This window comes from Colwellia marinimaniae (genome assembly GCF_002207865.1).
Classification (GTDB): domain Bacteria; phylum Pseudomonadota; class Gammaproteobacteria; order Enterobacterales; family Alteromonadaceae; genus Colwellia; species Colwellia marinimaniae.
The window spans coordinates 1-115343 of sequence record NZ_BDQM01000002.1 but is presented as its reverse complement, the minus strand read 5'-3'; the positions used below and the strand labels follow the sequence as shown (position 1 = coordinate 115343).

At 39.2% G+C, this 115343-nt stretch carries 91 protein-coding genes, 1 other RNA gene, 1 pseudogene and 2 riboswitches (1 of these 95 running past the window's edge); of the genes and pseudogenes, 45 read left to right on the top strand and 48 right to left on the bottom strand.

Translation table 11 applies throughout. From position 1 onward, the window contains the following. The 4 genes from MTCD1_RS02055 to MTCD1_RS23265 all read right to left on the bottom strand — a co-directional run. Window positions 1-966 carry the 5' end (the start) of a chemotaxis protein CheA gene (locus MTCD1_RS02055; protein WP_057180010.1) on the bottom strand. The gene continues 1254 nt to the left of window position 1, outside the view, so the window shows 966 of its 2220 coding nt (coding positions 1-966); its start codon is at window positions 964-966; its stop codon lies beyond the left edge, outside the window. After that, entirely contained in the window at window positions 966-1313 is a 348-nt protein-coding gene (locus MTCD1_RS02050; RefSeq protein WP_057180011.1) for an STAS domain-containing protein, read from the bottom strand. Before MTCD1_RS02050 ends, MTCD1_RS02055 begins: the two co-directional genes overlap by 1 nt. Window positions 1314-1385: 72 nt before the next feature. Further along, the gene (locus MTCD1_RS02045; RefSeq protein ID WP_057180012.1) at window positions 1386-1748 is read right to left on the bottom strand and encodes a response regulator; all 363 of its coding nucleotides are present in this window, start codon (window positions 1746-1748) and stop codon (window positions 1386-1388) included. A 43-nt stretch (window positions 1749-1791) separates the two neighbouring features. Next, a complete protein-coding gene (locus MTCD1_RS23265; protein ID WP_438819273.1) occupies window positions 1792-2487 on the bottom strand; it encodes a methyl-accepting chemotaxis protein in 696 nt (231 codons plus the stop codon). A gap of 865 nt (window positions 2488-3352) precedes the next feature. Between MTCD1_RS23265 and MTCD1_RS02035 the strand changes: the two genes are divergently transcribed. After that, window positions 3353-4717, top strand: coding sequence for a hypothetical protein (locus MTCD1_RS02035; RefSeq protein WP_057180014.1), 1365 nt, complete (start codon window positions 3353-3355; stop codon window positions 4715-4717). Between the two features lie 104 nt (window positions 4718-4821). On the opposite strand, the gene MTCD1_RS02030 is transcribed toward MTCD1_RS02035, so the two are convergent. The 6 genes from MTCD1_RS02030 to MTCD1_RS02005 all read right to left on the bottom strand — a co-directional run bounded on the left by MTCD1_RS02030 (window position 4822) and on the right by MTCD1_RS02005 (window position 12699). Further along, entirely contained in the window at window positions 4822-6696 is a 1875-nt protein-coding gene (locus MTCD1_RS02030) for a TonB-dependent receptor domain-containing protein (protein ID WP_057180015.1), read from the bottom strand. Window positions 6697-7149: 453 nt separating this feature from the next. Next, window positions 7150-8982 (bottom strand): TonB-dependent receptor domain-containing protein, encoded by a 1833-nt coding sequence (locus MTCD1_RS02025; protein ID WP_057180016.1) that lies wholly within the window; start codon window positions 8980-8982, stop codon window positions 7150-7152. Between the two features lie 36 nt (window positions 8983-9018). Continuing rightward, window positions 9019-9187: riboswitch (cobalamin riboswitch) on the bottom strand. A 17-nt stretch (window positions 9188-9204) separates the two neighbouring features. Continuing rightward, window positions 9205-10101, bottom strand: coding sequence for a cobalamin-binding protein (locus MTCD1_RS02020; protein ID WP_057180017.1), 897 nt, complete (start codon window positions 10099-10101; stop codon window positions 9205-9207). Window positions 10102-10215: 114 nt separating this feature from the next. Then, window positions 10216-10833: a cob(I)yrinic acid a,c-diamide adenosyltransferase gene (cobO, locus tag MTCD1_RS02015; protein ID WP_057180018.1), complete on the bottom strand. Its 618-nt coding sequence runs from the start codon at window positions 10831-10833 to the stop codon at window positions 10216-10218. Between the two features lie 56 nt (window positions 10834-10889). After that, entirely contained in the window at window positions 10890-11876 is a 987-nt protein-coding gene (locus MTCD1_RS02010; protein ID WP_057180019.1) for a FecCD family ABC transporter permease, read from the bottom strand. Further along, window positions 11869-12699 (bottom strand): ABC transporter ATP-binding protein, encoded by an 831-nt coding sequence (locus tag MTCD1_RS02005; protein ID WP_057180020.1) that lies wholly within the window; start codon window positions 12697-12699, stop codon window positions 11869-11871. The genes MTCD1_RS02010 and MTCD1_RS02005 overlap by 8 nt, the downstream gene beginning before the upstream one ends. Before the next feature lie 44 nt (window positions 12700-12743). Then, window positions 12744-12854: riboswitch (adenosylcobalamin-variant (AdoCbl-variant) riboswitch) on the bottom strand. Between the two features lie 307 nt (window positions 12855-13161). Between MTCD1_RS02005 and bfr (MTCD1_RS02000) the strand changes: the two genes are divergently transcribed. Both bfr (MTCD1_RS02000) and bfr (MTCD1_RS01995) read left to right on the top strand, forming a co-directional pair. Continuing rightward, a complete protein-coding gene (gene bfr, locus MTCD1_RS02000; RefSeq protein WP_057180021.1) occupies window positions 13162-13647 on the top strand; it encodes a bacterioferritin in 486 nt (161 codons plus the stop codon). A gap of 11 nt (window positions 13648-13658) precedes the next feature. Continuing rightward, window positions 13659-14126 (top strand): bacterioferritin, encoded by a 468-nt coding sequence (gene bfr, locus MTCD1_RS01995; RefSeq protein WP_057180022.1) that lies wholly within the window; start codon window positions 13659-13661, stop codon window positions 14124-14126. Between the two features lie 46 nt (window positions 14127-14172). Here the strand turns inward: bfr (MTCD1_RS01995) and MTCD1_RS01990 are convergent, their stop codons facing one another. Then, complete coding sequence (locus MTCD1_RS01990; protein ID WP_057180023.1) at window positions 14173-14367, bottom strand: (2Fe-2S)-binding protein; 195 nt, start codon at window positions 14365-14367, stop codon at window positions 14173-14175. Between the two features lie 212 nt (window positions 14368-14579). Beyond that, a complete protein-coding gene (locus MTCD1_RS01985) occupies window positions 14580-15806 on the bottom strand; it encodes a threonine/serine exporter family protein (protein WP_057180024.1) in 1227 nt (408 codons plus the stop codon). A gap of 88 nt (window positions 15807-15894) precedes the next feature. Between MTCD1_RS01985 and MTCD1_RS21135 the strand changes: the two genes are divergently transcribed. From MTCD1_RS21135 to MTCD1_RS01975, 3 genes are all read left to right on the top strand, one after another. Beyond that, window positions 15895-16068, top strand: a complete 174-nt coding sequence (locus tag MTCD1_RS21135) for a hypothetical protein (RefSeq protein ID WP_157447790.1) — start codon at window positions 15895-15897, stop codon at window positions 16066-16068. Window positions 16069-16153: 85 nt separating this feature from the next. Continuing rightward, window positions 16154-16924, top strand: a complete 771-nt coding sequence (locus tag MTCD1_RS01980; protein WP_057180025.1) for a class II aldolase/adducin family protein — start codon at window positions 16154-16156, stop codon at window positions 16922-16924. A gap of 423 nt (window positions 16925-17347) precedes the next feature. Continuing rightward, complete coding sequence (locus MTCD1_RS01975) at window positions 17348-18523, top strand: mandelate racemase/muconate lactonizing enzyme family protein (RefSeq protein WP_057180026.1); 1176 nt, start codon at window positions 17348-17350, stop codon at window positions 18521-18523. Window positions 18524-18619: 96 nt separating this feature from the next. On the opposite strand, the gene MTCD1_RS01970 is transcribed toward MTCD1_RS01975, so the two are convergent. Together MTCD1_RS01970 and MTCD1_RS01965 are read right to left on the bottom strand one after the other, a co-directional pair. Continuing rightward, window positions 18620-19585, bottom strand: a complete 966-nt coding sequence (locus MTCD1_RS01970) for an amidohydrolase family protein (RefSeq protein ID WP_057180027.1) — start codon at window positions 19583-19585, stop codon at window positions 18620-18622. A 46-nt stretch (window positions 19586-19631) separates the two neighbouring features. Beyond that, window positions 19632-20357, bottom strand: a complete 726-nt coding sequence (locus tag MTCD1_RS01965; RefSeq protein ID WP_057180028.1) for an SDR family NAD(P)-dependent oxidoreductase — start codon at window positions 20355-20357, stop codon at window positions 19632-19634. 138 nt (window positions 20358-20495) lie between these two features. On the opposite strand from MTCD1_RS01965, the gene MTCD1_RS01960 reads away from it, so the two are divergent. Continuing rightward, window positions 20496-20942, top strand: coding sequence for a DUF3010 family protein (locus MTCD1_RS01960; RefSeq protein WP_057180029.1), 447 nt, complete (start codon window positions 20496-20498; stop codon window positions 20940-20942). A 233-nt stretch (window positions 20943-21175) separates the two neighbouring features. Further along, window positions 21176-22972 (top strand): acyl-CoA dehydrogenase C-terminal domain-containing protein, encoded by a 1797-nt coding sequence (locus MTCD1_RS01955; RefSeq protein ID WP_057180030.1) that lies wholly within the window; start codon window positions 21176-21178, stop codon window positions 22970-22972. A 106-nt stretch (window positions 22973-23078) separates the two neighbouring features. Here the strand turns inward: MTCD1_RS01955 and MTCD1_RS01950 are convergent, their stop codons facing one another. Together MTCD1_RS01950 and rpsT are read right to left on the bottom strand one after the other, a co-directional pair. Then, window positions 23079-24803, bottom strand: coding sequence for a dipeptidyl-peptidase 3 family protein (locus MTCD1_RS01950; protein ID WP_057180031.1), 1725 nt, complete (start codon window positions 24801-24803; stop codon window positions 23079-23081). 251 nt (window positions 24804-25054) lie between these two features. Next, window positions 25055-25315 (bottom strand): 30S ribosomal protein S20, encoded by a 261-nt coding sequence (rpsT, locus tag MTCD1_RS01945; protein ID WP_057180032.1) that lies wholly within the window; start codon window positions 25313-25315, stop codon window positions 25055-25057. Between the two features lie 313 nt (window positions 25316-25628). On the opposite strand from rpsT, the gene murJ reads away from it, so the two are divergent. From murJ to fadD, 9 genes are all read left to right on the top strand, one after another. Next, on the top strand, window positions 25629-27230 hold the full coding sequence (gene murJ / locus MTCD1_RS01940) for a murein biosynthesis integral membrane protein MurJ (protein WP_057180033.1): 1602 nt from the start codon (window positions 25629-25631) through the stop codon (window positions 27228-27230). 144 nt (window positions 27231-27374) lie between these two features. Beyond that, window positions 27375-28295 (top strand): bifunctional riboflavin kinase/FAD synthetase, encoded by a 921-nt coding sequence (gene ribF, locus MTCD1_RS01935; RefSeq protein WP_057180034.1) that lies wholly within the window; start codon window positions 27375-27377, stop codon window positions 28293-28295. 123 nt (window positions 28296-28418) lie between these two features. Continuing rightward, window positions 28419-31268 (top strand): isoleucine--tRNA ligase, encoded by a 2850-nt coding sequence (gene ileS / locus MTCD1_RS01930; protein WP_057180035.1) that lies wholly within the window; start codon window positions 28419-28421, stop codon window positions 31266-31268. Window positions 31269-31396: 128 nt separating this feature from the next. Next, entirely contained in the window at window positions 31397-31912 is a 516-nt protein-coding gene (gene lspA / locus MTCD1_RS01925; protein WP_057180342.1) for a signal peptidase II, read from the top strand. Window position 31913: 1 nt separating this feature from the next. Then, entirely contained in the window at window positions 31914-32357 is a 444-nt protein-coding gene (fkpB, locus tag MTCD1_RS01920) for an FKBP-type peptidyl-prolyl cis-trans isomerase (protein WP_057180036.1), read from the top strand. Between the two features lie 255 nt (window positions 32358-32612). Beyond that, window positions 32613-33344, top strand: coding sequence for a tRNA (adenosine(37)-N6)-threonylcarbamoyltransferase complex dimerization subunit type 1 TsaB (gene tsaB / locus MTCD1_RS01915; protein WP_057180037.1), 732 nt, complete (start codon window positions 32613-32615; stop codon window positions 33342-33344). Between the two features lie 37 nt (window positions 33345-33381). Continuing rightward, complete coding sequence (locus MTCD1_RS01910) at window positions 33382-34062, top strand: M50 family metallopeptidase (RefSeq protein ID WP_057180038.1); 681 nt, start codon at window positions 33382-33384, stop codon at window positions 34060-34062. Window positions 34063-34080: 18 nt separating this feature from the next. Continuing rightward, window positions 34081-35019 carry an alpha/beta fold hydrolase gene (locus MTCD1_RS01905; protein ID WP_057180039.1) on the top strand — a complete coding sequence of 313 codons (939 nt, stop codon included), beginning with the start codon at window positions 34081-34083 and terminating at the stop codon, window positions 35017-35019. 118 nt (window positions 35020-35137) lie between these two features. After that, window positions 35138-36793, top strand: coding sequence for a long-chain-fatty-acid--CoA ligase FadD (gene fadD / locus MTCD1_RS01900; protein WP_057180040.1), 1656 nt, complete (start codon window positions 35138-35140; stop codon window positions 36791-36793). A 107-nt stretch (window positions 36794-36900) separates the two neighbouring features. On the opposite strand, the gene MTCD1_RS01895 is transcribed toward fadD, so the two are convergent. Continuing rightward, a complete protein-coding gene (locus MTCD1_RS01895; protein WP_057180041.1) occupies window positions 36901-37638 on the bottom strand; it encodes a YciK family oxidoreductase in 738 nt (245 codons plus the stop codon). 280 nt (window positions 37639-37918) lie between these two features. Here MTCD1_RS01895 and MTCD1_RS01890 point away from each other — a divergent pair, with 280 nt between their 5' ends. Together MTCD1_RS01890 and sohB are read left to right on the top strand one after the other, a co-directional pair. Beyond that, window positions 37919-40522, top strand: a complete 2604-nt coding sequence (locus MTCD1_RS01890; protein WP_057180042.1) for a VolA/Pla-1 family phospholipase — start codon at window positions 37919-37921, stop codon at window positions 40520-40522. Between the two features lie 170 nt (window positions 40523-40692). Further along, a complete protein-coding gene (gene sohB, locus MTCD1_RS01885) occupies window positions 40693-41751 on the top strand; it encodes a protease SohB (protein WP_082606435.1) in 1059 nt (352 codons plus the stop codon). A 207-nt stretch (window positions 41752-41958) separates the two neighbouring features. Here the strand turns inward: sohB and MTCD1_RS01880 are convergent, their stop codons facing one another. Next, entirely contained in the window at window positions 41959-43302 is a 1344-nt protein-coding gene (locus MTCD1_RS01880) for a dicarboxylate/amino acid:cation symporter (protein ID WP_057180044.1), read from the bottom strand. Window positions 43303-43567: 265 nt separating this feature from the next. Here MTCD1_RS01880 and MTCD1_RS01875 point away from each other — a divergent pair, with 265 nt between their 5' ends. Beyond that, complete coding sequence (locus MTCD1_RS01875; RefSeq protein ID WP_057180045.1) at window positions 43568-45904, top strand: Ig-like domain-containing protein; 2337 nt, start codon at window positions 43568-43570, stop codon at window positions 45902-45904. Between the two features lie 70 nt (window positions 45905-45974). Here MTCD1_RS01875 and MTCD1_RS01870 read toward each other — a convergent pair whose 3' ends face one another. Then, a complete protein-coding gene (locus MTCD1_RS01870; protein ID WP_057180046.1) occupies window positions 45975-47081 on the bottom strand; it encodes an arginase family protein in 1107 nt (368 codons plus the stop codon). A gap of 416 nt (window positions 47082-47497) precedes the next feature. Between MTCD1_RS01870 and topA the strand changes: the two genes are divergently transcribed. Then, window positions 47498-50215: a type I DNA topoisomerase gene (topA, locus tag MTCD1_RS01865; RefSeq protein WP_057180047.1), complete on the top strand. Its 2718-nt coding sequence runs from the start codon at window positions 47498-47500 to the stop codon at window positions 50213-50215. A gap of 83 nt (window positions 50216-50298) precedes the next feature. Here the strand turns inward: topA and MTCD1_RS01860 are convergent, their stop codons facing one another. Further along, the gene (locus tag MTCD1_RS01860; protein ID WP_057180048.1) at window positions 50299-50667 is read right to left on the bottom strand and encodes a ribosome recycling factor family protein; all 369 of its coding nucleotides are present in this window, start codon (window positions 50665-50667) and stop codon (window positions 50299-50301) included. Window positions 50668-50726: 59 nt separating this feature from the next. After that, on the bottom strand, window positions 50727-51497 hold the full coding sequence (locus MTCD1_RS01855) for a FeoB-associated Cys-rich membrane protein (protein ID WP_057180049.1): 771 nt from the start codon (window positions 51495-51497) through the stop codon (window positions 50727-50729). Window positions 51498-51777: 280 nt separating this feature from the next. On the opposite strand from MTCD1_RS01855, the gene cysB reads away from it, so the two are divergent. Continuing rightward, window positions 51778-52752, top strand: coding sequence for an HTH-type transcriptional regulator CysB (cysB, locus tag MTCD1_RS01850; protein WP_057180344.1), 975 nt, complete (start codon window positions 51778-51780; stop codon window positions 52750-52752). Window positions 52753-53621: 869 nt separating this feature from the next. Further along, a complete protein-coding gene (locus tag MTCD1_RS01845; RefSeq protein WP_057180050.1) occupies window positions 53622-54464 on the top strand; it encodes an HDOD domain-containing protein in 843 nt (280 codons plus the stop codon). Window positions 54465-54579: 115 nt separating this feature from the next. On the opposite strand, the gene rdgC is transcribed toward MTCD1_RS01845, so the two are convergent. Both rdgC and MTCD1_RS01835 read right to left on the bottom strand, forming a co-directional pair. Beyond that, the gene (rdgC, locus tag MTCD1_RS01840) at window positions 54580-55503 is read right to left on the bottom strand and encodes a recombination-associated protein RdgC (protein WP_057180051.1); all 924 of its coding nucleotides are present in this window, start codon (window positions 55501-55503) and stop codon (window positions 54580-54582) included. A 76-nt stretch (window positions 55504-55579) separates the two neighbouring features. Beyond that, on the bottom strand, window positions 55580-57319 hold the full coding sequence (locus MTCD1_RS01835; RefSeq protein ID WP_057180052.1) for a sensor histidine kinase: 1740 nt from the start codon (window positions 57317-57319) through the stop codon (window positions 55580-55582). A gap of 493 nt (window positions 57320-57812) precedes the next feature. Here MTCD1_RS01835 and MTCD1_RS01830 point away from each other — a divergent pair, with 493 nt between their 5' ends. The 11 genes from MTCD1_RS01830 (at window position 57813) to MTCD1_RS01780 (ending at window position 70454) form a co-directional block, all read left to right on the top strand. Next, window positions 57813-58760 carry a porin gene (locus MTCD1_RS01830; protein ID WP_057180053.1) on the top strand — a complete coding sequence of 316 codons (948 nt, stop codon included), beginning with the start codon at window positions 57813-57815 and terminating at the stop codon, window positions 58758-58760. A 231-nt stretch (window positions 58761-58991) separates the two neighbouring features. Then, the gene (gene phoB / locus MTCD1_RS01825; protein WP_057180054.1) at window positions 58992-59687 is read left to right on the top strand and encodes a phosphate regulon transcriptional regulator PhoB; all 696 of its coding nucleotides are present in this window, start codon (window positions 58992-58994) and stop codon (window positions 59685-59687) included. Window positions 59688-59730: 43 nt separating this feature from the next. Further along, entirely contained in the window at window positions 59731-61035 is a 1305-nt protein-coding gene (gene phoR / locus MTCD1_RS01820) for a phosphate regulon sensor histidine kinase PhoR (RefSeq protein WP_057180055.1), read from the top strand. A 128-nt stretch (window positions 61036-61163) separates the two neighbouring features. Next, window positions 61164-62126 (top strand): PstS family phosphate ABC transporter substrate-binding protein, encoded by a 963-nt coding sequence (locus tag MTCD1_RS01815; protein WP_057180056.1) that lies wholly within the window; start codon window positions 61164-61166, stop codon window positions 62124-62126. A gap of 196 nt (window positions 62127-62322) precedes the next feature. Then, window positions 62323-63252 (top strand): 4-hydroxy-3-methylbut-2-enyl diphosphate reductase, encoded by a 930-nt coding sequence (gene ispH / locus MTCD1_RS01810; protein ID WP_057180057.1) that lies wholly within the window; start codon window positions 62323-62325, stop codon window positions 63250-63252. A 520-nt stretch (window positions 63253-63772) separates the two neighbouring features. Next, window positions 63773-64354 (top strand): type IV pilus modification protein PilV, encoded by a 582-nt coding sequence (gene pilV / locus MTCD1_RS01805; protein WP_082606436.1) that lies wholly within the window; start codon window positions 63773-63775, stop codon window positions 64352-64354. 62 nt (window positions 64355-64416) lie between these two features. Further along, on the top strand, window positions 64417-65430 hold the full coding sequence (locus MTCD1_RS01800; protein WP_057180059.1) for a PilW family protein: 1014 nt from the start codon (window positions 64417-64419) through the stop codon (window positions 65428-65430). Continuing rightward, window positions 65430-65975: a pilus assembly PilX N-terminal domain-containing protein gene (locus MTCD1_RS01795; protein WP_057180060.1), complete on the top strand. Its 546-nt coding sequence runs from the start codon at window positions 65430-65432 to the stop codon at window positions 65973-65975. Before MTCD1_RS01800 ends, MTCD1_RS01795 begins: the two co-directional genes overlap by 1 nt. Before the next feature lie 36 nt (window positions 65976-66011). Then, window positions 66012-69677: a pilus assembly protein gene (locus tag MTCD1_RS01790; protein WP_159459891.1), complete on the top strand. Its 3666-nt coding sequence runs from the start codon at window positions 66012-66014 to the stop codon at window positions 69675-69677. Beyond that, window positions 69677-70102 (top strand): type IV pilin protein, encoded by a 426-nt coding sequence (locus tag MTCD1_RS01785; RefSeq protein WP_057180062.1) that lies wholly within the window; start codon window positions 69677-69679, stop codon window positions 70100-70102. Before MTCD1_RS01790 ends, MTCD1_RS01785 begins: the two co-directional genes overlap by 1 nt. Before the next feature lies 1 nt (window position 70103). Next, window positions 70104-70454: a TapY2 family type IVa secretion system protein gene (locus MTCD1_RS01780; protein ID WP_057180063.1), complete on the top strand. Its 351-nt coding sequence runs from the start codon at window positions 70104-70106 to the stop codon at window positions 70452-70454. Between the two features lie 232 nt (window positions 70455-70686). On the opposite strand, the gene MTCD1_RS01775 is transcribed toward MTCD1_RS01780, so the two are convergent. The 9 genes from MTCD1_RS01775 to MTCD1_RS01735 all read right to left on the bottom strand — a co-directional run bounded on the left by MTCD1_RS01775 (window position 70687) and on the right by MTCD1_RS01735 (window position 81399). Further along, the gene (locus MTCD1_RS01775; RefSeq protein ID WP_057180064.1) at window positions 70687-71292 is read right to left on the bottom strand and encodes a GspH/FimT family pseudopilin; all 606 of its coding nucleotides are present in this window, start codon (window positions 71290-71292) and stop codon (window positions 70687-70689) included. Between the two features lie 117 nt (window positions 71293-71409). Further along, window positions 71410-72585 (bottom strand): chorismate mutase, encoded by a 1176-nt coding sequence (locus tag MTCD1_RS01770; RefSeq protein WP_057180065.1) that lies wholly within the window; start codon window positions 72583-72585, stop codon window positions 71410-71412. A gap of 110 nt (window positions 72586-72695) precedes the next feature. Further along, window positions 72696-73082, bottom strand: coding sequence for an MAPEG family protein (locus MTCD1_RS01765; RefSeq protein ID WP_057180066.1), 387 nt, complete (start codon window positions 73080-73082; stop codon window positions 72696-72698). Window positions 73083-73144: 62 nt separating this feature from the next. Further along, entirely contained in the window at window positions 73145-75589 is a 2445-nt protein-coding gene (locus tag MTCD1_RS01760) for a penicillin acylase family protein (RefSeq protein ID WP_057180067.1), read from the bottom strand. Window positions 75590-75916: 327 nt separating this feature from the next. Next, window positions 75917-76357 (bottom strand): hypothetical protein, encoded by a 441-nt coding sequence (locus tag MTCD1_RS01755; RefSeq protein ID WP_057180068.1) that lies wholly within the window; start codon window positions 76355-76357, stop codon window positions 75917-75919. A gap of 467 nt (window positions 76358-76824) precedes the next feature. Next, a complete protein-coding gene (locus tag MTCD1_RS01750) occupies window positions 76825-78993 on the bottom strand; it encodes a malate synthase G (protein ID WP_057180069.1) in 2169 nt (722 codons plus the stop codon). Window positions 78994-79343: 350 nt separating this feature from the next. Continuing rightward, on the bottom strand, window positions 79344-80066 hold the full coding sequence (locus tag MTCD1_RS01745; RefSeq protein WP_057180070.1) for an LrgB family protein: 723 nt from the start codon (window positions 80064-80066) through the stop codon (window positions 79344-79346). Beyond that, the gene (locus MTCD1_RS01740) at window positions 80059-80445 is read right to left on the bottom strand and encodes a CidA/LrgA family protein (RefSeq protein ID WP_057180071.1); all 387 of its coding nucleotides are present in this window, start codon (window positions 80443-80445) and stop codon (window positions 80059-80061) included. Before MTCD1_RS01740 ends, MTCD1_RS01745 begins: the two co-directional genes overlap by 8 nt. A 6-nt stretch (window positions 80446-80451) precedes the next feature. Then, entirely contained in the window at window positions 80452-81399 is a 948-nt protein-coding gene (locus MTCD1_RS01735) for a LysR family transcriptional regulator (RefSeq protein WP_057180072.1), read from the bottom strand. 333 nt (window positions 81400-81732) lie between these two features. Between MTCD1_RS01735 and MTCD1_RS01730 the strand changes: the two genes are divergently transcribed. Further along, window positions 81733-83319, top strand: a complete 1587-nt coding sequence (locus MTCD1_RS01730) for an isocitrate lyase (protein WP_057180073.1) — start codon at window positions 81733-81735, stop codon at window positions 83317-83319. A 203-nt stretch (window positions 83320-83522) separates the two neighbouring features. Here the strand turns inward: MTCD1_RS01730 and MTCD1_RS01725 are convergent, their stop codons facing one another. The 3 genes from MTCD1_RS01725 to MTCD1_RS01715 all read right to left on the bottom strand — a co-directional run bounded on the left by MTCD1_RS01725 (window position 83523) and on the right by MTCD1_RS01715 (window position 87231). After that, window positions 83523-84329 carry a DUF481 domain-containing protein gene (locus MTCD1_RS01725; protein ID WP_057180074.1) on the bottom strand — a complete coding sequence of 269 codons (807 nt, stop codon included), beginning with the start codon at window positions 84327-84329 and terminating at the stop codon, window positions 83523-83525. An 836-nt stretch (window positions 84330-85165) separates the two neighbouring features. Further along, a complete protein-coding gene (lysA, locus tag MTCD1_RS01720) occupies window positions 85166-86428 on the bottom strand; it encodes a diaminopimelate decarboxylase (protein WP_057180075.1) in 1263 nt (420 codons plus the stop codon). Window positions 86429-86706: 278 nt separating this feature from the next. Continuing rightward, entirely contained in the window at window positions 86707-87231 is a 525-nt protein-coding gene (locus MTCD1_RS01715) for an NADPH-dependent FMN reductase (protein ID WP_057180076.1), read from the bottom strand. A gap of 179 nt (window positions 87232-87410) precedes the next feature. Between MTCD1_RS01715 and MTCD1_RS01710 the strand changes: the two genes are divergently transcribed. Then, entirely contained in the window at window positions 87411-88328 is a 918-nt protein-coding gene (locus tag MTCD1_RS01710; protein ID WP_057180077.1) for a LysR family transcriptional regulator, read from the top strand. A 26-nt stretch (window positions 88329-88354) separates the two neighbouring features. Here MTCD1_RS01710 and MTCD1_RS01705 read toward each other — a convergent pair whose 3' ends face one another. Further along, the gene (locus tag MTCD1_RS01705; RefSeq protein WP_057180078.1) at window positions 88355-89032 is read right to left on the bottom strand and encodes a DUF2982 domain-containing protein; all 678 of its coding nucleotides are present in this window, start codon (window positions 89030-89032) and stop codon (window positions 88355-88357) included. Between the two features lie 51 nt (window positions 89033-89083). Continuing rightward, window positions 89084-89521, bottom strand: coding sequence for a DUF4124 domain-containing protein (locus MTCD1_RS01700; protein WP_057180079.1), 438 nt, complete (start codon window positions 89519-89521; stop codon window positions 89084-89086). Window positions 89522-89667: 146 nt separating this feature from the next. Between MTCD1_RS01700 and MTCD1_RS01695 the strand changes: the two genes are divergently transcribed. Further along, on the top strand, window positions 89668-90561 hold the full coding sequence (locus tag MTCD1_RS01695) for a peptidoglycan DD-metalloendopeptidase family protein (protein ID WP_057180080.1): 894 nt from the start codon (window positions 89668-89670) through the stop codon (window positions 90559-90561). Between the two features lie 14 nt (window positions 90562-90575). On the opposite strand, the gene ruvX is transcribed toward MTCD1_RS01695, so the two are convergent. The 5 genes from ruvX to murI form a co-directional block, all read right to left on the bottom strand. Further along, entirely contained in the window at window positions 90576-91025 is a 450-nt protein-coding gene (gene ruvX / locus MTCD1_RS01690) for a Holliday junction resolvase RuvX (protein ID WP_057180081.1), read from the bottom strand. Between the two features lie 66 nt (window positions 91026-91091). Further along, on the bottom strand, window positions 91092-91712 hold the full coding sequence (locus MTCD1_RS01685; RefSeq protein WP_057180346.1) for a YqgE/AlgH family protein: 621 nt from the start codon (window positions 91710-91712) through the stop codon (window positions 91092-91094). 84 nt (window positions 91713-91796) lie between these two features. Then, the gene (gene gshB / locus MTCD1_RS01680) at window positions 91797-92771 is read right to left on the bottom strand and encodes a glutathione synthase (protein WP_057180082.1); all 975 of its coding nucleotides are present in this window, start codon (window positions 92769-92771) and stop codon (window positions 91797-91799) included. An 868-nt stretch (window positions 92772-93639) separates the two neighbouring features. Continuing rightward, a complete protein-coding gene (gene metK, locus MTCD1_RS01675) occupies window positions 93640-94827 on the bottom strand; it encodes a methionine adenosyltransferase (RefSeq protein WP_057180083.1) in 1188 nt (395 codons plus the stop codon). A 181-nt stretch (window positions 94828-95008) separates the two neighbouring features. Next, window positions 95009-95818, bottom strand: coding sequence for a glutamate racemase (murI, locus tag MTCD1_RS01670; RefSeq protein WP_231732970.1), 810 nt, complete (start codon window positions 95816-95818; stop codon window positions 95009-95011). A 243-nt stretch (window positions 95819-96061) separates the two neighbouring features. Between murI and MTCD1_RS01665 the strand changes: the two are divergent. After that, window positions 96062-96316: pseudogene (locus MTCD1_RS01665) on the top strand (MFS transporter); the annotation flags it as partial. A 112-nt stretch (window positions 96317-96428) separates the two neighbouring features. Here the strand turns inward: MTCD1_RS01665 and MTCD1_RS01660 are convergent. The 4 genes from MTCD1_RS01660 to MTCD1_RS01645 all read right to left on the bottom strand — a co-directional run bounded on the left by MTCD1_RS01660 (window position 96429) and on the right by MTCD1_RS01645 (window position 99920). Next, the gene (locus MTCD1_RS01660; protein ID WP_057180085.1) at window positions 96429-98024 is read right to left on the bottom strand and encodes a sensor domain-containing diguanylate cyclase; all 1596 of its coding nucleotides are present in this window, start codon (window positions 98022-98024) and stop codon (window positions 96429-96431) included. Between the two features lie 167 nt (window positions 98025-98191). Beyond that, window positions 98192-98563: a thiol-disulfide oxidoreductase DCC family protein gene (locus MTCD1_RS01655; protein ID WP_057180086.1), complete on the bottom strand. Its 372-nt coding sequence runs from the start codon at window positions 98561-98563 to the stop codon at window positions 98192-98194. A 696-nt stretch (window positions 98564-99259) separates the two neighbouring features. Continuing rightward, window positions 99260-99441: non-coding RNA, 6S RNA (ssrS, locus tag MTCD1_RS01650), on the bottom strand. A 170-nt stretch (window positions 99442-99611) separates the two neighbouring features. Next, window positions 99612-99920, bottom strand: coding sequence for a cell division protein ZapA (locus MTCD1_RS01645; protein ID WP_057180087.1), 309 nt, complete (start codon window positions 99918-99920; stop codon window positions 99612-99614). A 202-nt stretch (window positions 99921-100122) separates the two neighbouring features. Between MTCD1_RS01645 and MTCD1_RS01640 the strand changes: the two genes are divergently transcribed. The 7 genes from MTCD1_RS01640 to gcvP all read left to right on the top strand — a co-directional run bounded on the left by MTCD1_RS01640 (window position 100123) and on the right by gcvP (window position 110677). Continuing rightward, window positions 100123-100725, top strand: a complete 603-nt coding sequence (locus MTCD1_RS01640) for a UPF0149 family protein (RefSeq protein WP_057180088.1) — start codon at window positions 100123-100125, stop codon at window positions 100723-100725. 46 nt (window positions 100726-100771) lie between these two features. After that, window positions 100772-102130, top strand: a complete 1359-nt coding sequence (gene pepP, locus MTCD1_RS01635) for a Xaa-Pro aminopeptidase (protein WP_057180089.1) — start codon at window positions 100772-100774, stop codon at window positions 102128-102130. 257 nt (window positions 102131-102387) lie between these two features. Continuing rightward, the gene (gene ubiH, locus MTCD1_RS01630; RefSeq protein ID WP_057180090.1) at window positions 102388-103695 is read left to right on the top strand and encodes a 2-octaprenyl-6-methoxyphenyl hydroxylase; all 1308 of its coding nucleotides are present in this window, start codon (window positions 102388-102390) and stop codon (window positions 103693-103695) included. A gap of 275 nt (window positions 103696-103970) precedes the next feature. After that, the gene (locus tag MTCD1_RS01625) at window positions 103971-105266 is read left to right on the top strand and encodes a UbiH/UbiF/VisC/COQ6 family ubiquinone biosynthesis hydroxylase (protein WP_057180091.1); all 1296 of its coding nucleotides are present in this window, start codon (window positions 103971-103973) and stop codon (window positions 105264-105266) included. 276 nt (window positions 105267-105542) lie between these two features. Beyond that, complete coding sequence (gcvT, locus tag MTCD1_RS01620; RefSeq protein ID WP_057180092.1) at window positions 105543-106631, top strand: glycine cleavage system aminomethyltransferase GcvT; 1089 nt, start codon at window positions 105543-105545, stop codon at window positions 106629-106631. A 258-nt stretch (window positions 106632-106889) separates the two neighbouring features. Further along, window positions 106890-107279: a glycine cleavage system protein GcvH gene (gcvH, locus tag MTCD1_RS01615; RefSeq protein ID WP_057180093.1), complete on the top strand. Its 390-nt coding sequence runs from the start codon at window positions 106890-106892 to the stop codon at window positions 107277-107279. Window positions 107280-107782: 503 nt separating this feature from the next. Further along, the gene (gene gcvP, locus MTCD1_RS01610) at window positions 107783-110677 is read left to right on the top strand and encodes an aminomethyl-transferring glycine dehydrogenase (RefSeq protein WP_057180094.1); all 2895 of its coding nucleotides are present in this window, start codon (window positions 107783-107785) and stop codon (window positions 110675-110677) included. 243 nt (window positions 110678-110920) lie between these two features. Here the strand turns inward: gcvP and MTCD1_RS01605 are convergent, their stop codons facing one another. Beyond that, window positions 110921-112774 (bottom strand): UvrD-helicase domain-containing protein, encoded by a 1854-nt coding sequence (locus tag MTCD1_RS01605; RefSeq protein ID WP_057180095.1) that lies wholly within the window; start codon window positions 112772-112774, stop codon window positions 110921-110923. Then, entirely contained in the window at window positions 112767-114647 is a 1881-nt protein-coding gene (locus MTCD1_RS01600; protein ID WP_057180096.1) for an ATP-dependent nuclease, read from the bottom strand. Before MTCD1_RS01600 ends, MTCD1_RS01605 begins: the two co-directional genes overlap by 8 nt. Window positions 114648-115343: the final 696 nt, after the last annotated feature.

Here is a 115343-nt window from a genome sequence, read left to right as displayed (position 1 = left end):
ACTTACTGTTGATTCAGACGTTTTATCTTGTTCAACTGCTTGCCCGGCTAATTTATCCGTTGCTGCTTGTTTATCTGGGGTAGAATTTTTTTTATTTTGTGAAATTAATCCTTGTTCGAGCGCATCTCTAGTTAGTGAGCCGCAATTCACCAAGATATCTGCAAGCCTTTGGTTGTCCTCTGGCCGTTTATCAATTAGGGCAAGGTAGTCGTCAACCTTAGCGCTGGCAGATAAAATGGTGATGTCAGAGTCATCTTGGACAAACATAAAGGTGTTTTCTATTTCCTCTAAGCTAGCGTCAGACTGTAGCGCTATTTCATAAGCTAAATAGAGAGTTTCAGCATCAAAGTGGGCTGAATCAGGGAAGGCATCGATAATTGTTTCTATATGTTTAATTTTACCTAAGCTAGAGAGGAACTTGATAAAGGACAATGGGTCCATGCCATTTCTAAGGCAATCTGTTGATAGACGTAGGGAAATATGCCACAGCTTATTATTATCGCCCTCATCAGTGAGTTTATTATCATTTTGGCTTGCCGTTACTGTACTTGTTTTTGCTTGTGTTTGCTTACTGTCTGCACTTGCCCAAGGCGCTAATGCGGCAAGTAAATCACCGTCATTTTTTTGTAGTTCAGCTTGTCCATTAAATTCATCTAGTGTGACAGCAACTAAATTTTGCATATGATCGCGACATTTGAACATAACGTCGATTAAATTTTTTTCTATCTTAATTTCATTGTCTCTAGCACGATCAAGTACGTTTTCGACTACATGGGTAAAGCTAACAATGTGATCTAGGCCAAAAATACCAGCCGAGCCTTTGATCGTGTGTGCAGAACGAAAAATATCATTCAGCATGTCGTTATCGCATTCACCCTCATCCATTTTCAGCAGCACATTTTCCATTGACTCTAAATGTTCTTGCGCCTCGACATAGAAAGTTTGTAACACGTCATCTAGACTCATTACTCCTCCTCTGTTTTACTGGTAGTCATTACTTTAATGTCTTCAAAGTCAATAAAGTAGCGATTAAGCTGAAATAAATTACTATAATCGGTGAGCGCTTCACCTAAGCTAATTACTTGATAATGACAATTTTGTTCATTGACTATTTTCATTAGCATAATGAGTAATTGCACACCAGCGGTATCAATCTCGGTAATATTATCTAGTTTGAGTAGGGTGAGGCCCCTTACTTTTAGCTGTTTAAAGTGCTGCTGAAAGACTTCCATAGCACAATAAATTGTCAGCTCACCGCTAATGACAATTTCGGTACTGTCGTTGCTTGCTTGAGTTATTGTTATTTCAGCCATATTCTCTCAACCATTATCCTTTGCTTCTTGCGCCTTTTTACGGTTCAGCAGCCGTACACTTTAGCTAACCTCTTAAGTAAGCATAGTCACTGCTTGCAACATTTGTTCTGGTTTGAAGGGTTTTACCATCCAAGCCTTAGCACCTACAGCCTTACCTTGCTTTTTCATATCATCAGATGCTTCAGTGGTAAGCATAATGATGGGAGTAAACTTATAAGCGGGCATTTGCTTAATCGCTTTAACCATATCAATGCCGCCCATATTAGGCATGTTGACATCGGAGATGATTAAATGAATTTTTTTACCATCAAGTTTACTTAGACCGTCTTTGCCATCAACGGCTTCTAAAACTTCATAGCCCGCGCTTTTTAGCGTCATAGAGACTACTTGTCTGATACTGGCTGAATCATCAACTATTAAAATTGTTTTACTCATTACTCTGTTACCATTATTTAATTAAGCGCGACAGAATTTTCCTTTAAAAAAAGGTAATTTCATCATTTTTATTATCGGGTGATTTTTCACTGCCATCATGCAAGGCAACTTGCTCTAAGGTGGAATATGTCTGTTTAATATTATTAAGCCACTGATTTATATCTACCGGCTCTATAGGCAGCCCTTGGCTGAAATTGTATTGGCATTGTTGGTAGTTCGGGGCAAGTTTGTTCATATCATCAAAAACATGGCCAAGTATTTGGCTAACTCTATCTTGGAATTGCAGCGATACCAGTACATCATCTATCGCCAACTGCACCGTGGTATTTTCTTGTACTAGTTGGCTCGCATTGCGCATTATTTTCTCTCCAGCGACACTGTAATCTTTGATGACTTGTTTTATTGTTTCTTCAGCTGAGTTAATGATAAGGGCATCTTGTTCGGTAAATTCTTGGGTTTTAGTTAAGGTGTTTTGTAAGGTGGCATTAACTTGCTCAATGGTTTTGGTGATTCGGGCACCCGTTTCACCAGAGCGAGTTGATAAGGTTCTAACCTCATCGGCAACAACGGCAAAGCCTCGGCCAGCTTCACCTGCACGCGCTGCTTCAATGGCAGCATTAAGAGCGAGTAAGTTCGTCTGTGAAGCTATCCCCGCAACTTCATCACCCATACGGGAAAGCTCTTCTGCAATGGTGGATAAATTATTTATTTCATTTAAAATTTGATCACGGCCTACCATAGCGTCGTGTAAGGATTGAATGATGGTATTTAATGACTGTTCCGATTGACTAATAATATGGGTTAGACCACCTTCGCCACTCATATCGCCAGAAGTATCTTGTGATGTTTGAATGGCTTCGGCTAATTGGTCCTTAATGCGGGAAAAATTTGTTGCTAGTTGATTTATATTTTCATCGCCTTGGCCCCTGGCCAATGCTGTTTGTCCAGCCCATACTGCAATGATTTGATGTGCTAAATCTAAATATTGCTCTATATGAATCTTGTCTTGCTTGTTTGTTGACGATGCTTTTTCCGCCTGTAATAGCTTTTGTTGGTATGCAATAAATATTTTTTTTTGGAAAAAAAAACAAGCATAACCGGCAGAAATAACAACCATAGCAAGGATAATTGCTAATGTTATGCTTTGAGCACTATCAAGTAAGGCGAGTAATACGCAAATAGAGAGAATGAAAAAGCTAATATTTAGTTTTTTTTGCATATTAATAAGCATTACTGTTCCTATAGATGATGGCGTGTGATTTATCATATGTTCATAAAAACTTGACCTTAAACATAAAGCTAAAAAAGTTACGCTATAAATTAGCGTAGACAATGAAATTCAATAAAACAAGGCTTGCTAGTTATATGCTAAGTGATTGTCCAATCTAACAAATGTTATTGTATTTCTTTTGCTTTTACCGGTGTTTTCCTCGAGTAAGTCGTCATAACAAAAGTTAGCTAATTGCCGTTAAAACTGGGTATAATTATGTCAAAGTTGTTTTGTTGACCTCTAAATAGCAGCAAGGTTAGACTGCTTGAGCAATGACAGCTTTATCGTTAGATTTTTTATCCTTTACTTTGAAATATACCCTGAGGAATTCTTCTTGAATAAATACTTAATATCACCTTTATTATTAACCATTCTTCTTCAAGGTTGTGGTGGTAGTTCATCTAGTACTCCGCCTGAGCCGTCTGAGCCGCCTGAGCCGGTTGAATACAACTTCTCTTTAACCTCACAATTAAGCAATGATTGCGGCGTTAGTAGTGCTTTTATGGAAATTGAATTGTTACTGCAAGACGATACTTGGCAAACACTTAAAACCTATCAACCTGATGACAACGGTGTTATTAGCTTTATCACCCAAGATGAGTTTATTAACTACACCATAGTGGCTAAAAATCAGCAGGGCGATGAAGCCGAAGGTTTAAATGTTGTTAGCTTTTATCAAGCCAGTAGTGACACACCTAGCCATTACCAAGCGCAGTTTGATAGCTTAAGCTTAGTGGATAATGCTAGCAGTTGTGAGTGTGTTACAAAGGATCTAAATTTAGTTCACGCGCCATTGGCAATGGACAGAACGGTGACTAGCTCAGCAAATTTTGATAAGCCGAAGCCTATTGATGAGAGCAATACTTTATTCGAAGGCGTGCGAGTTTGCCGTATAATAGGTGGCAATTGGCCGTTACATTCATTTTCGGTAGAAGGTCTAGGTGGTAATCAAAAGCTTATTGCCGCGGGTAACTTTTTTGACCTTAATGCTGAAGATAATAGCGGTGGTGCTTGGTCATTATTTGCTACGCTTTCTGCAACTTCTTACCAGTTAACTCTACCGTATCAAGAGCTCACTAGTGTTCAGTTAATAAACGGTGAGAAGTACTTTGCCACGCAGGTAGCTGAAGGTGAGCAGAGCTTACTAATTTTTGATAATCACCTTCATACCTCTGAAAGTTATTATCAATCTCAAGCCAGTATGACCTGGGTGCCAAGTGGTTCTATTTTTGGTACTGCTGTCTCTAAGACTAAGCATCAAGTAATTTCAACCATTATTGAGGAGTCATTGAGCGTAATGGCAGGTGTGAATGAACCAGCCTTTAACGAACCTTACTTTGACGAAATTAAAGCCGATGGCAGCTACGACTATCGTGCTGTTGCCGCTTTTCCTATGGCAATTATTAACTTCGTATTTAGGACTACTGATCCTGAAACGGGTTTAGCAATGCCTGCTCAATGGACCTTTTATGGTCCTGAAGAAGGTACGTTAGCGATAAGTGCGCCTTTAACTGGCTATGAAGATATTATTGATATTAAAACTAGTAAAGAATCTCAAGATGTACAGTTAATTAACAGTAAAATAAGCAATACTTATTCGGATTATATTAAATATTATCAAGGTGATAGCTCTGCAGATTTGACTAATGATTTTGTTAAAGATATGACAGCAATAGAACTTGCTCTGAAATTTAATTAATGTAGTTTCAACAGAACAGTTTAATCAGCTTATTCTGAGTAATAAAAAAGCCTGCAATTGCAGGCTTTTTTGTGTGAAAAATATGACCAGCCTAACTAAGTACCTTAAAACTTATAATCTAAGCTAAAGCTGTAACCGCGCTCTGCACTAAGATATTCACTCACCGTTTGATAATTTTTATCGGTGAGGTTGGTTATTTTAGCCCATAAACTCATTTGACTATTGATACGGTAATTTACCCCTATATCCAATACCGTATATGCTTTAAGTTGGCTCTCTTGAATAGCTGAATTATCAAAACTACTACCTTGATAATTGACATCAAAAGTAAAACCTAACTGGCCGAGGGTGTAGATAAAGTTATAGTTAGCGGAAAAGTGTGGCCGTCTCGCTAGTTGCTTACCTGTGCTCTTATCTTCAGCATCAATATGGCTTAAGGTTAATCTGTTACTGGTATCAGCTATATCTGCAGTAATAGTTGCTTCTGCACCAAATATTTCCGCTTTAGCTATGTTTTCCGGTCGCCAAGGGCTATATGGCACAGAGCTATCAAGAGGTGCCCATTCAATTAAGTTATCGATAGTAGTTTGGTAGACTGATATTTCCGCAGAGAATAGTTCCGTTTGATAACGTGTTAAGAACTCTAAGCTATCAGATGTTTCCGAAGTTAAATCAGGGTTACCTTGCAGTGGATAATATAAATCATTTAAGCTCGGTGCTTTAAAAGCGGTACCATGACTTAATGAGAAAAGTAACTGGTCACTCACTTGGTAACCTACGGCTAATTGATAGCTAGTTTCACCATCAATATCAGCTATTTTATCGTAGCGTACCGAGGCTTCAAGTTTAAGTCGTTCAATGTTACGGGTAGTGCTAATAAAAAACGCCTTAGCATCACGTTCTGTTTTATCGTAAATGTTATTGCTATCAATACTTTCGTTATACCACTCATAGCCAGCAGTCAATTGTGACGCTTCAGCAAAGGGAAGTTGCGCTAAAGCACTTACTTGCTCTCGCGTTGTGGTGAATAAGCTGTTTGGATTAGGAAAACCATTTTGATTATTGTAATCACTGTAGTTATCTGCTGTGCTGTCTTGAGAAGTGCTTAAACCAAGCTGTAAATATACTTGCTCAAGTTGCAGGTGGTTTCTTAATGATAGATGGTAGTTTTTATAGCTGATTTCGTCACCAGTGTATTGGGTATTAGCATCAATTTCTGTAGTGCCTTGGGCGTACTGTGTGCTTATTTCAACGGTATATTGTTTGCTAAATTGGCTAGTACCAGAAAGACTTACTGATTGACGGTCATAACCATCATCATCATTTTTGTCAACAGCAGGTGGAATGCTGCCACTAGGAGCCGTAACATCAAATCCCTTGGATATTTCAGCGCTAGCGCTTAATGTGTAACTATGATCGTCATTACCAAAACCTAATGCGCCATAACCTTGGTATAAGCTATTACTAGCAACTTTGATACCCGCTTGGCCTTCACCGGCATTTAAACTTCGAGTGAAAATCTGGATAACACCACCAACGGCGTCAGTGCCCCACAAGGCAGACCTTGGCCCTCTAATTACTTCGACACGTTCGACTAGTTGCACTGGAATATCGGCGAGGTTTTTTATGCCAAGGCGAACACCATTGACTAAAACCAAAATGTGAGCTGAGTTGGTGCCACGAACAAAATCTGACGATGTTTGTGCAGTAGTACCTTGTGTGCTTATCGATATACCGGCAACGCGGTTTAGTAAGTCGCTGATAGATAACGGTTGAATTTTTTCTATTTCTTCACGGGTAAAAATGTCGACCGCGGCTAGGGTATCAAACTTATCTTGCATACTGCGATTGGCGGTAACGACAATGGTTTCATCGTTTTTAGTGGTTTTATTAAAAAATTGGCTACTTGTATGCCCAGCAAAAGAAAGTGATGAGTAAAGTAGACTGTGAATACTTAGTGCTATTAATGTTTTTTTCATTTTTCCTCAATTATTTACAGCTAATCATACCGCTAAAAAGGCGCAAAGCATTTTACTACAGAAATTGTTAAAGGTGAGCAAGGATTTGTGGTTTTTTCATAGCTACTTACTATAACAATGAAGCTTATTAGCAATCTCAGGCTTGTGTCCATTTGACGACAGAGGCAATGTTGTGGGTTTTCCTATGGCTAAGATTAATTTGATATTTATAGCCTTTAACTCATGAAATAAGTGATTACCAGTAAGTGGTTTTTTTGCTAGGAGGAAAAATACATGTTAGCTATTAGTATGCCAATAACGGGTTATAAATAGATTAACTTCTCCGCTCCTAAATTAAGTTAATACACATAAAAAAGGCCAGCAGCAAAAGCTTCTGGCCGTCTATTAAAAATCGTCAACATCTTTTAGGATGGGACACTCTAGCAAACTACCTGCTAGAGTTAGTCGCTACGATTATAAGTTGCTAAAGCTAATCTGCAAAAAGTACTCTGCTCCAGGGGTAACATAGCCCGGCACAGTTTCATAATCAGCATCAAAAATATTATTGGCTTTAAGTTGCAACTTCCAATCATCATTCAATTGATAATTAACACTCATATCAAGGGTGTTATACGCAGATAATGTGGCATTTGAGTAAGCGTCAAAGCGTGTTCCCTGATATTGATAAATGCCCGTTAGACTAACTTGTTCCCAGTCATATGTTGCGCCAATATTTGCTTTATGGCGAGCACGGCGACTTAGTTGTGTTCCTGTTGTTTTGTCTTCAGTATCGGTATAAGTATAATTGGCAGATAAGTTGAGGTTTTCTACCTGCTGAGATACATTGAATTCAACGCCTTTTATTTTAGCATCTGCAATATTATCAAATTGAGAAGTAACGTAATTGTAGTCTAATAAGTTGTCGAAACTTAAGTTGAAGTATGCTACTTCAGTTGTTACACCATAGACATCACCACGGAGTAAAAACTCCCAACTTTCTGATGTTTCTAGCTCAAGTTCAGCATTACCAGCGTAGCTATCATAAAGTTGATACAAGGTTGGTGCTTTAAAACCAGTACCGTAGTTAATGCTGGTGAAAAAAGAGTCATTAATGTTATAACCTAGGCTAACGTTATAGGTGGTTTTTGTACCGGTATCGTCTACGTCGTTATAACGTAATGAAAATTCGCTAATGAATGCATCTGCATTATATAAAGCACCAGCAAATACACTGCTGGTATTGCGTGATTCGCCATTAAAACCGTCATTAGAACCACTATACTCATCTTGATAAAACTGACCACCAAAGCTAAAGCTCAAGGCATCCGCTACGTTGTAAATACCGACATAATCTGCTTGATTTCGCGTTGTTTCATCAACTCCTGGGTAGTCACCAAAACGTATTTGTTCTTCTTGGTAGTGGGCTATATTAATATCGTGAGACCAAGAATCCTGCGTATAGTTTAAGTTAGTTGCTAACAAATATTTTTTGTACTCTTGGCTTGGGGCTGTTACTGTCCATTTAGAGTTACCATCATAATCATAATCACCTTCATCGTATCGACCAACCCAGCTTAAAGTTAATGCATCACTCAAAGGTTGTTGCCCCTTAATTGACAGATTAATTTTTTCATAGCCATCTTTATCATCATCAACAGCGAAGTCATTATTTGTTATATCGTAGCCATCACTTGTTTCTTTACTAATACTGAAGGTTGTTGCTCCTTCTCCATGGCTAATGCCAGCAGTTACGCCGGTAAAAATATAATTGTTTGAACCATATTCTACTGCTGCTTGATATTCACCACCGGTTAAATTACGGGTGAAAATCTGTATTACAGCGCCAATAGCATCTGAGCCATACATTGCTGCACGTGGACCTTTTAATATTTCAATACGTTCAATTTGGTATGTAGGTATATCATTAACCGATGCGCCACCTGAGCCAGTTACCGTATTAATACGTACCCCATCCACTAAGAATAAGGTATGACTTGAATTGGTACCACGAACAAAAATAGAAGTGAGTTGACTCGGACCACCATTAGAAGCAATATCAATACCAGCGGTGAGTTTTAATAGGTCAGCTATTGATTTTGGTTGAATACGGTCTATATCTATACGAGTAATGATAGATACCGTTGACATGATTTCATCGGTTGACTGCTTGTATGGGTTGCCGGTGATAAGTATAGTTTCATCGGCTTTGCTCGTTTTGTTAAAGTTTTCGATGTTACTTTGCTCAGCAAAAGAAAGTGATGAGTAAAGTAGGCTGCTAATACTTAGTGCTATTAATGTTTTTTTCATGTTGTCCTCAGTTATAAGCACCCACCGTGCTTACAATGATTAATTTAATTTTAGGCCGGTCTCCGGACTTGAGTTACACAAAAACTGTAACTTACACCGTTGCGGGGGCAGTATAGGGTTAACAAATTTCCCGTTTCACCTTCATTTTTAGTGATGATTGCTTACCAATTATCACTAAAACTATCGGGCACCTAAAATATTTATTATTGACTAGCGGATAGGCTAGTTATGCTTTTGTTGCAAAATCGTTCTTGTTTTATCGATTGCTGCACACAAATCTTTTAATGCCGTTAAGCTGCGTACTGTCATCCGATGCATAGCATCGGCGTCAGGTTGAATTATTTGCTTATTGGCTACTGCGGGTATCATTGGCCAATCTTGCCAATTAAAGCCCTCGCGCTCTTTTTGATTAACGGATAGTGGCTGAATAATGACTTGCACTGCCGCTGGTAGTACTTGCTCTATGCTAATTTGTGGGTATGGCGTGATCACCTGGGCAAAGGGGTTTTTGACTTTACAGATATTAAAAAATTGTTGTGGCCAACTGCCCTTGGCAACCGTTGTTAAGGGTCTTGACCAAAGCTCGTAAAAACCAGTGATTACTGTTTTATCTTGGTAAGCCATGGTTATCTTTGCTAACTCTAGCTCGAACTTTTTCGCTACTCTTTCACCTTGCGCGCTATGGCCGGTCAGCTTAGCAAAGTGGCGAACTTCTTTCGCTATATCTGAAAAAATCTGCGGGTGGGAGTAAATAACGTTAAAACCCAGTTGCTCTAATCGTGCTAAGTCATCACTCGGGTTGCCATTTTTCCAGGCGATAATTAAGTCAGGTTGCAACTCAATGACTCGCTCTAGTTGTAAACGGATATAATTACCTATGCGCGGTATTTTTTTCGCCTGCTCTGGGTAGTCAGCAAAGGCAGTGGTGCCAATAATTTGCTCACCGGCACCGATATCATAAAGCATCTCAACGATATGCGGGGAAAGGGCGATAATAGTTGGCTTGGCTTCTTTTTTAGATAATTCTTTATTAGTTTCTCTATTAAGCTCTTTATTGAGCTCGGCATACGCAGCATTGGCAATGAGCAATAAAGTAAGCAGCAGAACGGTTAGTTTCATGGTGTTTTTTCTGTTTGGTGATAAATTAAAGAGCTAGGGTATAAAGTGCTAGCTCTATTATTTGTAAAGGTAAGGTGCTTCTAAGGTAAAGTGGTTATATAGGTAAAGGGTGCTTTACCAGTCGATACCTTTTTGCGCTTTAATACCACTGTCAAAGGCATGTTTAATTGATTTTATTTCGCTAACTGTATCTGCCAGCTCTATGATGGCTCGATGACATGCACGACCAGTGATGATAACGTGCTGATGTTTAGGGCGATTGTTTAATGCGGTAATCACTTCATCTAAATCAATATATTTATATGATAACATGTAGGTCATCTCATCAAGTAAGACCAAATCAATATTGGTATCGCTGAGTAACTCTTTACACTTAAGCCAAACCTGCTGGGCTGCGGCGATGTCTTTTTCTTTGTCTTGCGTATTCCAGGTAAAGCCTGTGCCCATTACACTAAATTTTACCCCCGCATTTTCCAGCAGTTGTCGTTCACCACAAGCCCAGGTACCCTTAATAAATTGTGCCACTGCAGCATTAAGTCCATGACCGACGGCACGAGCGACAGTGCCAAAACCTGAGGTGCTTTTGCCTTTACCATTACCTGTTATTACAATGAGTATGCCGCGCTCCTCGGTGGCACTTTCAATGCGAGCATCAACTTTCTCTTTCATTTTTTGCATTCTTTGCTGGTGTTTATCAGTTATGTTGTGGTCAGTGGTTTTTTCATCAGTCATAGGGTTACCTCTGCTGTTCGTCTTTATTAAATATTAGTTTATTAACCGTTGATTTATTAATTTATCGCCCGAGAGCGGTACATGATAAATAAGAAAAATATACTACCTAGTGCCGAAGTGATAATGCCAATTGGGATCTCCGCATGAGGCAGTGATGAGCGAGCAATAACATCTACCCATATAAGAAATATAGCGCCAATTAACGCACTGCCAATAATTAGTTTTAGTGTTGTCACTCCGACTAGCTGTCTAACAATATGAGGTATCATCAAGCCAACAAAACCAATACCGCCACAATAGGCCACTATAGTTGCGGTTAGGGCCGCACAAATGCCTAACATAAGTAAACGTAACTTATCGACATCAACACCTAAGCTGGCAGCACTCTCATCACCTAATAACAGCGCATCTATTTGTCGGTGTAGTGCAAAGACGGTAATTATTGCGACAACAAGAACACTAGCAATGACGTAAAAGTTACTCATTTCAACCCGCGCTAAGCTACCCATAAGCCAGAAAATAACGCGGTTGGTGGCAAAAGGTTCGCCAAAATATAAAATAAATTGGGTGATCGATGCCAGCATAAATGAAACCGCAACACCAGCGAGCAATAATTGCTCCATGCGCTGCAGTACTTTAGCGATAAAGACTACAATAATGACGGCAAACAGTGCTCCTAGAAATGCCGCCAAAGGTAAGGCTATGGTGAGGTTATCGGCCAAGGTAATATTGGCGATGGTAGCGCCTAAGCCAGCGCCAGAAACAATACCAAAGAGATAAGGGTCAGCAAGTGGATTACGGGTGGTATTTTGTAAAATAGCACCAGCAATGGCTAAGCCCATGCCTGCCACCAAGGCGACTAACACCCTTGGAATGCGTACTTGCCAGATAATGACATTAACGATGGGGTTTTGGCAGCTACTCACTAAGCAGCTAATTAATTCTGCAGAGTCGATATCAGCAGGGCCAAAGGTAATAGCCGCCATCGCCGATAAAATAACTAAGGCTGACAATCCCCACAAAATAGTAGTAACTTTATTCATCAGGTGACTCCGGAAATTGACTGTTTTTTCCATGACTATCTGGTAAGTAGAAAGATACTTGGATGGCACCTGTCATTTCATCAATACTTTTCTGACAAGGTAAACCAAATACCTGGCTTAATTGCTTAGGCACCAATACTTCTTCGGGGCTGCCATCACAAATTAATTGGCCTTGATTTAATAATATTAATCGTTGGCAGTATAAACTGGCCAAATTAAGATCATGTACTGTCATGATAACGGTGATATTGAGTTTGTTGACTAGCTGCAATACCTGATGTTGGTAATACACATCTAAATGAGTGGTCGGCTCATCAAGGATCAAGATTTGACTGGCTTGCACTAGTGCCCGAGCAATTAATACTCTTTGTTGTTCGCCACCGGATAGTTGATTAAAGTTAGTATGTAGCGCTTGCTCTAAACCCACTTTTTTAAGCGCTAAATTTATTTGTGCTTTGTCGTGATCGCTGTCTAAGGAAAAAAGCGTTTTGTGCGGTAATAAGCCCATTTTCATCACATCTTGCACAGAAAGCGCAAAAATGCTGTCATTCTTTTGCATCACTAGGGCGAAGTGTTGGGCAATCTCTTTCGTACTATATCGAGTTATGGCACGGTTTTTTAATTGCACGCTACCGGTAACATTGGCGCTGGCGAGAATATTATTTTGATTTGTTATACAGCGTAATAGGCTAGTTTTACCCGCACCATTGGGGCCAATAATACCGATGACTTCACCTTTGCGGACAGTGAAGTTAATGTTGTGCAAGATGGCTTTATTTGGCACCTGCCAACTTAGCTGAGAGATATTAAGGAGTGTCGACATAGTGAAATTCGTGTTTTCCCGCACGGTGATAAGTGAGCATAGTTTTTTTGGTTAGCTATCTGACTTTGAGGCGATATTTATCGGAAAACTGAATATCACTTCATTTACAGTTGCGGGCACAGCGATGGATTTTCACCATCTTCATAACACAAAAATTCTTTAGGACGCGGATTCTAGCTTTATTTCATCTTATTAGCAAATTTTAGATGTTTAGACGGCTATTTGTTGTACTGATGGCGCCTCCTACTTGAGTCCCTGGGTGATTTTTAGGAAATGTTTAGCACATTGTAAGTCTGATAATTTAACTAAGAGCAATAATGCAAATGATAATAATTTTCACTTAAAAAATAAATACTTAGTAACCGATGTTTAGCGGATTAATTCGATAATTCTGCTACTTTCTACTAGGATTTAAGGCAACTGAAGCAAAGTGTTTTTTAACTTATTATGTCGAGGTGTCAGATGAAAGGTAATGCAAAAGTTATAGCGAGTCTAAATGGCTTGTTACACAATGAATTAGCAGCAATTGATCAGTATTTTACTCATTCACGTATGTATCAAGATTGGGGTTTAGATAAACTCTATGAACAATTAGATCATGAAATGCAAGAAGAGATCACCCATGCCGATGCGTTAATAAAGCGTATTTTATTTCTTGAAGGCACGCCTAATTTAAAAGACCGTCGAGATTTACTTATTGGTAATGATGTTCCTAGCATGCTTAAAAATGACTTAATTCTGGAGATGGAAGTGGTAGCGGCATTAAAAACGACTATTAGCTTATGTGAAAGTGAGGGGGATTTTCAAAGTCGAGAAATTTTAGAGAAACTGCTAGAAGATACCGAGGAAGATCATGTTTACTGGCTTGAGAAACAGCTTGGCCTTATCGACAAAATCGGCTTGCAAAATTATATTCAATCTCATATGGGTCAACATCTACCAGGGTAAGGGGAGTCATAATGAAAGGTAATAAACAAATTATTGCGCTATTAAATAGTGTTTTAGGTATTGAGTTAGTGGCAATTAATCAATATTTTTTACATGCCCGTATGTATAAAAATTGGGGATTGGACAAACTTAATAAAGCCGACTACAAGCTTTCTATTGAGAAAATGAAGCAAGCAGATGGCTTGATTGAACGGATATTATTTTTAGAAGGTTTACCCAATTTACAAGACTTGGGACGTATACAGATAGGTGAGCACGCGACAGAAATGTTACAAGCAAATATGGATTTAGAATATGTATCTCGTAAGGCTTTACAAAGCTTAATCGAAGAGAGTGAAAAGCTGCAAGATTATATCAGTAGAGATTTAGCGGAAGATTTACTGGAAAACGTAGAAGAGCAAATAGACTGGATTGAATCACAACAATATATTATTGACCATGCTGGTCTCGAAAATTACTTACAGTCTATGATGGCTTAGTCTTTGTTGTGAGTGCTAATCTAGTGATGAAACTAAAGCCGCTATTTTAAGCGACTTTGGGTTGTGCTTCAGCAATTTGTAATAGTCTTTTGTTCAATACCTGTTTAGTACATTGACAGCATTTCCCGCATTGCGAGCCGACATTGAGTTCATTAGTTAGCTGCTTCATCGTTTCTGCGCCATTATCTATTGCGGACTCTATTTGTGTGTCAGTGACCCCATGGCAAATACAAACGTACATACAGCTCTCTACTTGAAAAATAACTCGTAATTAATGTTGCATATAATAACCTTAATGATAATAATTATCAATAAGGTTGTTTTGTAGGTAAATTAATACGTTAGTCTATTTGTACAAAAAATATTGCAAATAATGGCTGGTTTTTTCGCCAAAAGGCGACTGACTATCGTCCACTTTGTTTGATTTAACAAAGTGAGTATTAATTTTATTGATTATAAAGTTTTACCGTGTGGTAATACCGCATTGGAGAAAATAATACCCGCAACGAGGGACATAAATATTAGAAATGTTTGTGAGCCTAAATCGGGTACATTGAGCATATTCTGCCCTGAAACCGCACTATTGAGGCCTATATATACTTTAGAGCCAGGGACTAGTACCACTAAACCGAGCAACCTGACAATGCTAGAAGGCAGGTTCATCACTCGTGAAAATAAGTTGCTATATAAGCCAAGGGCGAAAGCGCCAACAAAGGCCCCTAAGGCCACGCCTAAATAAGTACTTGCCCAGATGCTAACACCAAAGGCAATATAGCCAGCAATCATCCCCCAAGGGGCATCCTTTAATCTGACTTTAAATAACACCACTAAACTTGCTGATAAGGTTGTTACCGCTACCCATGAGGTCCACATTGGCATTGATTCGGGAGCAATAAACTCAGCGGTACCCCACATCAAGTTACCAAAGGCCATACCCAAGACGGCACCAAAATAAAGCTTAAATAACATCATGATACTATCCATGATACGCGCCGTACCTGACATTAAATGTCGAGCGGCAAGTTCAGACAAACCAACGGTTAGTGATAATCCGGGTATAAAAACTATGATGCTTGATAGAATGACCATGGGTATATTGATACTCGGGTCAAATATAGAGATGGCTGAGGCTAACAGTGATGCTGTTAGCGCCGCAATAGGCTCAAGTAATTCTGCCATACGGCGCGATTTTTCTGCCCACAGCACAAAAACAAAAATAACCCAGCCTAAGATAGCCGACCAGAATACATCGTGCCAACTGGTATGCATTAACATGGCAAAGGCGCCGCTTGAAGCGCCAAAAGCTAAAAAGGATAAAAAGGTGCCGTAAGGTGCGGGTTTATTTTTAACTTCGGCTAAACGGTCAATCGCTTCAGCTAAGGTGCGCTCACCATTGATTAATTCATCAACTAGTTCATCAATTCGCGCTAATGAGCCAAGATCTATATCTCCTGGGCTAACACGTACTAAATGATTATATTGCTGATCATCTTCATCATCGGATAAGATAAAGGTCAGCGACGTAGGCGTAATAATAAATGATGCGCGAATATCGAGAAATTTAGCAATAGATAAAAGGTTGTCTTCTAGGCGATAAGCGGTCGAGCCTAATTTATGTAAGGCTTTGCCTAATTTTATGATAAAACGACGTTTTTGGTAAAAATTATCGGTTTGCTGCATTGCGATATTTAATGGTAAGTGGCACTAAGTACTATGGTAATCGATTTTGCTAAAACAGGGTATAAAAAATTAACAAAAAGAGAGAAAAATGACATTAATAATTATTTTGGCTGGTGTCTTTTTATCGGTGTTTTTGATGGTTACTTTGGGTGAGAAATTTGGTAAGCCCATGACCGATGAACAGCAAGCTAAGTACAGTAAAATTATACCTATATTGGTATTTGTATTAATAATAGCGGCTATTATCAGAGCAATGCTTTAAACAGCCTTAAACGACTTTATTGCCGAATCATCATCAGGTAAAATCTAATCATAATGGTATTACCTATACATAGAGAGCTTTTGAAATGCAGCAACTGCCTAAACTAGATTTAAAAAACAAAGTATCAACACAAGAGTGGCAATTACGTGTCGATTTAGCGGCTTGTTATCGATTAGTACAAATGCATGGCTGGGATGATCTTATTCATACTCATATTTCGGCGCGTATTCCCGGTACCGAGCATATTTTGATTAATGCCTTTGGTTTGGCCTTTGAAGAAATTACCGCCTCAAATTTGGTGAAAATTGATATTGATGGCAATATTATTGATAAAGATTGTCCGTTTGAGATCAACCCAGCAGGCTTCACTATTCATAGTGCCGTCCATCAAGTGCGTCATGATGATATTTGTGCCCTGCATGTTCATACCAATGAAACGATTGCCGTCGCCAGTGTTAAAGAGGGCTTGTTACCCTTAAGCCAGTACTCTATGTTTGCTTTAGCCTCGATGAGTTATCATGATTATGAAGGGCTGGCGGTAAATGATGATGAAAAGCTAAGATTGCAAAATGATTTAGGTGATAAAAATTTCATGTTATTACGAAATCATGGTGCTTTAACTATGGGCAAGACCATAGGTGATGCTTTTATGCATATGTATGATTTAACCCGTGCCTGTCAGATACAGTTACAGGTAATGGCAACAGGTATGCCACCTATTTATGCGCCACAAAGTATTATTGATGGCATTAAAGCCCAAGCAAATATTGTTCATCATGGCGAAACTGGCGGTCAAAAAGCGTGGCCAGCCATGCTACGTCGAGTTTATCGTGCTGATCCAACTTTCGCAGAGTAGTGCTAATCTTTTTGCGGTATAACCCAATTTAGGCGTCAAGAGTACTTATACCAATCCACATAAGAAAGTGCTCACTTAGCGAGAGTTTAAAGACTAATAGGCAAGGCTTTGATTGTAGATAATGGTTATTCCCTTATCAAAATCAATAACGTAGTATATTAGTCTTTAAAACTCGCCCTTGGGAATGTATGGGACATCATGATAACTTTACAAAATGAGTTAAATATAGAACAACTATATATTTACTCATTTTGTTTGTTCTAATGTCGTCCATATCATTCTAAGTGGTCACTCCTTTATGCGGAATGGTATGGATGACATTCGTCAACGCCGTGCTCTTTCCTTTAACTTGAATTATACCGCTGCAAGATGAGCGACTACTATCCAATAATTGAATGAATAAAAAATAAAATCGAGAAACAAATGAAAATAACTCACGTTGAAGTTTTTGATATCCATTGCCCTAAGCGCATTGGCTGGAATCCTGTTTTTATCCGTATTCACACCGATGAAGGTATTAGCGGTGTTGGTGAGGCGGGTTTAGCTTATGACTGGGGTCATAGTGCTGCTGCTGCCATGATTAAGGAAATCAGTGAAGCGATACTGATAGGGTTTAATCCTTTTAATACTGAGCTTTTGTGGTCACGCATGTTACGCGAAAGTTTTTGGGGCTTAGGCGGCGGACCCGTTTTATATTCAGCGATGAGTGCTATTGATACCGCACTTTGGGATATTAAAGGTAAAGCGTTGGGCGTGCCGGTGTATCAATTACTCGGCGGTAAGGTCAATGATAAATTACGTACTTATGCCAGCCAACTTCAATTTGATTGGGATACTGAAATCAAGAAATTAATTGAGCCTGAGGAATATGCTGAGGCGGCGTTAAAAGCCGTGGCACAAGGTTATGACGCGGTTAAAGTTGACCCCATAGTATATAACGCTGATGGTACTTCTTCCTTTGACCGCACTAAACTATTTACTAAGCCGCAAATGCGTCTATTTGGTGATAGGTTGCGTGCTATTCGTGCTGCGGTTGGTGAAGATGTTGATATTATTTTTGAAGCTCACTCTCTGATGGGCGCGGCATCAGCGATTCAAATGGGTAGAATTGTCGAAGAAGTCGGCTGTATGATGTACGAAGAGCCCGTTAATTTTTTAAACCCGGCAGTGCATAAAAAAGTAGCCGATAACGTTAATGTCCCCATGGCTGGTGGAGAACGCTTGTATCATAGATGGGATGTAAGACCTTATTTTGAAGATCAAAGCATTGATGTTTTACAGCCAGATATTGGTTTGTGTGGTGGTTTTACCGAAACGAAAAAAGTCTGTGACTATGCCGAGGTTTACGATATACGCATTCAGGCACATGTATGTGGCGGTCCTGTTGCAACTGCAGCCTCATTGCACTTAGAAACCGCTATTCCAAACTTCTTGATTCATGAGCATCATACCTATGCGACTAAAGACTGGAATAGAGAGTTATGTTTACAAGACCCACAGCCCGTTGATGGTTTTTTCCAAGTGACGGAAGTTCCAGGTATTGGTATTGAGCTCAATGATGTCATTGTGAAAAGATCGCCAAACGTGACTATTAAGTAGGTAGTTAAGTCGGTAGTTAAGTCGGTAGTTAAATAGGCCATTCAATAGTTAGCTAAATAGCATTTTTAACTGTTTTTTCAGCTTATTAAGCGTTACTTACAATTGGTAAATCTTAAGCGCATTGTCATACAGCAATGCGTTTTTTTCTTTTTTACTACACTGTTTAATCAAGGTGGACTCGAGAATATCTCGCCAATAGTCTTGATAGCTCTTGTTACCGAGCTTCTTACCTACCTTATTAGCGAGTTTATTACCAAGTAAGCACAGTGGGAAATTACTGGCTAACATCACGCGTTCAATTGAAAACGCACCAATACAAAAGTTGCTAACCGCTGAAAACCAAGACATTTTATATTGTCGGTCGGTCATCTCCCAACCTGAGCACTTAATAAATACATTAGCGTATTTGGCTAGTGTAGTTATATGTTTTTGCCATAAGCGCCATGCATCACTATTGATCTCTGTTGGCGGGAAGCCGGCATGATTGATAATAAAGCTAAGCTGGCTATTATTGGCGATAGTTTGCCTTAATAGTGGCATGACATCTTTGGCACTTTCATCAGCCAATGATAATTGCAGCTCAAATACTAAGCCGGTTACTTCATTAAGGCGGGCAAAATTACGCTGAGTGTTGTGATTCGCTAAGGTACTATAAGCTTGCTCATCAAGAATATGGCGAACACCAATCATACTTGCGTGTTGCTGTAATTTGTCTAGTGTCTGGTTAAAGTCTAATGGTGTTGTTAATAGGTTGATGCTGGCAACTGTTCGACTCTTTTTACATGAGCCGCTTTCCATGGCTAAGTTATCAAGGTATTCAAGTTCACGCCAAGGTTTAGTATTGTCAAAGCCCGCTTCAATATGAACAAATCCCGCTAACTTTATTTTATCCTGGGTTAATGAACTGGTTAAATTATCAATAGCCAAGTCTTTAATAGTAAAATCGCGCTGCAGCAGAGACTTATCTGGCCAAAAGGGTGGGTTTTCACTGTTAAGCCAGTGATAGTCACCGAGTGAACGATTAAATAAATGTAGGTGTGGGTCAATGATATTAATAGTCATAGTGTTTAGCTTTGCAGGGTTTTAACTTTTTATATGCTAATAAAGGCTATTGTGCGGTATAGCCGCCATCAATCACTTGTAAACTGCCGGTGATAAATTTGGCCTTATCTGACGCTAAAAATAGTACCAATTCAGCAACTTCTTCTGGCTGCCCTAAGCGCTGTAGTGGTTGTAACTGTTCTTCTGCTCTATGCACAGCAGCTTTATCGGCACCTGATTTTTGACAATAGTTATCAATTGCTTGGTGATAAAGTGGTGTTTCAATAGTGCCAGGGCAAACGGCATTAGCACGAATGTTGAAGGCCGCATAATCAAGGGCAGTGGTTTTAGCGATAGAGGCTAGGGCACTTTTAGTTAAGTTGTAAGCAAACGAGTTATGCTTGGCAATTAGCGCCTGATCTGAAGCCATCAAGATGATGGCGCCATTTTTATTGGCTTTCATACTCGGTAAAACGGCTTTTATTGCCGCATAGGCACCCTTAACATTAATGCTAAAGACTTTATCTAAATCAGCTTCACTGGTGTTTTCTATATTGGCAGAAAAATGAATGCCCGCGTTAGATATCAAAACATTTATGGTGTTTTTCTCGGCAATATCATTAATTATTGCGGTTACTTGGGCTAAGTTGCTGACATCACATTGACGAAAATCACCGTGGGCAGAAGGGGATAAGTCTAAATTAAAAACTCGATAATCATTATCGACAAAGAGTTTTACCATACTTAAACCAATACCAGAGCTGCCACCGGTGATCACACACACTTTTTTCATTAAAGTTACTCAATTAATTCAATTATGATAAATGATACCTGTAAGCTTAGTTAACTTCCATTAAGTTCAGTGTCATTATGTTCAGTTCCATTTACTTTGCGTGTATAATATTGGCAATTCGTTTAATGAGGTTTTTCCATGAGAGCTTGTGGTGTAGAAATTAAAAGTAATGATGCAATTATTTGTATCATGTCAAAAGAAAATAACTTGTATGATATTCCTCATACGCGGGTACAAAAAATTAGCCTTGATAACGCGGGTGATGCCGAGCAAGTGAAAAAATTTCAATTTGCTTTCGCTAAGTTGATGGAAGATTACCAAGTCACTCATGTACAAATTAAAGGTCGCGCTTTAAAAGGTAAATTTTCTGGCGGGCCTATTGGCTTTAAGATTGAAGCGGCTATTCAATTAATTAGTGAATTAAACGTGGAAATTTTAGCGGGTAGCTTCATTAAAAAAGAATTGTCGAAAAGCCAAGTGAATATCGATTTTCGTGATACTGGCTTAAAGCAATATCAAGAACAAGCCTTTACCACTGTTTTTGCTTATTTTGAAGCTCAAAATTATAGCAAGAAAATGGATTAAAACTTTATCGTGTGGTGAGTTATAAATTTGTTTTTTTGTAAATATTTTTAAAGTAGTATTTTTAAAATTAAAATCAGATATGAAAAAAGCTTAGTGATTCACTTCACTAAGCTTTTTTTTTATTTATACTATTTAAAGTGTTCATAACATGATTTAATCAAACACCTGTTTTAAAATAAAAATTCAGACCTGTTTATTTTTATCAAACCCAAAAATAGCCATTGGAGAAAGTCATGCCAGAGTATAAAGCACCGATAAGAGACATTAAATTTGTTATGCAAGAGTTGCTTAATTGCGATAATCATTATCAAAAATTAGGTTATGAAGATGCTAGTTTAGATATGGTTGATGCCATTATTAGCGAAGCAGCAAAATTTGCTGAGCAAGTCGTCGCGCCTATAAATCAAATAGGTGATGAACAAGGCTGTACTTGGACCGATGGTGAGGTGACGACTCCTGATGGTTTTAAAGACGCTTATCAACAATATGTTGCCGGTGGTTGGCCAACATTAGCACAAAGTGTTGAATTTGGTGGACAAGGTTTACCCCATTCATTAAACACCGCCATCACGGAAATTTTCTCTAGCGCGAATCATAGTTTTGCCATGTACCCAGGTTTAAGTCATGGCGCATTAGCGACCATTGAAGCTCATGGTAGTGAACAGTTAAAAAATCAATTTATACCTAAATTAGTTGCAGGGTCTTGGACTGGGACAATGTGCTTAACTGAATCACATTGTGGAACTGATTTAGGCATGTTACGCACCAAAGCCGAGTTAAATGACGATGGTAGCTACTCTTTAACTGGCTCAAAAATATTTATTTCTGCCGGAGAACACGATCTATCTGACAATATTGTTCATATTGTTATTGCCAGGATCCCTGGCTCGCCAGCAGGTAGTAAAGGTATTTCGCTATTTATTGTGCCTAAGTTTAATGTTACAGACGATGGTGACATTAGCGAGCGTAATGCGGTTTCTTGTGGCTCTATTGAACACAAGATGGGTATTAACGCTAATGCAACTTGTGTGATTAACTTTGATGGCGCTAAAGGCTATTTAATTGGTGAAATAAATCGTGGCTTAAATTGCATGTTTACCTTTATGAATGTTGCCCGTTTAGGTGTGGCTACTGAAGGTGTCGCTGCTGCAGAGGCCTCATTTCAAGGCGCATTAGCTTATGCAAAAGATCGACTACAAATGCGCTCTTTATCAGGTGTGAAGAATCCTAATGGTCCAGCTGATGCCATCATAGTTCACCCCGATGTTCGTCGTATGTTATTAACACAGAAGTCTATTGCAGAAGGTGGACGAGCACTGATTGCCTATTTAGCGCAATTAGTAGATATCGGCCATGTAAGTACATGTGAAGAAGAAAAAGCAGCAGCAGAAACTAAACTCGCTTTATTAACACCTATTGCTAAAGCTTTCCTTACGGAACTAGGTTTAGAGTGTACCGGTCATGGTGTACAGGTTTTTGGTGGCCACGGCTTTATTAAAGAGTGGGGCATGGAGCAACTAATGCGTGATACTAAAATTAGTTGTTTATATGAAGGCACTACTGGTATTCAAGCATTGGATTTATTGGCTAGAAAAATATTAGGCTCTAAAGGAAAAATTCTCAAAGCTTTTGCCAGTGAAGTAACCACATTCTGTTTAGAGAATGCTGATGATGATGCCATGCAAGAGTTTATTCAACCCATTAAGAGCTTTGGTGGCGATTGGCAGAAAATGACCGAGAAAGTCGGTGCAAGAGCGATTAAAAATCCAGACGAAATTGGTGCTGCTTCTGTTGATTATTTGATGTATTCAGGCTATTTAACCCTGGCTTATTTCTGGGCTAAAATGGCAAAAGTTGCGCAAGATAAGCTAGCAGAGGGCTGTGAGGATGAAGCTTTTTATCAAGCAAAAATTAAAACAGCACGTTTTTATTTCCAACGTATATTGCCACGTGCCAAGGGCCATGCCGCTTGTGTTGAAAATGGTGCACAATCCATGATGGCATTGGATGCGGATGACTTCTCCTTTTAAGTCACCATATCGTTGCTAAATTAAGAAAAAAGGCGCTTATCGAATAACTTGATAAGCGCCTTTTATTATCTATCTATCTATTTCTTTGCTTATATTATTGAGTGCATTAAAGTCCTAATACTTGCTTACCTTGTTTGAAAACGATATCAACTGGGATATTAGCCGCTTCTAAACGCGCTAAATCAGCAGCAAGAATTTCGCCAATCACGCCGCTTTCTTTCACTAATTTAACAACACCTTGATAATCACCATCGCCTTGCAGTGTTAAAATTAGTTTAGATAAGGAGTCTATTGCTGCGGTCATCTTGTCAACATTAATGCTATATAATCCTTGCTCATTACGGCTAAAGGCACCATGTTCTTGGAAGTAATTAAAACGCACCATATTCGCTTTACCATGAGCTGAGCTGGCACCAAAACGAATTGAACGGAAAATTCCAGCCATAAAGGTGGTGTAGTAATCTTCTAAGCTACCTTCAGTGATGGCACCTTTTTCAAGCAACTGACGAATCATGTATAAACCAAGGATGTCGGCTTTACCTTCTTCTAATGCCGACGCATGCTCTTTGAGCGCTTGACGAACTGTCCCTTGACCATTAAGGGTGTTTTTAATGCCTAAGCCATGGGCAACTTCATGAAACATGGTATTGGCGAAAAAACCGGTAAAGGTGACGTTTTTACGCTGCTCGGGTACGATAAGCGTGTCAGCGATTGGTAACATGATGGCGTCAAATTTGGCGCGCATAGCATTTTTTAGCTGTAAACGTCTGGTGCCTTTTTTAAGTTGTACTTCTTCGTCATTTGGTAAGTTAATGGCGATAGTTTTGCTACCCGCATTAGCATGTCCAGCATAATAAATAACATCATAAGCATTTAAGTCGGCATCAGAGCCTGGTACTTCAGCTTTATACTTCTTTGGTACAGGTAAACCCTTTTGCAACTCAGGCAAATACTGTACGTATTTAGCCAGTTTCTCACTCCAGGCTAAATCTTTAATTAATACATATGACTCAAAAGCGGCGCGATAACCATAAAGTTGATCTTCATAGCTTTCAATGGGACCAATCACCACATCAATAGGGTTATTTTTCATATCCATCCAGGCGTAATCTGAGGCTTGATAGTCATCGGTACGTAATGCTTGTGCACGCATGGTGAGATAATTAGCAAACTCTTTATCATCGGCAAATTTTGAGGCTTCATCAAGAATTGCCGCTGCACGGTTCATTTTGTCATGGTAAATTTCAGAGTAAGCGACAGTCATTAGCTTACCGTCGTTATCACGACGAACCACAGAATAAAGGCCCTTTTTATCGCTAAAGTCACTCTGTTCAAATTCAGACTTAGTCATATCAGCAGGGTAAAATTCAGCGCCGTGTGCTTTTGTTACCGCTTGACTTAAAAATACTTTATCACCATCAAGACGATCCCAAGGACCGTAGTTTTGCTCAGCAAAGCGTCTTACTTTTTCATCGCTAATGCTAGCTAAGAAGCTTTCTTTATCTTGTGAATATGCTTGCTGCCAAAACAAGTCATCCATTATTTTAGAGGCGTCAATAAGTAAAGCTAACATATGTTTCTGGTTGGTCGATAAATGGCTTAAATCAGCCGTAAGGGTGACTTCTTTGTATATATTTAAACGGTTCTCAAAGCCAGTAAGCAGTTCTGGCTGATTTTCCGCCTTTAGCTGTACTTTCTTATGGCTTGACGCTGTTTGTTCAATGGCACTGTTGTTAGCGCTACTAGAGTCATCAGAATTGTTACATGCGGTTAATGTGGTGCTAGCAAGTAATACCACTGCGGCAATTTTTGTTAGTTTTAGTGCTTTCATAGCAGGTCTCTATAAATAAGTTGCCTAGAGACTAAAAAAAAATGCTGCTGAGTGCAATAGCAAGGAGGAATTTAATCGCTTAACGCTAACGGCCTTTTTGTAAACGTAAGTTAAAGAGAGCAAAAATTAAATCTTAAAAAGGGTAAGGCAAATTTTAGGCATAAAAAAACCGACCAAGGTCGGTTTTTTAATCATTCATCTAGATTAACTAGATGAAAGTAATTCATAAAACAATACAATTTAAGCAATAATTAAAGTGCTTTGATCTTTGCATTTAAACGGCTCTTACTACGAGCTGCTTTATTTTTATGAATAAGACCTTTACTTGCGTAACGATCTAAAATCGGTGTAACAGCAGCAAATTCTTTTGTTGCTACATCTTTGTCACCAGCTGCAATTGCTGCTAATACTTTTTTAACTAAAGTACGCATCATTGAGCGACGACTTGCATTATGTTGACGGCGCTTTTCAGATTGTCCTGCGCGCTTCTTAGCTTGCTTTGAGTTAGCCAAGGTGATCTCCTAAAAGATTGATTATAAGCTTAAATTTAAGGCGACGAAATATGCCTCTTTTTAAGTGGTTTGTCAAATGATTTAATTGTTTAATATCTATTTCAACGATAAAAAAGCAATTAAAAAGAATATGGTTGATGTTTACGACAAAAATCTTCGCCGATAGAACAAATCATGTTGTGAACAGCGGTAAGTATACATTGTTTAAATAGCTAAAATCATCACATAATACACATTATTTATTTTCGCTATATTTTCGCTTAAGTGTTGCGCGATTAAACAACCAAAATGACCTTGGTTGGGGGATGTTTTTTTGAGTAAAAAGTTAATTAAATCAGGGTTGATTGTTAGTGTTATGACCTTGATTTCTCGGGTGTTAGGTTTAATACGCGATGTAGTGATTGCCAATGTAATGGGAACGGGGGTGATGGCAGATGTATTTATATTTGCTAATAAAATCCCTAACTTTTTTAGACGACTCTTTGCTGAAGGGGCATTTTCCCAAGCATTTGTACCGGTATTAAGTGAATATCGAGTTAAAGATGAACAGCAGGCTGAGCAGCATGAAGGCAAAAATAATCATGAGCAAACGCGTTTATTAATAGCGCAGGTCTCCGGTACCTTAGGTGTCATTATCACCGGGGTAACCTTGTTTGGTATGTTAGCGTCACCCTTGTTTGTTATGCTGTTTGGTTTTGGTTGGTTTGTCGATTGGTTTAATGATGCACCCGGTGGAGAGCGGTATACTCTGGCAAGTAATCTACTGAGTATTACTTTTCCTTACTTATGGTTTATTAGTTTTGCCGCGCTTTCAGGTGCAGTGCTAAATACCATGGGCCGCTTTGCCGTTGCTGCTTTTACCCCTGTGCTGCTTAATGTCGCCATTATTAGCATGGCTATTTTTGGTGCACCCTATACCGAGACGCCTGCCCACGCATTAGCTTGGGGGGTGTTTTTAGGTGGTTTAATACAATTTCTTTTTCAGATTCCTTTTTTGTACAAAGCGGGCATGTTAGTAAAACCGAAGTGGGCTTGGCATAGTGAAGGTGTTAGAAAAATAAGAAAATTGATTATACCGGCATTATTTGGTGTTTCAGTGACACAAATCAACTTATTACTTGATACTTTAATTGCTAGTTTTTTAATCACAGGTTCAATCAGTTGGCTTTATTACGCCGATAGATTACTTGAATTTCCACTGGGCTTATTTGGCATCGGCATTGCCACTGTGGTATTGCCTAGCTTGGCCAAGCTGCATAGTAAAAATAACCCCGCTGAGTTTAGCGCTACTCTTGATTGGGGCATACGCGTTATTAGTCTATTTGGTTGGCCAGCACTTGCGGGGTTAATGGTGTTAGCACAACCCATTATTATGGTGCTATTTATGCGCGGCGAGTTTAGCCAAAATGATGTTATGCAAGTATCTATGGCTTTATTTGCTTATTTGACTGGTTTGCTAAGTTTTATGTTTATCAAAATACTCGCCCCAGGGTATTACGCACGCCAAGATACTAAAACACCGGTAAAAATTGGTATTAAAGCCATGGTTGCTAATATGATTTTTAACTTAATGTTGGCACCTTTTCTAGGTTATGTTGGCCTAGCGTTAGCCACGTCACTGTCAGCAACACTGAATGCTTGGCTGTTATATCGCGGTCTAAAAGCAGCGGGTGTCTATGAGCTATCAGCCAAAACTATGTTGTTTATTGGTAAATTAGTGCTGAGTGCCGGTGTTATGGCCTTGGTTGTTTATCAGTTATCCAGTGATTTTGATGTTTGGTTGCAGATGAGTTTTCTAGATAAAGTTAAACAGCTAAGTCTTTGTATTATATCAGGTGTTGCTAGTTATCTGCTGATGATTGTTTTATTAGGCATACGATTTAATGACTTTACGATAGATAAAGGCGAAAAATAAGCTAAATAAAGTGTTTGAGCTACTGATTATTAACGCGCGCTGGTATATAATTTTCCGATTTATTTTATGCGAATGTCAACATTGAGATTCGTCGATGGCTTATCTAAGTCATAAGCGTCACGGTAAAGGGCAACATAATAGCTAATGCAGTTAGTTCGCGGTATACATAATATTCGATTACAAGATCATGGTTGTGTATTAACTATTGGTAACTTTGATGGCGTACATTTAGGTCACCAACAAGTAATTACAGCCTTGGTCAGCAAAGCTAAAGCATTAAATTGTGTAGCGGCAGTATTGGTTTTTGAACCTCAGCCACAAGAGCTTTTCTCGCCAGAAACAGCCCCAGCTAGATTATGTCGTTTACGTGATAAATATAACTTGTTAGCGAAACTTGGTGTAGAACGGCTTATTTGTGTAAATTTTAATACTAAGTTTGCCAATCAAAGTGCCCAGCACTTTATAGAAAACTTACTGGTAAAAAAACTAGGCATAAAACACCTGATTGTCGGTGATGATTTTCATTTTGGTAAAAATCGTACCGGTAACTTTGCCATGTTATGCCAAGCGGGCAAAGAGTACGGTTTTAATGTTTCTGATACTACCAGCTATAAAATGGCAGATTGCCGCATAAGTTCAACGGCCATTCGCCAAGCATTGGAGCAAGATGACCTAGTGTCAGTTAAGCAGATGTTAGGTAGGGAATACTCGATAATTGGTCGAGTGTTCCATGGCGATAAACGCGGTCGAAAGTTAGGTTTTCCAACCGCCAATGTCTTGCTAAAAAGGCGAGTGTCGCCACTCAGTGGAGTTTTTGCCGTGCTGGTCAATACCAATAGCGGACAATTTAAAGGTGTTGCAAATATTGGTGCTCGGCCAACCATTAATGGCGTAAGGCAACAACTGGAAGTGCATATTTTTGACTTTGATGAAAACTTGTACGGACAATGCATTGAAGTAATCGTTAAGAAAAAACTGCGGCCGGTGATTAAGTTTGACAGCCTTGAGGCGTTAACCGCGCAAATCCATCAAGATAGTGAACAAGCAAAAAAAGTATTAGCTTAAGGTTTTTTTATGCTGGATTTGCAATAGTTAAAAATAATATATTCAATAAACAGTTATAAATTTGGTTGATATTTATAGCGTTTCGTTAAATTTATCAGCCAACATAAACGGATAATGATTTAAATGAGTGATTACAAACAGACCCTGAATTTGCCAGCCACTTCCTTCGCTATGAAAGGTAATATGGCTAACCGTGAACCTAATATGCTCAAAGAGTGGGCGGCTAAAGATCTTTATGGCAAGATCCGTTCAGCCAAAAAGGGTAAAAAGTCATTTATTTTGCATGATGGCCCTCCTTATGCCAATGGTAATATTCATTTAGGTCATGCCGTTAATAAAATTTTAAAAGATATTATTGTTAAATCAAAAACCTTATCCGATTTTAACGCTCCGTTTGTCCCTGGCTGGGATTGTCATGGTTTACCGATTGAGTTAATGGTTGAGAAAAAAATAGGCAAACCAGGCCATAAAGTTTCAGCGAGTGTTTTTCGTGAAAAATGTCGTGAGTATGCCGCTAAGCAAGTCGATGGTCAGCGTGAAGATTTCAAACGTTTAGGCATTTTTGCTGATTGGGATAATCCCTACTTAACCATGGATTTTGGCACTGAAGCGAATATTATTCGTTCGTTAGGTAAAATTGCTGAAAATGGTCACTTACATCAAGGTTTTAAACCTGTACATTGGTGTACTGATTGTGGTTCGTCTTTGGCTGAAGCTGAAGTGGAATATAAAGATAAACAATCACCCGCTATTGATGTCAAATTTGTAATTACTGATGAAACTGTTGCCGATAAATTTTCTCACCCAGAAGGTCATAAAGGCACGGGTGAAATTGGCATTGTTATTTGGACAACAACACCTTGGACACTTCCTGCTAACCGTGCGATATCCGTGAATCCTGAAGTAGAATATACCTTAGTGCAATGTGATGTTGAAGGTCAGCAGCAACGGTTAATTATTGCTTCAGATCTTGTTACCTCATGTATGGACCGCTTTGGTTTAGCTAAATATCATGCCTTAGGTTTCTGTAAAGGTCAGGATTTAGAATTAGTACAATGTCAGCATCCTTTTTATGATTTTACTGTGCCTATTATTTTAGGTGACCACGTTACCACTGATTCAGGTACCGGTTGTGTACATACAGCACCAGGTCATGGTGTCGACGATTTTGTTGTTGGCAAAAAATATGACTTGGAAATTGCTAACCCAGTGGGCGCTAACGGTGTATACCTTGAAGATACGCCATTACTTGCCGGTCAACATGTCTTTAAAGCCAACGCTAGTGTCATTGAGATATTAAAAGAAAATGGTGCTTTAGTGCATCATCACGCGATAGAACATTCTTATCCACATTGCTGGCGCCATAAAACGCCATTAATCTTCCGTGCTACGCCGCAGTGGTTTATCAGCATGGACAAAAAAGGTTTACGTCAAGATTCATTAAAGCAAATTCAAAAAACAAAGTGGATCCCTGACTGGGGTCAACGTCGTATTGAATCTATGGTTGAAGGTCGTCCAGATTGGTGTATATCACGTCAACGTACGTGGGGCGTGCCTATGGCATTATTTATTCATCAAGATACCGGTGCTTTGCATCCTCGCACCATAGAACTGATCGAAGAAGTTGCTCAACGCGTTGAGAAGTCAGGCATTCAAGCATGGTTCGATCTAGAGGCCAGCGAACTTATTGGTGATGATGCTAAAGAATACATTAAAGTGCCTGATACTTTGGATGTTTGGTTTGATTCAGGTACTACGCATGAATCTGTTATCAAGGCGCGTGAAGAATTTGACGGCATTGCTGATTTATATCTTGAAGGCTCTGATCAACATCGTGGTTGGTTTATGTCATCCATGATTTCATCGGTAGCGATGAATGGTACAGCGCCATATAAGCAAGTGCTAACTCACGGTTTTGTGGTTGACGCTAAAGGCCACAAAATGTCTAAGTCGTTAGGTAATGTTATTACGCCCTCAAGTATTACTAATAACTTAGGTGCTGATATTTTACGTCTTTGGACAGCATCAGTTAACTACACCCAAGAAATAACTGCGGGTGATGAAATATTTAAACGTCAAGCTGATGCTTATCGCCGTATACGTAATACCTCACGTTTCTTATTGTCTAACTTAAATGGTTTTGAGCCGGCGCAACACAGTGTTGCCTTTGATGACATGGTGGCTTTAGATCGCTGGGTTGTTGATAAAGCCTCACGTTTACAAGATGATATTATTAATGCCTATGATGACTATGAATTCCATGTAGTAGTACACAAGTTAATGAACTTCTGTACTAACGAGTTGGGTGGTTTCTACCTTGATATCATCAAAGACAGACAATATACCGCTAAAAGTGATGGTAAAGCACGTCGCTCTTGTCAAACGGCAATGTACTTAATTGCTGAAGCAATGACCGCATGGATGGCACCTATCTTGTCATTTACTGCACAAGAAATTTGGCAAGCGTTACCGTTACCAGCAAGCGGTGAGCGTGATGAGTTTGTCTTTACTGGCGTTTGGTTCGATGGCTTATCAACTATGTCTGAGAGCACTGACTCTGCCAATGAGCTAGATAATGAATTTTGGACCGAGTTACTTAGCGTACGCACAGAAGTAAACCGTGCCTTAGAGCAAGCAAGAAAAGACAAATCAGTAGGTAAAACATTAGAAGCGCAGGTGACATTATTTGCCACTGAAACGTTAGCCGCTAAGTTAGCTAAATTGGGTGATGAATTACGCTTTGTATTAATTGCTTCAAAAGCAACGATTGTAATAGTAACGCAAGCACCTGAAAATGCGCTAGAGACTGAAATGGAAGGTTTGTGGTTATCAGTAGCACCAGCAGACGGCACTAAATGTGAACGTTGTTGGCATGTCACTACCGATATTGGTGAAAGTGAAAAGCACCCGACAATATGTGGTCGTTGTATTACCAATATTGACGGTGCCGGTGAAACCAGGCAGTTTGCTTAATTGGCTCAACCGATTGCATTAAACTTAACTCACTAACATTAATGGGCTATTACCTCACCCTATTATTAGGAAAGGGTAATAGCCTATTTTATTAGGCTATACCCTTGTGCTATATGAGATTAACTCAATTGAAAAAACTATTTAATGACACCGGATTACGTTGGTTATGGCTAACCTTACTCTGTTTAATCATTGATCAAGTCAGCAAGTATTGGGTTGCCAGTACGTTTGACTATCGTGAAACCTTGTCGGTGTTACCCTTTTTTAACCTAACTTATGTCCATAATACCGGGGCGGCCTTTAGCTTTTTAGCAGACCAAGGTGGTTGGCAGCGTTGGTTTTTCACTGGCATTGCCGCTATTGCTAGTATTATCTTTCTCGTATGGATGGCAAAAACACCAAAACAACAACGTTTATTAAGTATTTCTTTTGCTTTAATTTTAAGTGGCGCAGTCGGGAATTTAATTGATAGAGTTTTATTTGGCTATGTAATCGACTTTCTCGATTTTCATTGGAGCGGCTACCACTTTGCCGCCTTTAATATTGCTGACTCTGCAATTTTTCTTGGTGCAGCATTAATGATTTTTGAATCCTTTACTAATAAAGAAGAACAAAAGAATAAAACAAATAAGATAGAGAGTTAAAATGACTGAAGCAACGCAATTAAAAATTAAAAATGACTCAAGTATTCTTGTTCATATTACCATGAAGTTGAGTGATGGCTCGGCAGCTGATAGTACCAAAGTCAATAATAAACCCGCTAAAATTATTATGGGAGATAACAGTATTTCACCGGCCTTTGAAGCTGAGCTTATTGGCATGTCAAAAGGTGATTCAAGAGAGTTTACTCTTGTCGCTAAAGACGCCTTTGGTGAGAGCAACCCGGATAATATCCATTATATGGATATAGATAAGTTTACTGTTGATGCACCAGCTAAAGTAGGTAATATTATTACTTTTTCTCAACCCGGTGGTGAGTTACCCGGCATGATTAAAGAAGTTAATGGCAACTCAGTGACTATTGATTTCAATCATCCGCTTGCGGGACAAACAGTGACGTTTGTTATTGATTTAGTCGAAATTCTTTAGAGTATCAATATTAATATGTCTATGTAGTTTACTCAGGAACTCTTTGTAAACGTCATCTTCGAAGTATCTGATCGGAACGTAGCATGGATGCTACTTATTAGACAATGCAGGACGCATATTGTCCTGTTCCATTGATCTTTATACACTGGATCCCCGATTAAAACACCACGGGGATGACGATCCTGAGCCAAGTGCATAGGCATGAAATTAATGTTCAACAGACCTTAATTTAAAGGTCATTAAAAGGTAAGTATTGTGAATTATTTGGCTCTCGATGCCTCAACGGAAGCATGCTCAGTAGCGTTGCAAGTAAACGGTAAAATATTTTCTCGCTTTGAACTTTGTCCACAGTCGCATAGTTTACATTTACTGCCGATGATAGATGCAGTGCTTAATGAGGCGAATATTAAACTTGCAGAGCTTGATGGTCTTATATTTGGTCAAGGGCCGGGTAGCTTTACTGGCGTTCGTATTGGTGTTGGTGTTGCTCAAGGCTTAGCATTTTCTGCCAATTTACCTGTGGTCGGCGTGTCTAGCTTACAAGCTATGGCACAACTGGCCTATATAAAACATGGCCATAAACAGGTCATTGCGGCAATAGATGCCCGTATGTCTGAAGTGTATAATGGTTATTATGTGCTTGATGAAGATAATATTATGCAAGCGCAGCAAGCTGAAGCGGTTACTCCGCCAGAGCAATTAGCCGAGCAACTGTCTGCTGTTGTCACTGCGCCTAAATATGCTGTCGGTACAGGTTGGGATGCGTACTCTGAAAAGCTAAGTGAAAAGTTAAGTGAAAAATCAGGAGAGCAGTTATTTAGCTTGAAGCTGAATGACGGTAGCCCGGATATATTATTCCCGAGTGCTGAAGCTATGTTGACAATAGGTAAAATAAAATTAGCACAAGGGCTAGGCGTGGCAGCAGAAGATGCTCAGCCAGTCTATGTTCGAGATACAGTTTCCTGGAAAAAACTTCCGGGTAAATAACGGTAGCAAACTATGACAGTAAATATGGCAGCAAAGTATGACTAGCACCCTGAAACATTCCTCAGCCAGTCTTTGGCAAAAATATCAGTTATATTTCCTCTTGGTGGCGGCCATTGTCATCAGACAGATCCCGCTTGTTTCTATCCCACTGAATTGGTTGGAAACATACTTTCATGAAATAAGTCATGGTATTGCTGCATTGCTTACCGGCGGTGAAATCATCAATATCCAACTGTATGCTACGGGCGCTGGTTTATGTACTACCCAAGGCGGCTTAAGCTTCTTTATTACTTTTTTTGGTTATGCAGGAGCAACATTTTGGGGCTGGCTATTATTCAAGCTGGCGAATAGCCATCAACGTACAGCACAGATTTTTTCTGGCGTGATGATTGTTTTACTACTCGCTTCAATCGTCTTGTGGGCAAGAGACTTGCTTACTATGATTATTATCGCAAGCTTAGCGGTAATGTTTGTACTAAGTATAAAAATGCGTCGCTTATACTATTTACAGTTATTGTTAAAATTCTTTGGCTTGAGTATTTTATTAAACAGCTTATTTAGCCCAACGTATTTATTTGATGGCCGTGACTTAGGTGATGGTGCTGCTCTAGCCTCAATGACTATGGTGCCTGAGCTGGTTTGGGTGTTGATCTGGTGCGTGTTAGCCATTGCGGCGCTGTATTCCTTAATTAAAAGCAATCAAAAGTCTTATGCTTAAATCAAGGGCCTAACCCTTATGGCAGATACAAATAACATTGCAGCGCTTAGCTTTGAGCTAGACAGTTTAACGCTAAGTGCAATCACTTGTGGTAATAAGAATCAGCAACCAGTGCTATGCTTACATGGATACTTGGATAATGCCGCCAGCTTTTTACCTTTAATGCAAGAAATAGTGCAGCAAAAAACGCAAAAAAGTGATTTGCTGTCTGATAAGTATGTCATTGCGTTAGACTGGCCTGGGCATGGTCATTCAGATCATCGCAGTGTTGGTGCCCATTACCATTTTTTTGATTATGTTAGTGATTTAGTGGCTTTGTTTGCCCTTAATAACTGGCCAGCAATTGATATTGTTGCTCACTCAATGGGCGCTATGGTTGCCAGTGCATTTGCCGCCGCTTTTCCTGAGAAGGTAAAGTCACTGACATTAATTGACTCGTTTGGTTTTATTTGTGCCCCGGCAGAGCAAACGACTAAGCAGTTAAGGCAAGGTATATTAAGTCGAGTAAAGTCAGTTAAGCCTACTCGAACGTTTAGTGAAGATATTGCGGTTAAAGCACGGTTGCATGTTTCTGACTTAAAAGTTGACCATGCTAAGTTAATTGTCCAAAGATCACTTATCGAAGTTAAAGATCAGTCAGGCAACATAAGTGCTGTTGGTGAGGCTAGTGTTTTATATCGTTGGCGATCTGACCCGCGCTTACGGACTGTTTCACTTTATCGACTAAGCCAAGAACAAGGGCAACAACTTTTTAGTGATATAAAATGCCCGCTACAATTAATTTACGGTGATAAAGGCATGGATATGGTGGCTACCGGACTGGCTCATTTTTCTTCCTGCGTTAGTCATTTAACCACTAATAAACTGACAGGTGGGCACCATGTACATATGGAACAAACGGAAGAACTAGTACATTTGCTCAGTAATTTTTTTAGTGAAATTCAAACAAGCGTTTAAATTTTACTGGCGTAATGATGAAAATTTTGATAAAACAGTGCTATTAAAATAAGAGTTACTGTAAAAAATATAATTATTAGAAAGATTAATGCCTAATTACCTATTGAGGAAAGCCATTGTGGAAAGAATTTGGTTAGAAAAAAGTTACCCAAGTGCAGTGCCATTCGACATAGATGCTGATAAGTATCCATCTATTGCCGCCATGTTTACTAAATACTCGATTAAATTTAGTGATAAAACGGCATTCATTAATATGGGCGCTTCAATCTCATATGGAGAGCTTTTAGAACAAGCAACGGCTTTTGCTGCTTATTTGCAACAAGATTTAGGTTTACAAAAAGGCGACAAATTCGCCATTATGGTCCCTAACTGCTTACAGTATCCCATCGCATTATTTGGTGCTTTGTTAGCGGGACTTACCGTTGTTAACGTAAATCCTTTGTATACTGCCCGAGAGCTTGAACATCAATTAAAAGATTCTGATACCAAAGCAATGTTAATCATAGAAAACTTTGCTAAAACACTTGAAAAAGTGATTGATAAGACCTCTGTGAAACATGTGATTATGACATCACTGGGTGATCGCTTGGGTTTAGTTAAAGGCACTGTGGTAAATTGTGTAATTAAGTACGTTAAAAAAATGGTACCCGCTTTTAACCTGCCAGATGCTGTGCGTTTTAATCGTGCCTTAGCACAAGGCATGAAGCTTGAATTGACACCGGTTGAGTTGTGCGGAGATGATCTTGCCTTCTTGCAATATACTGGTGGTACCACAGGATTATCTAAAGGCGCCATGTTAACGCACCGTAATATGGTGGCAAACTTACAACAAGCGAAAGCGGCTATTTGTCCATTACTCGAGGAAGGTAAAGAGTTAGTAGTAACCGCTTTACCGCTTTATCATATCTTTGCCTTAACGGCGAATTGTTTAACATTCTATACTATGGGTGGTACCAATTTATTGATTACCAACCCAAGAGATATGCCTAATTTTGTTAAAGAATTATCCAAGTACCCATTTACCGCCATTACCGGCGTTAACACGTTATTTAACGGTTTATTGAATACACCAGGCTTTAGTGAACTTGATTTTAGTACACTAAAAATGTCACTAGGCGGTGGTATGGCAGTACAACGACCTGTAGCTGAGCGTTGGCAGAAAATTACCGGTACCCGCTTATTAGAGGGCTATGGTCTAACTGAATGTGCACCTTTAGTGTGTATAAGTCCTTATAACCTTGCTGCGTATGATGGCAGTATAGGTCTGCCTGCACCGTCAACTGATGTTAAAATCATGCGCGAAGATGGTAGTGAAGCAGATATTGGCGAGTCAGGTGAAATGTGGGTTAAAGGCCCGCAAGTGATGCTGGGTTATTACAAATGCGAGGAAGCGACAGACGAAGTGTTAAAAGATGGCTGGTTTGCTACGGGTGATATTGCCTTGATGGATGATAAAGGTTTCTTTACTATAGTTGATCGTAAAAAAGACATGATTATCGTTTCTGGTTTTAATGTTTACCCCAATGAAATTGAAGAAGTACTGGCCATGCATGAGGGAGTACTAGAGTCTGCTGCCATCGGTGTTCCTCATGAAGTTTCAGGTGAAATTGTGAAAATATTTGTGGTAAGTAAGTCCGATGATTTAACGGAAGAAATACTTATTAAACATTGTCGTGAAAACCTCACCAACTATAAAGTGCCAAAATTGGTTGAGTTTCGTAAAGAATTACCAAAAACCAATGTGGGTAAAATTTTAAGAAGAGAGTTACGTTAATTTCTCAGTTTTTTAAATACAGTAAATAAAGTACTCATTAATAAAAAAGGCAAGCTCATCGAGCTTGCCTTTTTTATTGGTAAATTTTCTCAAGGTTTATCCAGTCCTTACTGGGCCTTTAAGGTTTGACCATTCACTTCAATGCTGTCGTTCGACATCAAATAAACATATAACGGCATAATATCTTCTGGGCTAGCAATTTCTGTTTTATCTTCAGCGGGAAATGCACAAGAGCGCATATTGGTATTGGTAGCGCCTGGGTTTATTGCGTTAGTACGCAAATTGCTGGTATCGTATTCATCAGCGATAACTTGCATCATGCCTTCAGTGGCAAATTTTGACATGCTGTATGCTCCCCAGTAGGCGCGACCTTGATTACCAACACCTGAAGAAGTGAAAACCAAAGAGGATTTTGGTGCTAATAATAATGTTGGTATTAATGCTTGGGCCAGCAGATATTGCGCGGTAACATTTACCTTCATCACATCGTTAAACACTTGCTCATGAATTTGAGTAAAGGGCGTAAGTTCACCTAAAATTGAGGCATTAAGTAATGCACCATCTAACTGACCAAATTGACTTACAATAGTTGAACACATATCAATATAGTTTTGCTTAGTGGCACCCTTTAAATCTAAAGGAATAATCGCAGGCTTAGCTAAGCCAAGGGCGACAATTTCATCATAAACAGCTTCAAGTTTACTAACCGTTTTACCCAGAAGAATTACTGTGGCACCAAGTTTGGCATAAGTTAATGCAGCAGTGCGGCCAATACCAGCACCAGCACCGGTAACTAGAATGGTTTTGTTGTTTAAACAAGCATCTTTTATTGAATAATTAAACATCTTAGATCTTTTCGCTGTGTGTGAGAAAAATACCTGTCTATTCTACTCGTTGACATTTTCATTGACGAGAAAAAAGTTTATTAACATGAAGAAACAACACAAAGTAAGACAAAATAATACAAAAAAGTAAAAAAATACTAGCACCTTGTGACATCTTGGGGTAACTTGAACTGGTCTAACTAGTTATTCAAACGTTAGTTTGAACTTTGGTTCAAAAGCTAAGATTTAAATAACTTTAACAACTATACATAATAAAAATTAAGGCATTGGGGAATTTAATATGAAAAAGCTAGCTCTCAGTCTTGCGATTATTAGCGCACTTGGTTTAAGTGCCTGTGATAGCGAAACTATCGAAGATGTACAAAAAGAAGTGGCCGATAATGGCTCAGCGGTTAAGTCTTTAGCTCGTATTGTTTTTGATCCCGGTGCCGATGAACCACGTTTATCGATTCCAAATGACTTACTATTTTCCGGTACTCAAGATGGCACACTAAACTTGCCTGATGAAAATTTAGTTGATGAAGACGGCAATAAGCTGCCTGTTGATTATTTCAATCCATCGGCAGCTATTGGTGCATTAGATGGTTGGTCAACAATAAACCCATTCACAATTGAAGTTGATTTCCCTGAGGGAAGAACATTAAATGCCGATAGTGTATTTAATCCAGCAGCTGTCCATATTTATGAAGTTATTATGGGTGGAGATACTAGTGACACCGAGTGTGCGGCTATGCCAAGAGGTCCTGCATGTAAATTCGTAGCCGAGTTAACCTTTGGCGTTGATTTTATTGCTAAAGCGTCAGGTAATGATATTGCCATTGTGCCATTAAAACCGTTTAAAGCGAAAACAGGTTATGTTATCGCGTTAACAGATGCTATTTTAGATAATGAAGGTACGGCGATTTTTGGCTCCAATACGTATGAAGCGGTAAAGCAAGACTTCATAGAAAATCCGTTAGCAACCGAGAGTCAGTTATTATTACAGGGCTTAACTAATAGCTACGAGAATGTCGCTGTTGAAGGTGGTCTTAGTAAAGATAATATTATTTACTCATTTTCTATGACGACCCAGTCAATTGATGATGTTGCACAAACAGTTAAATTATTAATGTTATCAGAAACGCCTGGTACCACTCCTATTTTATCTGCTATTACACCAACGGGTGCTAATGCCGCAATGCTTGCTGGCTTAGACCCAGATGATCTAGGTGCGGGTACGTTAGCAAGTTTTGCTGCTGTTTCTAAAAGTAGTTTATCAACTCCATATTACCTTGAAACACCGTATGCTGATGGTCAGGCAGGTAGCTGTGATTTATTAGCTGACGATATCACCAAAGGTTGCCCTGATTTATTTAGTCGCTGGCAAGCTATGGGTGATAGCCCGGTAACTGTTGGCGGTGCATTAACATCCGGCGTACTATCACAACAGTCTTTTGCTGAGCAAGCCATTGCTCAAGGTCAAGACCCAGCAGAGTTATTAGCTAATCCGGCTAAATTAGTAGGATTAACTTTTACCATTGATGTTCCTATTGACGATGAAGGTAATACTGTTGCAGTAGCAATAGATCAAACTCGTCACCTGACAAAATATAACCCGTTACCTCAGGTGAAATCATATAAAACCGGTGCTAGTGCCATCGATGTTATTATTACTACACCAGATGTTGTTCGTATCAATGAGATTGCGGCAATGAAAAAGGGCGCAGCGCTGACTGAAGCTGAAACCATGAAAATTCCAGCAGCTGGCTGGCCAGTGATGATTTATTCTCATGGTATTACCTCGTATAAAGAAACAGTCCTAGCTATTGCCGGCACCTTAGCAAGCCAAGGTATTGCCACAATTTCTATCGACCATCCATACCATGGCTCACGAGGTATCGATTTTAATGGTGATGTTGCAATGGGTGGTGCTTATGAAATTAGTGCTACACAATCGCTAAAAGGTAAGCATCCAGCTTATGCTAATGCCGATGTAACTAGCTATATGAATCTCAGTAGCTTGTTAACGGCAAGAGATAATATTCGTCAAAGTGAAGTGGATTTACTCGCGTTGCGCTTAAGCTTAAATAGTGTCGCATTAGCTGGTCAGCTTGATGCAACTAAGGTGAGTTTTTTAGGGCATTCTTTAGGTGGGTTCGCGGGTGTTACTTTTACAGCGTTAGCTAACTCAGGTATTATTGACCCTACTACAGGGGAGTTATCGGCAGTTAATCCGTATAAAATCAATAGTGCATCCTATGCATTCCCTGGTGGCGGTATCCCTGGTCTCTTACTAAATTCACCAGCATTTGGTCCTGTGGTGAAGGCTGGTTTAACATCAAGCCAAACATTTATTGATTTAGTTGAAAAGACTAGCGGTAAAAAAGTAGAAGATATGACTGATGAAGAGTACCAGGGATACGTCGCAGCCATCTATCCAGCTTTCGCTAACGAGTTTAACTTTGCCGCGCAAACTATTATTGATGCTGCTGATCCAATTAACTATGCAGCAGCGGTACAAGCTACCATGACACCGGTACATTTGATGGAGATTGTTGGAGATGAAGCCGTTGGTGGCACCAATAAATCCGATCAGGTTATTGTGAATGCTAATGCTAGTTTGCCATTAGTGGGCACTGAGCCTCTAATCAGAGCGTTAGGTTTACTTGGCATAAGTGAAACGTTAGGAGATGGTAGTAGCGCTGTTAGTGCGGCGGTACGTTTCTTAAAAGGTCATCATAGTTCTCTTTTAAGTCCTGCGATTGAAGAGGGTGTAGCTGAAGATGCTGCAGCTAACCTAGCTGTAACCATTGAAATGCAAACACAAGTTGCTGCATTTGCTAAAACTGCTGGTAAGTTAATATTGATAACTGATAACGAACATATTGTTCCTGCTAGTGAATAGGTGAGCGGTAACAAAGTTTTGGTAAAATAGTAGTTTTAAAGCCCTCAGCTGAGGGCTTTTTTTTGTCTAATTTTTATGTTTATTAACTGTAGTTTGCAAGCCAATAAAATAGTGTAGAATTACCTGCATTGTTTTTACCATTTTTTAACAATTAATCCTCAGGAGTCCTCTTGGAATTTTTATACGAATACGGAATGTTTTTAGCAAAAACGGTTACTTTCGTTTTGGCGGTAATTGCCATTATCATAGCCATTGCTGGTGCCGCGATGAAACAGCAACACAAAAAAGGTGAATTGGAAATCACCAACTTGTCAGAGCAATTTATCGAGACCGAAGAAGATATTATTCATGCCTTATTAACCAAGGAAGAATATAAAGAAAAAGAAAAAGTCGATAAAAAATTAGCAAAAGAAAAAGCAAAGGCCGATAAAGCAAAAGCTAAGTTAGCTAAAGCGGGCGAAGCCGAAGAGCCAAGTAAAGCCCATGTATTTGTTATAGATTTTAACGGCAGTATTGATGCTAAAGAGGTCAGCTCGTTACGTGAAGAAGTGACCGCGATACTGTCTGTGGCCAAGCCGACAGATGAAGTATTTATTCGCTTAGAAAGTGGCGGCGGTATGGTACACGGCTATGGTCTAGCTTCCTCGCAACTTGACCGCATCCGTCAGCATAATATTCCATTGACAGTATCAGTTGATAAAGTGGCTGCTAGTGGCGGCTATATGATGGCGTGTGTAGCTAATCATATTATTTGTGCACCCTTTGCCATTTTAGGCTCTATTGGTGTTATTGCTCAGGTACCTAACTTTAACAAATTACTTAAAAAGCATGATATCGAATTTGAGCAATTTACCGCCGGTGAATTTAAACGCACAGTGACTATGTTTGGTGAAAATACTGAAAAAGGCAAAGCAAAGTTTATTGAAGAGTTAGAAGAAACTCATGTGTTATTTAAAAACTTTGTTAGTGAGCGCCGACCTAGCTTAGATATTGCGAAAGTTGCAACCGGTGAACACTGGTTTGGCACCACAGCACTAGAGCTTGGCCTCGTGGATAGCATCCAAACCAGTGATGACTACTTACAAGGGAAAAGTAAAAGTCATAAAGTTGTCGCGATTAAGTATGAAATTAAAAAAGGCTTGGCCGAGAAGTTTTCTAAAGCCGCTTCATTGTCGGCAGAAAGTTTTATTGGTAAGCTGCTGCAGCGCAACAACATCTTTCCCGGGTAGTCAGTCACTCAGTAAGTAGCCTCCACTCAAATCACTGGCGGGTGAACGTGGTTGAGCTACATTGCGTTTAGCCGTCGATAAGATAAAGAAAAGCCTTGCTGAGTTTACCCAGTAAGGCTTTTTTGTTGACTAGTCGCCAGTTATAAAACGACTCGGTAGCTATATTTACCTTATAGTTAAACGAGTTGTTAGTTATCTTTTACGTGTTTAAAGTCTACCATCGTCAATGTTTTGACCGGCTTTGGCATCTAAATACATTTCATGGTCAAACTGACCTTCACTCTTAGCAATCACCACACTTACCATGCTGTCGCCAGTAACATTGACGGCAGTACGAGTCATATCAAGTAAACGGTCAACACCTATAATTAGCGCAATACCTTCCACCGGTAAACCTACTTGTTCTAATACCATGGCTAGCATAATCAAACCAACACCGGGAACACCTGCCGTGCCAATTGAGGCTAAAGTCGCGGTAAGAACAACGGTTAAGTAGTCAGCCAAGGTTAAATCCTGAGCAAAGACTTGCGCAATAAATACCGTGGCGACACCTTGCATAATGGCTGTGCCGTCCATATTAATGGTGGCGCCTAGTGGTACGGTAAATGACGCTATAGAGTTCTTAACGCCCATCTTCTTCGTTGCGGTTTCTAAGGTAACTGGGATGGTGGCGTTAGAGCTGGCCGTCGAAAAAGCAAAAATAGCGGTATCACGCATTTTTTTTAAAAATATCAACGGGTTTAAACCGGTTAATAATTTTAGAATGATAGGGTAAGTGACTAAAGCATGGATCAATAAGACAAAGAAGACCACAAAGAAGTATTTTATTAAGTTACCAAAGGTATCGAGTGATACTGAAGTAAATAAGGTTGCTAATAGTGCAAAGACGCCATAAGGAGCAATATTCATTAAGATAGAGACTAAGCGCATAATTACGACACTTAAATCGTCAAATAATGCAGCAATGCGGTCACCGGCTTTTCCTGACAGTGCAATGGCAATACCAAAGAGTAAGGCAAAAACAATTATCTGCAGCATATTACCTTCGGCAAAGGAAGCAAAAGGGTTGGTGGGGAACATTTGAATAATAACTTGCGCTAAAGAAGGTGCTTCTTTACTAGTAAAACTGCTATTCGCTACCATATTTACGCCTTCTCCCGGAGCAATAAGTAAGGCAACAAAAATAGCAAAGCTAATAGCGATGGCGGTAGTAGCGAGATATAAACCAATGGCTTTACCACCAATTCTGCCAAGTTTACTGATATCTTTTAATGAGCAAACCCCGCACACCAGAGAGACAAAAACCAGAGGCACAACTAACATACGCAAACTGGACATAAATATTTGCCCTATGACCTCTAAAACACCATCAACGAGAAAACCTTTCAGAGATAAATCAAAGAAATAAAGGTTGATGATTTTGTCAGAGCCATTTGGCATCAGCCACTGTAAGAATGTTCCTAATAAAATACCGGCAACCATACCGATAACAATACGGCTAGTTAAATTGGATTTTTTGAGGGCAGGGGAAGTTGTTTGTTCAATGGTCATAGTGTCTATGTTACTTCAGCTAGGTTGTAATTTAAGTGGTAATAATTAAATATCTATTACGAGTGAAATTTTAAAGGCTTAGACTAGCAATTATTGAAGGGATTAAAAACTACTTTATTATCTATGTTGCGAAAGTGGCAATAAGTAAATAATGGTTAACTCATTATAGGAATGTAACTTTTTTTTAAGAACAAGTACCTTTTTGTGATTTATAAGTTAATATGGTTAAAGTATGTAAAATTAAAAATAAATTTAGGGAAGCTTTATGCAGTTACTTCGACGTTTAAGTTTTACCATGTTACTGATGTCGTTAATGACTTTAGTTGCCTGTGGTGATGGTGATGGTGATCTAACCGGAGGGAGTGATGGCGATGGTGATACAACTGATGCCGTAACCTTAACGGTTACAAAATCCGATGGTGATTTATCAGCAGCAAACCACATAACTATTACTGCAACTGTTCTTGATAATGGCAGTGCAGTGGCTAATAAAACGGTTACCTTTACCTTTGCTGTCGAAGGCTCAGCCACCTTTGATCCCGTTGCAGGCACTGCAACAACGGATGCTAATGGTAATGCAAGTATCAATGTGAAAGTTACCGATATGAAAGGCTCGGTGAGTGTTATTGCTTCCTATGGAAGTGTGTCAGATGATATTAGCTTTGATAGCAAAGGGGATGGCGTAAAAGTTATTGTCGGCGAGCCAGTGGCCGCTTCTATTAGTTTATTTGCTAGCTCACAACAACTCGCTTCAAGTGGCGCTCAATCGATAGAGTTATTCGCCATTGCTAAAGATGAAAATAATAATTTGCTCGAAGGCGTAACTATTCAATTTTCACCAGATTCAGGCGAACTTGGAAATATACTTGATGAAAGCGGTGACAGTTCTAATAAAACGGGGCCTGATGGTAAAGTGACTAAGAAACTATCAACTCAAATTGACCCGAGTAATAGAGTTATCATAGTAACAGTAACCAGTGGTGATATTACTGACTCACTAGCAATTGAAGTTGTTGGTACTACCTTGACTTTAACTGGCTCTGCCTCTTTAGCGCTAAATGATGAAGCTAGTTTCATAGTTAATGTTTTAGACTCTGATGGTAATGGTGTTGCTCAAACCGTTGTAGCGGTATCTGCAAGTAACGTTGATGGAATAACTATTCCATCAAGTGTAACTACAGACTCAGAAGGACAGGCTACGGTAAAGGTAACCGGTACTACGGGTGGCACTAACACAATAATTGTTACTGCTCTTGGTACCTCGGCCAGTCAAGATGTTTCAGTGCAAGCGGATTCGTTCTTGTTCACTAGTTTTAGTAATGGCGTTAACACGGTTAATCCTGCAAATACGCCTATTGTTCCTGATGTTTCTTTAATACAAACTGCCTCGCTAACGCTAACTTGGCAAAGAGATGGTGCCCCAGTAGCTAATGGTACCGATGTAACCTTTACCACTACTCGAGGTGTATTTACGGATATCAGCGGGACCCCTATAACAGGGGATGCCAAAACCGAAACTATCGATGGTAAGGTGACTGTATATTTAAAATCTACTGACGCCGGTCAAGCAATAATTACATTTGTTGGCTCGGATACTGTTGATGGTAACGCTATTGAGTTAACCAATCAGCTTGAATTTGAATTTTTTGCCGATACCGCAGCTACTATTAATGCGCAGGCATCACCTAACTCTATTGGTCCTGATGAACAAAAATCCACCATATCCGTGGTGGTTAAAGATGCTGACGGTAACCGCGTTAAAAATAAAAGAATTCAGTTTGTTTTAGAGGATATAAGCGGAGGTTCTATTTTTCCAGCAACAGCAGTAACTAATAGTAGTGGTAGCGCTTCAACTATTTACACCTCTAATAGTACCTCAGCCAAAGACGCTGTTGCTATAACTGCTAGTGTTGAAGATAACTCAGACATTAAAGATACGGTAACCTTAACCGTTTCTGATCGTGAATTATTCATATCGTTAGGTACAGGTAATCAAGTTGAAGAGCTAGGTACTACTGATTACGTTAAAGAATATTCAATTTTTGTTATTGATGCGGAATCCAATGCCGTTGAGAATGTTGAACTGACAGTGTCTGCTATTCCACAAAGTTATTATAAAGGTTTTTGGATGCCAACTTATGATGGTGACGACTTTGTTGTCTGGGCTACAGCCGGTGCTGGCTCTCAATCAAAGCCTACCATATTGCTTGCAACGACTAAGTGTGGTAATGAGGATGCTAACTTTAATGGTATTTTAGATGGTGTTGGTACAGATGCTAGCGAAGACTTTAATAAAGATGGTCAACTGACTCCCAAGAATATAGTGTCAGTAAGTGGTTCATTTATCACTGACACCGACGGTCGCTCCGTTATAAGAATAATTTACCCACAAAGTTATGCTCATTGGTTAGATGTTAAACTTGTTGTTTCAGGTAAAGTGACGGGCAGTGAAAGCGCAACTCAAACTATTTTCACCCTACCCGTACTGGCTGCACATGTAACAAATGAAAAAATATCACCTCCTCATCAAGGTCTTGGGCATAGAGGGCCGTTTGGCCTATCAAATGTCTGTAGTGATAATGTAAGCCAAGATCCGCTTTAATTAAGGGAGATTACTTCTTTAAAAAGGCTCCATCAGGAGCCTTTTTTGATCTGATAATCTTAAAATAAAGCTATTTAGCCATCTCTGCCAGTAAAAAGGCTGAAATCTCAGCACCTACTTTTAACGTTTTCTCTTGTCCAGCTAGTCCTTGCCCAGAGCTATCAGTAAAAGGAGCTATCTCCATCATATCAGCGCCTGTTATCGGGTATTTAGCCGCTAACGCACGCAATATATCCATGGCTTCACTTGGCATTAAACCATCGGGCTCTGGCGTGCCGGTGGCACTAGCATAGCTTTCATCAATGGCATCAATATCAAAGCTTACATAAAGCTCGTCAATATTTTCATCTTTAAGTTGGTTAAGAATATTATCTATGGTTTTACTAATACCTTGGGCTTTAATGTCTTTTGCCCAATGCTGTCTTACGCCAAAAGTCTCTTCCCAGTGACTTTGCGGTCTACCACTCGAGCGAATGCCAATTTGAATAAGGTGATGTTTTTCATGCAAGTCATCTAAAATATGGGTACACCAAGAGCCGAAACATAAATCAATGCCTAAACGTTCTACCAATAAATCGGTATGGGCGTCAAAGTGGATAATGGCAGCTCGTTTACCTTGCTGCTTCTTCGCTTGTAAGTAGGCTTTGGTTAACGGATAACTTACACTGTGATCACCACCAATACCAAAAATACCTTTTTCAGGGAATTGTGCATAAAAGTCATGTAAAACATCTTCAGTAATAGTTAATGGGCTAACAGCATATTTGCTGTGTTCATCTTGATAAAGTGCTTTGCGACAATTAGCTATTGTTGCTTCATTTAAATATTTGTCAGCAAGTAAATGTGGAATAACACGAATATCACCCATGTCAAAAGCGGTCAATTCGGGGTAGTTCTCTAGTAAATTAGCACGTAAAAATAACGGCCCCCAATTAGCGCCACGTAAAATACCGCCACCACAATCGGACGCTATACCTAAAATAATCGCTTTAGATGCGTCTGGCAGCTTATTTAACGATGCTTTCCATAAATCATCAACACCAACCGCTTGTCCGAAAATAGTTTGATGTAATTGCTCCTTACGCTCTTTAGCGGTATTTACGGTAAATACGCCGTTGCCCGGAGGACACAAACAATTGCTAAGTTTGTGATAAAATTCCGATGTAATAGTTGTCATTTGAAGTCTCTGTTTGATTGTTTACTTGGATCATCAGTTGATGCAGGTGACCCTTAATACGTTCATAAATTAAATTTTTTAACAATATGCTCTTATGTTTTATTGTAAAGTCTATTATGATTGCCGCTAAAAATAGGCAAGGTGTGCCTTAGCGCACAGTGTTATCAATAAATGCCTATTATAGCTAAAACCCCTATGTGGGTGAATAGCATTCCCTGATAAGAAAATAATTACTTGTCAGTTTGCATATTTATAGATATACCTATAGATAGTTATGCAGAGAATAATTTTTAAATAAGATGTTTTTTTTATCGCTAGCAAGGTCATAACAAGTACGCTCGCACTTTGTTAACTAAATTAGCGTTTGAATAAAAAGGCAAAAATAATTTGCCTTTTTCGAAGGATTATAAATTTTTATGGCAAAATCACTGGTTATTGTCGAGTCGCCAGCCAAAGCGAAAACAATTAATAAATATTTAGGTAAAGACTTTATTGTAAAGTCGAGTGTTGGTCATGTCCGTGATCTGCCACACAGTAGTACAGGTAAAAAAGTTGCTGCTAAGTCTCCGGCTGAAGTGCGCAAGATGGCGCCCGAAGCAAAAGCTAAATACAAAGCTAAGCGTGATAAACAAGCGCTGGTTAATCGTATGGGTATTGATCCAGAGAATAACTGGGCGGCAAATTATCAGATACTGCCAGGAAAAGAGAAAGTTGTTAGTGAACTGCAAAAACTGGCAGAAAAAGCTGACATTATCTATCTCGCGACCGATTTGGATCGCGAGGGAGAGGCGATTGCTTGGCATTTGAAAGAGATTATAGGTGGCGATGAGAAAAAATTTCGTCGTGTTGTTTTTAATGAAATAACCGAAAGCTCAATTCAACAGGCGTTCTCAACTCCCGGTGAATTGAGTATGCCGGGTGTTAATGCCCAACAAGCTCGACGATTTTTAGATCGCGTGGTTGGCTTTATGGTTAGCCCGCTGCTATGGAAAAAAGTTGCTCGTGGCCTATCAGCTGGGCGAGTTCAATCGGTCGCGGTGAAACTCGTGGTTGAGCGTGAACGTGAAATTAAAGCGTTTGATCCCAAAGAGTTTTGGGAAATAGCTGCTGATACTCATGCCAGCACTGGCGAAGCATTAGCGTTAGATGTTACTCATGAAAATGGCAAAGCATTTAAACCAACCAATAAAGCGGATACTGATAAGGCTCTAGCGATACTTAACAGCGCCGACTATGCGGTAAGTAAGCGAGAAGATAAACCGTCTAAAAGTACGCCGTCGGCACCATTTATCACCTCCACACTACAGCAAGCAGCAAGTACTAAGTTAGGTTATGGCGTAAAGCGTACCATGGGCTTAGCGCAACGTTTGTATGAAGCGGGGCATATTACTTATATGCGTACTGATTCAACTAATTTAAGTAAAGACGCAGTAGAAATGTGTCGTAGCTATATTAGTGATAATTTTGGTGATAATTATTTACCGGATAAAGCTAAGGTGTATGGCTCAAAATCTGGCGCTCAAGAGGCGCATGAAGCTATTCGTCCCTCTAATGTAAAACTAGTTGGTGCTTTCATTGAAGGTGTTGATGCAGATGCTAAAAAACTATACGAGCTGATTTGGCGCCAATTTGTTGCCTGTCAAATGACAGCAGCGCGCTACGCTGTTAGTACACTAACCATAAGTGCCGCTAGCTTTGATTTGAAGGCCAAAGGTCGGGTTATGCAGTTTGATGGTTGGACCAAAGTTCACCCACAATTAAGTAAAGGTGATGATAAACATTTACCAGATTTGAAAGTCGGCGAAACACTAACATTAGATAACTTAGCTGCAAGCCAGCACTTTACTAAACCCATTGCTCGTTTTGGCGAAGCATCTCTGGTTAAAGAATTAGAAAAACGCTCAATTGGCAGGCCATCAACGTATGCGTCTATTATCTCAACCATACAAGATAGAGGCTATGTACGTTTAGATAAAAAACGCTTCTATGCTGAAAAAATGGGTGAAATAGTCTCCGATAGTTTATCAATTAGTTTCGAAAAACTAATGAGTTATGATTTTACTGCCAATATGGAGCAAGAGCTTGATGGTATAGCGGAAGGTAAGCTCAACTGGAAAGATGTACTTGATGACTTTTACAAAAACTTCAGTAAAAAGCTAGCCATTGCTAATCTAGAGTCTGCTGATGGTGGTATGCCAAATAATAACCCAGTATTAACGGATATTGATTGCCCTACCTGTCAACGTAAAATGGGTATTAGAACGGCTTCTACTGGGGTGTTTTTAGGTTGCTCAGGTTATGCCTTACCACCGAAAGAGCGTTGCACTACAACAATGAACCTAACGCCCGGTGAAGAAGCGGTTAGTGTGCTAGCTGAAGATCAGGAAACTGAAGCATTAAGAGCTATGCATCGTTGTACAAAGTGTAATACCGCAATGGACAGCTATCTTATCGATGAAACCAGAAAGTTACATGTATGTGGCAATAACCCTATTTGTGATGGCATTGAAGTTGAGCAAGGGACATTTAAAATTAAGGGCTATGATGGTCCTATTTTGGAATGTGACCGTTGTGAAGCAGAGATGGAGTTAAAGTCGGGTCGTTTTGGCAAGTATTTTGATTGTACCAATAGCGAATGTAAAAATACCCGTAAATTATTAGCCAGTGGTGAAGCTGCGCCACCTAAAGAAGACCCGGTACAGTTACCTGAACTAGAGTGTGAGAAGTCTGATGCACATTTTGTCCTTCGTGATGGCGCTGCGGGAATCTTTTTAGCCGCGCATACTTTCCCTCGCTCTCGGGAAACCAGAGCACCGAAAGTGGCTGAGCTAAAACGCTTTAGAGATAGAATTTCAGAAAAATTCTATTATTTAGCTGATGCACCAGCAGAAGATAATGAAGGGAATTTATCGGTAGTACGTTATAGCCGTAAAACTAAAGAACAGTATGTTATGACCGAGATTGCTACTGATGAAGGCAAGCCCAAAGCAACAGGCTGGACCGCAAAGTATATTGACGGCAAATGGGTCGAAGATATTCCTAAGAAGAAAGTAGCGAAAAAGAAAGCTGCGAAAAAACCAGCAGCTAAAAAAACGGCAACTAAAGCTAAGAAAGAAGATACAAAATCAGCCTAGAGAATTTATTCTAGTTTGAAGACAAAAATAGATACCAAGTGGTATCTATTTTTTTATCTGTATTTTAAGTCCAGTTCAGTGCGTTAATCTAGTTGCTCTAATTCATCTAATACTTTTCTTGCTTGTGCCAAAGTACAGTCTGTTTGTGCCATTAAAGCGGTGACAGTAACCTGGTCCAGTCGAGCAGCAAGCTGTAAAAGGTTTTCATGGCTTAAGTATTTATATTCTTTTCTAAGTAGCTTGGCAAGCCACAGCCAACTATCTTCATGCTCTTGCTCGATAAATTCAACGATGGCTTGTAATTGATTAAAATTAGCTTTTAGTTGCCAATTCCTTGAGCGGCCAATACGGCTTAGTTCACCGCCTAATTGTCTTATATGAGCTTTTAAGATGTATGCTTTCATCGTGCGTCGAAGAAAGCTCGGCAAGCTAATGCTGTTGATTGTTGCCATGGGGATTTATGTCTTGAATAGTAAGAAATAAGCCAGCTATATGCTGGCTTATAAATAATTTACCACTTTTTCTTCGGTTGGAATAAAATATCTAATTCGCTTTCTTCACTTTTTGCTTTCTTCGCCGCATCTTTAGCATTGGTGTGTTTCAAGGCATCAGTAATGTCTTCTAATTTTTGTGAAATTTCTGCATGCTTTGCGGTAACATAATCATTTTTAACTGGGCTATTGATTAAAGTTTGTAAGGCTTTCTCAAAATATTGTCTGGCAGAGCCAAGCATCTCTTTATTAAAAGCTTGGCTACCACGCTTAATTAAACTTTCTATATTAATTTTTAGTTGCATGGCCGCTAATCGTTGATCTTCTGCCGTAAAAGTCTGTGCATCTAAAGCACCTTTGCTTTGCTCCGATTTAATTACAACGCGTAATTTTTTTATACACTGTAAAATGCCAACCAGTTGCTGCTCATTATCGGGTAAGATAAAACTATCGTCCATGTCAGTCTGATTATCAGCTAGGTCTTCCGATGCTTTTAATCGAGACTTTAATTCTTGAGCTCTTTTTTTTATGCCTTTGACTTCAGGCATAAGTTCTTGCATCGTTTTAGCGGCATTTAAGCTGCGGCGGTTTAATATCTTGACGATAGTAGGGTTACTAGGTAGGTTTGCCAAATTGAAAATCAACTCTTCATTTTCATCAATAATCGCTTTTTGTTTGGCGACTTTAATGCGTTTTTCAGCTTCTATTTTTTCTTTATGTTGTTGTATTGAGGTTACCACCACAACAAAAACAATTAAGGCGATAATTAACCCAACAATAATAGCAATCATCTAAGATTCTCTTGAATAAATAAACTACTAAGCAGTTTACAAAAAATGTTTTGTTTAGCATAGAGCTAGTTGCATATTTAGTTTAAAAACTGCTGAAAAAAGTGGATTTATAACAGACAGTTTAGCGGAGTGAAAATATTATTTGTTGAATTTAGCCGAAGTGGTAATTTTTATTTACAAAAATCAATAAATTATTATGGAATAAATGATTGATTAAGTATATTATTTTAGTATAAGAACGTTACCAACCTTGCATTTATTAATGCTATTGAGTATTTATATGAAGTTACAGCAACTGCGCTACATCGTTGAAGTATTAAACAATAATTTAAATGTTTCTGCCACAGCAGATAGTTTGTTTACTTCTCAGCCCGGTATATCTAAACAAGTAAGAATGCTTGAGGACGAGTTAGGTATTCAAATATTTGGTCGTAGCGGTAAGCATCTAACTCATGTCACGGAAGCCGGTCAAGATGTCATTGATATTGCAACGCAAATCCTGTCAAAAGTCGAAGCTATCAAAGCCGTTGCCCGCGAGCATACTCAGCCGGATGAAGGTAAATTACGCATTGCTACCACACATACACAAGCTCGTTATGCTTTACCTGATGTTATTCAGGGCTTTATTAAAAAATATAGTAAAGTTTCATTGCAAATGTCTCAAGGCACGCCCGCGCAAATAAGTGACGCGGCCGCTAAAGGCGATGCAGATTTCGCCATAGCAACAGAGTCGTTACACTTGTACAACGATTTAGTCATGTTGCCTTGCTATCATTGGAATCGGAGTATTATTGTTCGTCCTGATCATCCTTTAGCGAACAAAAAAGATATTACCATAGCCGATATTGCTAAATATTCGCTGGTGACTTATGTTTTTGGCTTTACCGGCCGTTCTGAGCTCGATGCTGCCTTTGATGCCGCTGGAGAAAAACCTCAAATTGCTTTCACAGCGACAGATGCTGACGTGATTAAAACCTATGTGCGTTTAGGTATTGGTGTCGGTGTGATTGCTTCCATGGCTATTGATAAACGTATCGATAGCGATCTTGTGGTCATTGATGCGAGTCATTTATTTAAAGCGAGTACAACTAAAATCGGTTTTAGGCGAGGCAGTTTTTTACGTGGTTACATGTATGACTTTATTGAGCGATTTGCTCCACATCTAACTAAAGATATTGTCACTCGTGCTATGTTATTGAAAAATAACCATGAGGTTGACGAATTCTTAGCGGATATTGAGTTACCGACACGTTAAGATGATTTAGTAACACTGGCAATAATAGCTTATTGCTAGTGTTACTCGCATCATGGCGGTTAACAGCCAGAAAACCTTATCAATTTTCAGTCAGCTCTTCGCTATGCTCGACATCAATTTTTACACCATCAATTGCGCAAACACCTACCCAGCTAGGTATGTTGTAATGACCTAGTCATTCAGTATCTATATCTATATCTGTTACAGAAATATTAGCCCCATATGATAGTGTAACCAAGGTAATTAGCCAGTCCTAATTTTTATCGTGGTAGCATTCCATGAGTTTAAAATTCACATTTCCCTTAAAAAATCGCAATATCTTTAAGAAAAGTTTTTACTGCGATGATGAACTTCTTCAAGCTAGCAGTGGGAGAAAGAAGTTCAGCTTAACTAACCTGAACTCTGGATAATGAGTGCTTGATGTATAAGTAAAAACAACGACCTACGGTTGTTAAGAACAAAATATACAAGATTAAGTAGCAATATACACTATCAATGTTTCAATTTATTCGATTATCAAGGTAAAACGTTTATGAATAACGGGTTATTTATCGACGTGTTAACGCTGAGAATCGGATAAAGGGGAATATTGAGCAAGTGCTGCTTATCCAGAGTTCAGGTTAACTAGTATGAAAGTATAAAGACGCAATAAAATAGGCGGGAAACTATACTCATTAGTGATTATCGTCACTATTTTGAATCAAGATAAGTGTAAACTGTATCAATGTTAACCTTGCTTTAACGAGCGTTGTGCGGTTCATTGCTTAAGGGGGAAATAAAAAATATTCTTGCTATTAAGTTGAAATATATTAATTTTTAGAAAATGTGCTACTTTTAATGTTAAGCACAATAAAAATAAAGGTGGATTTATGGCAACTGAAAATGCCCTGTATACTATTTTGACTGAAAAAATAAAACAAGACACCCTTGTACTGCCGACCTTACCAGAGATAGCATTAAAAGTAAGAAGTGCTGCCGATGATCCTGATATTAACTTGCATGAAATGAGTGATATTATTGCTCAAGACCCAGCATTATCTCTAGGTATGCTTAAAGTGGCTAATAATGCTATTTTAGGACGAAGTATAAAAGTTGAAACGGTTCCACAAGCAGTAACTCGTATAGGCTTAAGGCAGATAAAAAGTATTGCCACGGCGATGGCAATTGAGCAGGTATTTGTATCACATAATGATGTGGTAACCATGTATATGAACAAAGCTTGGTTAAAAACCATTGATATTGCTTCGGTGGCGGTAAGTTTAATGGCTATGTATTTAAAAGAGCATAAACATACTTCACTTTCTTTAGATACTATTACCTTGGCGGCACTTGTACATAATATTGGCGTATTACCAATTTTAACTGAGGCTGAAAATCACCCCGATATTTTTGCTAATCCGACTTTTTTGAAGCAAGCCATTATTAAGTTATCTGGGCGAATTGGCGGAGATATCACCCGCAGTTGGGGTTTTTCTGAGGAGTTTACTCTCTTGGCAGAAAGTTGGAGCGACTTAACGATTTTACCTACCGAGGTACACTATTTAGATTTCATTCGTGCTGGGGCTATTTATCATAATGTCTTTAAAAATGAGTCAACTAAAGAGGCACTGTTAAGCAGTTATACTAAGAAAGGAATCTTACCTGATGTGGATTACATGGACAGTGATGAATTCAAAGAAAAATGTGATGCGGTAAGAGCTATGTTTATTTAGCTAGTCAATATTTTATATAAAAGAAAGTGGTGTCATTGAGTATAAGAAGAGGGCGATATAATATCGCCCTCAATTGTGTCAATTAAATTTTAAGGCACTCTTGTAAGGCACAATATTAATCTTTTTCTAGAGGATCCGTTGTTTTCATGGAAAATTCAGCTAAAAGATCGATAATAAAACGGTTTAGCTCGCCAGCCATTAAGGCAAAATCAGCGTCAAGTTTAGCGACTACGTCATCGCTATCAATATCATCATTTTGTTCTTGTATAACATCAAAAAACTTAATTCTCTTAATGGCTAAATCATCACATAAAATAAAGGATAAAGATTCATCCCATTCTAGGGCTATTTTAACCACGTATTTATCCGCATCTAAATGCGCTTGAATTTCATCTCCTATTAGATCTTGATTTTTTACCCTAACTACCGCGCCATCATCACCTAAAGCGTTAAATTCGGCTTCCATACCTAAAGTAAACTTGCCACCTAAACTTTTTTCGCTTAGCCAAGTTGTCATGGTTTCATCGACACAAATATCAGGATCAAAGCTGGTCACAGGCAAGGTGCCAAGTACTTTACGTAATAATGCTAATAAATCTTCTGCTTTACCACGTGAACTTGAATTAATGACAATGATATTATTTACTGGGCTGATATAAGCGTGTGTATCGGTAATACGGGAAAAAGCACGAGGCAGTAATTCGAATATAATATCTTCTTTAAACTGCTCCCGCTCTTTTTTTGTAGCGCCGCGGCCTTGCTCTTGTTCAAGTAAATTAACCTTCTGTTCTACCATATCTTTGATAACAGGCGCTGGAAGTATTTTTTCTTCTTTACGAGCGCAGATTAAAAAATTATCGCTGGCGCTATGAACACTCGAGTCACCATGCTTGCCTAAAGCATTAATCCAACCAAAGTGTGCTAGTTCTGTCGAGCCTAATGGAGTAAATAGGTGTTCCGATAAGTGTTTTTCTAAGTCTTCCTCTGACCATTCAAATGGGCGAGTAAAGGCAAAAAAGTATAGGTTTTTAAACCACATAAGTAATTCCTAGGCTGATAAGGGCGTATTTTGGCGATTATCATACCTGAATTATGCTATTTAGGCAGCAAGCTTTTTAACTATACCTCATATCTGGGAAGGTTATGCGATACCTTAAACCTTTACCTTCTGCAGAATATACATCGATAGAGCCATTAAGGGTGTCTATGACAAGATTTTTGATAATATGAGTGCCTAAACCGGTACCACCGTTGTTTGCTTGAGTGGTGTAAAATGGCTCAAATATCCGCTCAAGCTGCTGCTCATTAACCCCGACACCATTATCACGATAAAGTATCACTAGCCTTTGCTGTTCTACGGCAATATCAATAGTCATTTCACCGCGGTTAATATTTGGAAAACCATGAGAAATAGAATTGATAATTAAATTGATAATAATTTGCGCTATAGCCCCTGGGTGGGTATATATTTCAATATGTGGATCGCAATGAACTTTGATACTATGGTTGGTTTTCTTTAATTTAGGATGAATTGAATGAATAATTTCATCAAGGTATTTAGCAACATTGATTAATCTCACTTTGTCATTAGTTTGATCAACAGCGACCTGTTTAAAGCTGGTGATCAATTCTGCTGCTCTTTGTAAGTTATTTGAAAGTAGTTCAACACATTGCCCAGCATTATCAATAAAGCTGTCGATAGTACGTTTAGACAGTTTTTGCGAATTTATGTCTTGTTGAAATTTATGGATGATATCTGAGAGGTAACTTGCTGAGGTAATACTAATACCAATGGGGGTATTAATTTCATGAGAAACTTCAGCACTAAGCAAGCCCAGTGAGGCCATTTTTTCGGCTTCTAACAGCCTATCTTGAGCTCTACTCAATTCTATTATCGAAATTTTTAAATCTTTATTGGTCGTGATTAACGTGGTTTCGGTTTTACGGCGACGGTTGTTTTCTGCTTTTAACTGATGCTGCTGAGCCAACATATCCTTTTGTTGTACTTCCATTCGTAATAAGGTGCGGCTTAACGTCGACGTTTTTCTTGCCACCTCTTGTTCAAGTAACAAGTTTTGCTCATCTAATTTATCATTGGCTAAATTTGTTTCTCGTTGCGATAATGCCAGCTTGTCTTTAAATGCAACCAGCTCATCGATAAGGTTGTTATAAGCATCTTCTAGGACATTCAGCTCATTTCTTTCATTATTCATACTATGAAATTTAGACGCTTCAGGGTCATGTAAATCAAGTTGCTTCATTTGGTCGGTGAGCTCTTGTAGAGGCTCAGTTAATAACTTGGTAAAAGCCAATGAGAATAAAAAGATCAAAAACGCCGTTTTTACAATAGCGTTGCCGATAAGAAAGTATATGCCTACTTCTATCCGACCAAATATAACATCATTACTCGATAATAAAGTAACGGTACCAACGGTAGTTGTTCGGCCTGAAAATTCAAATATTAATGGGAAAGAGTGTCCAAATAAACCTTCACTAATAGAGCTTATACTTTGATGTTCGCTATAGCTTTCTTGGGCGGTTGAGGACAGGGTAAGTACTTCGCCAAGTTGAGTGATAACTTTATTAGCTTCATCCGTTACTGTGATTCCCTTAATCATAGGGATGGCGATTAGGCCTTCAGATATATCAATAGCTTGTTGGGTATTAAGCTCCCAAACTGCGCGAGTTAAACTGCCACTAATGGTTTTCTGTAAGGTCAGTAGCTCACTATTGATATGACTCTTGGTATTAAAATATTCAGCAATAATTTGAATGCCCGTAACACTGAAGGTCAAAATAAAATAAACAGAGAGTACTTTTGATAGCAGCTTACGAGATATACTGGTTATTTTCATATCAGTTATCTTTTAGGTGATTTATAGGAGCTTATTGTTAATTCTAGTAAATCAATTTTAAAAGTGCGCGAAATTAAAATTTATGGTCTAAAATTATGTTAATTAGTTAATTTATCCAATTGAAACATTATTTTATATAAATAGATACTATGGCAGTTAGAGGTGTTATTTATAAAGTTAATCTTACGGTTGTAATAAAAGTGCAATAAAGATCTTGTAGGCTACTCACTATTAATCAGTCATCTTACTCCCCATTTATTATTTAGATATACTCGTGAAACAGATTAAAGCCTTAGGGCAATAACGATTTGTTTTCTATTAACTATGCCAATGTTTGCAGCCGATATAGTGCTAACGAAAGCCTAAGACAATAAATGAGTTATCTGTTTTTATGGGAAGTTTACTATTTTTATTATAAGAAACGGAAGAAAAAAATCGCCATATTATAATAATCAAACAGTCATTAATAACTAATAACTCAAGGTTTAACAAAATGAATTTTTCTAAAAAAGTACTACTAGTCTCAATGTTTTATACTGCGACTGTACCTGCCATGGCTGCATCTGTAGATATTTATGGTAGAGCTGATGTTTCAGTACAATCATCAGATGATGGTGATGGTAGATTTACTGAAATTAAAAGTAATGCCTCACGACTTGGTTTTAAAGGCACTCATGAACTAAGTGAAGGTCTAGAGGTGGTATATAAAGCTGAATTTGAAGTGGATATAGATGGCGATGGCGAGACCTTTAAGACGCGTAATCAATATATCGGCTTACGTGGTTTTTTTGGTGAAGTTTTACTCGGTAAAAACGACACCATGTTAAAGCAGTCACAAGGTAAAGTGGATATATTTAGTGATTATAATGGTGATATCAAACACCTTTGGGTAGGTGAAAACCGTTTAAGTGATACTATTAGTTATAAATCGCCCAAATTTAAGGGCTTACAGTTTGGTCTGACTTATATGGCTGAAGACGAAATCGACGCTGAAGATGCTTATTCTATGGCAGTATTTTACGGTGATAAGAATTTAAAAAAATCAAATATCTATGCTGCAGTTGCCTTTGATTCTGATGTCAAAGGAAAGTCAAAAGATGGCGCAGTTTCAGGGCACTTTGAAACCATGCGCGTTACCGTGTCAGGTAAAATTGCCGGTGTCACCTTAGGTTTAATGTTGCAAAACCAAGAAGAAATTGCAACGGGTGCTGAAATGGATGGTGTGATGGTTTCAGCCAAATATTCTTTTGATAACATTACCTTAAAAGGGCAGTTTCAAGCAGCAGATCATAAAGTCGGTGACAGTCGTAATGGCATAACTGCGGGTATAGATTACAAACTTGCGAAAAGCACTAAACTTTATGTTTTTTATACTAGTTTTGATTTAGATAGCGCCAATGATGAAGATTATTTAGCTGCGGGTATTCAGTATAAGTTCTAAATTTTAATAGTATTGTTAATGCTTAGTTAATAATTATCAGTTAAAAGTCGCGTCAGCGGCTTTTTTTGTGTCTATAGGCTTGCTAAAGCATTAAGTTTGCTTGATAATTTTCTTTTTGTCATAAAACTGTCACTTAACTTCGGCACAATAAGCTATCGAGTATGACCGTTTGTTAATATTAGTTTACTAGCAGAAGGTTCCATCAGTTATTCATATTATTAGGATGTATACATGAGTCGGAATATATTAGTCGTTGAGGATGAAACCCCTATCAGGGAAATGATTTGTTTTGTATTAGATCAAAATGGCTTTAATGCTATTGAGGCTTGTGATATCGAGCAAGCCCTAGCTAAAATTCATGAACCCTACCCTGATTTAATATTACTTGACTGGATGTTGCCTGGTGGCACCGGTGTATCCTTGGCAAAAAAACTAAAGCAAAATGAATACACTCGTAACATCCCTGTCATTATGCTAACAGCCAGAAGTGATGAAGATGATAAAGTAAAAGGTTTTGAGGCAGGAGTTGATGACTATGTGACGAAACCTTTTTCCCCTAAAGAGCTTATTGCCCGTATTAAAGCCGTTATTCGTCGTGTTTCACCAACGTCTCTTGAAGAGGAAGTTGACTTTCATGGTCTCAAGCTCGATCCCGTTTCTCATCGTGTTGCCATCAACGGAAGGAGTTTGGATCTAGGGCCGACCGAGTTTCGATTATTACACTTTTTTATGACCCATACTGAAAGAGTATATTCACGAGAACAGTTACTTGATAATGTCTGGGGCACCAATGTTTATGTGGAAGATCGAACGGTTGATGTGCACATAAGGCGTTTGCGTAAAGCTATTTCAGGAGAAGGTCATGATGATTTTGTTCAAACTGTACGCGGTGCAGGTTACCGCTTTTCTAGTAAATTAAAGAAGTAAACATTCTATGGTTTTTTTGATGTTACAAAGTAATTAGGCAAGCATGTATTTTCGTTTATCTTTTAAAAACATAGTTTCTCGTTTCTTCGCCATACTGATTGCCAGTGCTTTTGTCGGCTGGTTATTTGACCTTGTGCTGTTAGTTATGCTTGCCAGCAGCATATTTTTATTACTATGGCATTACCATCATCTCTTTAAATTAATTAAGTGGCTATGGCAATCTAAGGCATTGTCTCCGCCGCAAGCAAATGGTGTATGGGGCTATTTATATGATGGTCTATATCGTCAAGTGAAACAGCAACGTAATAAACAAAAGCAGCTCAATGAAAAAATCCGCCGTTTCCGTGATGGTGCTGAAGCACTGCCCGATGCGGCATTAATGTTATCAGAAGAATTAACCATCGAGTGGGGTAACAAAAAAGCACAGCGGCTTTTGGGGGTTAGATGGCCGGATGACTTTGGTCTGCGCATAGATAACTTGTTACGCGCGCCAGAATTCGCTGATTACTTAGCCTTAGAAAATTTTGAGTCTCCTTGCCTGTTAATTTCTCCTCTACACCCAGCAGTACAATTAGAGATACGTATTATGGCGTATGGCAGCGAGCATGTGCTCCTCTTGGCAAGAGATATTTCTAATATTCAGCGTTTAGAAGATATGCGTCGAGATTTTGTTGCCAACGTCTCCCATGAACTAAAAACACCTTTAACCGTCGTTCGCGGTTATGTTGAAATGATCCAAGCTTCAAAGGCTTCATTTGAGCCTCATTGGCAAAAAGCATTTCAGACTATTGAAGAGCAAGTATCTCGCATGGATCGTCTGGTTGAACAATTACTCAATCTAGCGAAAATAGAGAATAATAGTAATGATGAAAAACAATGGGTAGATATGGCGCAATTAATTACTACCTTGGTTGATGAGGTCGCTTGGCTTAATCAGGATAAACAGCATGCAATTACGTTAGATATTAGCAGTAATGTTAAAATTTGGGGTGCTGAAACTGAGCTTAAGAGTGCTTGTGCTAATCTTTTATCTAATGCTATTGCCTATACTCCGCCCAATGGCTGCATCAAGGTTAGTTGGCAGTTACAAGACGATAAAGCTATTTTTTCCGTTAAAGATAACGGTGATGGTATTAAACCTGAACATGTAAATCGATTGACCGAACGCTTTTATCGTATAGATAAGTCCAGATCTAGAGATACAGGTGGCTCTGGTTTAGGCTTAGCAATAGTGAAGCATGTTTTACAACACCACCAAGCTGAATTGGTTATTAATAGTCATTGGGGTAAAGGCAGTGAATTCTCAATTTGTTTTGATCAAAGTACTTTGTCGGATACTGCGCGCTAGCTAAGATTGAAGGTGAATATTACTTTATAGTTACCGTCATAATTTTGTCATAAAACATCTATATAACTGTCATGTTAACTTCGTATAGTGTGCATAATCAATCAGTTCAAACTCTTATTGGAGACACCATGAGTTTTAAAAAAATTTTAAGTATTATTAGTTTATCAAGTCTAGTTAGTTTCTCTGCTCTCGCGCTCGATGACAACTTACCAGAATATAAAAAAGTTAGCGGTATATCGGGCAATGTATCTTCAGTTGGCTCTGATACATTAGCCAATATGATGACTTTTTGGGCCGAAGAGTTTAAGCGTACTTATCCAAACGTGAATATACAAATTCAAGCCGCCGGTTCCTCAACTGCGCCACCGGCATTGACTGAAGCCACAGCAAATTTAGGGCCGATGAGCCGTAAAATGAAAATGCGAGAAATTGAATCTTTTCAAAAACGCTATGGTTATAAACCTACTAGAGTTAGAGTCGCTATTGATGCTTTAGCTGTTTTTGTTCATAAAGATAATCCGTTAAAAGGGCTAACAATCGCTCAAGTCGACGCTATATTCTCAAACAATCGTAAATGCGGAGCTAATAAAGATATTGACCGTTGGGGAGACCTTGGTTTATCAGGAGCTTGGACAGGCAAAGATATACAATTATATGGTCGAAATTCTGTTTCGGGTACCTATGGCTACTTTAAAAAGAAAGCGTTATGTAAAGGGGACTTTAAAAATAGTGTCAATGAGCAACCTGGTTCAGCATCGGTCGTTCAATCCGTATCAGCCTCACTGAACGGTATTGGTTACTCAGGTATAGGTTATCGTACCTCTGGAGTCCGAGCTTTACCTTTAGCTAAAAAAGGCAAAAACTATATTGAAGCTAATATGGAAAATGCCATTTCAGGAAAATATCCGTTATCGCGATATTTGTATGTATATGTAAATAAACATCCTAATAAGTCGCTGCCACCTATGGAAGCTGAATTTTTAAAAATGATACTGTCTAAATCAGGTCAAGCCATTGTTGAAAAAGATGGCTATATCCCCTTGCCAAGTGCCGTTGCGGCAAAAGAGTATAAAAAGCTCGGCTTGCTATAATATTCACCAAGGGTACTTTTTTGATAAAGCGAACTTTTAACTAAGTTCGCTTTTTTTATTTTCTCTCTGGTATAACCCCTACAATATGTACTACTTCTTGTCAGTTACTTTAGCCGCGGTTAAAATATAGATAATTATTATGTTTCATTGATATAATGTAAAACAGCTTTTGTTGTTGCTTATTTGAAGGGAAGGTATGGAAATTATTTTAGCAAATCCTCGTGGTTTTTGTGCAGGTGTGGATAGAGCCATTAGTATAGTGGAACGCGCTTTAGATTTATTTGGTGCGCCTATCTATGTTCGTCATGAAGTTGTCCATAACAAGTTTGTTGTTGATGGTCTAAAAAAACGCGGCGCTATCTTTGTTGATGAGCTTAGTGAAATACCTGATGATAATACCGTTATTTTCAGTGCACACGGTGTCTCTAAAGCGGTTAGAGACGAAGCTAAAGCTAGAGCATTAAAAGTATTTGATGCTACTTGCCCCTTAGTCACTAAAGTTCATATGGAAGTGTCTCGTGTCAGCCGGAAGAATATCGAGTGTATTCTTATTGGCCATGCAGGACACGCCGAAGTGGAAGGTACCATGGGACAATATAGTAGTGACTCTGCGGGTATTTACTTAGTTGAGTCAGCGGAGGACGTGAAAAACCTTGAGGTTAAAAATCCGGAGAAACTCTATTTTTGTAGCCAAACCACCTTATCAGTAGATGACACCATGGATGTCATCTCTGCACTTCATGCTAAGTTCCCGTTAATAGAAGGTCCGCGTAAAGACGATATTTGTTATGCAACTCAAAACCGTCAAGATGCGGTCCGTGAAATAGCCAGTAAAGTTGATCTTATGTTGGTGGTCGGTGCAAAAAATAGCTCTAACTCCAATCGTCTAAAAGAACTCGCGAGTAAAATGGGGGTGACTTCTTATTTAATTGATACCGCAGAAAATATTGAAGCTGACTGGTTAATTGGTGTTGATAAAGTGGGTGTGACCGCTGGCGCATCGGCACCTGCAGTGTTAATTAAGCAAGTCGTTGAAACCTTAAAAACCTATGGTGGTCGTGAGGTTATAGAACACCCAGGTAAAGAAGAAAGTATTGTATTTGCAGTCCCTGCAGAATTGCGCTAGTCTTAATTTACTTGTTGAAAGTAAAATAACTTGTTATGTTAACACTATGTTGTAAATTTTATTCACATAGTGTTAATGTACAGTGTCGGTTTTAATTGGATAACATCAACCAATGTTTAATCATTGATGAAGTGCTTATAAGTGTTTGGGCTATGATTAAGTGAGTTAAAGCCGTGAGTAGTCGCTGTACACATTAAAAAAATAATGATGAAGTGTTAGAAAAACTACTCTTAGTGAGTTGTGCTGCTTGTATCCCAAGGTACGTCTGTGTTTCTTGTACATATACAGTATAGCTAAATAATAGCCATGGACATGGTGGGGTAGTTAATCATGCTAACAATTTCTTCATTTTATTACTCTCAAGTATGTGTTTTTAATATTGAGTACACCCTAAAAAAATCACTCTATTTCCCATCGTTTTCTCTAGTTATTATTTCTTTTATTTATCAATTTTCATTCAAACAATCGTTACTTTCTATTTATACCAAAACGATTAAACAATTTAAGTGGAGTAATCTTTATGATGGGCAAGACAATAAATAAATTCTCATCGCCTCGAATAAAAAAGCAACAAGGCATGAGTTTTATAGAAGTACTTATTGCTTTGGTTATTCTTGTTACTGGAATTTTAGGCGCAGTTGCCATGCAGATAACAGCTAAGCAAGGTAGTTTTGATGCAATGCAGCGCTCCCTTGCTTCAAGCTTAGTACAAGATATCATTGCCCGAATGCGAGCGAACGCGCCTTTAATAAACCCTAATTTAACGTTGAATCAATATGCACGAAATGATTATGGTAGCGCTATAGGCGTAGCTGGAAATCGCTGTAATTTAGCACCTGGTTGCATAACAGCAGATGTAATAAGTAATGATATATACGAATGGGAACTTGCGCTTATGGGGGCAGATGTAACTTCGGCTGGAAAAAATGTTGGTGGTTTAGTTGGTGCTGCAGCTTGCATTAGTCAAAATGGTAATGTGTATACTGTTACTGTCAGTTGGCAGGCAAAAAGCAAGACGACAGATAGTGCGGTTATTAATTGTGGTGTTAGCGGCGCTAAGAGGCGACAAGTAGTAGTACAGACCTTTATATATAATATTTAACATAGTCTCAACTGTAAAAGCTAACTCGCTGTTGACAGTGATGGAAAAGGAACCTGATAAGTATGCACGCTAAGAATAGGTACGACGTAGTTAAACTACCAAGCCAAGCAGTAAAAGGCTTTACCTTGGTTGAGCTGATGATCAGTTTATCTGTTGGCTTAGTTTTATTTGCTGGAGTTATGAGTGTTTTTGTTGGTATGCGGACAACAGCAGCGGAAACCTCTACCTATGGAGAGTTACAAGAAAATGGACGCTTTGCCATTAGTGTACTCACAGATGATTTATTAAGACAAGATTTCTGGGGCGATTATGCCGGGCGATTTAGTACTAGTAACCTTATAGGCTTACAAGCTGCTCCAGGTAATGATTGTATTGGCGGAGGGGTTAATAATGCAACTTTTCCTCTCGCGATTGGCCACTTTAGAACAATCTGGGGACAAACACTTACTGCAGGAACGCCAAACCCTTTAGATTGTTTTACTACTCCCACAGGTACTCGTACTAAACAAGGCTCCGATGTTATTCAACTTAAGCGAGTGATTGGCACTCCTGTGGCGGCAACGATTCCAGGAAACTATTACTTGGACATTAACGTCATGCAAGGTGGTATTTATGCTCAAGGGCAACCAGTACCTGTATTGGATAATGCTCGCACTTGGCAATATCAACACCATGTTTACTATGTCAGAGAAGAGAAAGTAGGTAATGACTATGTACCAGTATTAATGCAAGGGCGTTTAGCAAATCTTAGTATGAGCTTTAACCCTATTGTTGATGGCATTGAAGTGATCCGTTTTATGTATGGTATTGATACGAATGGTGACGGGGTAATTAATGCCTATATTTCAGCCGATAATATGAGCGAGGCTTTATGGGATAATGCTGGTGGGGCGAGAATTTTAGCGGTTAAAGTTTATGTGCTGGCGCGTAGCATTTTACCCGATTTTAAATATCAAAATAACAACACATATCAGCTTGGTGCTGGTGTTGCTGGGCAGTTTAAAGGGAACGGTGATAATTATCGTCGTTTACTTTTTAGTTCAACAATAACTTTATATAACGCGAGAGTAAACTAATGACAATACTTAAGAGAAGCTCTCATCGGCAATATCCTACTAGTTATCTTGGTATTGAACGAGGTAAACAACGTGGGGTAGTCTTAGTGGTTTCACTCATCTTCTTAATTGCGCTAACAGCAGTTGCCTCAGCCTTAATGTTAAATACCACCACTGATATGAAAATGTCTGGGGCGAGTGAAATGCAAGTCGTTGCTAACCAACAGGCTTTTGGTGCTATGGATGAGCTTATTTTTCGACAAGTCCAACATGGCGTTGGTCAAAAAAATGACTTTGCCCTGCCTATTAGTAACTTTGCCGTAGATAAATCCGTATTAGCTGATTTAACCAGTAGTAATGCCGATGGTAATATAACTTCTGCTAGTATAGGCTTATCAAATAACCCCTTGATACTCGAATATCCTTGTCCTCACTCAAGGAACGCTTCTTCTGTACAGGTGTTTACTTGTAACATACTCAGGGTGCAAATAACTAAGCAATATGGTCGAAATAACACTAGTACAGTACAAGTTAATTCAGGGATAGCTCAGCAATTATTAAAATAGATGCTAGGCATTGATGAAATGTATGAGGATTATAAAATGAATAATTTTTTAGCGAAAAGCCTGTTGGCGTTAATGCTCGCTACAGCATCTGATATAACGTTAAGTGAAGATATTGATCTTTATATTAGTGATGTTGTTCGACAGGCTGGTAAGAGTACTAAGGTACTGATTATTTTTGATACTTCAGGCAGTATGGGTGATGTGCATACGGTATCAGCTAAATTTGACCCTGAACTAACATATCCGGCAACTGATTCAGCTCATGCTTATCAGGATCTAGCCCTATATTTTAATAAGGGTGGAATTGATAATAACACCACAATTCCTAGCCACCACAATGATGCTCGCAGGTTTGATGCTGTTATTAATAGCTGTAAAAAGTCAATAGATATTTTAGCTGCCGAAGGTTACTATACTGGTCATATTCGAGAATATACCTATAAGGGGCACAAGGGTACTTGGGGTGAAATTCGCGATAATAACAGCTTAAGTGGTATTGAAATAATAGACTGTGAAGATGATGCTTATATAATTGATAGTGAAGGCGTTGTTGATCTCGGGTCTACATATAATGCCGAAGGCCTGCTTCCTGGCTATCCCGTGAACGATCTAGGCACTAAAAAATCCCCCATATCCCATAACCCGCTGAAGACCACCACTAATGTTGACTGGGCTTCAGCGAGTTATGTTACCTTATATACGGCTAAATATCTACGCTGGTATCACGGTCAAACTGTGGGTAATCTTACAGAAACGCTTATGGATACAGCCATAACAAGTATCAGCGGTGTTATAAAGACCACTCCGTCAGTTGACTTCGGTCTAGAGTTATTTAACTTTAATGCCGGTGATGGTAGTGCTAGTGGTAATGGAGGCCGTATTGTTTTAGGCATCCAAAAAATGACTACATCCAATAAGGCCGATTTACTCAACATTATAAATAACCAAATAACTCCGAATGGAGCAACCCCGCTTTGTGAATCTGTTTATGAAGCCTCACAATATTTTGCTGGTGCAGGGGTAGAGTTCGGTGATGATGATATCAATTATCCTTCTTATAATTATCATAAAAACAGACCGCCACCGGACACCGATATCGTCAAGTCAAACGGTGATTATCTCAGTCCTTTCAATAACTGTGCTTCGAGTATTGCTCATATTATTCTGATCACTGATGGTGTACCGACTAATGATCATAGAGCGGATAGTAAAATTACTGCTCTGAAGACCAAAGTGCTGCGTGTTGATAGCAATGGCACTCCTGTTTATGATGCCAATGGTCAGCCTATTTATGATGATAAAAATTTCATTGGAAGCTCATACCATTGGAATAACTATAGTAAGGATGATAGTTACTTACCAGCGCTAGCAGGCTGGATGAGTGAATACGATATAAATACAAATTTAGATGGTAAGCAAACGGTAGTTACTCATACCATTGGCTTTAGTGGTGGTGCGGATGCTGCAAGATCTTTACTAGTAGAAACAGCAAGACAAGGTAAAGGGGAATATTTCCATGCTGATAGTGGTTTGCAACTAACACAAGCTTTAATCAGTATTCTTAATAGATTACCGCAATCTAATGATCGTTTGGCTTCAGCCTCGGTGGCGGCTAACAGCTTTGATAGAACACAAACCCTTGATTCTGTTTATTATGCTATGTTTGAACCGCAAACTGGGGCTCGTTGGCAGGGGAATTTGAAAAAATATAAAGTCAAGGATGGCAAAATAACCGGCGTGGGTGGTACTGAGGCAATTTGTGAAGTTAATGATCGCAACACATTTTGTCAAAATGCACAAAGTTTTTGGTCACCTCAAGTTGATGGTGATATTGTTGGTAAAGGAGGTGTGGTGGCGTGGTTTAATAGTCAAAAACCAAGTGATAGAACGCTTTACATGGATGGTGGCGTCGGGTCCTTAATTACATTTGACCGGACAAACCTTGAGGCTGCTTTTACTGATGCCGATACCGGCGTGGTGAGTTTGGCCGCTATGTTGGGGGTGGCTGATCTTGTTGACAGTAATGGTGACTCGATTGAAAGCGCCGCTGTTGATGAGATGCTTGCTTGGGCAACCGGTGCTGATGTTGATGATGAGAACAATGACAACGAATTTGATGACATGCGAGCCGATGTTTTTGGTGACCCACTACACTCCAAACCTTTAGTGGTTAACTATGGAACGAGTATACGTATTGTGATTGGTACTAACTCAGGTGCCTTGCATATGTTTAAAGATAGTGGTGCCACAGTAGAAGAAAGTTGGGCATTTATGCCAAAAGAATTCATCCATAATATAAAACCTTTACGTGATAATTACGCATCTTCGAATAAAGTCTACGGTATTGATGGTGAAATTACATTGCATTTATATGATAAAAATGGCAATGGTAAAATAGACAGCGGCACCGATAAAGCATGGATTTTCTTTGGTTTACGCCGAGGGGGCAGCTCATATTATGCTTTAGATATTACCACACCAGATGCACCTAAGTTGATGTGGCATATTGATAGTGGTACAGATGGTTTTGAGGAACTTGGTCAATCTTGGTCACAACCTAAAGTCGGTTATTCAGCACTTAATACTTCAGGTGACACTGCTAGCCCCGTGCTCTTTATTGGTGGTGGTTATGATGTTAATAAAGATAGTGACGGCTTAGCAACTTCTGATACTAAAGGTCGAGCAATTTACATGCTTGACGCAGAAACCGGCAACATATTGTGGAGTGCGTTACCTCAGAATGGTACTACAGTCTTTCCAGGCTCTCATAGTATAGCTTCTGCTATCGGCTTGCTTGATAGTACCGGTAATGGCTTAGTTGATCGCTTATATATTGGAGATACGGGTGGTAGTATCTGGCGAGTTGATATGCCAGATGAGGATACAAAGCATATTTCAGTATTTGAGTTGGCTACATTTGGGGGGGGAGATGATGATCAGCGCTTCTTTTATGAGCCGACAATTGTGCGAGCACTTATTTCTGAAATTATAGAAACAGAGGTTTCTGATGGTCAAGGCGGTAAAAAAACTATCACAGTTCATCAAGAGATCCCTTATGATGCTGTTTTAATTGGCTCAGGAGATAGATCAGACCCTTTAGGTACTGATACTTCGGACACTCTCTATATGATTAAGGACAGTAATATAATCACTCAAACATTTTCTGATAGTAGTACTCCTCCGGTCCCTACTGCAGGATTTACTAAAGATGATTTATATCCCTATACCTATGATCCTTTTGGAAATGCTTCCACCCCACAAGCAAAAGCAGACTTGCAACTGTTGGTAAGTAAAAAATCGGGTTGGTATATCGATTTATTACAAAGTGGTGAAAAAGCCACTGCAGCGGGGTTAGTTATTAATGGCATTGCTTATTTTACTACTTACACGCCTGCGCCTGATGGAACTATTATTGATTGTAAACCACCGGAAGGAAGTGGATGGTTATATGCGGTAGATCTTGCCTTAGGTATTAGAAAGAACTTGTACCTTCAAGATGTGCGTGATGATGATAACCGTGTTTATAAAATCAATAATGACTGGTTGGGAGCGCCTACTTTAATTGTGATACCTGAAAGTGATGGTGACCCAACGACAGTGGATAAAGCTAAAGGAGATATTATTGTTGGTGATGAGGTCATTAATGTAGGTTTTTCTTTAGGAACTACACGCACCTATCTTTATAGTACGGAGAACCAATAATGCCGCAAAATAAGGCGATAGTTAAAAAGCAACAAGGATTTACCCTGATAGAATTAATGATTGTTGTTGCCATTATTGGTATTTTAGCCGCCGTGGTTTATCCCTCTTATGCTGATTTTGTTGTGCGTTCAAACAGGGCTGAGGCACAACGAGAATTAATGCGTTTAGCTAATTTACAAGAGCAATTGTTTGTTGATAGACGCAGTTATAGTGCCGATATGACAGACTTAGGCATGTCAGCCAATCCTTATGTGACCGAGAGTAAAAATTATAGTATTAGCTCTGTGGTTGCTAATAACGGCACCACGTTTATTTTAACTGCTACAGCACAAGGTAGACAGAGTAGGGATACTTATTGCCCTAGTTTAACAATCAATGAAGCCGGGCAGCAAGGTGCTAATTCACCGACTTGTTGGGAGAAATAATATGATTAAAGTTCATTTTACTTTTTGTGGTGTTGCATTTTTTTCTATGTCAGCATTATTATTATCGTTTACTGTAATAGCTGAAAAAAACCATCAACAAAAGTATGAAGCTGTCTTGGGCAAACAAATGCAGGTTAAATGTTTTGTGGAGTACCAAGGTGGTGGTGATGATATCCGTTTTGTGATGGGTCGTTTTAACAAACCAAGCCAGGCAATGAAAATGTTGCAAGGTAGGAAAGTGGGTAAACACAACACTCAAAAGACCGTATATAAAGTCAAGCAGTGTGTACAAGAGCATGAGCGCTTTAGCAGTGCAAAAGCGAGGCAGTTAGATAAAAAGTTGCTCAGGTAAACGGCAAAGCTTAAGGTAAGTTAAGAATCTCGATTAGAATAGCCCTGTATTATTAGATGGGGCTTTTTTTATGTGAGATATGCACATTATCTCGACATGTTAAAATTTTGAGCTTGCTGAACTTAGGGCCTTGATGGATGTTAGCAGCCGGATATAATGCATACTAACGCCTAATAGGTTAGAGAAAAGATACTCGTTTGAATACAGAACGCTGGTAATATTTAGGTGACTATTATGGGCAAATAACATTCCCGCCGTTCCTGAATTCATCATGACCGTCATTATTAGCATCAGTAGTGACATAAGTTCGTCCGGAAATTGATAAAACAATAGCCCGTCCGAGACTCTTGTCATTTTGTGGGCAGTATATAAAGATGCTTGCAGCAGTGGTTAACGTACCTGTTGGAGCAAACCTTATACTGGTTTGACCCGCATAAGTAATGGTGTCACCGGCTGTAGTCGCTGCCTTTATTTTTACTAGAGTATCAGGCGCTAAAGGATCGTCTGTATATAGCCCGTTGTTATCTAAATCAATAAATGCAGTCAATTCATTTTGCCAGTTTGTCGTGCAGACACCATTTTCTAGTGGACAAATGATAACATTTTGCTCCATCGTTATTGCACTATTTCGAGCTGAAAGCACTAAACGATTAAGCTGACTTATTTCATTATCAATACGCATTTTCACTAAAAAAACAGTCATACTAGGAATTGCGATAGTGATCATGATAGCGGCTACGGCAATAGTTATCATGAGTTCAACGAGTGAAAAACCTTTTGAACTATTATTATAATTAACTTTTTGTGGGTTATTAGATTTAATGAGAAAAAATGGCATGATAAAGACCCAAATGCTACAACGACTCTATTATTTATAACACTTTCCTATAACTCTCGCTAGTACTATATATCGTTGAGGTTAACGATATATAGCCCCATACAATGTTATTGCCGTCTATAGCGCACTACTGGGAACGCTAGTCGGACTGATATGTTCTATCGGATAGCAGCCTAGCACTTTAATGAAGTTAGTATGTGGGGTCATTTCGTTAATTGCTTCTTGCAAGGCAAAACTCTTTAAATTAGCTTCGACATCAATATAAAACATTTCTTCCCATGGGCGTCCTTGGATAGGTCTAGACTCAAGTTTGCACATGTTAATGCCTTTTTGCTTAAGGACTAATAAGCATTCTACTAAGGCGCCTGATTTTTGACCGGTAGACAAAATAATCGCAGTTTTTGCTGGAATTTGTTCTGCCACGTCAATTGCTTTTCGAGCAACTAAAATAAAGCGAGAGTGATTTTCTATTTGGTTGGCAATCGAGTGCTCTAAAGCGTGCAACTGATAAAGATGGCCACCTTCTTCGCTGCCAATTACCGCAATGGTTTCATCTTGCAACTTAGCAACCTGTGCCATGGCATCGGCAGTACTATCACAATACTCAATACGAATACCAGTTTGCTTATCTAAGAAATTGCTGCATTGGGTAAAGGGTTGCCCATGGGCATATATGGTTTTTATTTTATCTAAGCTAGTGTTTACCGACGTTAGCAGACAATGTTCTATCGGCTGAGTTATTTCACCCACAATAAATAGGTTAGTGTGTTGCAGTAAATCATAAACTTCGTTAATACTACCTGAGCTGGTGTTTTCTATAGGCAACATGCCGTAATCAACTTGCCCTGATTCAACTTGATGTAATATGTCAGAAAAACGTTGGCAACCTGATTCAATGATTTTCTCTGCTCTACGGGAAAAATAGCGATGGCTGGCAAGATAGCTATATGAGCCTTTATCACCTAGGAAGGCTACGCTAACGGTTGGCACTTGAATATCAGGATTAGCCAGTGTTTGTAAGTAAGCTTGTTGATTTAAAACCGAGTCTTCAATAATAGTTTGAAATACACTGGTAACATAGTGAGCATCTAAACCTAAGATTTTACCTTGCTTAATTAAACGTATTAAAAGCTCTTGTTCGCGTTGTTGATCTCTAATAGGGCGGATTTGTTGCACTTTACTCTTCGCGACACTAAGTGTTAACGCCCGACGTTTTGCCAACAAAGCTAATAAATCTTGATCTAAAAGCGTTATTTCTTGTCGTATTTCATTTAAATCTAACTTTTCGCTCACTAGTTTACCTTTTTATTGTTGATTGACTGTTTACTTTGAGTAGTTACTCTAGCTAGCTTAGCTAAATAGTGTCAACTGTTTCTTTAGACGTTTTTGTTTGTCAGTAGTGGTTAAGGTATGCATTGAAATATTATGGCAAAGCTGCATAAGGTAGCAATAGCCCAGACTATTGATCTTAATAGGCCAATATTTAACAAATAGAAAAGGTTATAGAGCACTCGTGCAATTATATGGACAACAGCCAACACCAGTATTGTTGGTTGGCTATTGTTTGTTGCTAGGGCTAAAAGAAGTGCGGGGGAAAAAAGAATAACTGACTCAAAAGCATTTTGATGGGCAGCGAGGGCACGAGCACCAAATCCGGTGAGTTTGCTTTGCTGCTCTCTTGGGTGATTATTGTTGTATCCGCCAAGTTTAGCCATGGCAAAAGCTACTGGGATTTTTGCCAGTAGTGGTAAAAACAGTGCTAAAAACAAGCAAATAATTAATATAGTCATAGTTTATCTCTTTATTAAATTGTCAGCATAGTGCCAATATTGTCTTCGTAATTAAACACTACTTAATAGCTAAGTAAGGTCAACTTATACTGCGTTTTTCCCGGTAAAAATGGCGAAGCTATACCTTGTTCCCAGTCACTATGTCCCATGCCATAATACGGACTCCAAGGGTGACCTGATTGGCTAGTTGGCATATGAAATATACCATCAATTTCGTGCCCCGGTGATACCACCATACGTTCAGAGGCACCAAAGGCTTTTCCTTGTACCCTTGGCATATAGCTATCGCCAGCTAATGCTTCACTTGGCATATCAAGCCAATAATTTAATAGCGGCAGGGCACTACTTAAGGGGTGTTTTATCGCCGAACTGTTTTGTTGCCCCCAGGTCGCAGCATTTAGTGGCTGGTTAGTCGACATATCACTAAGGGTTAAGGTTAGTGCCTTAGTAAACAGCTCTTGCCAGCTATTTCCCCCTAGCATGATGAAGTTATTGGGTTGTTCATTAATAAGCTGCCATAAGGGCACTTCAATTTGGTGGCGAATACTTTTGAAATTAAAAGCGTTATCAATATTTTTTAAACTTGTATTCAATTCGAAAAAAACACTATCTCGAAGGTTAATTCTAAAGTTACGCACTAAGCGATAACTCACAGAGTCAATGCTAGCTCTTAATACCTCGGGTTTTGTTAATAAGGTTTTTACTTGCGCAAAGTTATTATGCTGGGCAAGTACTTGTTCGGTTAACACGGTCTCAATAATAAACTGCTGCCAGCGTTGTAAAAAAACGGCTTCATCATCTAGGCCTATTTTAAGTAGCGCTTGTTCGTCAAACTGTTCTTGGGCGAGTAAATTATCTCTAATTTGCTTTGCACGAGCACCGAGGGCATAGCCACCATTGCCAAGTTTTTCATACATTTTACCACCAACGACACGGGAATTCGCCGTCCATAGTCTGTGGTTTTCTGGATTTTCAATGCGAGGATAGTCTGAAGGAATTAAATAGCCTTGCCAGCGATTATCCCCTGAGCTCCATGATTGAGGTGTTTCACCAACGGCGCCTTTTTTGATAGGGATTGGTCCCATAATGGTCCAGCCAATAGCACCGTCTTTATCCGCGACCAAAATATTTTGCGCAGGGATACCGGAGCGAGCTGCAATATCTAACGCCTGCTCAACAGTTTTTGCTTGCTCTAATTGAGTAGCTGTTAAGTTGACTGCTTCCTTATCGTGGGCAACCCAGCGATAGGCCAGTGATTTCCCTTGATGGTTTTTCCCAATAACAGGCCCCCAAATTGTTTCCTTTACCGTGATCGCTTGGGCTTTTTGTCCTTTAATGGCGATTACCTGTTTATGAAAGGTAAAGTCTTGATAGCCAGTTGGCGTTAAATATTGGCTGTCATCAGCATTAGTGGTTAGCACAATCACATCACTATAGTCGCCGTAGCTATTGGTAAAGCCCCAGGCAATATGACCATTGCTACCAATAACCATATTTGGAGTACCTGGCAAGGTGGCGCCAGTGACTTTAATTTGTTCAGTAACGGACTTTAAGCCAGAAATTGTGATATGTGGATATTCAAAAGAAGCGCGAAACCAAGTATTAGGTACACGAATGCCAAGGTGCATATCATTGGCTAAAATGGCGCTTCCGGTCGAGGTTAACGCGCCTGAAATTGCCCAGCTGTTAGAACCAGGGAAATTTTCACCTTGATATCTATTGGCAATATTATTAGCTAGTTGTGTGTTATTAGCCAATGCAATGTCATTTTTACCGTCAAGGTTAACACTTGTAGCAGAAGGCCACGCCTCTTTAGGCATAGGCGCTGGAGATAATTGACTACCATCAATTGCCGCATCCCAGATACTGCCTTTAGGATCTAAAAATGCATACACATCACCCGATAACACTGCTTTCATTAAACCCAGGGTACGCTCACGTTTACCATCGTGGTATTGAAGATCTATATACATACTAAAAATAGTGAGGATTGAGTCTTCTTCACTCCATTGCACCGGCTCTTGTTGCAGCAGAAGGTATTCAAAAGGCGAAGAGGATAAATATTTTAACCCTTGGTTGACACCTCGAGTATAGGCTTTAACTAAATCAAGTTGCTCTTGGGGCAGCTGAGCGACTATTGCTCTGGCCCGATCGCGAAAGCGATGTTTACGGATCGATTTATCATAATCAAGAGCGACAACACCAAAAAGGCTGGCCAACTCACCTGCGGAGTTTCGTCTTAATAAGTCCATCTGAAAAAATCGCTCTTGTGCATGGACAAACCCTAAAGCAACAGCAATATCGGCTCTACTTTCGGCCTTTATCGTGGCAATACCCTGCTGGTCTCGCTCAATTATGGCAGTTTTTTTTAAGCCAAAAACGGTTTTTTTCCCGTCTAGTAGTGGTAGGGCGCTATCAACTTTACTGTAAAGCCAAGTTAATGCCGTTGCTAACACTAATAAACTGATAAGTAAGAAGCCAGTGAGTATTTTTTTTATTTTGTTCATGGATAAGGCAAGCTAGATAAATTGATATAGCAGAGTAACGCAAAATGCCCTGAGTGAATATTCTTAGTTACTTTTATTTAAACAATGGTATTAGCATACTTATGGCTATTAACTCAATAGACCTCAGAGTATTACTGTTTATTCTTGGCCTAGTAAATACTGGGCTGAACAATACTGAGTTGTTGGACGAGAGAGCTTGGCGATTTGCCCATATTTAGTTAACTAAGCTGAACCCTGGATCATGGGGGGGGATAATATCTAAGTTAAATTAATGGCACAATTTATTCAATTATGAAGGTAAAACGTTTATCAATAGCGGGTCATTAACTATACTTTGCTGTTACATTTTGCCTTTATCACTTTGCTCTTAGGTGTTGGCTCTAGCTGCTCAGTAATATTTCCTTTAACCGGGCTGGTAAAGTATGAAATAAATTGGTTTAGCTTGTCGCTAAAAGCCATGGCGCTGTTAAAAAACTCATTGGAATTATTGACAACATTCATTGTTAAGGGTGAATTTTCTAGCGTTAACATAGTCGGGTTTGACAAAATTAAGCCCGTGGAAAAATTATTACGGTATTGACTGGCTAGTGTGCTAGGTGTTTTTGCCACTACCTTGATAAAATTGTAGTTATTATAGCTCGAGCTATAGGCATTGCTCACATTTAAATACTGTATTTTAATAGCAGACTTGGCAAGTGCCGGGGATATATTGCTCAATATTACGAAGGTGATAGTAAAACTAACTAATAGTAATTTAACTGATTTCATTGCCTATATCCTTTAGCTTTGCCCATATACTGGTTAAGTGTGGTGTTGTTCGCAACCACTATGTCTTTTATTGCTTGAGTTGCAGCTATTATTTAAGATTACTCAATTGTAACAGTTGTTACTTTACTGGTTGTTTACTCATTATGCTAGCGAGTTGAGATAAGTTGCTTCTTTCACACGGTAGATGGTAAAAGTTGGTTAAAGAACATTGTTAAAGTAAAATGGCTAATAATTACCTATAAGCTGTCTATTTATTAGCACCATTTAAGGGCATAAATATTACCAAGTATTTCAAAAAATTTACATGAGTCACAAAAAACTCGAAGTAGTTGTTGAACCTAGCTTAACGCTTTGACTTCGCTTGGGGGAGCATGACAAGCAACACAGGCGCTATTATGCAATAGCGCCTGTGTTGGTTACTTTTTTCGTTTAGCGCTTGAGCGACTTAGTTTAACTTTAACTATTAGTTAGCGCTGTTGACGCTTCTTTGCTAAGCGATATTGATGCAGTAACGGCTCGGTATAACCATTTGGCTGTTTGGCACCGGAAAATATTAATGCGCAAGCGGCTTTAAAGGCAATGTTATTGCTAAAATCATCACTCATTGCTTGATAGTTAACATCAGTCGCGTTTTGTTGATCAACAATACGGGCCATTTTCTCTAAACTTGCCTGTACTTGCGCGGTTGTACAAATGTTATGTGTAAGCCAGTTGGCAATGTGTTGACTGGAAATTCTTAAGGTCGCTTTATCTTCCATTAAGCCGACATCATTGATATCCGGTACCTTAGAACATCCGACACCTTGATCTATCCAGCGTACTACATAGCCTAGAATTCCTTGGCAATTATTGTCTAGCTCTTGGCTTATTTCCGTTGCACTCCAATCGGTATTTTTTGCCAGTGGAATGGTTAATATATCATCAATATCAGCGGCTTTACGTTGACTAAGCTGTGTTTGTACAGCAAATACGTTCACTTTATGGTAATGCAGGGCGTGCAATGTCGCTGCCGTAGGTGAAGGTACCCAAGCCGTATTTGCCCCGGCTTCCACATGATTTATCTTGGTTGCTAACATGTTTGACATTTGATCTGGAATTGGCCACATACCTTTACCAATTTGCGCCTTTTGGCTAAAACCGCAAGCCAGGCCGACATCAACATTGTTATCTTCATAGGCGCTAATCCAAGTCGTTAACTTTATATCGGCTTTTCTTGCCATAGCACCAGCCATCATAGAGGTATGAATTTCATCGCCTGTTCTGTCTAAAAATCCGGTGTTGATAAATACCACACGATCTTTGGCAGCAAAAATACAGTTCTTCAAATTGACACTGGTACGTCTTTCTTCATCCATAATACCCATTTTTATGGTGTTGCTTGGTAATGACAATGCCTTTTCTACCCGAGAGAATAAGGTGTCGGCAAAAGCTACTTCTTCAGGGCCGTGCATTTTTGGCTTAACAATGTAAATTGAACCTTCACTACTGTTACGGTATTCACCATTACCTTTTAAGTCATGCAAGGCAACTAAAGAGGTGATCATTGCATCGAGAATGCCTTCAGGTACTTCGTTACCTTGGCTATCGATAATGGCATTATTTGTCATCAAGTGACCGACATTACGGACGAACATTAAACTTCGCCCCTTCAGGGTAACTGTGTCGCCATTCAGTGTCTGTACGCTAAAATCAGGGTTCATGGTACGAGTGATGTTTTGACCATTTTTATTTACCGTGGCAGATAACTTACCTGTCATTAACCCCAACCAATTTCGATAAGCTAATACCTTATCTTCGGCATCAACCGCTGCGACTGAGTCTTCAAAATCCATAATAGTGGTTAAAGCAGATTCAAGCATGATGTCACTTAACCCAGTAACATCTTGCTGACCACTATTACTTTCATCATTAAATAATAAATTTAAATGTAAGCCATGGTGAGAAAACATTAACGATTGTGGTTTATTGATACTGCCAGTAAAACCAATAAAAGCTGAGGGTACCTTTAAGGCGGTTTGTTGACCATTAGTCAAAGTTACCATCAATTGCTGCTCAGTTAAGTGGTAACTAATCGCTTGCTTATGGCTGCCAGAAACAAGTGGCAGGGCTTGATCTAAACTATCCTTGGCAAAGGCGATAACCTTTTTACCCCGTACTGGGTTATAGGCTTTACTTGGCTTGGCACCATTTTCATCACTGATGACATCGCTACCATAAAGCGCATCATATAGACTTCCCCAGCGTGCATTTACCGCGTTTAAGGCAAAGCGAGCATTCATTATTGGTACCACAAGTTGCGGTCCTGCCATAAGCGCTAATTCACTATCAACATTACAGGTGTTAATACTAAAGTCTGCTACTTGCGGGACAAGGTAATTAATAGTCATTAAAAACTGCTTGTAGTGAGCAAAATCAAAGGGCTTATTGTCTTGATGGTATTTATCTATGCTTGCTTGTAAGGCCTCACGTTTTAATAACAGTTGTTGGTTTTTGGGGCTAAGTTCATTAATTATATTGGAAAATTGCTGCCAAAAGTGCTTTGAACTAATGGCTGTGCCAGGTAATGCTTCATATTCAATAAAGTCAAAAAGACATTGGCTAACTGTTAAGTTTTCTATGGTTACTGTTGCTGGCATTATAACTTGACCTTTTTTTCAAAAAAAATATATTAAAAGTGTTAAGAATATTGGTGTGAAAGTTTCTATTACTAACGTCACTGCTAGCGCAATTACACTGAAATAGCGTTGTAAATAAATATTAATGATAATCCTATGGCTTATTATCACTGCTGGCAATAGTGCTTTAAGCTTATAAATTTATACTAGGCCAGACTATTTTGGCTACAACACCATTTAAGTTATTGTTAGTTAGTGTTATTTTGTTATTATTTTTATAGATTATGTAGCTAGCATGATATTATTGTACTTTATGATAAACAGCATTCATATGGTGAATGATTCTTGCTGCTGAGTGCTGGTACCCCCTTTTAGTTAAATAATTGCTGCAGTAACGGTACTAACCAAGGGCTGATCAGTGCGGTAAGTAAGGCGGATAAAATCAAGGCAACTGAACTGTAAGCGCCATGTTCAGCACTAACCCTAACTAACACCGCGGTACCAATAGCATGACTGGCACTACCTATGGCCAAACCCTGAGCTTTTGCGGAGTTTACCCCAATAAAGCTAAGCCAAGCAGGACCGAGTAAACCGCCAAATAGCCCGGCAAGCAAAATAGCAAAAGTGGTAATGGAGCTATCACCAGATAATTGCTCGGTTAACGTAATACCAATAGGTGTGGTTACTGATTTAAGTGCTAATGCTATGGCTATTTCAGGGGCTTTAATAAAGATCATCGCCATAATAAAGCTGACTGATATCACCACTATAATACCTAAGGCTAAGATAGACATGATCTCCCGCCAATGAAATTTTATCTGTCTGAGCTGTTGATAAAGTGGGAAACCTAGGGCAACAATCGCTGGTTCTAACATAAGATTAAGAAAGTAAGTTGCTTGGCTATATTGCTGATACGTTATATCAAGAAAAAGCAGTAGGGGTACTAATAAAATGATGGTAAGCAACATCGGGTTTAACCAAATTGATTGCCATTTTTGTTGAAGTTTTGCGGATAATTGATAGGTGGCAACCGTAGTCAAGGTGATGGCGATACTTGCTAAAATAGGCGTGTTAATTAGCACACTATCAAGCATTATTTTCACCTGCGGATGTACTGTCATCATCGGGTACAGGTGTAATAAGAAAGCGTTCACTGAGACAACCTATGACCGTCAGTAAAAGAAAAGTCGAGCTAAAGATAATGGTAATCAAGGCTATGCCGTGTTGTTGTATTAATTGAAAATGATTAATAACACCAACGCCGGCAGGAACAAAACAAACCCCCATATTTCTAATAAGCCACTGATTAGTAACGCTAACCTTATGCGGGCTAAACCAGTTTAGTTGTAAAAAAACAGCATAAATAACCATACCGTATAAGCTTGCTGGTAGGCCTGACAATAAATAGTTAACAAGCTTTCCTAGCAGTAAACTAATACTGATGGCAAAAAGGGTATAAAGCACATTTTTCATCGTCAGTTATTTATTATTCTCACAAGTTTGTGCCGCAGCAATGACTAATTTTCTAAACCAAATATGGCTGGCATCGTGATGTAATAAGGGACTCCAGATCATTTTTAACTCTATGTCGGGGATATCAAAGGGCGGTTTTAGAATAGTATAGTTACTGTCATTCTTGTGTAACATCGCCGCTTTGGTCGGTAAAGTAGCAATTAAATTATCTTCATAAGCAAATTGCATAGCAACATGGTAATTACGGGTAAAAACTTTAATGTCACGCTTCTTACCTAAGCGGGCTAGCGCTTCATCAACCCAACCGAGCTTTTGCACATCTTTAGGATCCATACCCACGCCAACACCAAAGCCAGTTTTTGAAACCCACACGTGTTTTGCGCTAAGGTAAGCGTTTAAATTAAATTTATTGACTAATGGGTTGTCAGCGCTTAATAAACAGGAAAAAGAGTCACGCCAAATTGTTTTTTGATGGAAAGATTGTGGCAATTCATCAAAACGGTTAATCGCCATATCAATTTTACCTGCCTCTACATCATGAAAGGTAACATCACTTGGCGTCATAATGTCTAAGGTGATATTAGGGGCTACTTCATTTAAAGACCTTAGTAGCGTAGAGAGCAACGTTGAAGCAGCATAATCACTGGCCATGATCCTAAAAACACGTTGACTGTTAAATTCGTTAAATTCTTCCTCGCCTTGCAAAGCTTCTTCTAAATCAAGCAATATTTTACGAATACTTGGACCTAAAACGCGAGCACGTTCTGTCGGGACCATGCCATTAGAAGTACGTACTAAAATGGGATCGTTAAATAAAGTCCTGAGCCGTTTTAAGCCATTACTCATCGCCGGTTGGGTAATATTAAGCTGGCTTGCTGCCCGAGTAACATTCTTTTCTCGCAATAATACGTCTAAATAAATAAGTAGGTTTAAATCGATTTTAGAAATATTCATGTCGTTAATGGCTCTCTCGATAAATATAAGTCAGGTAGATATAAGCTAAATTAAGAGCTAATTCAATGTGTTTTTAGCAATATAGTGATAAAAAAGTGGTTGATAAGTGGCATAACGGCAAGTTTTATTCATTGTGTGAATGATGGTAATAGTAAATATATATTTTAAAAATACCCTAAACATAGGTTATTGTTTTTGTAGTCCGGTTTGAAAACTTACTTTTTAATATTCACCTTAAGGTTTGACCCTTTGATTTAAGGTCTCAATTAGCAAGTTAATCAGCCAATACTAATAACACCTATTTAATCTACAACAAGACTTTTGGAGAATGATATGTCTAACTATCAAAGTGCAATTGAAGCAGTTAAAGCCATTAAGGCACAAGCGGGTAGTTCATGGGCCGCTATTAGCCCTGAGTCTGCTGCTCGCATGCGTACCCAGAACAGATTCAAAACGGGTCTAGACATCGCTAAATATACCGCAGACATTATGCGCAGTGATATGGACGCTTATGATGCTGATAGCTCTAAGTACACTCAGTCTTTAGGTTGTTGGCACGGTTTTGTTGGTCAACAAAAAATGATTTCTATCAAGAAACATTTTGATGGTAAAACAGACCGTCGTTATTTATACCTTTCTGGTTGGATGGTGGCGGCACTTCGCAGTGAATTTGGACCTCTTCCTGATCAATCTATGCACGAAAAAACGTCGGTAGCCGCTCTGGTTAAAGAGCTTTATACCTTCCTACGTCAAGCTGATGCCCGAGAATTAGGTGGTCTTTTCCGCGAACTAGATGCGGCAAGCGATAGCGACAAAGCTGCCATCCAAGACAAAATCGATAATCACGTTACTCACGTAGTGCCAATTATTGCCGATATCGATGCGGGTTTTGGTAACGCGGAAGCCACTTATATCATGGCAAAACAAATGATCGAAGCCGGTGCTTGTGCCCTGCAAATTGAAAACCAAGTTGCAGATGAAAAGCAATGTGGTCATCAAGACGGTAAAGTAACGGTTCCTCACACTGATTTTCATTCCAAGATCCGCGCCTTGCGTTATGCTTTCCTAGAGCTAGGTGTCGACAACGGTATTATCGTTGCACGTACTGACTCTGAAGGTGCTGGCCTGACCAAAGAAATTGCGGTGGTTAAAGAGCCGGGCGATCAAGGTGATATATATAACTCATTCCTAGACGTTGAAGAAATTGACGTAGCTGATATGGCACAAGGCGATGTCTGCTTTAACCGTAACGGCAAGCTTGTTCGTCCTAAACGTTTGCCTTCTGGTTTATACCAATTCCGTCAAGGAACCGGTGAAGAGCGTTGCGTATTTGACAGCATCGAAGCAATTAAAGCGGGTGCTGACTTGCTTTGGATAGAAACAGCCACACCAAACGTTGCCGATATCACGGCAATGATGAACGAAGTTCGTAAAGAAATTCCGAATGCTAAACTGGTTTACAATAACAGCCCATCATTTAACTGGACGTTAAACTTCCGTCAACAAGCATATGACGCTATGATCGAGGCGGGTGAAGATACATCGGCTTATGTTCGTGCTGATTTAATGAATGTTGACTATGACGAAACTGAATTATCTAAACGTGCGGATGACAAGATTCGTAGTTTCCAAGCGGATACTGCACGTGAAGCCGGTATATTCCATCACTTGATCACTTTGCCTACTTACCATACCACAGCATTGTCTGTTGATAACTTGGCGAAAGAGTACTTTGGTGATGAGGCTATGCTGGGTTATGTTAAAGGTGTACAGCGTAAAGAAATTCGTCAAGGTATCGCCTGTGTTAAGCATCAAAATATGTCAGGCTCTGACATGGGTGATGATCACAAAGAATACTTTGCTGGTGAGAATGCCCTTAAAGCTGGCGGCGCGAACAATACGTCTAACCAGTTTAGCTAGATTCCTTACTAACTAGTTAACTAATAAAAAACCAGTCTTAACGACTGGTTTTTTATGTTTAATGAGCAGTGGTTTAAGTTTTCATAAGCAAGAAATAGACAATAAAAAAGGCTGCTTTCTAAAAGAAATAACAGCCTTTTTGACTATTAACTTAGCGATAAAACAACTAAGTTCTCAAGCTGTTCACCGTATACCGGTTGGTATTAGAAGCTATAAACTAAGGTCACTGATGTTTCAGTGTTAGTATTTTCAAAACCTTGTTCTACTTCAGTATCGTAATCAACACGAAAAGAAAACTTGAATTGTAAAGATTCCATTAGCTTGGTAGTCAATGAAGTCTCTGATTTATAGACACTGTTTTTACCAGACTCGAATGCTTGTTTGGCAACAAAGTATTGTTTGAATTCAACAAAGTCATTGATTTGTTTAGTGTATAACGCTTGGGCTTGCACAATGGCAGCAGTTTCACTGCTTTCAATAATTGCGGCAGTTGTTGCTGTCGCCGCTATTGCGCGAATAACGTCGTATTTTACACCTGGGCCAATATCAGCGAAAAATGAACTAGTTTCAGTTTCCCACCAGTGACGACCCCAACCAAAAGAAGCTGAAGTTTGGTATTGAAAACTACTGAACTTATCTTGTTCATAATAAGCGCTGCCGTAAAGGTAGTTTTTACCACCTTCTTCTAGCGAGTAGTTAGTCTGCCCTAGGATGTCCCATTTATTATCTGTGCTTTCAAAAGACTTTTCTTTTGTTATTTTATCTTCTGTTTCAAGCTTCTTAGCAAGGGCATTAAAAGACAATGAGTTTAACCATTGTCCTGCTTCATGTTTAAGATTTATACCCGCTTTGATATCACCAGTTTTGGTATTACCCGTGGTAAATAAAAACCCTAATTCTGCCGAAATAGTTAATGATGATTTTTCTTCATCAACCGCTTCTTCAGCCAAGGCATATTGGCCAGTAAAAGGTAATAACAGCAGAGCTGCAGCAGCTATTTTAGATTTCATGTTCATCCTTAAAAAATGATAATTGATCAGTTAAAATGTTGGAGGGATTAATTTTTCGCGATCCTATCAAATTTTTAGATGACAGCCAACTTGTAAACTTATGTAAATGAAAAAATCGTAATAAGTTTTACCTTATTGCGATAACTCAGTTAATTAAACAATAAATATCATCATGTTAATTTATGGCTCTGTTGTTGTTTAGTGTCGGCGAGTAAATAAGCGAGACGCATAAACCCATCCATGGGGCTCTGCACAAGCATCAGGACAGTGTGCTCCTGCACTGTCTAGTAAGGGTATATCCATATACCGTCATGCTTGTGACGCTCGCTTTTATCACACCACCAACACTCACTATAAAATCAATAACTTACTATATTACCAACACCTAACTACAACACAGCTTAATTTATTAATACCATATAGCTGAGAAATATTTTACCGACTAACTAGGCTCAGCAATTAGTGTTTTAAACTCTGAGTGGTAACAAACTTAATTGATTTGGTATAATTAAATGAAAAATTAGCCAATAAAATTGAGCTAGGTTACCACTAGCTTGATGTTTTGGTGATGGCAGTAATAAAATTCCACAACCATGGGCTGAGCGCGGCGGCTATGCTGGTTCGAAAAACATGTTATCTACTCTGTAAGTGCTCTATGGCCATGTTGATTATCGCCTGCTGTTGGCAAATATTGCCCAGCCTTTAAAGCCGGCTAATGGCAGAAGCAAGGTGCTATTAAATTTTTCGGCCTGCGCTAGATAAGGTTGCTTGGTCCGCAGTGTTAAGGTGCAACGCTTGATAAAAAGATGAACATAAGCCTGTCCTTGGCACCTTTGCTAAAGCCAGCTTGGTATAATATCTTGATTGATGATTTCTTCATAACTAGGGCGCTTTTTCACTATTGCAAATTTACTGCCTTTAACCATTACTTCTGGCGCCAGCATACGGGTATTATAATTTGATGACATAACCGCGCCATAGGCCCCACAGCTCATAATGGCAATCAAATCGCCGGCATTTGACTCATGCACTTGCCGCGCTTTGGCAAAGGTATCGCCAGTTTCACAAACAGGCCCAACGACATCATAGGTTTTTAGTGATTTTTTAGCCTTATTGACGGCAAAAATTTGATGATATGCATCATACATACTGGGTCTGATTAAATCGTTCATACCAGCATCGAGCAGTAAAAATTGCCGTTCTTCACCCTCTTTTACAAAAACAACACTGGCTACCAGAATCCCCGCATTGCCCAATAGCGAGCGACCCGGCTCGATAATTATTTTGCAATTAAGTTGGCCAAGTTGGGCGTTGACTATATCGGCATAGGCTTGCTTGCTGGGAATAACTTCATCACGGTAGGTAATGCCTAAGCCACCACCAACATCAATTACACTAATGTCATGACCATCGGCTCGAAGCGCAGTAACCAGTTCGGCAATACGTTGGTAAGCTTCGGCAAAAGGAGCCAAACTGGTTAATTGCGAGCCAATGTGTACATCCACACCTTGAACTTTTATGCCGGGTAACGCTGCGGCTTTTTTATAGGCCAATTGTGCCTTGGAAATAGGAATACCAAACTTGTTTTCTGCCTTTCCGGTGGAAATTTTTTCATGAGTTTGCGCACAAACATCAGGGTTAATGCGAAAAGCAATCGCTGCTGTGGTATTAAGTGAGCTGGCAACTTTCGATATCAACTCTAGCTCAGGCTCCGACTCAACATTAAATTGTAAAATACCTAAGGATAACGCGTAGTGGATTTCATCTTGGGTTTTAGCCACCCCAGAATAAACAATTTTATTTGGGGGGATGCCAGCAGCAATGGCGCGACGAATTTCTCCCATAGATACCACATCAGCGCCTGAGCCCAATTTTGCTAAAGTGGCAAGTACCGCTTGGTTGCTATTCGCTTTTACTGCATAACAAATCAGAGTGTCTTGAGCGCTAAATGCCTGTTGATAATCTTGAAAACTTGCTTCAATGGCCGCGCTTGAATAGCAATAAAAAGGTGTTTTTACCTGTTTGGCAATATCACTAATAGCAATATCATCAACATACATTTCATCATTTTTGTGTGGGAAGTAGCTAACTGGTGTCATAGGGTAATCATGGGTCTTGAGCAAAGATAATGTAGCTCAATTTATGCTAACTGGTGGCACTATTCAAGGGCTAAGTGTAATAAGGTCTGGGTAAAAAGTTATAGCTCATAACTGGTATCGAATGGGCTAGGTGTTTCCCTACTGCATTTAATCGATTCAGCCGGGACTTAGACGGTTAACGTGGAGGTAAATATTATCTCTATTGCCACTTGAGGGCGTTACTTGAGCTAGCTAATTTAACTAAGCTCAAGTTGATTTTAGTGAATTTCCGCGGTTCTTTAGCTTAGCTGTGCCAGAGCCGACTGTAATTCATCAAGTAGGTCCGGATTAGTAATTTCTTGTTTGTCACTATCAAAATTATCAAAGAAACTTGGAATGGATAAACTCGCTTTTACATCCGCGGCAAAATAAGGCGCTGAGGCTGTTGCTGCGGTTAATACTGTGTTAGCGCCACCGGGGCCTGGAGAGGTAGCCAATAAAACCATAGGTTTATTTTGAAATAACTTCATGTTGATGCGTGAGGTCCAGTCAAATAAGTTTTTATAAGCTGCGGTATAAGAGCCATTGTGCTCAGCAAAAGAAATGATAATAGCATCGGCTTGGCCTAATTTAGCGTAAAAAGCTTTGGCAGCATCGGGTTGACCTAATTCATCTTCTCTATCTTGACTGAATAAAGGCATTTCATAATCGTTAATATCTAATATTTCTACCGTGGCATCAGGTACCAGAGAAGCGGCATACGTTGCTAATTGTTTGTTGATTGACTTTGAGCTGCTGCTGGCTGCGAAGGCTAATAATTTCATAATGATGCGTCCTGTAATTATCTAAATAATTTAGATATATGATTAATTCAATACTTAATTCAATACTTAGTTCAATGGTAAATAAGTGACTAACCCTTTGGTTTAGTCTTAAGATGTGAGTAGTATACAGCTATAACCAAACGTAATTAATACCCTTAAATGATAAAAACTATTTCCATATGACTCATAATCACGATTCCAAGCTATTTGACGGCATGGTTATCTTTACCCAAGTCGTTGACTGTGGCAGTTTTTCTGGCGCAGCGATAGCGACCGGGCACTCAAACTCCTACATTAGTAAAACACTCAATAAACTTGAAACACGTGTGGGTGTACGGTTATTAAATCGCACTACTCGCTCTATCAGTTTGACCCCAGAAGGACAAGTTTACTATGAGCAATGTCAGCAGCTGGTCTTTGATGCTCATGATGCGGTGTCTTTATTAAAGCAAAGTCATATTGAACCTAAAGGTGTACTTAAAGTGAGTTGTCCAACTTCCTTTGCCCAAAGCCATTTACAAGAGGTGGTGTCAGCGTTTATGCACCAATACCCGCAAGTAAATCTGGAATTAGACTTAAATGATCGACATGTCGATCTAGTTCAAGATGGCTTTGACTTAGTCATTAGAGCAACAGAGCAGTTGGCTGAATCAAGTTTAGTTTGCCGTAAAATATATAGCTGTAAAAGCTATACCGTGGCATCACACGATTACCTTAAACGCTTTGGTGTGCCTACAACGGTAGCGCAACTCAGTGAACACCAGTGCATTTGTTATAGTAATTTAAAGCAAGCTAATAAATGGAGCTATAGCCATAACAATGGCACACATAGCCAAGTTGAAGTGAAAGCTAAGTTATTATGCAACAGCGCTAGTATGGAGTTGGCCATGGTACTTGCAGGTCATGGTATTTGCCGCTTACCTGAATTTGTTATGGAAAAAGCCCTGCAACAGCAACAATTAGTTATCTTACTTAACGATTATATTCCTCCAACTATTGATGTTTATGCTATTTACCCCAGTAGAAAACACTTATCACCTAAAGTACGTTGTTTTATTGATTTACTGGTTGAAAAAATGCCTAAGGTTGCGCTTTAATTGATTAGCCATGAGTAAAGTATTGCTCAGCTATATTCAACTGATGATTGCATGCACTGTTTTAGTAAAGTACAAAACTCATTCAGCTCACGGTCAAGGGCTGTTTCAGGCAGAAATAAATGGTAACCAAAGGCCTGATGTAACACGGTACTGTGGTGAAGAAATGCGGCTAAGGGGCCGATCAGTGACTCTCCTGAAGATAATTGAAAAGGTTCGAAATTAAGCTGACTTTGCTCCAGGCTAATTAACTGTTGTTGAATAGCAAAGGCTAATAAGGGCCTTTGTTCATGAATCAGGCGATTGGCTAAGCGCGGCGAAATTTGCTTGGCCAGAGTCGATAAATGTTTTAGACGAATACCAATATAGGGTAACTGTACTTGTATAAAACCTAAGCTTTCATTCATTAAAGCAATGCGCTGTATCTGTTGCCAGTTAACTTGCCAGTGGCCATAGCTATGTTGATATCTTATGCCTTGAGGATTAAGGCATAAACTATATTTTGGTTGCAGGTACTTAGCTAATCCCGTGATAAAAATGACCAATGAGGTAAGGTAGATAAAAATCAACACCAGCTGATATTGTCGCCAATAGCCTTGGCTAAATACTAAGATCATAATAAATAGCATGAGCGCTGTTAACATTAAAAATATGGCATGGTGATTACTTTGCGCTTTAATCTTTATAACAGGTAATTTATTTGTCATTAGCCACACCTCTCACACCTAGGGGCTTACTTGAGCAAAATTATTTTTAAGTTACCGACAGGTTTTCTTAATGGTCTTATTGAGTTTTTTCTTTTGAGCCGTTAGTTGCGCTTCACTTTTAAAGCTACGCTGACCATCAGGTGACATCATATAAATTCGGCCGCCTTGACTAATGATTGCTAGCTGGCTTTTTAGTTGCTTGCAATAGCCTTTATTTTTTTTAGCTAACGTGGCCTCTTTTTGTGCTCGTTCAGCTTTCGCTTGCTTAGTCTTATTATAGTCTTGTTGCCACTGACTGTCTTTGCTGACTACATCAGCAATATTATGATTTTCTTTGGGCGTTACAGTGGTGACTTTTTCACCATCTATGGGCTTATCACTGAAGTGAACTTTGCCGTATTTATCGGTCCAAGTATAAATTTCAGCGCTTAAATTAAATGATAAAGTGCTGGCTGCTAGTAGTAAAATCGTGCCTAATAGTCTCAACATATTGATAAAATCCTTTTTAATGCTCTTTAAATCGTTATGTAAAAGCAGGAGTTCTCATTCAATATGAACCATAACATAGCTTGATCAGTATATGGCAGTTTGCAGTGAATAGTTTTATCACTTAAGGAAAACAAGGACGGTTAACAATGAAAATTTTATTGGTATTAATGTTACTTGTTGCTGGTCTTAATCTGGGTCAAGCAGGGCAAATGTATAAATACCAAGATGCTAAAGGCAATTGGGTTTTCAGTGATAAGCCGCCAGAAAAAGAACAAAGCTTTGAAACGCTAAGCTATACTCAAGCCAAAAAACCAAGCAGCAAAATTGAGCTCTATTATGTGAAAAATAGTGAAGGTTTTACCCTCCATGGCAAAAATAATTTTTATAGCGCCATTGAAATCGGCTTTATCTCACCCGTGACCCAAAAAGAAATTCGAAAAGTGATCCCCGCACGCGATAGTATTGCTTTATGTCACAGTGATAAAAATACTAGCAAGGTACAGTATCGTTGGGCACTGGGTGACCCCAGCAGTGTGGCAGATAATTACCCATACCATGCGCCTTTTTTTTCACCTAAGGGGCATAGGATCAGCCAAGCCTTTAATGGCAGCTTTTCTCATACCGATGATTATAATAAATATGCAGTAGATATCGCTATGGATGTGGGTACTTACTTAACTGCTGTGCGAGCAGGCACAGTCGTTTGGGTGAAAGATGATTATCATATGAGTGGCACTACTCGCTACTTCCGCGATAAAGCTAATGTCATTAAAGTGTTGCATGATGATGGTACTTTTTCATCGTATGCACATATCTTGATGGCTACTGCTTTGGTTAAGGAGGGAGATAAAGTGGCCGTTGGCGATAGGCTGGCACGTTCAGGGTCGTCAGGTTTTTCTACCGGCCCACATCTACATTTTTCTATTATTAAAAATGCTGGGTTAAAAAATATTGCCATACCCTTTAAATTTATTGATAAAAAGGGCAGAGCATTTACCCCCAAAAGAGCAATGATTATGGTCGGAGCCAGTAAACCCTAATGTGCTCTTTGCCATTAGTCGCCATATTGTTGTGCAAAATAACTTTCAATAATAAGTCGGGCCGACTCAGCATCAATATTATCCTTTTTAAGGTTCTTAAAGCCACCACGAGCAAATAGCTGCTCTTTAGCATCGGCGGTGGTTAAGCGCTCATCTTGAAATTCCACGTTTATACCAAAACGGCCCTGGATTCGCTTGCCAAATTTCTTAGCATCGAGAGTCAATTGCTGCTCACTACCATCCATATTAAGGGGTAAACCAACGACAATAACGTCAGGCTGCCACTCTGTCAGGTATTTAGCTAAATTGTGCCAATGTGGCATACCGTCGGTCGCTTTTATAGAGCCAAGAGGCGTGGCACTACCGGTCATTTCTTGGCCGACGGCAACGCCAATATATTTTTTACCAAAATCGAAGCCGATAACGGTACGTTGGCCAATAGGCGCTTTAGTTTTAGTCGACATTCTTTTCCTTGGTGCAATCAGTCATTAAGGGAGCCATAGTTCAGGTCACAGTATTTATGCGAAGAATTAAGCGTGGCCAATATCTGAGGATAAGTGAGCGAGATCGATTCCCAGTATTTCAGTGGCTTTTTTCCAACGTTGCTCGATAGGGGTATTAAAAAGAATTTCGCTATCAGCAGGCGCGGTTAACCACGAGTTGGCTTGCAGCTCTTGTTCAAGTTGACCGGGTCCCCAACTAGCATAACCAAGTGTTACCATAAATTGCTCTGGTTCTTTTTCAGTGCCCAAAGCCATAAGGATATCTTTTGAGGTGGTGATCATTAACTCTTTACTCAAGGTCAATGAACTATTCCAACCCGTTTGTGAGCTATGTAAAACAAAACCACGGTGTTGAGCAAGGGGGCCACCTGAGAGTACTAATTGCTTTAAGCTATTCTTGCTATCAGTTACCGCCGTGGTCTCAGTACTATCACTGTTATCAGGCAAGTCACAACTGTCGTTTTTGGCCGCTTCTACTGGCTCTATTTGCTTAAGTAAATCCGCTACGGTGATATTTACCGGCAAGTTGATGATCAAGCCCATAGCACCAGCTTTATTGTGTTCACAAATGTAAGTTACAGTCTTCTGAAAATAGGGATCAGCAAGGGTGGGCATGGCAATCAATAATTGATTTTCTAAACTCATCATTGATGGCGACTCACCTTGCTCCTGCGAACGGGTTAATTTTGTTTTTAATGCTGTTTTTTGTCGTTTTTCCATGCAGTTTAGCTCTTATTTATTGATGTTATCTTCAATGGCATCCATTAACTTGCCGCTAATATTTATTGGATAAGCCGCTTCAATTTCACGAATACACGTTGGGCTAGTCACATTAATTTCCGTGATTTTATCACCAATAACATCAAGGCCAACAAATAATAAACCACGTCTTTTCAATTCAGGGGCAATGGCATCAGCAATAGCCTTGTCGCTAACACTTAATGGTTGAGCAACGCCACGTCCGCCTACAGCCAAATTACCACGAGTTTCACCTTTAGCCGGTATACGCGCTAAACAATAAGGCATAGGCTCGCCATTAACAATAAGAATACGCTTATCACCGTCGGCAATGGCTGGCAAAAACTCTTGGACCATGGCATATTGCTCGCCATGGTTGGTTAAGGTTTCGATAATGACGCCAATATTCACGTCATCAGCTTTTATGCGGAATATTGACGCACCACCCATGCCATCAAGGGGTTTAATAATGATGTCTTTTTGTGTTTGGTGAAATTCGCGAATTTTTTTACTGCTACGCGTGACTAACGTTTTAGGGGTATAATCACTAAACCACGCGGTAAATAGTTTTTCATTACAGTCACGTAAACTTTGTGGTTTATTGACAATAAGTGTGCCTTCAACTTCAGCTCGTTCTAGCATGTAGGTTGCATAAATAAATTCAGTATCAAACGGTGGATCCTTTCGCATTAATACTACATCTAATTCACTTACCGCGATATCTTGAGGGTCAGACAATTCATACCAATGTTCACTATCATCAAAGACTTTTATTCTGTGTGTCGTCGCTCGACATTGACCTTGTTCAAGGTATAAATCTTTCATTTCCATGTAGTACAGTTCATAACCACGTTTTTGGGCTTCAAACATCATCGCCATGGTTGAATCTTTGGCCACTTTCACTTGTGATATAGGGTCCATAACCACGCCAAGTTTAATTGCTTGAGATTTTTTTTGTGTTGTTGTCATTATCTTTCCTGTTCAGTGTTAATGTTAACCTTGCCTTTATCCGTCATTATTGCAGTCTCTGCGCTAGAGTTTATGCTAAGCACTCATAGCGGTTAAAACTCATTGCTTTAAATATCAGTAGCCAATGAAAATATTTGGGCTATAACGGTAACAACGCTTCATACCCAAGCCAGCTGAATATGTGTCTTGCACAAGCCCGGTAGGGCTAATTTATAATTGCCTTTATATTACGTTATTGATTTCGATAAGGGAACAACCCTTATACCTCATCAACAATGACCACATGGATCCGACCGCTTTGCTCACCGGCACTAATGATAATTTTTTGCCATTGTTGATGCAATATAAAATATGGGCGCTTAGGTTAAAAAACAATGTAATATTGAATAAAATTACTTATCCTCTCGTTTTCATTTCATTTCATTTCATTTCATTTCATTTGATAGCAGCTAACTTGTAGCTAACTTGAACTCTGCTCTCTGACAAAAAAATACTGAAGTCAGCACAAAAGCTGCCAGTGAATTTCACTGGTTAGTTCAGTTCAGTTCAGCTACGTGACGGTAACATCATAAGTTTACTTGATATTTTTGCCGGCACACCAGCGATTGGCAATGACTACCAAGTAAATATTGCCAATCGCTGGGTGCTAAAGGTACTAAGGTGTTATTTAAAGCTGGGCTTAGGTAAAAATTAGGTGCTGCTAGCTAGTCTTTATGACTAAAACATAAACAAAAAAGCCGCTACACCTAAAGGTATACCGGCTTTTTTATGTACAGTAGCTAACGGAGACAGGATGTCTAGGGGTCAGCACAATACATAATTTCTATTTACTCACTCGCAGAAAATAGTATCTTGGAGCTAACTGACGTTATAAACCCGCAGCTTTGCGTAAATCGTCCGCTTTATCGGTTTTTTCCCAGCTAAAGGCGGTGAACGTATCATCACCGACAGTCATTTCATAGGGTTCACGACCAAAGTGACCGTATGCCGCCGTTTGCTGATACATAGGATGCAATAAATCTAACATCTTAGTAATGCCGTATGGACGTAAGTCAAAGTGCTCACGGACTAGCTCGACCAATTTTTCTTCAGATATTTTACCGGTACCAAAAGTATCGATTGAAATAGATGTCGGCTCGGCAACACCAATAGCATAAGAAATTTGGATTTCAAGGCGTTCGGCAATGCCAGCGGCAACAATGTTTTTAGCGACATAACGACCTGCATAAGCAGCACTGCGATCAACTTTTGATGGATCTTTACCTGAGAAAGCTCCACCACCGTGACGTGCCATGCCGCCATAAGTATCAACAATAATCTTACGACCGGTTAAACCACAATCACCTACTGGGCCGCCAATAACAAAACGACCTGTTGGATTGATATGGTATTTGGTTTCAGGTGTAAGTAACTCAGCAGGTAATACGTGCTTGATGATATTTTCCATAACCGCACTTACTAAATCTTCTTGCTTAATGTCAGGATTATGCTGGGTAGAAAGTACCACGGTATCAATAGCGATTGGTTTATTATCTTCGTAGATAAACGTCACTTGAGATTTAGCGTCTGGACGTAACCAAGGTAAAATACCCGATTTACGTGCTTCAGCTTGGCGCTCAACTAAACGATGTGCATAGTATATGGGCGCAGGCATTAAGGTTGAGGTTTCATTGGTTGCATAACCAAACATTAAACCTTGGTCACCAGCACCTTGATCTTCTGGCTTACTACGATCAACACCTTGCGCTATTTCAGGTGATTGCTGACCAATCAAATTCATGATGCCACAGGTTGCGCCATCAAAACCAACATCTGACGAGGTATAGCCTATTTCACTAATGACATTACGGGTTATTTTTTCTAAATCAACCCAAGCATTAGTCGATACTTCACCCGATATAATAGCAACACCGGTTTTTACCATAGTCTCACACGCCACACGGGCATATTTATCTTTGGCAATAATGGCATCTAAAACCGCATCAGAGATTTGATCGGCAATTTTATCAGGATGGCCTTCAGAAACAGACTCGGAAGTAAAAAGGTGTCTAGACATAAGTCCTCAGAAAAATTTGAGTTATACAAAATAATGCGGCGATTCTACACCTGTTGAAAACAACTATCTAGCTTTTTTTACGCCTAGACGGCTAAACGGCTAAAATTATTTAAAATATTATTGCCCACTGTTAATTATTCTGTTTTTTTTGCTTATAGGTAAACCCTTATTCGGGTAATTTTTATTCCTTCAATGGCTGTAAAGTCAATGGTGCTTGCCATAGTTGGCTGAATATTTGTTCTTGCTGTTTAGTCGCCAGCGAGCTAAAAAATTGAGTCTGCCCTTGCTGTGTTTTACCGGCAGTTAAATTATTTTCAGCCAATTTCTTCATTAACTGCTGGGTAACAGGAGCGGCAGTTTCAATAATGTTAACTTGCTGACCGGCAATAACGCTTATTTGTTGTTGTATAAAAGGGTAGTGGGTACAACCCAAAACTAGGGTATCAATACCTTGCTTAACTAAGGGCTCAATATATTGTCTTAATAAGGCATTACAGGCGGGACTGTGCTGCTGGCCTTGCTCAATAAATTCGACCAATCCAGGGCAGGGCTGAATGAAAATTTGCGCACCATTATGGTGCCGGTCAATCAAGTCTTTAAAACGTTGGTTTTCACTGGTCGCTTGAGTCGCTAATATGGCAATTTTTTTACTGATACTTTGCTTTGCTGCCGGTTTAATTGCGGGCTCAACACCAATAATAGGGATATTTACTTGTGCTCTGAGTTGCTCAATGGCATTAACGGTGGCGGTATTACAGGCAATGACTAGGGCTTTAACGCCCTTAGCAAGGAGTAATTTTGCCATGGTATTAACGCGCTGGATAATAAAATCGACCGACTTCTCGCCATAAGGGGCATGGCGGCTATCGGCAATATAAATAATATTTTCATGGGGCAGTTGCTGAGCTATACACTTGGCAATGGAAAGTCCACCGACACCCGAATCAAATACGCCAATCGCGGCTGAGTTGTCAGTTGTTGTTTGCTTCATTTATTACTTGCTCTTACTGCTTGGCTATTTGAATTAGTTGCTTGATTACGTTTTTTGCCTAGTGATGCTCTGTGCTCAACTACATAAATTAGCTTGTTCTGGGCAAATTGTATTGCTTTTATCAGCAAAAAAGCAATACAATTAATTATGTAAGGTTTTTTGTTTATATAATCAGTGGTAGTCTTTACTCAAAGCTTACTAATGTAGTTCTGAATTGAAAATTAATTTAATGGAATGGCTATTATGTCAAATATCGTCTCGGTAAAGCGCTTTAAACAATTCCCGAAACTAATGTGGATCTTGTTATTTGGTTCATTTATTACCCGTGGTAATTATTACATGGTCTGGCCATTTCTAGCGGTCATTCTTTATGAAAAATTTACTTTATCTGCCACACACGTTGGTCTCATTCTCTCCAGTGCTGCAGTTATTGCTGTCTTGGTGAGTTTTGTTGGTAGTGCGTTAACTCTGATAGTAATGTATCTTTATAGCATTTTAGATAAAATGCCTCGACCAGATTTTGTTCAGCTTGCTAAGCTGAATGAACAGGTTTTTTGAAGGAATATCCTACAATGAGAATTTCATACAAAATCTGCATGTTAAAGTAAGGTTAATCTGTGGTTATCGCTCTATTTCGCCCTTGCTCTTTCGCTTGATAGAGCGCTTGGTCGGCCAGTTCAAACAGTGGCATATATTGCGTTTGCCCAGAAATAACAAAAGCATGAATACCTATGCTGATAGTGACAATATCAGTTATATCGGAATCCTGATGTGATATTTTTAAGTCTGCTATTATGTTGACTAAATTATTAGCAACTGCCTGTGCCGATTTTTTATCGGTGTTTTTTAACACCACAACGAATTCTTCCCCGCCGTAACGAGCAACAAAATCGGTGTCCTCATGTAAGTTTTTACGTAATGTTTGTGCAATGGCATAAAGGGTTTTATCGCCCTGAGCGTGGCCATAGCAGTCGTTGTACTTTTTGAAATAATCGACATCAACAACCAAGATTGCCACATCTAAACCTAAAGGGCTCACCTGCAATAGTTTTTTCATAGTAGTATCAAATGCTCGACGGTTAGGGATCTTGGTTAAACTATCGGTCTGACTGATATGTTGTAAACGGACATTATGAGAGATTAACTGCTGTTCATTAGATTCTACCCCGTCTAAAAGTCGGTCAATTAAATTAAATAGGGTGCCTAGCTCATCCTTTCTTTTGCTGGCAAACCGTATTGAATGGTCATTGTCTTTGATAATAGCGGTGACCATATTGTCAGCTTGTAATATAGGTCGAATGATAAAGTAATGAAAAAAGATAAATAACACCCCGAGTGTTAACAACAGAAGCGTTGAAGAAACAATGGTTGCATGATTTAACCAGCTGGTGGCAAACTGCCTTATCGGCGCTTGATAAGTAAACTTAATCGCGCCGTTATTTGTGATAAGCGGGATAATGTCAAATATTTCATCTTTTTTCGTTCGGTAAGAGTTCTTTATAAATGAATTTTTCGACGTTAATTTTACTGTGTTTTTTAGATTTGGTTGAATAACTTCAATAGTAAACTTAATGCCTGCTCTTTGTTGCAAGTCAGTTAAAACTTGTTCATCAAAAAATCGCCAAAATAGCATGGTGCCATTTGCATTACCGGTTAAGTTTGCCTTGAAAATACTGGTGGCGGCAAATAAAATGAGTTTATCGTCAAGCAAGGTAAAACCGACCCGAGAAACCGGTTTATTATTGTTTTTAATAATTAATTCTTCGGATATTAAAATGTGTTTTTTAACAAATGTCGAAGGTTGGTCAAAAGGGGGGAATGTTAGTGGACTCCAATCAGTGATATTCCATGCTTGCTGCCATATCGTTACTGTTTGCTTATCATAAATATGGATACCATTGATGCCTAAACTTTTATAGGTATCAAGCACAAAATTACTTTCTGTAAATTGGCTGTTCTTATTATCCACATAATGATAAGTATCATCCCAAACCGCATTATCATAATTTATCACCCCATACTCTCTACTCTTTGAAGTAAAAGCCATTTTAATACGGCTAATATCTTTTTCATCTGATAAAGCTTCTAATGCATAAAGTTGTGGTAGTTGAATAAGGTTAAGATCGCCCACTTTGATAAAAATGACAAAGATAATCAGAAATAAATAAAAGATGATAAGTTTAGTTTTTAATGAGTTTATGAACAAAACTATTACCTCATCCTTAGCGGTTCAATACTCGGTGCAAGCAGAACTGTTACTATAAATAACCATAGTGGTAGTTTATAAAAATAGCTAAATTTAGCGGAATGAACTTAGTGTGCTGAGTTCAAAAAAGCGTAATTGAATAATTGCTTTCTATAGGGAAATTTTGCTTACATTCTACCTTGTGATTTTAGTCGTTTTGTCACTCTTTGGTGATAAATTCTGGCGATAAAAGGCCTAATTATTGGCAAAGATATAAAAAAAGCTAAAGGCTTTAATAGCCATACTCGAGACATTAAAACAATGTAGGCATCTAGTTCTGATAACACTTCACCATTGGCAAGTTGGATATGCAGCTCGGTCAGTGCTTTAACTGGGACAATACCTAAGGTTTTTAAATACTCATCTTGGCCGGTGATATCTAGCCATTTTACCTGCTCACCACCTTGGCCAGCAAAGCGTTGATAAAAACGTTGATCTCTAATGCATTGAGGGCAAGCACCATCGAAAAATACGGTAATACACTGTTGCTTATTGGTCATAACAAGCTCACTACTTTGGCGGTTCTAGGTACTATTATTGTAGCATTGTTGTTTGCTTGGCGTTAAAGGGAGAGGGAACCAACATGCTGTTTTGATATCTTTAGAAATGGGATAGTCGCTAAGGTAATCGTTTAAGGGAAAGAGTAGAGACAGTACGGAAATATTGTTGATATTCTTTATTCGAAGGGAGATATATATAAATTGGGGATAAATCTGCAAGTAGATATAGTCGCTCCCAAGGTGCCGCAGGGAATTTAGTCCTGATTACCGTGTGCTCTTTTCTTTAGGTAAGAGTAGAGGGCGCGGAAATATGGTTGCTATATGATTGTTCTGACAAGAGAAGAGGGTGCTTCCAAGGTGCCGCAGCTAACTTAGTCTTGATTACCGTGTGCTCTTTTCTTTAGGTAAGAGTAGAGGGTGCGGAAATATTGTTGATATATGATTGTTCAAAAAAGAGAGGAGGGTGCTTCCAATGTGCCGCAGGGAATTTAGTCCTGAACACAGTGTGATCTTTTCTTTAGGTAAGAGTAGAGGGTGCGGAAATATTGTTGATATATGATTGTTCTGAAAAGAGAAGAGGGTGCTTCCAAGGTGCCGCAGCTAACTTAGTCTTGATTACCGTGTGCTCTTTTCTTTAGGTAAGAGTAGAGGGTGCGGAAATATTGTTGATATATGATTGTTCTGAAAAGAGAGGAGGGTGCTTCCAAGGTGCCGCAGCTAACTTTAGTCCTGAACACCGTGTGTTCAGGGCGGAAGTATCATGCTAACCGTAGGCTTCCCGATACGAGCCGGGCTTGCACAATAGCTAATAGTCAATTTCCTAAGGTAAAACTTATCGGCTCAGGGACATAGTTCGCACACAAACACCCCAGAAGACAAAACCAGTATAGCGAAAAAGAAATCATCCAATAAGCTTTTTTTTATAATTTTTAGCTGAGTGTCGAGTAATTATTCGTTTTGTTTTATTTTTAGGCTTTAATTGTGGTAAGAGGCGTTACTGGCTTAAATAATAAATGAACAGTGCTAAAAAAGAGTAAGTGATTAATGCTTAGGCACTTTTTTTATTATGTGGAGCAATGGCTTGTTCTATAGTTGCTTGCAATAAAGCGATTTTATTTTGATTTTCTTGTTGCTCTACCTTTAATTGCTGTTGAGTTTTCAATAAATCATTGGCTAAATTTAACGCGGTCATTAATAACTTCTGCTCAGGTGAACAGATCGTTTTGAGCTCACCCGCTTTGATTAAACGGTTAGTTAATTCTTGCGCTGCAGATAATAAGGCGGTTTCTTGCCCTATTGGACAAGCTACTTTCAGCTTGCGCTCAACAATGTTGATTTCTACCGTTCGTTGCGCCATTTACAAGAAATTCCAAGAGTTATTAATAATATAGCCATAAGTGGACTGTTTTTAAGCTATTATTTTCATAATAACGATGCTAAGCCTGCTATGCAAGCATTTAGCGACTATTATCGGATTTTTCTGTTATTTTCCTTTTCTGTCATTTTCCCCAGTGATACCATTACTGACCATAACTCCCCGTAATTATAGAAAGTAAATCATGACCCAAGCAAACTCAAATAACGATGCCAACAATAACTTAATGGATTTTCCCAGTATACAAGCCATTTTAACTAGCGAAGATGTAAGATCACATGCCAGTGAAATTCATGGTGTATTAACTGGCTTAGTTTGTGCAGGTTTTGAATTTGAAAATCAAGGCTATATGGCTATGCTTAATGATTTATTTAATGACGGTGATAGTTTTCCAAAAGCCGTTAAAATAGCACTTAAGCAAATGTATAGTGAATTGTGGACTAGCATATTAGATGACACCTATAGCTTTAATTTATTATTACCGGATGACGATGATAGTATGGCCGAACGTGGTCATGCCTTGAGTATGTGGGTACAAGGCTTTAATTTAGGTTTTGGTTTAGAGCAAAAAGATACTCCGGTTGTTTCTGCTGAAGTTAAAGAAGTACTGACAGATTTTAGTGAAATTGCTAACTTATCTGATGAAATGGACGAAGATGAAGATACTGAACAAGCGTATTTTGAAATCAGTGAGTATGTACGAATTTCTGCGTTATTATGTTTTAGCGAGTTAGCGACACCACCAAATCAAGAAAGTAACGGCACTAAGAAAAAAATAATTCACTAATTTTTCATGACCGTTAGCACAACAATAAATAGGCGCGAGTAATTACATGAGCACTTCACCGTTAAGTAAACCAGCCCTTAGCCAGTTACCTTTGACTGACTTTGCTAAGCATCGTGCCGCATTGATGGCGAAAATGCCACATAACTCTATCGCTTTATTTCCTGCGGCCAGTGAACTTACGCGCAGTAACGATACCGAATATGCTTTTTGCCAAAATAAAAATTTTTTATACCTAAGCGGTTTTAATGAGCCCGATGGCTTATTAGTTTTGCTTAAAGATGAACAGGGTAAAGCTGAGTCTATTTTATTTTCATTAGCGAAAGACCCTTTACATGAAATTTGGCAAGGGCGAAGGATTGGCCAAGTCAAAGCGGTGCAAGACTATGGTATTGATGAAAGTTTTGTCGTCGCTGAAATTGATAACCTATTACCTGATTATCTTGATGGCAAAAGCCAAGTGCTTTTTGGTTTTAGTGATCATAACTTTGCAGCGCAAGTGTTTACTTGGTTAAAGCAAGTAAAGAGCAGTATTCGTCAAGGGGCCAAAACGCCACAGCATTTAACCGATACTGACCCTATTATTGCTGAGCTACGTTTAATTAAAACCGATAATGAATTGGCCTTAATGCGCCAAGCCAATCATATTTCAGGGTTAGCACATCAACGCGCCATGCAAAAATGCCAAGTGGGTAAGTTTGAATATCAACTTGAAGCGGAAATCCTCCATGAATTTGCTCGCCATGGCGCTAGGCATCCAGCCTATGCCTGTATTGTAGCGGGCGGTGATAACGCTAATATTCTTCATTACACCGATAACAACGCGGTATTAAAAAATAATGAGTTATTACTGATTGATGCTGGCGCCGAATTAGCCGGTTATGCTGCCGATATTACCCGAACTTTCCCGGTGAATGGTAAATTTACCACGGAGCAAAAAGCCATCTATCAACTGGTACTTGATGCCAAAAATCTGGCGATTAACGCCATTAAACCTGGTATGTCTTTTGCCAAGTTAAATGAATTAACCAACGCTTTTTTAACACAAGGCTTAGTCGACTTAGGCATACTTACCGGTGAATTAACCGAGCTTATTCGTGATAAGAAAGTAAAAGAGTACTTTATTCATGGCCTTGGTCATTGGTTAGGTTTAGATGTTCATGATGTTGGTGACTATCATATCAATAGCGATAGAGAGCAGCTGCGTTTATTTGAACCGGGTATGGTGATGACCATTGAACCGGGCATTTATATCCCCCTTAGTGATTTAGCTGTGGCAGAAAAGTGGCGTGGCATAGGTGTGCGTATTGAAGATAATATTGCCGTGACAGCACAGGGCTTTGAGAATTTAACGGCTAACTCACCACAAACCATTGAAGATATTGAAGACCTGATGATAAAAACGTGAAAGTAACGGCTTGATTGTTGAATTAACGCTAGCCTGCCTATAGCAAGCCAGTGCTAGCAGACGTTAAGTAACTACATCTTGTATATTTTGTTCTTAACAACCGTAAGTTGTTTTTACTTAACCATCAAGCACTCATTATCCAGAGTTCAGGTTAGTTAAGCTTAAACAGGCAGCTACTAAAACTGGTCATCTAACTTACACAATGATGCGGGCAACAAAACATTAATACTCATTCTGATAAAACTAAGATTAACGCGATGGAACACAGTAACCAACATTTTGATGTCATTATCTCAGGCGGTGGCTTATCGGGTAGTTTAATGGCGTTAAGTTTAAGTAAATTAAGCAAAACTGATGGCAGTTTTTTAACCATTGCCATCGTTGAAACCCAGACGTTTAAACAAACTAGCTCAGCAGATGACCATGCCTTATTTGATGCCCGCGTATTAGCGCTGTCTCACGGTAGCGCTAACTATCTCGCTAAGTTAGGCGTCTGGCAATACCTGAAAGATGATGCCTGTGCGATTACCGATATTGATATTTCTGACAGAGGGCACTTTGCTAAAGCAAGGTTAACCGCCAAGGACCATGGTGTAAATGCCTTAGGTTATGTCATCGATATGGCGCTTATTGGTAAAGCGCAATTAAAAGCCTTAAGTCAAAACACTAACATAAATAATAATATCCACTGGTTTAATCCAGACTCAATAGCGGATATCGACTGGCAAGGCCAAGGTCTAGACAAAGACCAATCACAACAGCAAAACGATAGCGACCCTGATAAGACGAAAATTAAGGTTACCCTCAACTCAGGTAAAGTCTTATCCACACAGCTATTACTGGGCTGTGACGGCGTACATTCACCGGTTAGAAAACTTGCCAATATCGAGGTTACTTGTGCTGATTATCAGCAAGTTGCTTTAATTGCCAATGTCTCAACCAGCAAAGCCCATCAGCAAAAAGCCTTCGAACGTTTTACTGAATTTGGCCCTATTGCCATGTTGCCGCTCAAGTCAGTAAACTCGAGCTCATCAACGGATGGCGAGTCACGTTGTTCGCTGGTTTGGACCATGACACCAGAGCAAGCCGAAGAAATTAACAAGCTCTCTGATGATGCTTTTAAAGTTGCCCTAGAGCGCGCTTTTGGTAGTTATCTTGGCGCGATCACGCATGTCGGAAAACGTGATACTTACCCCTTGGTATTATTGCAAGCACAGCAGCAAAGCTATCATCGTATGGCATTGGTGGGTAATTCGGCCCATACTATCCATCCTATTGCCGGCCAAGGCTTTAATTTAGGCTTGCGTGATGTTGAGGTTATGGCTGAATTAGTGACTAAGGCCGTGGCAGCAGGGCAAGATATTGGACGTTTTTCCTTATTATATAGTTATCAACTGAATAGGACGAAAGATCAACGCGAAGTGATTCAATTAACGGATTCACTGGTGACCTTATTTGCTAATGATCTACCACCACTGGTGCTTGGCCGCAATATCGGCTTACAGGCGCTTAATTTTATTGCACCGCTTAAAAATGCCTTAGTTAAGAAAACTATGGGTTATTAGATATAGGGTTATTAGGCATGAGGCAATGAGTGTAGCCACATTAATTTGACCAGACATAGATAAAACACTGGCTCCGCGAACCGACACTTTGGGGATGACGGCGATGTATGATATTAGCTGTGGGTGTTGAGTACCGTAAATAAGATAAACAACTGGCTCCGCGATCAGACATTTCGGGGATGACGGCTGATGAAATCTCACTAGTATTATTGTCACTCTCGTGGATACTTGGTGAAAGTCGATGTGCCATTACTTGAATTTAACCAGAGAAAAACATGCAAAAATTTGATGTACTAATTGTCGGTGCTGGCATGGTGGGTTTAACCCTAGCATTAGCGCTACGCCAAGCAAGCCAGTTAAAAATTGCTTTGGTAGATAGCTCAGCCGTAACTGAGCTTGATGAAAGTATCGATGTTAGAGTCAGCGCCATTAATGTTGCCAGCAAAAATATCTTTACTAACCTAGGCGTATGGTCTGCCATTGAACATAGCCGCGTGCAAGATTATCAACATATGCATATTTGGGATAAAGCCGGCCTAGGTAAGTTAGATTTTTCCGCAAAAGACAGTACCAGCTGGCCACCTGAAGATAACCTAGGTTGGATCATTGAAAATAAAGTTATTCGCCATGCGTTATGGCAACAAGCCGAGCTTGATGAAGGCATTCACTTTTTTACCGACAATACATTAGCCAGCATCAGTCATGGCGATAGTGAAGTTTTTGCTACTTTTGTTCATGACAATGCTGATGAAAGTGCTACTAAGCCAACGCCGCCTATTATTGCTAAATTGGTTGTTGGTGCGGATGGCGCCAATTCCTGGGTACGTCGACAAATGGCTATGGCGATGATCTTTAAAGATTACGACCACCACGCCATTATTGCCACAGTTGAATGTCCTCAAGGTCATCAAAACACCGCTTGGCAAGTATTTCTACCGACTGGGCCATTAGCCTTTTTACCGCTAAAGTCAGGGCAATCTTCAGCACCATTAGCTGGGAAGTTATGCTCTATTGTTTATTCTACCTCACCGGATGAAGCTAAACGTTTAACCGCGCTTGATGCCAGTGAGTTTGCTAAAGAATTAACGGCAGCCAGTGATGGTAAATTAGGTGATATTAAATTAGTCAGCGAGCGCTTCACTTACCCCTTAACCATGCGTTTAGCACAAGATTTTGTTAAAGACCGCGTAGTGCTTATTGGCGATGCGGCTCATACCATACATCCACTTGCTGGCCAGGGCGTTAATTTAGGTTTACTTGATGCTGCCGCTTTAGCACAAACCTTAACGGCCAAGCTTAGTGAGTATGATGAAAGTTATGCGGAATTTGTTAATGTCGCCGACCTTAAAGCATTTTCCCGCTGGCGTAAAAGTGAAGCAAGTGAAATGATTGCGGCCATGGCTGCCATTAAACAAGCCTTTGCCCCGCAGCCATCGCCAGTTAAATTACTGCGCGGTATCGCCATGAATATTCTTAATAACTTTGCGCCAGCTAAAAACCACTTGATTGCCCAAGCGTTAGGTATCAAGGCCGATCTGCCCGAGCTTGCCTATCAAAAAGACACATTGTAGTGCTACTAATCACCCGGCAATAGCCGCCGCTATAATAAATAGTAAATATAAGCAGTTAAAAATAAAAGCCAATAAATTTATTGGCTTTTATTTGTTCTGTGGCTAGAACATCAAGATAATGTTGCGATATATTCCATAATACGCTTAATTTTGAAATATAATTCCGATATTACATGGAACACGGGTTTATATTTTAAAACTGTAGCTTTTACTGTTGAATCAACGGTAAGTGCCAGCTATAATTAAGCAACTTTGTCAATTCTTAGAGTGGAACACATGACTAATAAAACAGTATTACATGCAAAGCATTTAGCTTCAGGCGCAAAAATGGTTGATTTTTATGGCTGGGAAATGCCAATTAACTATGGCTCTCAAATTGAAGAGCATCATGCGGTAAGAAAAAGTGCCGGTATGTTTGATGTTTCACACATGACCATTGTTGACGTGCAAGGCACAGATGCAAAAGCTTTTTTACGTCGTTTAGTGATTAACGATGTTGCTAAGTTAACAATCCCAGGAAAAGCGTTATACACAGGTATGTTAAATGAAGCTGGCGGTGTGATTGATGATTTGATCATTTACTTCTTCTCCGACACTAACTACCGCTTAGTTGTTAACTCGGCAACACGTGAAAAAGATCTTGCTTGGATGACTAAGCAAGCAACTGGTTTTGATATTACTATTACTGAGCGTCCTGAGTTTGGCATGATTGCCGTACAGGGCCCAGAAGCTATCGCTAAAGTCGGTACTTTACTTTCTGCTGAAGAAAGTGCTGCCGTTGAAGGCATGAAGCCATTTTTTGGTGTACAAGTAGGTGATTTATTTATCGCCACTACCGGTTATACCGGTGAACTTGGTTACGAAATTATCCTTCCGGAAAGTGCTACAGAAGATTTCTGGCAAAAATTATTAGACGCTGGCGTAGCGCCATGTGGCTTAGGTGCCCGTGATACTTTACGTTTAGAAGCCGGCATGAACCTTTACGGTTTAGATATGGACGAAAGCGTTTCGCCTATCGCAGCTAACATGGCCTGGACCATAAGCTGGGAACCAACAGACCGTGATTTTATCGGTCGTGAGGTATTAACTGCACAAAAATCTGCCGGTGACCAACCTAAGTTGGTTGGTTTAGTATTGGAAGAGAAGGGCGTTTTGCGTACCGCGCAAAAGGTTATTACTGAAGCTGGCGAAGGCATCATCACTTCAGGTACATTCTCACCGACATTAGGTCACAGTGTTGCTTTAGCGCGTGTACCTCGTAGCGTAAAAGTAGGTGATGTGGTTGAAGTTGAAATGCGTAAGAAATTAGTTAAAGTTACTGTGACAAAACCTAGCTTTGTTCGTAACGGTAAAAAAGTATTCTAATTCATCAGTCATACTAGTAACCGCAGTTTTATTGTCGGCATTGACATAGCGCATAACTTAGTAAATTTAATTAAACTAGGCTCAGCGCTACGAAATTTGACAGCTTCACTGTGATTACTATTATTTAGGATGCGTTAACTAGTACATAAATATTATTATCTAGCAGCTTTTGTGCTATATAAATTTACAGAAATTTAATCTACTTTCTAATTAAGTAGTGAATCAATTTACTAATAAAGTGAAATAGGAAAAATAAAAATGAGCAACATTCCTTCAGAATTAAAATATGCAACATCTCACGAGTGGGTTCGTCTTGAAAGTGACGGTACTGCTACTATCGGTATTACTGAACACGCACAAGACCTTTTAGGTGACATGGTATTTGTTGAATTACCAGATGTTGATGATTCAATTAGTGTTGGCGATGATGTTGCCGTAGCAGAATCAGTAAAAGCTGCTTCAGATATCTACTCACCTGTTTCAGGTACTGTTATTGCAATCAACGAAGAACTAGAAGATGCTCCAGAGTTACTTAACTCGGATGCTTTTGGTGGCGGTTGGTTATTTAAAGTGAAACTTGACGATGCAAGTGAGTTAGAAAACTTACTTGATGCGGAAGGCTATAAGAACTCTATCGACGAAGACTAGTTTTCGGTCACATTCAGCATTTATGCTGCGTTGCCTTTGTTATTCGTTGCCATCGCTTAGTGTACTAAGCTCAGTAAACTCATAACTTCAGCGCCTTGCCTAACAGCTGACTGTTTACGAAAAATTTTTAGCGTCGTTAATCAAGTTTAGTCGGCATTGTCTACACCGCTCACTCCAATCACTTAGTAAACTAAGCTCATGGAGTTCGCGGCTTGACGGCTTTGCTTAAACATTGATTATCTTAGCTAAAATAGATTGAAGCCTCTAACCTATGTTTGAGGTTTTCTTTTATGCTAAAAGCATAAAAGAAAATAGTATTGTTACACCAAGCGTTAATAACGTCATGCTCGAAGTGTTTAATAATGTCATCCTCGAAGTGTTTAATCGAGGAGCCAGTATTAATTTCTTTGGCTTCCCGCCTAAGTAAAATGGGAATGACCAAGTTAAAGCTTGCTAATATTTTTTAAATTTACGTAATTTACCTACATTTAAGTGAAACTGTTATGACCTCACAATCGCCTATTAACTCATTAGCTGAGTTAGAGCAAACTCAAGATTTTATTCGTCGCCATATTGGTCCTGATGAAGCACAAACCCAAGCCATGTTAAATGACATTGGCGCAGAATCTGTTGATGCGTTAATTGACGAAATCGTGCCAAGTGACATCCGTCTTGCCGACTTGCCAAACATTGAAGAAAGCAAAACTGAAGTACAAGCACTGGCTGATTTAAAAGCGGTTGCTAGCTTAAACAAGATTAACGACACTTATATTGGTTTAGGTTATTACGGTACCTTAACGCCAAACGTTATTTTACGTAACGTATTAGAAAATCCAGGTTGGTATACTGCGTATACGCCGTATCAACCAGAAATTGCTCAAGGTCGTTTAGAGTCATTATTAAACTACCAACAAATGTGTATCGACTTGACTGGTTTAGACCTTGCTTCTGCTTCATTATTAGATGAAGGCACTGCCGCTGCCGAAGCCATGGCACTAGCCAAACGTGTTTCTAAAAACAAAAAATCAAACCTGTTCTTTATCTCTGAAGATATTTTCCCACAAACCATCGACGTTGTTAAACAACGGGCAGAAATGTTTGGTTTTGACATTATCATCGCTCCGGCCAATGAAGCTGCGGATCATGATATTTTTGGTGCCTTAATTCAATACCCAGGCGCTTCAGGTGAAGTAACTGATATTAGCGAGCTAATTGCTAAAATTCATCAGAAAAAAGCCATTGTTGCGGTTGCTGCCGATATCATGAGCTTGGTACTGTTGAAGTCTCCAGGTGAGTTAGGCGCTGATGCCGTTATTGGTTCAAGCCAACGTTTTGGTGTGCCAATGGGTTACGGTGGTCCTCACGCGGCATTCTTCACTACCAGTGAAAAATACAAACGTTCTTTACCAGGCAGAATTATTGGTGTATCAAGAGATACCCGTGGTAACCCAGCATTGCGTATGGCAATGCAAACGCGCGAGCAACATATTCGCCGTGAAAAAGCCAACTCAAACATTTGTACCGCACAAGTATTATTAGCTAACATGGCAGCGTTCTACGCGGTTTATCATGGACCTCAAGGTTTAAAAACCATTGCTAACCGTATTCACCGTTTAACCGATATTTTATCTTTAGGTACCGCGTCTAAAGGGCTAACAGCAGTTCACGCGAACTACTTTGATACCCTTACTTTTAATGTAGACAATAAAACTGAAATCATCGCTCGTGCTGTTGCGGCAGACTTAAACTTACGTACTGATGTTGATGGCCAAATTGCTGTTTCTTTAGATGAAACAACTACTCGTGACAAGGTAGCGACATTATTTGATGTCTTATTAGGTGCAGGTCATGGTTTAGACGTTGCGGCTCTTGATGAGCAAATCGTTGCCAGTGGTCATTCTTCTATTCCTGCATCACTAGTACGTGAGTCTAAAATATTAACGCACCCAGTATTTAACTCGTACCACAGCGAAACAGAAATGCTTCGTTATATTAAAAGATTAGAGAATAAAGATTTAGCATTGAACCACTCAATGATCTCTTTAGGTTCTTGTACGATGAAGTTAAATGCCACCGCACAGATGATCCCAGTATCATGGCCTGAATTTGCTAACATGCATCCGTTTGCACCAGCTGATCAAGTGGTTGGTTACAAGAAAATGATCGACCAACTAGGTGACTGGTTAGTTGAGTTAACGGGTTACGACAACATTTCAATGCAACCGAACTCAGGTGCTCAAGGTGAGTACGCTGGTTTAATCGCTATTGTTAAATACCACGAAAGCCGTGGTGATGCACATCGTAACATCTGTTTAATTCCTTCATCAGCACACGGTACTAACCCAGCGTCAGCGCAAATGGTTGGTATGAAAGTTGTTGTGGTAAATTGTGATAAAGAAGGCAACGTTGATATGGCCGACTTAACCGCAAAAGCTGAAGAGTTACGCGATAACCTTTCTTGTATCATGATCACGTACCCGTCGACTCATGGTATATACGAAACAACGATTGCTGAAATCTGTAACATCATTCATGATAACGGCGGTCAAGTTTACCTTGATGGCGCGAACATGAACGCACAAGTAGGCTTAACCTCACCGGGTTCAATCGGCGCTGATGTTTCACACCTTAACTTACACAAAACTTTCGCTATTCCACACGGCGGCGGTGGTCCAGGTATGGGTCCTATCGGTGTTAAGTCACACCTAGCACCATTCCTTCCTGATCATGCCTTAGTGAATATCACCGAAGGTAATAAAGGCAATGGTGCGGTATCAGCAGCACCCTTTGGTAGTGCCGGTATCTTATGTATTACTTACCTATACATTGCCATGTTAGGTAAAAAAGGTGTTACTGACGCCACTAAATACGCTATCACTAACGCGAACTACTTAGCGACTAAACTTAGCCAACATTACCCAATTTTATACACTGGACCTAATGGCCGCGTAGCGCACGAATGTATTATCGACTTACGCCCTATTAAAGCTGAGTGTGGTATTACTGAAGTAGATATCGCCAAGCGCTTAATGGATTACGGTTTCCATGCACCCACCATGTCGTTCCCAGTAGCGGGTACGTTTATGATTGAGCCAACGGAGTCTGAGTCTAAAGTTGAGCTGGACCGTTTCATCGAAGCCATGGTGTGTATTCGTGATGAAGTACGTAAAGTTGCCTCAGGTGAGTGGAGCAGCGACGATAACCCACTACACAATGCACCGCATACCTTAGCGGATATTACCGATACTTGGGATCGTGCTTACACCATTAAAGAAGCGGTATTCCCAGTACCAGCGGCAGCGAAAGATAAGTTCTGGCCAACAGTTAACAGAATTGATGATGTTTATGGTGACAGAAACTTAATATGTTCATGTCCTCCAGTAGAGAGTTATAAATAGAAAATTTTTCGATTAGTGACTGTTAATAAAGATTGTGACTGTTTTAATGAAGTTTGTGACCGTAATTAAGATTGTGGCTTACTAAGTTATTAAACAGCCAGAAATATAAAAAGCGAACCACTTGGTTCGCTTTTTTGTTACCTACTTAAATTTATTAATGGTTATTATTTATAACTAGGAAGTGGATGTTTGCTTATCCCATCTTTCCATATAAATATATTTCCGTTCTAAGTTTAATATCAACTAAGTAGTAAGGTCACAAATTTTCCATCCTGCATAATTTGATTTGCTTATGTGCTCAGTTGGAAACCGTGATTTATCTATAGCGATACAAAGTAAGTGCTCTGGTCTTGAAAACGCCACATATAACTTTTTCATAAACTGAGGTTTCCTAACACCTGTTGGTTTTGTAGTGTTTTCACCAAGAATATATTTGATTAAAGACCCCATATCAAACTCATAATGTTTTGTTTCTAAAACTAAAGTTGCGGCATGAGTTTCGCCTTTAACGGCATGAATTGTAGCTACTTCATTTTCTATTTTTCGCCCGTTAATATTTATCGTAACTATATTTGAGCCGTTATCATTTGCGGTTGGGTTGAGTCGAATATTGCTTTCAAAGCTAATGAAGTCTTGAATAGCGGTTGAAACTTGTAAATCGGCTAAGTTTATTAGTCTTGTAACCGCATCGTCCCATTTAATTTTATCTATTGAGCTATCGAGTAATTTCTTAATCAATATATTGAAGTCAATAAAACAATTTGAATCTTTTAAGTATTTACGGATGCTTGTTGCGGAGTAAGGGGACTTAGTCCCATCGGAATAAACTAATTCACCGTTAGCCATATGACCGCATCTTACAATGCCATTTAATACTATATGATATGCTTCGTGACCGACCTTTATACGTTTTGCTTCATAGAAATAATGAATGAGTTTTTTAGGTTTAAATTTATTTTTACTATTATCTTTATCAAAGGAATCAAGATAGTTACAAATTGTTAATCCATCATCCTTTTTTTTCCCTACTGCACCAACGGTCTTAATTGGGTTATCACAATCCATAGGAACAACTTGTTCACATAAGTGAGCAAATTCGGTGAAGACTTTATGCCTAGAATTATCATCAACTAAAAAAATTGTATGTGGAGATACAATTCGATTAGTCTTGTTCGAGGTTAAATTTATACGGTTATAACTCAATTGTTTTGCTAACTGAGCAATAGAGTTATCAAATCGGTGACTATTTTCAATTTTCTCTAATATAGCCTTATTATAAGTTTGGTTTTCTTCTCCATCATCACTATATATGGCTTGATCAGGATCTCCGAACCTCTGATATTTAACATTATCGTGCAGAAATATCTTATTCAATAACTCGTCTTGAAATTTTTGGGTATCTTGCATTTCATCAATAAATACGATGGGGAATCTATGCCGAATAGCGTCTAGTATTTTGGGATTGTCATGAATGGACTGATTAGCGAAAGCATACATTTCATGATAGTAATAATATCCATCATTGACGAGAGTTTCTTTAGCTTCTGTTAATTCTCTATAACTATTAGAAGGTGATTCAGCCTTAAACCCAGGTACTCTTAGCTCAAGCTCCTTGTTGTTAAAATAATACTGTAAGTTTTGTAATGATGAGATCCGCTTATTTTCAAGGAATTTTTGTGTCCCATAACTGAGTAAATGCCACGCTTTTACGTTGCACATGTCGTCATCTATATGCTTAACACAATAGCCATTAGAACGAAGAAATGATATAGCTAAGAACTTATTTATAAATTCCTGAATAGTGCCAATAAAATGAGGATAAGACAGTAACTTTACACCATCGGCATTTCGATTAAGGCGATCTATGATTTCTTGTTTAGCAACATTTGTGTGTGTCAGCACACATACACCTTGATATTTTGTTTGCCATTTTTTAGCTATGATGAGCAATTTGGCCGCGACCATAGTAGTTTTACCGCTTCCTGGACAAGCTTGTACGTCATCAAATGTTTTTAGTATGTTCTTTCTCGTACCATCGAAAGACAGACCTAATTCTTGTTCAACTTCCCTGACATCAACATCTTCGATATTAATCATCTTGGCTAATGTCCGTATTTACAGGTGGTGTTATTACAGGAAAGGCTTCCGTTACATACTCAATAGCATCAATTATATAGCTAGGTAGCTTACTCCGTAATAGTTCAGGTTGGTCTTTGTACTTAGACAGAATATTCGCAAGTAAATAGCTTACTTCACTCTTGGCCTTGCCTTTACTTTCGATCATTCTATATAACTGAACAGCCCTAATATGACTGTCAGTGCTTAAACTATCAAATCCTTCCGAGGTCCCTTTTACAGCCAGATATACTTCTTCTGCTAACCCATATTTCGCTAAACAGAATTCAAATGTCCAATCATTCGATATAAACGTCTTAACTGATTCCCCATCGAATTCTGTTTTCGTTGCTTTCTTCGCGTCTATAGCATGTTGGTCGAGTTCGTTAAGCCAATATCCAAGATTCCCACCTTTGTTCTTTATCGGTTGTTTCTTAACTTTAAACCCATAAGCATTACCATCTTTTTCCTCTGCTTCATCTGGCCACAAGTCTAGATCGGTAATACAGGCAACCTTTATAGGTAAAGGCTGTGGGTTTGATAAACTAGGATTAGAACGATAAATCTTAGCGTATCTCTTTCTCGATAAACCATTAACACTTACTAGCGATACTCCATAGTCTTCCAATGGTCTCCCTAGTAATTCTGCTATTTGAGGTAGCAATACTACTTCAGCTACACCTTCGACTAGTAGCACGCCTCTTGCAAAGAACATATTAGCTTTTGTTGAGTCTAAAAACTTTTCCAAAAACACATAATCTTCAGGTGCTAAGGCAGTGTGTTCTTCTCTGAGAGGAAAGGCTTTACCATCTTGCATGAGAATCAAACTTTTGAGCGGTGCTTTTGAGGCAAGAACAGGGCTGTGAGTAGATAAAATACATTGCAATTCACTATTCTCATCGCGCAGGTATTTAATAAACTTTAACTGTAATTGAGGGTGAAGGTGCGCTTCAGGCTCTTCGACTAGCAATAGAGGGTATTGATCTTCTTCTTGCTCAATTAACATTAATTCGGTCGCCATAAATAATAGGCTACTATAACCTAGACCATGCTTAATGCCTGTAGCATCAAGCTCAAGTGTAAGTTTCTCTAGGATATTTTTTAATGCAAAGGATTTTTCTGACTCACTCATGTCTGCATAGGCTTTACTACCAAGTAAGCTCAATGCAGGGGAAAATGTATTTGACTTAAATGTTAAGGAGTTTAGTAGAGTAGCAATATCACTTTGCGCAGCTTGGATTGATGGGTCGGCCTGAATATCGTTGCTTGCGGTTGTAAGTAATTCAATAATACGTTTAGTAGCAGCATTATCACCAGCTAGGCTGCTGTTACTTCCTAATATTTGTGACAACCTCGATGAGCGTCCAGCTTTCAATTCAGCTTCTGCATCACGTAGAGGTTTTAAGTATGTGGTGGCTAGGTAATCACGAATATCACGTTCAATTATTGGTCCATCACCATTTTTACCTGAATGAATTTCAGTTTTTATGTATTGAGTTTTCTTTGAAAAGTTTTGAGTTAGTTTTGCGGTAAGTGTTATATAGAGTAGGGACTCTTCAACTTGTTCAGAGTTATCTTCTGTTGTTAAATGCTCAAGAAATATCCCTGATTCCCGTACTGATAAGCCCACAAATTGTAGTTTTATTTGCAGCTCACTTTTACCACTTAAGAAGTCAGTGTCAGAAATTGAGACCCATTCAGCTGAGGTAGTATCAAGGGCAATTCTAATAGCATCAATGACAGAGCTTTTACCTGCATTATTTTCTCCGACCAACAAATTTAAACCTTTATTAAAGCCAATTGAAAAGTCTTTGAATTGCCTGAAGTTTTGTACTTTTAATTTTGATAGATACATTTTTCATCCTTGCTAAAAAATCCTAATTATAAAATTATGATAAATCATAACATCATAAGAATATATTGTTTTTCTTGCGTTTTTCAGGAGATAAATACCAATATATTAATCAACTTAACCTGCCACCCATAATAACTTGTACATATTTACATCAATAAACTAGGCTTAATTTACCTTCATTAAGTCTGGTGATTATTATGCCTAAGCCTCGCTCGCAACAGATCAGTTTGTTAGATACACCGTATTGTGTGCCCAGAGTTCAGCACTAGAATCAACTTAACCTGCCACCCATAATAACTTGTAACTTAATCTGCCACCCATAATAACTTGTACATATTTCCACCAATAAACTAGGCTTAATTTATCTTCATTAAGTCTGGTGATTATTATGCCTAAGCCTCGCTCGCAACTTAATCTGCCACCCATTAATAACTTAATCTGCCACTAACTTAATCTGCCACCCATAATAACTTGTACATATTTTCATCAACAAACTAGGCTTAATTTACCTTCATTAAGTCTGGTGATAACTTAATCTGCCACCCATAATAACTTGCCCATAATAACTTGCCCATAATAACTTGTACATATTTTCATCAATAAACTAGGCTTAATTTATCTTCATTAAGTCTGGTGATTATTATGCCTAAGCCTCGCTCGCAACAGATCAGTTTGTTAGATACACCGTATTATCAT

Coding starts and splice junctions, on each gene's coding strand:
- MTCD1_RS02050 (WP_057180011.1), bottom strand. CDS start 1,313: ATGGCTGAAATAACAATAACTCAAGCAAGCAACGACAGTACCGAAATT.
- MTCD1_RS02045 (WP_057180012.1), bottom strand. CDS start 1,748: ATGAGTAAAACAATTTTAATAGTTGATGATTCAGCCAGTATCAGACAA.
- MTCD1_RS23265 (WP_438819273.1), bottom strand. CDS start 2,487: ATGGTAGGCCGTGATCAAATTTTAAATGAAATAAATAATTTATCCACC.
- MTCD1_RS02030 (WP_057180015.1), bottom strand. CDS start 6,696: ATGAAAAAAACATTAATAGCACTAAGTATTCACAGTCTACTTTACTCA.
- MTCD1_RS02025 (WP_057180016.1), bottom strand. CDS start 8,982: ATGAAAAAAACATTAATAGCACTAAGTATTAGCAGCCTACTTTACTCA.
- MTCD1_RS02020 (WP_057180017.1), bottom strand. CDS start 10,101: ATGAAACTAACCGTTCTGCTGCTTACTTTATTGCTCATTGCCAATGCT.
- cobO (WP_057180018.1), bottom strand. CDS start 10,833: ATGACTGATGAAAAAACCACTGACCACAACATAACTGATAAACACCAG.
- MTCD1_RS02010 (WP_057180019.1), bottom strand. CDS start 11,876: ATGAATAAAGTTACTACTATTTTGTGGGGATTGTCAGCCTTAGTTATT.
- MTCD1_RS02005 (WP_057180020.1), bottom strand. CDS start 12,699: ATGTCGACACTCCTTAATATCTCTCAGCTAAGTTGGCAGGTGCCAAAT.
- bfr (WP_057180021.1), top strand. CDS start 13,162: ATGAAAGGTAATGCAAAAGTTATAGCGAGTCTAAATGGCTTGTTACAC.
- bfr (WP_057180022.1), top strand. CDS start 13,659: ATGAAAGGTAATAAACAAATTATTGCGCTATTAAATAGTGTTTTAGGT.
- MTCD1_RS01990 (WP_057180023.1), bottom strand. CDS start 14,367: ATGTACGTTTGTATTTGCCATGGGGTCACTGACACACAAATAGAGTCC.
- MTCD1_RS01985 (WP_057180024.1), bottom strand. CDS start 15,806: ATGCAGCAAACCGATAATTTTTACCAAAAACGTCGTTTTATCATAAAA.
- MTCD1_RS21135 (WP_157447790.1), top strand. CDS start 15,895: ATGACATTAATAATTATTTTGGCTGGTGTCTTTTTATCGGTGTTTTTG.
- MTCD1_RS01980 (WP_057180025.1), top strand. CDS start 16,154: ATGCAGCAACTGCCTAAACTAGATTTAAAAAACAAAGTATCAACACAA.
- MTCD1_RS01975 (WP_057180026.1), top strand. CDS start 17,348: ATGAAAATAACTCACGTTGAAGTTTTTGATATCCATTGCCCTAAGCGC.
- MTCD1_RS01970 (WP_057180027.1), bottom strand. CDS start 19,585: ATGACTATTAATATCATTGACCCACACCTACATTTATTTAATCGTTCA.
- MTCD1_RS01965 (WP_057180028.1), bottom strand. CDS start 20,357: ATGAAAAAAGTGTGTGTGATCACCGGTGGCAGCTCTGGTATTGGTTTA.
- MTCD1_RS01960 (WP_057180029.1), top strand. CDS start 20,496: ATGAGAGCTTGTGGTGTAGAAATTAAAAGTAATGATGCAATTATTTGT.
- MTCD1_RS01955 (WP_057180030.1), top strand. CDS start 21,176: ATGCCAGAGTATAAAGCACCGATAAGAGACATTAAATTTGTTATGCAA.
- MTCD1_RS01950 (WP_057180031.1), bottom strand. CDS start 24,803: ATGAAAGCACTAAAACTAACAAAAATTGCCGCAGTGGTATTACTTGCT.
- ribF (WP_057180034.1), top strand. CDS start 27,375: ATGCAGTTAGTTCGCGGTATACATAATATTCGATTACAAGATCATGGT.
- ileS (WP_057180035.1), top strand. CDS start 28,419: ATGAGTGATTACAAACAGACCCTGAATTTGCCAGCCACTTCCTTCGCT.
- fkpB (WP_057180036.1), top strand. CDS start 31,914: ATGACTGAAGCAACGCAATTAAAAATTAAAAATGACTCAAGTATTCTT.
- MTCD1_RS01910 (WP_057180038.1), top strand. CDS start 33,382: ATGACTAGCACCCTGAAACATTCCTCAGCCAGTCTTTGGCAAAAATAT.
- MTCD1_RS01905 (WP_057180039.1), top strand. CDS start 34,081: ATGGCAGATACAAATAACATTGCAGCGCTTAGCTTTGAGCTAGACAGT.
- MTCD1_RS01895 (WP_057180041.1), bottom strand. CDS start 37,638: ATGTTTAATTATTCAATAAAAGATGCTTGTTTAAACAACAAAACCATT.
- MTCD1_RS01890 (WP_057180042.1), top strand. CDS start 37,919: ATGAAAAAGCTAGCTCTCAGTCTTGCGATTATTAGCGCACTTGGTTTA.
- MTCD1_RS01880 (WP_057180044.1), bottom strand. CDS start 43,302: ATGACCATTGAACAAACAACTTCCCCTGCCCTCAAAAAATCCAATTTA.
- MTCD1_RS01875 (WP_057180045.1), top strand. CDS start 43,568: ATGCAGTTACTTCGACGTTTAAGTTTTACCATGTTACTGATGTCGTTA.
- MTCD1_RS01870 (WP_057180046.1), bottom strand. CDS start 47,081: ATGACAACTATTACATCGGAATTTTATCACAAACTTAGCAATTGTTTG.
- topA (WP_057180047.1), top strand. CDS start 47,498: ATGGCAAAATCACTGGTTATTGTCGAGTCGCCAGCCAAAGCGAAAACA.
- MTCD1_RS01860 (WP_057180048.1), bottom strand. CDS start 50,667: ATGGCAACAATCAACAGCATTAGCTTGCCGAGCTTTCTTCGACGCACG.
- MTCD1_RS01855 (WP_057180049.1), bottom strand. CDS start 51,497: ATGATTGCTATTATTGTTGGGTTAATTATCGCCTTAATTGTTTTTGTT.
- cysB (WP_057180344.1), top strand. CDS start 51,778: ATGAAGTTACAGCAACTGCGCTACATCGTTGAAGTATTAAACAATAAT.
- MTCD1_RS01845 (WP_057180050.1), top strand. CDS start 53,622: ATGGCAACTGAAAATGCCCTGTATACTATTTTGACTGAAAAAATAAAA.
- rdgC (WP_057180051.1), bottom strand. CDS start 55,503: ATGTGGTTTAAAAACCTATACTTTTTTGCCTTTACTCGCCCATTTGAA.
- MTCD1_RS01835 (WP_057180052.1), bottom strand. CDS start 57,319: ATGAAAATAACCAGTATATCTCGTAAGCTGCTATCAAAAGTACTCTCT.
- MTCD1_RS01830 (WP_057180053.1), top strand. CDS start 57,813: ATGAATTTTTCTAAAAAAGTACTACTAGTCTCAATGTTTTATACTGCG.
- phoB (WP_057180054.1), top strand. CDS start 58,992: ATGAGTCGGAATATATTAGTCGTTGAGGATGAAACCCCTATCAGGGAA.
- phoR (WP_057180055.1), top strand. CDS start 59,731: ATGTATTTTCGTTTATCTTTTAAAAACATAGTTTCTCGTTTCTTCGCC.
- MTCD1_RS01815 (WP_057180056.1), top strand. CDS start 61,164: ATGAGTTTTAAAAAAATTTTAAGTATTATTAGTTTATCAAGTCTAGTT.
- ispH (WP_057180057.1), top strand. CDS start 62,323: ATGGAAATTATTTTAGCAAATCCTCGTGGTTTTTGTGCAGGTGTGGAT.
- pilV (WP_082606436.1), top strand. CDS start 63,773: ATGATGGGCAAGACAATAAATAAATTCTCATCGCCTCGAATAAAAAAG.
- MTCD1_RS01800 (WP_057180059.1), top strand. CDS start 64,417: ATGCACGCTAAGAATAGGTACGACGTAGTTAAACTACCAAGCCAAGCA.
- MTCD1_RS01795 (WP_057180060.1), top strand. CDS start 65,430: ATGACAATACTTAAGAGAAGCTCTCATCGGCAATATCCTACTAGTTAT.
- MTCD1_RS01790 (WP_159459891.1), top strand. CDS start 66,012: ATGAATAATTTTTTAGCGAAAAGCCTGTTGGCGTTAATGCTCGCTACA.
- MTCD1_RS01785 (WP_057180062.1), top strand. CDS start 69,677: ATGCCGCAAAATAAGGCGATAGTTAAAAAGCAACAAGGATTTACCCTG.
- MTCD1_RS01780 (WP_057180063.1), top strand. CDS start 70,104: ATGATTAAAGTTCATTTTACTTTTTGTGGTGTTGCATTTTTTTCTATG.
- MTCD1_RS01775 (WP_057180064.1), bottom strand. CDS start 71,292: ATGCCATTTTTTCTCATTAAATCTAATAACCCACAAAAAGTTAATTAT.
- MTCD1_RS01765 (WP_057180066.1), bottom strand. CDS start 73,082: ATGACTATATTAATTATTTGCTTGTTTTTAGCACTGTTTTTACCACTA.
- MTCD1_RS01760 (WP_057180067.1), bottom strand. CDS start 75,589: ATGAACAAAATAAAAAAAATACTCACTGGCTTCTTACTTATCAGTTTA.
- MTCD1_RS01755 (WP_057180068.1), bottom strand. CDS start 76,357: ATGAAATCAGTTAAATTACTATTAGTTAGTTTTACTATCACCTTCGTA.
- MTCD1_RS01750 (WP_057180069.1), bottom strand. CDS start 78,993: ATGCCAGCAACAGTAACCATAGAAAACTTAACAGTTAGCCAATGTCTT.
- MTCD1_RS01745 (WP_057180070.1), bottom strand. CDS start 80,066: ATGCTTGATAGTGTGCTAATTAACACGCCTATTTTAGCAAGTATCGCC.
- MTCD1_RS01740 (WP_057180071.1), bottom strand. CDS start 80,445: ATGAAAAATGTGCTTTATACCCTTTTTGCCATCAGTATTAGTTTACTG.
- MTCD1_RS01735 (WP_057180072.1), bottom strand. CDS start 81,399: ATGAATATTTCTAAAATCGATTTAAACCTACTTATTTATTTAGACGTA.
- MTCD1_RS01730 (WP_057180073.1), top strand. CDS start 81,733: ATGTCTAACTATCAAAGTGCAATTGAAGCAGTTAAAGCCATTAAGGCA.
- MTCD1_RS01725 (WP_057180074.1), bottom strand. CDS start 84,329: ATGAAATCTAAAATAGCTGCTGCAGCTCTGCTGTTATTACCTTTTACT.
- lysA (WP_057180075.1), bottom strand. CDS start 86,428: ATGACACCAGTTAGCTACTTCCCACACAAAAATGATGAAATGTATGTT.
- MTCD1_RS01715 (WP_057180076.1), bottom strand. CDS start 87,231: ATGAAATTATTAGCCTTCGCAGCCAGCAGCAGCTCAAAGTCAATCAAC.
- MTCD1_RS01710 (WP_057180077.1), top strand. CDS start 87,411: ATGACTCATAATCACGATTCCAAGCTATTTGACGGCATGGTTATCTTT.
- MTCD1_RS01705 (WP_057180078.1), bottom strand. CDS start 89,032: ATGACAAATAAATTACCTGTTATAAAGATTAAAGCGCAAAGTAATCAC.
- MTCD1_RS01700 (WP_057180079.1), bottom strand. CDS start 89,521: ATGTTGAGACTATTAGGCACGATTTTACTACTAGCAGCCAGCACTTTA.
- MTCD1_RS01695 (WP_057180080.1), top strand. CDS start 89,668: ATGAAAATTTTATTGGTATTAATGTTACTTGTTGCTGGTCTTAATCTG.
- ruvX (WP_057180081.1), bottom strand. CDS start 91,025: ATGTCGACTAAAACTAAAGCGCCTATTGGCCAACGTACCGTTATCGGC.
- MTCD1_RS01685 (WP_057180346.1), bottom strand. CDS start 91,712: ATGATGAGTTTAGAAAATCAATTATTGATTGCCATGCCCACCCTTGCT.
- gshB (WP_057180082.1), bottom strand. CDS start 92,771: ATGACAACAACACAAAAAAAATCTCAAGCAATTAAACTTGGCGTGGTT.
- metK (WP_057180083.1), bottom strand. CDS start 94,827: ATGTCTAGACACCTTTTTACTTCCGAGTCTGTTTCTGAAGGCCATCCT.
- murI (WP_231732970.1), bottom strand. CDS start 95,818: ATGAAGCAAACAACAACTGACAACTCAGCCGCGATTGGCGTATTTGAT.
- MTCD1_RS01655 (WP_057180086.1), bottom strand. CDS start 98,563: ATGACCAATAAGCAACAGTGTATTACCGTATTTTTCGATGGTGCTTGC.
- MTCD1_RS01645 (WP_057180087.1), bottom strand. CDS start 99,920: ATGGCGCAACGAACGGTAGAAATCAACATTGTTGAGCGCAAGCTGAAA.
- MTCD1_RS01640 (WP_057180088.1), top strand. CDS start 100,123: ATGACCCAAGCAAACTCAAATAACGATGCCAACAATAACTTAATGGAT.
- pepP (WP_057180089.1), top strand. CDS start 100,772: ATGAGCACTTCACCGTTAAGTAAACCAGCCCTTAGCCAGTTACCTTTG.
- ubiH (WP_057180090.1), top strand. CDS start 102,388: ATGGAACACAGTAACCAACATTTTGATGTCATTATCTCAGGCGGTGGC.
- MTCD1_RS01625 (WP_057180091.1), top strand. CDS start 103,971: ATGCAAAAATTTGATGTACTAATTGTCGGTGCTGGCATGGTGGGTTTA.
- gcvT (WP_057180092.1), top strand. CDS start 105,543: ATGACTAATAAAACAGTATTACATGCAAAGCATTTAGCTTCAGGCGCA.
- gcvH (WP_057180093.1), top strand. CDS start 106,890: ATGAGCAACATTCCTTCAGAATTAAAATATGCAACATCTCACGAGTGG.
- gcvP (WP_057180094.1), top strand. CDS start 107,783: ATGACCTCACAATCGCCTATTAACTCATTAGCTGAGTTAGAGCAAACT.
- MTCD1_RS01605 (WP_057180095.1), bottom strand. CDS start 112,774: ATGATTAATATCGAAGATGTTGATGTCAGGGAAGTTGAACAAGAATTA.
- MTCD1_RS01600 (WP_057180096.1), bottom strand. CDS start 114,647: ATGTATCTATCAAAATTAAAAGTACAAAACTTCAGGCAATTCAAAGAC.